Genomic DNA, 115,343 nt, shown 5'->3' with positions numbered 1-115,343 from the left:
CACTGTGACTGCCGGTGTGGTTTACCGCTTTGGTGCCAACGAAGCCGCTCCAGTTGCAGCAGCACCTGCTCCAGTAGAAGCGCCAGTAGAACCACAGCGTTTCAACCTGAAATCAGACGTGATGTTTGCCTTCAACTCAGCAGTGCTTTCTGCTGAAGGTGAAGCAGCGGTACGTGACCTCTACAACCGTCCAGAAATTCAGGCAGCTAAAGACAAATCCACTATGGTGATTGGCTTTACTGACCGTCTGGGTTCACAAGATTACAACCTGAACCTGTCTGCAAAACGTGCGCAAGCCGTTGCTAACGAACTGGTTCGTTTAGGTATGCCAGCTCAGAACGTCCAGGCCGAAGGCCGTGGTGCAAGTGAGCCAGTAACTGGAACAACCTGTGATGCAGTCACTGCGCGTCAAGAACTGATTAACTGCCTGGCACCAGATCGCCGCGTTGTTATCGAAATTGCCGGTGTAGCGCCACAGCAATAAGTCCCAACATGCAATTACAAAAATAGCAGTAACGTCCGTTTTGCCCGATGCCTTAGTGCCTATCGGGCTTTTTTTTTGGTCCGGAAACCCTGAAGAATAAAGAGGAACGCGATGAAAAATTTAAAAATGGCTTGTCTGATCGTTGCAACACTGAGCGCAGGTTCGGCAAGTGCGGTTTCATTTCATGGAGAGGCGGGTTCTAAATGGACCAACCTGGGTATGAGTTTTGGTGCCAATGAGCCTGGTTTTACCTTTAGTGGTAACTGGGCACATAACGATAATGACGGTGATGTTGCGAGCCTGGGACTGGGCTGGAATATCCCGTTGGGTTCGGTGCTGATTACCCTCGGCGGTAAAACGCTGTATCTGAACCCGGATGATAACGACGAAGGTTATGCCGTGGCAGTAGGGGGTGGTGCGCAGCTGCCACTGGGCGAAAATTTTACTCTGTTTGGCGATGCTTATTTTTCACCTGATTCGCTCTCAAGTGGCGTAGCACAGTATGGCGAAGCGAACGCAGGTCTTCGCTGGAATGTTAACTCCACGTTTTCCGTTGATGGCGGGTACCGTTATGTTGGCATGGAAGGGAAAGATGGCCGCAGCGATAATATCTTAGCCGATGGCGCTTACGCTGGGGTTAATTTTAGTTTCTGATAAGTTTATTTTTGTACGGAAATTAGTTTGCTGGCGAAATGGTCACACACTACAATTATCACGTTGATACATCAAGCCTCATTGATATCGTCAATTCGAGTGATTCGATCCTTTAATATTGTTTGTGCATCTTGCTGTGCCAATACAATATACCCGCCTGTCCGGCGGGTATTTTTTTATCTAAATATTAAAATTTATTTTTAAATAAAAAGAATTTTGAATACGTGGTGCATTAACCTTATGCTGGTTTCAGCTCATAGGGACGTGGGCTATGTAAGCAACCATCAAATAGTAAGCAGTACGAGGCCACACTATGGCAACATAGTGTGGCTTTTTGCTATGTGATTTTCTGCTAACGTGAGGAGATTAAAAAGGTTTTTGTTACAGGTGAATGACGTAAAATGAATGTTCACTTTTTTGCTTTTTCATTTGGCTAGCGCACGGTTGCTATATATATAAATAAGCGAAAAAATTAATTATCGGGAGTGGAGTTAAGAGTGGAATCCAGGTTTTGATTCCGATTCTTTTAATTATTATTCATTGTAATAAAATGAAAACATAAAGGGTGGAAAACTCCATTTCGAGCATGGTGAGCTCCAGGTTACATATCTGCACTATTGTAATTATTTTTGTTAAAATATGGTTAATTTATTTATTTAAAAATAAACGAGTAATGGTTTTCAATGTCCTTCGAGCTGCGTTAATAATAGAACTGTACTATTTGTATTAATGCTTATTGTTCTTAAGGGTATCGAATGAAGAATATGTTTAAAATTGCCATGATGGCAACCGTTCTGGCTTTTTCTGGTGTGGCTTCTGCATCCAACTCAACCGAAACACTGCCGCAGGATAACCTGGCACAGCAATTAAAGCTGACACCAGAACAAATGAAGACGGTGAAGGCACTGCGCGAAGATGCACAAAAAGAGATCAGTAAGATTAATACTGATGCTTTAACTCAGGATGCGATTGTTGATATGTTCCATACCGGCGTGTGGGATGACACTGCGGCGAAGAAACAGCTGACCGCGATTGGCGATATTCAAGGCCAGGTACGTTACCAGCGTGCGAAGTATCTGTTTAATGTTAGCCGCGTGCTGACCACTGAACAAAAGCAGCAGTTGCAGCAGATGCTGATTGAGAAACAACTCTACTGATTGACGTTGAATATGTCGGATGACGCTAGCGCTTATCCGACCTACACCAGACTTGGATTTTGTAGGGTGGATAAGCGTAAGCGTCATCCACCAATTAACGCAGAAATGTCAGATTGGGATTTTGTAGGGTGGATAAGCGTAAGCGTTATCCACCATTAATGCAGAAATGCCAGATTGGGATTTTGTAGGGTGGATAAGCGTAAGCGTCATCCACCATTAACGCAGAAATGCCAGATTGGGATTTTGTAGGGTGGATAAGCGTAAGCGTCATCCACCAATTAACGCAGAAATGCCAGACTGGGATTTTGTAGGGTGGATAAGCGTAAGCGTCATCCACCATAATGCAGAAATGCCAGACTTGGATTTTGTAGGGTGGATAAGCGTAAGCGTCATCCACCATAATGCAGAACTGCCGGATTAGGATTTTGTAGGGTGGATAAGCGTAAGCGTCATCCACCAATTAACGCAGAAATGTCAGACTTGGATTTTGTAGGGTGGATAAGCGTAAGCGTCATCCACCATTAATGCAGAAATGTCAGACTGGGATTTTGTAGGGTGGATAAGCGTAAGCGTCATCCACCATAATGCAGAAATGCCAGACTTGGATTTTGTAGGGTGGATAAGCGTAAGCGTCATCCACCATAATGCAGAAATGCCAGACTTGGATTTTGTAGGGTGGATAAGCGTAAGCGTCATCCACCATAATGCAGAACTGCCGGATTAGGATTTTGTAGGGTGGATAAGCGTAAGCGTCATCCACCATTAATGACAGAAATGTCAGACCAGGTATGTTCTCAGGAGTCTTTCTCGGTAAGCGGTTTTAATACCTTACCAATTTGTACTAAGCCATTCTTATTATTATCTTTCAGATAGATATTGTTCAGCTCACCAAACTCCTCGAGCCGTGTCAGCGCCTGAAACACGTTATCAATGCCATCCCGATTATCAAATACATCACCACTTTTCAGCTCATCCACTCGTGCCGATTTAATTTCAGCCGTCAGGCTAGCGATAGCTTGCTGATTGGTTTTGTGCAGGCTTTCTAATTCCGCAGGGTTACTATTCGCCGGGGCGGAAGGTGACGGGGTGGCGTGGAAGTCGAGAGTATTTAACGCTTCAACCTTATCATCGCCTGGTTGAGCACAACCGGCTAAAACGAAAGCGAATAAAAACAGGGATTTCTTGAACACGATATTTCCTTGCAGGTTGCTTACTATTTAACTCAGACGGCAACTTACCTGCACGGTTATCCGGAAACTATATTAAGTTTGTTTAAATTTGAACGATAAAAAAGGCAGGCCACCGTTGCAACCTGCCATCTGGATGTTATTTAACCAGTTTGTCTTCAGTACGCAAATCAAAGTCAGAGGCGTCGTGGCGTTCATGCAGCTGCTGCGACGGCTCTCCGAACGTGCGGTTCACAATACGCCCACGTTTCACTGCCGGGCGATTCGCCACTTCATCGGCCCAACGGACAAAGTTTTTGTATGAGCTGATGTCGAGGAATTCAGCAGACTCATATAACCCACCTTTTGCCAGGCTACCGTACCACGGCCATATCGCAATATCCGCAATCGTATACTCATCGCCCGCAATGAAACGATGTGTCGCCAACTGGCGGTCCAACACATCTAACTGGCGCTTGGTTTCCATGGCAAAGCGGTTGATGGCGTACTCAATTTTCACTGGCGCGTAATGATAGAAGTGGCCGAATCCACCGCCAAGATACGGAGCGGAACCTTGCAGCCAGAACAGCCAGTTCAGGGTTTCGGTGCGTGCCGCCAGCTCTTTTGGCAGGAAAAGACCGAACTTCTCCGCCAGATACAGCAAGATTGAGCCGGACTCAAACACGCGAATCGGCGGGGTGACCGAATGGTCCATTAGCGCCGGGATTTTCGAGTTCGGGTTCACATCCACAAAGCCGCTGGAGAACTGATCCCCTTCACCGATGCGAATCAAATGTGCGTCGTATTCGGCCGCGCTGACACCTGCCGCCAGCAGTTCTTCCAGCAGAATAGTGATCTTCTGCCCGTTCGGTGTGCCAAGAGAATAGAGCTGCAATGGATGCTTGCCGATGGGCAGAGTGCGTTCGTGTGTTGGGCCGGCAATCGGGCGATTGATGTTTGCAAAGGTGCCGCTGTCGCTTTTATTCCACGTCCATACTTTCGGTGGCTGATATTGATTATCTGACATGTTGTGTCTGCCTTTGGGTTGCCAGGGAGTGACTGAAAAGTGTAACTCCACTTTGTTTTGTTCGGTAATCGCCCGCTATTTTTTTTTACTTCCGTAGGTGTGATCTGGGGTAACAATAAATTAACTATAAATTTGCAATATGAACCAAATGATACAACATTAGCCCAATTACCCCGAGCGACCAGGAGCCATCATGCAGCGTTCAATTGCAACCGTATCTATCTCTGGCACGTTGCCTGAAAAACTGGCCGCAATATCGGCTGCTGGTTTTGACGGCGTCGAAATCTTTGAAAATGACCTGCTTTACTACCCCGGTTCACCTGCGGATGTGCGCAAAATGGCCGCAGATCTGGGGCTGACTATCACGCTGTTTCAGCCGTTCCGCGATTTTGAAGGAGCCTCTCGCCCACAGTTTGCCAGCAACCTGGAACGTGCGCGGCGTAAATTTGCTCTGATGCACGAGCTGGGCTGCAACACCATGTTGCTGTGCAGCAATGTGGCTCCAGATTGCTCGCCGAGCCTTGATTTACAAGTCAGCGATTTAGCGCATCTTGCTGAACTTGCACAACAAAATGAAATTATCGTCGGCTACGAAGCATTGGCGTGGGGCACCCATGTAAACCGTTACCGTCAGGCGTGGGAGCGGGTAAAACAGGTTAACAGCCCAGCGTTGGGGCTGGTTCTGGACAGTTTCCATGTGCTGTCGCTCGGCGACCAGTTGATTAATCTCGACGATATTCCGCTTGATAAAATCACCTTCCTGCAACTGGCCGACGCCCCGCTGATGAAAATGGATGTGCTGGAGTGGAGCCGTCATTTCCGCTGCTTCCCAGGGCAAGGTGAATTGCCGGTGGTGGAATTTACCCGTTTGCTGACCGAAAAAGGCTACCGCGGCCCGTGGTCGCTGGAGATTTTCAATGACAACTTCCGCGCCACGCCGAACGCGCCAACGGCGAAGGATGGCTATCGTTCGCTGCTATGGCTGGAAGAACAAACCTGGAACGGCAACCCGCAAAGTGATGCGCCACTGTTCCATAGCGCGCCGCAAGCCAGCTACCAGGGGATTGAATTTTTAGAGTTCGCCACCGACGCGCAAGATGCCACAGCACTTGGCGAAGCTCTGCAACCGCTAGGTTTCGCGCAGACCGGGACCCATCGTTCAAAAGATGTTTCGCTGTGGCGCAACGGTGGGGTGAACGTGATTATCAACCATCAGGCGCACAGTTGGGCGGACGAGTTTCATCGTCGCCACGGCGTGTCGTTGTGTGCCATGGCGTGGCGGGTGAAAGGGGCGGCGAATGTGCTGCAACGCGCACAAGATTATGGTTACCCGATCTGGCACGAAGAACACGGCCCGGACGAGCGTGCACTGGCAGCGATTTGCGCGCCAGACGGTAGCCTGATTTATTTAATAGAAGCGCCAGAGCAGGGCGAAAGCGATATTTATCAGACCGATTTCACGCTGTCTGATTCAGTGAATACTGGCGTATTGCGCGGCATTGATCATCTGGCATTAGGCCTGGTGGAAGGTAGCCGCGATAACTGGATTATGTTCTTCCGTGCGGTATTTGGTTTCGAGCTGGATAACGAGCTTAGCGTACCGGACCCGTATGGCCTGGTCAGAAGCCAGGTGATGCACAGCCCGTGTCATTCGATTCGCCTGCCGCTGAATATGTCGCACAGCCTCGATACGCAAATCGCCCGTTCAGTGGCGAGTTATCAGGGAACCGGCCTGCAACATGCGGCATTTTCCTGCGATGATTTACCGGCGACAGTGGAAAGCCTGCAATCGCAAGGGCTGAAATTGCTGACGATCCCGGCCAACTATTATGACGATTTACTGGCGCGTTACGGCGAAAACAACGCGTTATTACAAGGACTTGAGCGCCTCGATATTCTTTACGAGCGTGATACACGCCAGCAGGAATTTTTGCACGCCTATACGCCACCGTTCCGCCCGGATCGTTTCTTCTTTGAATTGGTTGAGCGGCGCGGGGATTATCAACAATATGGTGCCACTAACGCGGCTGTTCGCCTGGCGGCAATGCAGATGCAGTCATTCGATTGATAACAATAAATGAACCTTAAGGTTCAATAAAACACCTGTAACCTATAAAATAATAGAGGAAGCAACCATGGCGAGTTATGGCCAGGGCGACATCGCCGCCCAGAAAACTGGTGTTGTAAAACGAACCCGTACCCGAATGGTGATTCTGACCCTTTTGGCTATCGGGACCATGATTAACTACCTGGACCGCACCGTTCTGGGTATTGCGGCACCGCAACTGAGTGCCGATCTCGGCATCGGTGCGGCCACCATGGGGATTGTCTTCTCGGCGTTTGCCTGGACTTATGCGGCCATGCAGATCCCCGGCGGCATCTTCCTTGATCGCTTCGGCAACAAAGTCACTTACGCGCTGGCACTGTTCTTCTGGTCGGCATTTACTTTATTCCACGGTTTGACGGTCGGGCTGAAAACGCTGTTGCTCTGCCGCTTAGGCCTTGGGATCAGTGAAGCGCCGTGTTTCCCTGTCAACAGCCGGGTGGTCGGCAAATGGTTCCCGCAGCATGAACGCGCCCGCGCTACGGCGGTGTATACCGTTGGTGAATATATCGGTCTGGCCGCGTTTGCTCCGCTGTTGTTCTTTATTATGGAAACCTTCGGCTGGCGTGCGCTGTTTATTACGGTGGGCGTGGTCGGCATTTTGTTTGTGCTGGTGTGGTGGCGTTTTTATCACGAGCCGCATGAGTCAAAAACCGCTAACTCGCTTGAACTGGAATACATCGGCCATGATGACAAAGAGGCTGAACCTGAGCCGAAGATGAATTTTAGCTGGGCGAACGTCGCAAGGCTGGTGAAATGCCGCCAGATCCTTGGCGCGGGGATTGGCCAGTTTGCCGGGAATACCACCTTAGTGTTTTTCCTGACCTGGTTCCCGACTTATCTTGCTACCGAGCGCCATATGCCGTGGCTGAAAGTGGGCTTCTTCGCGATTATGCCGTTCCTCGCTGCGGCAGTAGGCGTGATGTTTGGTGGCTGGGTTTCTGACCAAATTCTGAAACGCACCGGTTCGGTGAACATTGCCCGCAAACTGCCGATTATTGCTGGCCTGCTGATGGCGAGCCTGATTATTTCGGCGAACTGGATGCCGACTGACGCGCTGGTGATTACGGTGATGTCGGTGGCGTTCTTCGGGCAAGGCATGGTGGGACTTGGCTGGACGCTGATTTCTGATATGGCACCGAAGAACCTTGCGGGGCTGACGGGTGGCTTATTTAACTTTTGCTCAAACCTTGCGTCGATTATCACGCCGTTAATCGTTGGTTTTATCGTTGCAGCTACCGGTAACTTCTTCTACGCGTTGGTGTATATCGGCGGAGCGGCACTGCTGGGCGTGTTTGCCTATGTCTTTATTCTTGGCGATATCAAACGTATTGAGCTGGCGGATTAATCATGGAAATTAGTGGCAACACCCGTTTAATCGCCCATTTGGGCTACCCAACTACCACCTTCAAAGCGCCGATGATTTACAACCCGTGGTTTGAAGAACAAGGCATTGATATCAAAGTGGTGCCGATGGGGGTAAAGCCTGGTGATTATGCGCAACTGATTCCTTCTTTATTCAGCCTGACCAATATTGTTGGGGCGCTGGTGACGATGCCGCACAAAGTCTCGACCTGCGAGTTAGTCCACAGCCTGAGTCCGACGGCACAAATCGCCGGAGCCTGTAATGCTATTCGTCGCGAACCAGATGGCAGCCTGCGCGGCGATATGTTTGATGGCGACGGTTTTGTGCGCGGTGTGTTGCGCAAAGGGATTCAGGTTAAAGGCGCCAGCGCGTTGGTGGTGGGCAGTGGTGGCGTCGGTTCGGCTATCGCGGCGTCGCTGGCGGCGGCGGGCGTTGATAAGCTGGCGTTGTTTGATACCCGCCAGGCAAGCAGTGAAGAACTGGCGTCTCGTCTGCGTCGGCATTATCCGGCGCTCACGGTACTAACGGGGTTGCGCAACCCGCAGGCGTTTTCCATCGTCGTCAACGCAACACCGCTGGGCATGAATCCAGGTGATGAATTGCCCATCGACGTGGATGCGATAACACCGGGGAGTTTTGTTGGCGAAGTGGTGATGAAAAGTGAAATCACCCCATTTTTGAGTGCCGCAATGCAAAGAGACTGCCAGATTCAACCTGGTACCGATATGTTGTTTGAGATGATTCCGGCTTATATGGAATTTTTTGGCCTGCCAGAAGTCACGCCTCAAGCGCTGCGCAGAGTGGCGAAAATAGATTATTAACAATGGATTAGCTTCACATTGTGCCCCTGTTAAGCGAAGCGCTAAAACAGGGGTGTTTTAGCTCCAGAGCTGTGGACGGCTAAAATAATCCTTGTCATTCATCGCCTAAGCATGAGTTAATACGCCCCATCGGTTTGACGTACAGACCTTTAAAGCAACTTAGTAAAGCAGTCCTTCAAGAGTCATCCCTGGATACCCTTTGTCGTGTGCTCTTCTACCGCTTCATAAAATCTGTAAAGCATACCAAATCGCCGTAAGGCACACTTAATCCAAAAGGTAATACACATGTCTAACAAAATGACTGGTCTGGTAAAATGGTTCAACGCTGATAAAGGTTTCGGCTTCATCACTCCAGACGACGGTTCTAAAGACCTGTTCGTTCACTTCTCTGCAATCCAGAACGAAGGTTACAAATCTCTTGATGAAGGCCAGAAAGTTTCCTTCACCATCGAGAACGGCGCTAAAGGCCCAGCAGCTGGTAACGTAACTAGCCTGTAAGGTTAGCGTTAACTAAGCTCTAAAGAATTTAAAAACCCGCTTCGGCGGGTTTTTTCGTTTCTGGCGTTTTATTCGTTAACTCATTTCTCGTAACAGACACGATTCCTGCCGTTTTTCTTCGCCTTGTAAAGCTGCTGGTCGGCTTGTTCAACTAACATTTCCAGTGCCATTCCTTCGCGCCATTGCGCAATTCCCTGGCTGACAGTCAGTACCGCCGAAACCCCAGAACCTTTATGCAGTATATGGGCATGGGCAATATTCTGCTGGATTCGCTGGCTGATGTTTTTCGCCTGGGAAATATCGTTGCAGACAGTTAACACCACAAACTCCTCGCCGCCAAAACGAAAGGCGCTGTCGGTCTCTTTGCGCAGGGATTGTTCGATGCAGCGTGACACATTGATCAGGCATTTATCGCCAGCCACATGCCCATATATATCGTTGTATTGTTTAAAGAAATCAATATCCAGCACTATCATAAACAGCTTTTTCTTGCTCTGCGCGAGCGTGCTGACGTGCTCTTCAAAGTAACGCGCCAGGCTCAGACGGTTATACAAACCGGTTAAGGCATCGTAGTGCGCTTGCTGAACCAGTTTTTTGATCAGGATATTTTTTTCATATTCGCTGCGCTGCACGCGCTGATACCACTCCAGCAAAATGTAGCGTGCAGAATAGATAACTAGCAGCATGATCAACGCACCGACGAATTGTGCGATGCTGAATTTACGCTGAAAGAAGAATTCGACATACAGCAAACACAAAACTAACGGGGCGGAGAACAGTAACAATAAGCGGCCAGAAATAAAGAAGGTGATGGTTGCGGGTAATAACAATGATACGGTCATCATCAGTGTGACAAGCGGGTTTTGGTAAAACTGGGTGAAGTTATACAACAAAACGGACCACAACAAACCAAAGGTCAGCACCACAAAGGGCAGGGCGTAGTGGTAAAAACCGTCGTTAATATTCTTCTTTATTTTCAGCGTAATCATCAGGTTTATTGCGGCTAACGCGATGATACAACCGCAAAGTATTTGCAACGGAAGCGGCAGGGTATCGAGATCGCTGCGATGAATACCGCGCAACAGCAACCAGGCGCAGAAGATAATATTCAGTGATAAAAACCACATGTAGCCTTTGGTGCTGGTGATGACACTTTCGCCCGTGCTGTGGTTAATATCCATTGATAAGCCTTATTTCATAAGTTTAATAAATGATACCGTGCTCTCCAGTGCGGTGCCACCCTTGAAATCCGCGGCTTCCAGGCCCTTAACTTCGCACCACTTATCTTGAATATGCTTGATGCTGGTCTATGCTCAAATCAGTTATTAGGCGAGAGTGCGGTTTCTCGTGTAATTGAAAAATAAAACAAATTTCTCTCTTTACCAGGTGATGGTTATGACCAGGGCGCTGCTGTTTCTTCTGGCATGGACAACGTTGTATACCTCCTGCTTGCGGCACCCGCCGTGCAGCCGGATAAACTGCTATGAATAAATCCACGTATTCGCTGGCGGCGGTGCTCTCGCTCGGGTTGTGGCAGCCCACGGACGCCCACGCCGCAGGGTTAATTGACCCAACCGACGGTATGCTCGATATGAGCGAGTACTTGCGTGATAACCGCTACGGGTTTCTGCCGATTCCGGTGGTGATCACCGAACCGGCAGTCGGTTATGGCGGTGGGTTATTTGGCCTTTTCCTGCACGACTCTGCTGACGGTCAGCCTGGGCATACCCGTCCGGACGGGCGATCCATCCCGCCAGCGATGTCAGCATTCGGTGGTGGAGCGACACAAAACGGCACCTGGTTTGTCGGCGGTGGGCATCGCCACACCTGGAACAATGACGGCATTCGCTATCTGGTTGCCCTCGGCTATGCCAATGTAAATATTGACATTTATTCAGGCGATATCGCAGGTTTTGACAACGGAAAAGGCATTAGTACCCAAACAAGAGGGTACGGAGGTATGCAAAAATTACTGTTCCGCGTTGCAGATACTCCGTTTTTCGTTGGTGGTTCGCAATTCTATGCAAATATGGAAATATCGGCCGATAACAAGCTTATTGACCGTACCTTTCAACGTGTTCTTGGTGAGCAAAGCACCACTTCCGGTGTTGGCTTGCTGATGGAATATGACACGACGGATAACTTCTTTTATCCACGCAATGGCTTGTCGGTTACCGGCGAATACCAGTTTTACTCCAGCTTTCTCGGTGGCGATTACCGATACGACATGCTGACGCTTGATGGCAAATATTTCCAACCGCTAAGCCGTGATTTTACCCTCGCGCTGGCGGGTAATTATCAATCGCTTTCGAACCATGACAGCCATTTGCCACCTATGGCGCGGCCATACATCAAATTGCGAGGCATCTCGCAATATCGCTATCAAGGGGATTATGTCGGGACCGTGCAAACGCAACTCGAATGGCAGATGACGCCGCGCTGGGTATTGCAGGGTTTTGTCGGGGCCGGCAGTGCCAGCAACGATGCTGACGATCTTTTCCATACCGCGGAAGTGGCCTGGGGCGGTGGGTTCCGTTATCTCATCGCCCGCGAATTTGGTCTGCATACTGGGATTGATGTGGCGTTTAGCGACAACGAACAAGCGGTCTATTTCAATGTGGGGGCGGGGCTGTAGAAGGATTTTGCCGCCTGACTGACCAAGTAAAATTTAAAGAGAACGCAATGAAAACAAAATTAAAAGGTATACAGCAGTGCCGGGTATTTGCGCTTCCGCTGCTGTTTTTATCAGGTGCAGCCTTTGGCGCATCCACGGACACCACGACCAGTGATAGCAGCACATTTCCTATCTGGGGAGATGAAGCCCGAGCGCGCGGATATTCCATCCCGCTGCCGTTTGGCGTGAATCTCAGTTATATGAACATCCGCCAGAATGTGGATGTAGACAGCATTACTTTCTCCGGCCTTAAACTGGGCCAGCATGCTATTCCCAGCGACATGTTTAATATCGATGTCGGCCACACGCGCGAGCGCAGTAACAGTGAAAACCTGCGCATGGATATGTGGGTATTCCCGTTTCTGAATATTTACGGGCTGGTGGGGTACACCAAAGGTTCATCGGTTTCCAACGTTTCGGTTGATGCGGATCCGTCGCTGTATACCGGGATTGATCGCCTTATTGCTGCTTCGGTTCATCGCCTGAATCAAAGCGGTGACTTGCAGAATATTGATTTCACGCTCGATTTCGAAGGCATGACCTACGGAACGGGTTTTACGCTGGCGGGTGGTTATAAAAACTGGTTTACGCTGGTGGACACCAACTACACGCGTACCGATTTCGATATTCTGGATGGTAAAATTTCGGCGCTGACGGTTTCACCACGCGTCGGTTATCGCTTTGATATGCCACAGATTTCCGGGCCGTCGCACTTGAGCATCTGGGTTGGGGCGATGTACCAGGACGTGCAGCAGGAGTTTAAGGGGAATCTCTCTGACCTGCATATGCCAGCTTCGCTTCAGCCGCTGATAAGCGCGGTGAACCAGGATAACCAGGGGCGTTTCGATGTTAAGCAGCATCTCACCTCGCCGTGGAACACGCTGATCGGTGCGCAATATGAAATCACGCAAAACTTTAATGTGCTGACAGAAATTGGTTTTAATGAGCGTAATAGCTTCTTCCTGGCAGGTGAATACCGATTCTGATGAACACAAGCAGCGCGCTATTTTTGGGGTTGTTAAGCCTGATGTTGATACCGACCGCCACTGAAGCCATGACGCGCGAAGAGATTGACGGTTTTCTGGGTAAGTTGGGGGCGGATAATCAATACGACCCAAGCAAGGGCATTAACTGGAGCGTGCTGCCAGGGCCGTTTTATACCCCGGAGTTGAAGCTTGGCCTCGGGACGGCGGTGGCGGGTGTTTACCGCGTTGATCCTCATGACCGTGTGACGCAAAACTCGTCGCTATCGTTAACCGGGTTTGTCAGCACCAGCGGGGCGCTGGGGCTGGGCATGAAAAACTACACGTTTTTCACCGGTGACGAGTGGCGGTTGTTTATCGACGGATCGCTGGCAAAAATTCCCACTGGATTTTGGGGGATTGGCTACGATGCGGCGCAAGGTAACGAGCAGAAATACACCCAGCAGTCGTTCAGCCTCCATCCCCAGATCATGCGTCAGGTGGTGGATAACTTGTATGCCGGCGTGGGTTGGGATTTTTCGAACTACAAAGCCGACAACATTGATGATCCGCATCCAGGTGATAACTTTTCGAGTTACAACGCGGGTGGCAGCACGCTGAGTTCCGGCGTGACGGCGACCATTAATTACGATTCGCGCGATGTGATCACTCGTCCACAACACGGTCAGTTTTTCAGTGCCGAATACAGCGTTTTTGATCCAGCATTCGGCTCGGACACGCACTTCACCGCTCTGCAACTGCAATACAATTATTATCTTCCGCTTAGCGATCAGGATGTTCTGGCGTTCGATCTTTGGGGGCGCTTCACCCGTGGTGATGTGCCGTGGGATCGTTTATCTCAGGCGGGGGACGACAACCGGATGCGCGGTTACTATCAGGGGCGTTATCGCGATAAAGACGTGGTCAGCACACAAGTGGAATACCGCAAAAAACTCAACTGGCGACACGGCTATGTTTTATGGGTCGGTGCAGGGGCGTTGGGCGATAGCCCGCATAATTTGTCAGATAACCCGCTGTTGCCCACTATTGGCGCGGGTTATCGTTTTGAAGTTAAGCCAGACATGAATATCCGTCTCGATCTGGGATTTGGCAAAGAAAGTACCGGTTTTTATTTTCAAGTTGCGGAGGCATTTTAATGCGCGCCTGGATTTTTACTCTGTTGCTCGGTGCCGCCTGCGTGAGCGCAGGTGCTGCCGCAGCATCAACGGATTTTCTACCCATCGAACAGGCGCGGCGCGTGTGGCCTGTTGCTCAGGAGCTTACCGCCCCTGAATCTTTGCGGCCTTGCTGTGCGTTTGGTTATGACCTGCAAGTGCGCGCCGTGGGTGTGCCAATTCCGGTCTACCAGATTGGTAATATTCTGACGCTCTCGACGCTTGGCAATCATCGTTATAACGACAGTGCACTAGGGGCAGTCAAAAATATCGTCGGTCTGAGCGAGGAGAAAAGCGGCCTGATTTATACCCGTCACGGCGGTTTTATCGATATCGCCCACGTCCGTGATACCGCCGATAACACCTTCTATCTTTTCACGCAGATTTATTCGCGTCTCGGCCAGGACTGGCGGCTGTTCTACAGTGAAGAGTTGGGGGTCAGGCGCATTCAACTGCATGCGTTTACTCCACCGGCCTCGATGTCGGAACGCTACACGATTGCTGCGTGGCTTGCGGGGCATCTCGCATTTCAGCTCGCGCAATGGCATGAGATTGCCCAGTGGTACGGCTTCGAGTCTGTGCCGGGGTTTCCTGAGGAGATATCTGCGTTCTCACCCGAAGATCTCTACTCCAATCTATTGGGGGCAAGGCTTGCGATTAATGTGATTCTGCATGGCCAGGCGGGGTCGATTGACTCCTACGACTCCGCAATAGACAAAGCGTTGCACAAGGCGCTGGTGCAGTTGGGAGCCGTCTCCAAAGCAGAGACAGAAAGAGAGTTTCGTGAAGTGGACGGCAGTTGGTGGAACAGCAAACGCCGGGTGCCGGATAAGTTTTTGGTGCTTAACCGTAATTACGATTTGAGTGAGAACCGCTATCCAACTCCAGTCCCGTTTGAAAGGGCGGAACCTTATCGCCTGGTGATGCCTGTCACCGTCGCGGGCGCTACGCTGAGCGAGCTTGGGGAACTGCAAATTCATACCGGGAGCGATATGCGTGGCCTGAAAGCGCCGGAAACCTTTTATGTCCCCTCGCAATTCCCGGAGCTGGCTGAACAGGCTAAATTCGCTGACCAGATACAGCTCCAGCAGATGAAGAAATGAGGTCATAAGTAATCGTTATTGGACGAACGTCAGCGAGTCCGCTTTGATGTTGCAAATATGTTAGTAACATTTTGAAGGTTAAACATGTTCACCATTAAAATCGACGATTTGTCCCATCACGCGGTACAGACATTAGTGGCTTACCATATTTCCGGCATGCTGGAACAATCGCCACCGGAAAGCAGCCATGCGCTGGATGTGCAAAAACTCCGTGACCCCGCCGTGACATTCTGGTCGGCGTGGGAAGGGGAGCAACTAGCCGGCATTGGCGCGTTGAAAATGCTCGATGGCAGCCACGGTGAGCTGAAATCAATGCGCACTGCGACTGAGTTTTTGCGGCGTGGCGTGGCGAATCAGTTTTTAGTACATATTTTGCAAGTCGCGCGCGAAAGGGGCTTGCAACGTATCAGCTTAGAAACGGGAACCCAGCCAGGATTTGCCGCCTGCTACCAACTCTATCTCAAGCATGGCTTTGTCGATTGCCAACCCTTTGCCGATTACCAACTCGACCCGAATAGCCGCTTTATGACATTGGTGTTGTGAGTGGATGCACCCTGAGCCTGCCGGTGATGAAAAGACTGGCAGGATAATTCCGCACAGAATTTACCCTCAGTTATTTACTCCCTATAAAATAATTCATCTGTTAATCAATTCCTCTTTTATATCCACCGTACATATTACGTATTGGCGCCTGATTAGCGGGGGTGTGGCATCGCTATTCTTTAAATAGGCAAATAATCATGAAACTTCCTAATCTTCACTGGCTATGACGGAGATCCCATAATCATTAAACGATAATGATGTATCAATCTTGTGAGTGATGAATCATGATAAAGTTATCCATGCAAACTATATGTGTTTATAGAAATTTGGTTGTTTTTATTATTTTTACTCATGACTATCAGTGACATACTCAAAAGGAAATAAAGATGAAAAGAATCATTTTAGGCATGGTTGCTTGTACATTCACGTTCAGTTCATTTGCTGCAGAAATGATGTCGCAAAAAGATTTTGAGAAGGTGAAAGATCAGTATGTCGAAGTTGGAAATATCTCTACTTCGGGTGAAACCAGTACTGCTGATGCGAAAGCTGAGTTGTCAAAAAAGGCTGATGAGAAAGGCGGTGATATTTATGTGCTGACATCAGGGAATACCAATAATAAAATACATGGAAACGCAGTGGTCTATAAGAAGAAATAACGTTTCAGCACAGCATCAGCCGTTTATGGTTGATGCTGTTTTTTTTGTAGTGTCATGGGATCGGATAAAAACGTTGGCAAGGTTTTTGAACAGCGCTTGCAGTGGTTAATCCCCAGAAAGCAAAAAACCCGCCATAGGCGGGTTCTTCTGAATAGTGGTGCCCGGACTCGGAATCGAACCAAGGACACGGGGATTTTCAATCCCCTGCTCTACCGACTGAGCTATCCGGGCAACGGGGCGCATTAAACCGTAATCTGCATACCCCGTCAACCAAATTTCACATTTTACCGTTCGGTTGCTTAACTTTGCGGCAAACTCTGCTTTTTGGGCATTTTTTTGCTTAAAATCACAGCACGCCGTTGTCGCCTGCTCGTGCCTTCCAGCCGCTTTTCACTGAAGTGACATGGCGTAAACCTGAAATATAATATCCGTTAACGCTCTCTTCACCTTCTCTTGGGGAACTGATCGCGATCTCAGCACCGACGCCTTTATTGTAGCTACCGTGATGGCTGGCTACGGTGCCGATATAGCATTTTTCATTCAGCCAGACTGGGATGTAGGCGACGCTCTCAAAAGCGTAGTGCAGGGGGACACCCCGGTGGTAACTTTCCGCTTCTTTCGCTGATGTGCCGGGTGGAATAGGGCAAATTGGCGGGACTTTCTGGTCAGCAGCCATATCCTTCAGAAGATGGTCCTGCATGGTATCAAGCGACTTTAATAATCTGGCCTTGTCTTTGTCACTTAGCGCAGGTGTCTTCGGTTGATTTTCTTCGGATGAGCTGATGGTATCCAGTGTGTAGCGATAGCGGATGGTGATAGCAGGGGTTTTGTCATCAACGCTAAACGGGCGCAACAAGTAAAGATTGTCTTCACCAAACTGCCCGTTGAACCAGAGAGCGTAAACCTGGCCGTTGATGCGCACCCATTCGCTCCACTGGTTCGCTCCGCGCCCGTTTTCTGAGAAAAAGGGTCCAAAACCGTCGTGACTTGAACGGTCAGCTCGAGGGTTGTAGAACGAATTCTCACCGCGCTTTAAAACTCCGGTGTAACTATATAATCCCGTACCGCCCACGTAGCTGTTGATAATGAGATCTCGTTTGCCATCGCCATCCATATCAAGCAGCGTGAAGCTAATACTGCCATCTTCCGACTCCACCATGACGGGGCTGCGTAAAAATGCCTGCCATTCGTCGTCACTTATCTCTGCTGAGGGTTTGGTTTTTGACGGTGTAGCATCTTCAACAGTGGAAAGTTCAAATTTGGTGACTTCGCCGGTTAATGTGAATTGATTGGCAAGTTTAGTGAGGGTTAATTCAGGATCGGTTTTTTTCAGGTCGGTCACCGCCTGGTAAAGCTTCTGTAACGCGGCGTTGTCGGTATCTACGTCGTGTTGGGTACGTACTCTGCTGACGAACGTAGGTAGAGTCCAGGCGCCGTTGTGGCCACTGCTACGGTATTGATCCCGCAGAAGAAACTGCTTACCGTTCCAGACCCATATTTGTATTGGACCACTGAGCCGGGCTATTTCGCCATTTTCATATTTACTGGCATCGTGGGTGATCAATTCTGGGCGAGCGGTAAGGGTATTGTCGGTCAGCCACAAGGCAAAGCGGGAACTATCAAAGCATTCGGTTTTAATCAGTGCATGATTCTTATCGACAGGAATGCGGTAATACGTTCGCGTTTGTTCATCCGCAATTTCACGGCATTGCATCTCAGGGGTGAGTTTTAGCTGAGGCGCTATTTTTTGTAATTGCGTGGTAGTCAAAGGTACTGCGTCTGGAGCCGGGATAACGGGTTGGCTGATGATAAGCGGGGCAGGTTTAGCCAGTAATACATTGTCGGTATTTTCATTGCCGGGATGAAGCATGGCATTGGAAGTATTGGTGGTTTTTTGGAATTCATCCATTTTCAACAACACGGCATTGGAACCTGCTGATGAGAGCGGGATGCGCTTTCCGCCAGATTCGAATTCTATGGTGTTGTCCTGGCTCAACGCGGTCAAAAATGCGTCCCGGGCGGTAAATTGGATGGAAAAACTTCCGTCTGAAAGAGGGGTTAACTCGCCTTTCTGTTCACCATCTATAAAAAGCGTGGCGGATGATGCCGTGGGTTGTGCGAAGGTGACTTCAACTTTTGCGCTGGTTTCGCGACCGGCAACCCGCGTTAATAAGACGCTTACCAAATCGCGGCTGTATCCTGCCGCCCGACAGGTGCCGGTATTGTCGCAGGAAACTTGCCAGTCTTTATGTTCGAAAGATAATCCGGTTAACGGTGCGGCAAAAAGCTGAGTTGAAAACAGGCCAGCGCAGGCCAGCCAGATCAGATGACGCATATAATTCCCTTTAACATGTGAATGTTGCCGAAATTATATGCGTTTAGTGGACGATTAGGATATCTAAATCAGGTCAACGCTCCACCTTGTCGGCATTGCGCAAAGCGCAGAATATCTTCAGCAAGACGGCGAGCGGTTTCGATGTCTGTCTGGCTGCGTTTCACCAGTAAACGGCTCAGGCAACCTTCCAGCACCAGCTCCATTTGATGAGCTACCATCGTTGGGTCATCCACTTCCAGCTGCGTAAGCAGTTGATGGCTGAATTCCCAGGCCGCTTTTTTCTGCTGATCCGCTAACTGGTGAATCGGGTGTGAGGCGTCTGGATAGAAGGTGCAGGCCGCGATAAACAGGCAGCCTGGATAGCGCTGTTTGTTGACACATTCAGTCAACGCTTCGTAGCGCTTCAACAACTTTTGTTCAAGCGACAGCTCATCGTTAAGCGTGAGCTGGCGTCGCCAGACGTCAACTTGCTGGCTCAAATAACGCAGCGCGTCATAGAGCAACGCTTCACTGTCAGGCCAGAATTTACTGATTTCTTTTATCGGATAGTCTGCTTCATTGGCGACCATCTCAAGTGTGGTGCTGGCAATCCCCTCACGTTCAAGAACGCCCAGGGCATGCTCTAATACTGTTTCGCGTTGCACGGTATTTTCCTCCCCTCCGTCGTTCATTCAACGGTTTGTCCCATAAGTAGTGTTATTTACGGCGCCAGATTCTGCAAATGCGTACTAAAGGTGTCTGCATCCATAAAACCGGTAACGCGTGCGCCAGTCTGCTCATGGCCTTGTCCATCAAAGAACAAAATCGTTGGCAGTCCTAAAACCTGTAAATGCTTTAACAGGGCGACATCTTGCGCGTTATTGGCAGTGACATCAGCCTGCAATAAAACAGTATTTGCCAGGTGTTTTTGCACTTTCGGATCGCTAAAAGTGTATTTCTCAAATTCTTTGCAGGCCACACACCAGTCGGCGTACAAATCGAGCATCACCGGTTGGCCTTTGGCATTGGCGAGTGCTGCGTCGAGCTGTTCAACGTTGGTAATCTTTGTGAAATTGATATGTGCCTGGTTTGCTGCGACGGAGGTGCCAAATGCCCAGTCTTGCAGCGGGCGAGCACAGACTAGCGCCGCGCCGAGCAGGATTATCTGCACGATACGCATCCAGGATTTGGTCGCCTGCAGGCTGGTGATAAACGCCCAGCTAAAGAACGCTACGCCGAGTAATCCCCACAAACGAATCCCCCATGTCTCTCCCAGTATGCGTTCCAGCAGGAATACTGGTAGTGCGAGGATCACAAAACCAAAAGCCGTTTTGACTGTTTCCATCCACGGGCCGCTTTTTGGCAGCAGGCGGTTGCCAAAAACAGTGATCAGCATCAGCGGCAGGCCCATGCCCAGCGCATAGAGATACAGCGTGCCGCCACCCAGCCACAGGTTCCCGCTTTGGGCGATGTACAGCAGAATGGCGCTCAGCGGCGCGGTGGTGCAGGGAGAGCAAATTAATCCGGCTAATGCGCCCATCGCAAATACGCCACCTGCGGAACCCCCTTGTTGGCGATTACTCATTAGCGTCAGGCGGGTTTGCAGCGAGGACGGCAGTTGCAGGGTGAATAACCCGAACATCGACGCGGCGAGCAACACAAACAGTGCAGACAGGCCGATCAGCACATAAGGATGTTGAAGTGCGGCCTGGAATTGCAGCCCGGCGGCGGCAACCACCAGACCCAATGCGGTGTAGGTCAGCGCCATACCTTGTACGTAGACAAAGGTTAGCAGCAGCGCGCGGGTGGTGGATAAACGCTGTTTACCGCCGAGCACGATGCCGGAAATCAGCGGGTACATCGGCAGCACGCAAGGCGTGAAGGCGATGCCGATACCGATTAAGAATGCCCACAGTGCGGAGAAGGGCAGTTGGGTTGGGGCGGTGTTGTCTGTACCCCTCACCCCGGCCCTCTCCCCAGGGGAGAGGGAGGAAGGCGGTTCCGCGGTAGGCGCAGGGGAGAGGGAGGAAGACGGTTGTGAGTCGGCACTGGTTTGTCCCCTCTCCTGGGGGAGAGGGTTAGGGTGAGGGCGTCCCTCAGCCGATACAACCACTTCACTCAGCGGCACCACACGTGTCTCCGGCGGGTAACAAAAGCCCGCTTCGGCACAGCCCTGATAAGTCACGCTGATAGTCGCGCCTTTGGCCGCAGATTGAACGATGACGGGCAGATTGAGCTGTTGAGTGTAAATCTCGGTCTTACCGTAGAACTCGTCCTCATGCCAGCTGCCTTTTGGTAATTCCAGCGGGGTGAGTTCGGCCTGAGTCGGGTTGAGTTTGATTTGCTGGCGATAAAGGTAGTAGCCCGGTTTTATCTGCCAGTTGAGGTTAAGCTGGTTTCCAGACTGCTGAAAATCGAACGCAAAAGCCTGATCGACAGGAACAAATTGGGATTTGCTCTGGTTATCGAACAGACCTGCAAAAGCGTGAGTGCTGAATAGCGCAAAGATTAGCGCAAAGATGCGTAGAGCCATGAGAGGTAATCACTATCTCCGTGGGTAACTGGCAGAACCAGTAATTCAGGGGTTTGGTATGGGTGATGCGATTTGAGAGACGCGAGTAAGGCGTCTTGATGTTCGATATCGCTTTTAAGCAACATCTGCACCTCATACTCCTGTTCCATTTTTCCCTCCCAGTAATACAACGAAGTGGCACCGGGCAATATTGTGACGCAGGCCGCTAGTTTTTCAGCCAGCATTAGGGCTGCGAGTTCCTGAGCGGTGGCTTCGTCTGGGGCAGTACAAAGGATGACAACAGCCTGAGTGTTCGGCATAGCTAACCTCGTATCCGGGGGAAACAGCGGTTGACTATAGCACGGTGAAGCGGGGGGAGGTGTTAAACGGGCCGCTGTACGACCCGTGTTTTGAAAGATTTACAGAACCAAACCACCGACGATAAAGCCGAGGATGACGCACAACGTAATGGCGATAACGCCAGGAACCAGGAACGCGTGGTTAAACACGTACTTACCAATTCGTGTTGAGCCGGTGTCGTCCATTTCCACCGCCGCCAACAAGGTTGGGTAGGTCGGCAAGACGAACAACGCAGATACCGCAGCGAACGAAGCGATAGCGGTCAGTGGGCTCACGCCGAGCATCAGCGCCGCTGGCATCAATGCTTTGGTGGTCGCCGCCTGGGAGTAGAGCAATGTGGCGGCGAAGAACAGCACTACCGCTAACAACCACGGATAGCTTTGTAGTAAGTCGCCTGCAACGGCCTGAATATCCTGAATATGGTTTTTGACGAAGGTATCACCCAGCCATGCCACACCCAGCACACAGATACAGGCACTCATACCCGATTTGAAGGTGCTGGCATTAAGGATTTCGCCAGTATCAATTTTACAGGTGACGCAGATAAGCGTGGCGATGGTCAGCATGAACACCACAATCGCTTCGTTACGCGGCAGGATTGGGTTTTGAATCAGGCCAACGGTATCGCTGATGGCAGTGGCGTAGAACATCACGGCGACAATGCCGATCAGGAACAGCAGCACAGAGCGTTTAGCGTGTGGCTTCAGCACAAACACGCTGCTGCCACGCAGTTTCACTTCACCTTTGGCGAGGCGTTCCTGGTAAACCGGATCGTCTTTCAGTTCGCAACCGAGGAAGTTACAAACAATCGCTGTCAGCATGACGGCAACCAGCGTCACAGGAATACAGATGCCGAGCAATGTCAGATAGCTGATGCCCATTGGCTCAAGGATGCCAGAGAAGAACACCACCGCTGCAGAAATCGGCGAGGCGGTAATGGCAATTTGCGAAGCGACAACCGCGATAGACAGTGGACGCGATGGGCGAATCCCTTGCTCTTTCGCGACTTCAGTAATCACCGGCAGCGTGGAGAACGCGGTGTGGCCTGTTCCCGCAAGAATGGTCATAAACCAGGTGACCAACGGGGCGAGGAAGGTGATGTATTTAGGATGGCGACGCAGTAGTTTTTCTGCAAGGCTGACCAGATAGTCCATTCCCCCGGCCACCTGCATGGCGGCAATTGCGGCAATAACTGCCATGATAATTTCGATAACATCGAACGGAATCGCACCAGGTTTAACTTGAAAAACAAGAGTTAAAATCAGTACGCCAAAACCGCCAGCAAAGCCAATGCCTATGCCGCCGAGTCTGGCTCCGAGATATATCGCTAACAGCACGATAACGAGTTCTGCTCCAAACATAACTGCCTTCCTTGTGTTTGATTATTTGATAATTATATGTTGTGTTTTTGTTGAACGTACAAATGAAAAAGGCACGTCCAATGGACGTGCCTTTTATTAACACCTGTTAAGACTACTGTTCATTTTCATCGGTATAACGTTTCGCTTTATAAACTGGGTGCATCAGGTTGTTAATAGAGAAAATATCATCCAGCTCGGCTTCGGTGAGTAACCCGCGCTCCAGCACGACTTCACGCACGCTCTTGCCAGTTTCAGCACAAATCTTCCCTACGATATCGCCATTATGGTGGCCAATGAACGGGTTCAGATAAGTCACGATACCAATCGAGTTGTAGACGTAGCTTTCGCAGACTTCTTTGTTCGCGGTAATGCCGTTGATGCATTTTTCCAGCAGATTGTAGCAAGCGTTAGTCAGAATGTGGATAGATTCGAACATTGCCTGGCCAATCACTGGCTCCATCACGTTCAACTGCAACTGACCTGCTTCGGAAGCCATGGTGACGGTGATGTCGTTGCCAATGACTTTGAAGCAAACCTGGTTAACCACTTCTGGAATTACCGGGTTTACTTTCGCAGGCATAATAGAAGAGCCGGCTTGCAGTTCTGGCAGGTTGATTTCGTTCAGACCAGAGCGCGGGCCGGAAGATAGCAGGCGAAGGTCATTACAGATCTTCGACAATTTCACTGCCAGGCGTTTCAGCGAGCTGTGAACCATCACGTATGCGCCACAGTCAGACGTCGCTTCAATCAAGTCTTCAGCCGGAACACAGGCCAGGTTGCTGACTTCAGCCAGTTTCTGCACAGCCAGTTGCTGGTAACCTTCTGGGGTGTTCAGACGAGTCCCGATGGCGGTCGCACCAAGGTTAACTTCCAGCAGTAATTCTGCAGTACGCAGCAGATTGCGGGTTTCTTCAGTCAACAGGACGTTGAACGCATGGAATTCCTGGCCCAGCGTCATCGGCACGGCATCCTGCAACTGGGTACGACCCATTTTCAGGACGTTTTCGAACTCAACCGCTTTGTTCTGGAAGCCGTCGCCTAATTGATTGATTGCATCAATCAGTTTCACAATAGAGGCGTACACCGCGATGCGGAAACCGGTTGGGTAAGCATCGTTGGTGGACTGGCATTTGTTGACATGGTCGTTCGGGTTCAGGTACTGGTACTCACCTTTCTGGTGGCCCATCAGCTCAAGCCCAATGTTGGCGAGCACTTCGTTGGTATTCATGTTAACGGAAGTACCGGCACCGCCCTGGTAAACGTCCACCGGGAATTGGTCCATACATTTGCCGTTATTCAGAACTTCATCGCAAGCCTGGATAATGGTGTTCGCGATGCTTTTCGGAATGGTTTGCAACTCCTTGTTCGCCATTGCCGCTGCTTTCTTAACCATTACCATACCACGTACAAATTCAGGTATGTCACTGATTTTGCTGTTGCTTATGTAGAAGTTTTCAATCGCTCTCAGAGTATGAACACCATAATAGGCATCCGCTGGCACTTCCCTGGTACCCAACAAATCTTCTTCGATACGAATGTTATTTAACATGTGAACCTTCTTAATTAAAGCTGCCATTGATTGATCATTGCACGAACAGGATCTTTGGTCGTGCGATGAATAGACCGACGATTATGTCCATATTCGGTCACCACGCAGTGATGATATGCTGATGATAGAGAAATGCAGTAATCTGGATCACTTAATAAACACCAGCTCACATAACAATTATTAATATGTGATGCCGATCAATTGTTGAAAATTTCCAGAAAAATAATACGGCAGATAGATTGATTTTTGACTAAGACGCCGCCATCTCTTTTATCTGGCTAAATAGCCAACTAATTTCCCGCAAGTGCTTGATGGCGCTTGCTACAGACTTTCCCAATGACAGGAGTGCACGGTGCGCTGGATACCGTTAATTGCCGTTTTCCTCTATGTTTACATAGAGATCTCGTTGTTTATTCAAGTCGCCCATGTGATGGGAGTTTTCCTGACGCTGGTGCTGGTGATATTCACCTCAGTTATAGGTATGTCACTGGTTCGCAACCAGGGCTTTAAGAATTTCATGCTGATGCAGCAGAAAATGGCGGTGGGTGAAAGCCCGGCGGCAGAGATGATTAAAAGTGTTTCGTTGATCATCGCCGGTTTGCTGTTACTGTTGCCTGGCTTCTTTACGGACTTCCTCGGTTTATTGCTGTTACTGCCACCAGTACAGAAACACCTCACGCTGAAGCTGATGCCTCATTTGCGTTTCTCACGCACTCCAGGTGGTGGTTTTAGTGCGGGCGCTGGTGGTGGTTCAACGTTCGATGGTGAGTATCAACGTAAAGATGATGCACCAAAACAGCTCGACGATCATGACAACGACGATCGTCACAATCGTTAAAAATCGAAAATTTTTTTGTTTTCCCCCCTTGAAGGGGGGAAGGCGCATCCCCATCTCTCAGGTCACCAGCCGATAACCCATTTTGGGCCGGCGTTACCCAAACACTGATACAGACTTTCTCAAAGGAGAGCTATCACATGAGTATTCGTCCATTACATGACCGTGTCATCGTCAAGCGTAAAGAAGTTGAATCTAAATCTGCAGGCGGCATCGTTCTGACTGGCAGTGCAGCTGGTAAATCAACTCGTGGCGAAATCATCGCTGTCGGTAAAGGCCGCATTCTGGAAAACGGTAACGTGCAACCGCTGGACGTAAAAGTCGGCGACATCGTGATTTTCAACGATGGCTACGGTGTTAAGTCTGAGAAGATCGACAATGAAGAAGTGTTGATCATGGCAGAAAGCGACATCCTGGCAATTGTTGAAGCGTAATCCGCGCAAAAACTGAACGAACATAAACGAATTTAAGGAAAGTTAAGAATGGCAGCTAAAGACGTAAAATTCGGTAATGACGCTCGTGTGAAAATGCTGCGTGGCGTTAACGTACTGGCAGATGCAGTGAAAGTTACCCTCGGTCCTAAAGGCCGTAACGTGGTTCTGGATAAATCTTTCGGTGCACCGACTATCACTAAAGATGGTGTTTCTGTAGCGCGTGAAATCGAACTGGAAGACAAGTTCGAGAACATGGGTGCACAGATGGTTAAAGAAGTTGCCTCTAAAGCGAACGACGCGGCAGGCGACGGTACTACCACTGCAACCGTGCTGGCTCAGTCCATCATCACTGAAGGCCTGAAAGCTGTTGCTGCAGGCATGAACCCAATGGACCTGAAGCGCGGTATCGATAAAGCTGTTATCGCTGCTGTTGAAGAGCTGAAAGCTCTGTCTGTTCCTTGCTCTGACTCTAAAGCAATCGCTCAGGTTGGTACTATCTCTGCTAACTCCGACGAAACCGTGGGTCAACTTATCGCTGAAGCGATGGAGAAAGTAGGCAAAGAAGGCGTTATCACCGTTGAAGAAGGCACCGGCCTGCAAGACGAGCTGGACGTTGTAGAAGGTATGCAGTTCGACCGTGGCTACCTGTCTCCGTACTTCATCAACAAGCCAGAAACCGGTTCTATCGAACTGGAAAGCCCGTTCATTCTGCTGGCTGACAAAAAAATCTCCAACATCCGTGAAATGCTGCCAGTTCTGGAAGCCGTTGCGAAAGCTGGCAAACCACTGCTGATCATCGCTGAAGATGTTGAAGGCGAAGCGCTGGCGACTCTGGTGGTTAACACCATGCGTGGCATCGTGAAAGTTGCTGCGGTTAAAGCACCTGGTTTCGGCGACCGTCGTAAAGCCATGCTGCAAGATATCGCTACTCTGACTGGCGGTACCGTCATCTCTGAAGAGATCGGTATGGAGCTGGAAAAAGCGACCCTGGAAGATCTGGGTACTGCTAAGCGTATCGTTATCAACAAAGACACCACGACCATCATCGATGGTAATGGCGAAGAAGCTGCAATCCAGGGCCGTGTGTCTCAGATTCGTCAGCAGATCGAAGAAGCAACTTCTGATTACGACCGTGAAAAACTGCAAGAGCGCGTAGCTAAACTGGCTGGCGGCGTTGCAGTCATCAAAGTCGGTGCTGCTACCGAAGTTGAAATGAAAGAGAAGAAAGCACGCGTTGAAGATGCCCTGCACGCGACCCGTGCTGCGGTTGAAGAAGGCGTGGTTGCCGGTGGTGGTGTTGCGCTGATTCGCGTAGCGTCTAAACTGTCTGAACTGCGTGGCCAGAACGAAGACCAGAACGTGGGTATCAAAGTTGCGCTGCGCGCAATGGAATCCCCACTGCGTCAAATCGTTCTGAACTGCGGCGAAGAGCCATCTGTTGTTGCTAACAACGTGAAAGCGGGTGACGGTAACTACGGTTACAACGCAGCAACTGAAGAATACGGCAACATGATCGACATGGGTATTCTGGATCCAACTAAAGTGACTCGTTCTGCTCTGCAGTACGCAGCCTCTGTAGCTGGCCTGATGATTACCACTGAGTGCATGATTACCGATATGCCAAAATCTGACGGCCCTGATTTAGGTGGCGCAGGTATGGGCGGTATGGGTGGCATGGGCGGCATGATGTAATTGCCCAAACACTGATGTGTTTGTAACACCGTGTTAAGAAAACCCTCAGTCAGAAATGTCTGAGGGTTTTTTCTTTTTGGTCACAGTCTGGTATAAGATCTCACCGGGCGATGGTGGCCCGCTACTTTTCAAGACAGCATTGATAACGGGGAACAACATGCGCATTAAAGTTTCAGCAGGAATGGCTGTAGCAGCGCTGCTGCTGGCAGGCTGTAGCACTAGCAACGATCTTTCTGCTGGTGGGCAAGGCGTCCGTTTTGTTGAGGATAAGCCAGGCACCGAATGCCAGTTATTAGGAAACGCAACCGGTGAGCAAAGTAACTGGTTTTCCGGGCAGCATGGCGGTGAAGGCGGTTCTATGCGTGGCGCAGCAAATGCTCTGCGTAATAACGCAGCGGCGATGGGCGGTAACGTGCTGTATGGCGTGAGCAGCCCGACTCAAAACTTGCTGTCGAGCTTTGCTCCGACTGCCAGCACCATGACTGGCCAGGTTTATAAGTGCCCGAACTGATTTTTGGGTGAAACCACCCTCACTCCGACCCTCTCCCTAAAAGGGCGAGGGAGAAATCGTACATTTCCCTCTCCTCGGGGAGAGGGTTAGGGTGAGGGCGAAATTCTCGAAAACGATCAGCTCTGGCGCAACTGCAAATCTATCGGTGTTTTGCTCGGCTCACCGCCAATCTCACGTGCCAGTTTCGGCACCATATAGCCTGAAATCAACGTCAGCAGTTCACGCATAATCAATCTTGCCTGGTCGTCACTGACCATAAAATGTGCCGCACCCTGTACTTTATCCAATACGTGCAGGTAATAAGGCATCACTCCGGAATCGAACAACGCATTACTCAAATCTGCGAGTGTCTGCGCATTGTCGTTCACATCGCGCAACAGCACGCTTTGGTTAAGCAGTGTTACGCCCGCCTGGCGCAGGTGCTTCATGGATGCGGTAAATTCATCCCCAATCTCATTGGCATGATTGATATGGTTAACCAAAATAACCTGCAACCGGGAACCAGCGATGCGTTCGACCAGCGTGTCAGTGATGCGCGCCGGGATAACAATCGGCAAGCGGCTGTGGATGCGTAAGCGCTTAATATGCGGGATTGCTTCCAGTTCACTGAATAACCAATCCAGCTCGTGATCTTTTGCCATCAACGGGTCGCCGCCGGAGAAAATAATCTCGTCCAGTTCCGGATGCTCGCTGATATAAGCGATAGCCGCCTGCCAGTTGCGTTTGTTTCCCTGGTTATCGGAATAGGGGAAATGGCGACGGAAGCAATAACGGCAATTGACCGCACAACCGCCTTTTACCAGCAACAACGCACGGTTGCGGTATTTGTGCAGCAGGCCCGGTACTACGCTGTGTTGTTCCTCCAGCGGATCGGTGCTAAAGCCCGGAGCGGCAATAAACTCCTCTTTGGCGGTTAACACCTGGCGTAAGAGTGGGTCGTTCGGGTTGCCTTTTCCCATGCGAGCGACAAATGCCCGTGGGACACGCAAGGCAAAAAGTCGACGTGCATCACGTCCCGCCAGCAACTCTTTGTCGGCGTCTAGCTCTAAAATATGCAGCAGTTCGTCAGGATCGGTTATAACATCGGCAAGTTGCGTTAACCAATCTTCTCTGCGGGGGGGATTTAGGGTTACAATGTGTGCCATTTTTTGGCTAAGCTACCAATTAACAATTTCAGAGGGCCTTATGGCGACTTATTCTAGCAACGATTTTCGTGCCGGTCTTAAAATCATGTTCGAAGGCGAACCTTACGCAGTCGAATCCAGTGAATTCGTGAAACCAGGTAAAGGCCAGGCCTTTGCTCGCGTTAAAATGCGCCGCCTGCTGACAGGCACCCGCGTTGAGAAAACCTTCAAATCTACCGACTCCGCTGAAGGCGCAGACGTTGTAGATATGAACCTGACTTACCTGTACAACGACGGTGAGTTCTACCACTTCATGAACAACGAAACCTTTGAGCAGCTGGCTGCAGATGAGAAGGCTATCGGTGATAACGCTAAATGGATGCTTGACCAGGCCGAGTGTATCGTGACCCTGTGGAACGGCCGTCCTATCGCTGTTCAGCCACCAAACTTCGTAGAGCTGGAAATCGTTGAAACTGATCCAGGTCTGAAAGGTGATACTGCTGGTACCGGCGGTAAACCTGCAACACTGTCTACTGGTGCTGTCGTTAAAGTACCTTTGTTCGTTCAGATTGGCGAAGTCATCAAAGTTGACACTCGCTCTGGCGAATATGTTTCTCGCGTTAAGTAATACGTGAAGGTTGGCGGTGAGGCATTGCATGCTTCACCGCTGCTTGCAAAAGGCAGGGAAGATGAACCGTTTGATTAAACATTTACTTTTCATCACGTTGTTAGCCTCATTTCTCGCCGGTTGTAACACCACTCGCGGCTTTGGTGAAGATCTTAAGCACCTTGGCGGCTCAATTGAACGTGCAGCAAACAAGTAATTTCCAACACTCCTAAAAACCTGCTTTTTCCCTCAGACTGCCATTTTTTGACTATGCTTTAACTGCTATACACAAACAATATCGTCAAAAAAGGATACGGTTATGATTAAGAAAACTATTGCAGCGTTTTTTTCTCTCATAGTGCTTTCATCGTTACTGACTGCGTGTAATACGACTAAAGGTATGGGTGAAGATATTCAGGATGGTGGTCAGGCGATTTCTGGTGCAGCAACAAAAGCACAAAATTAATATATTAGCTGGCGGTACGGTATCAAGCCCGTACCGCTGTTAATTTTTATTATTGGTGTTGTTCTATAAACAATGAAAAGCGATTATTAATACCAAGTTTCATGCGGATATTTCGCTTGTAGGTATAAACTGTCTTGGTACTTATCCCCATCATTCTGGCAATAAAATCATTATTGGCTTCATCGGTCCACAGTTTTAATATCCTCTCCTCACGTAGTGTCAGCAAGGGCGAAGTGTACTGCTGCCCAGTGTGAAACGGTGGCCGGGTACTGAGTTGCGTTTGAATGGCCGCATAAAGCTCAGGTAATGGTGTAGATTTGCTATATATCGAATGTGAGCCTTGCGACAGGCAATATTCTTCAATCTTCACGTGACGCATACTATTCAGCAACATTAAACGTATTGACTTGCCGCAAGCTGAATAAATAGAGGAGAGTTGCTGGACATTATGTAATGAGCTGGCAAAACTGGTGAAGTCAGCAATAACAAGGTTTGGTCGCCACTGTATTATTTTTTCACGAGCTAAAAGTAAATTGTCCGTTTCAGCAATGGAAAAGGCCATATTGTGACTCTGCCAGCTTTTAAAACCTTGTCGACTATAATGACAACGGTCCACTAACAATATCTTATTCATACTTACCGTTCGCGTGACTCACTATTACAGCCTTTTCTGAATGTGCGAGAAAACATTATAATATGAAGAAAACATCGGAAATGAATTGCGGATTTGCGGGTTAATTAGCAGTCAATTCTCGGCTTAGCGTCAAGCACTCACTCAGCATGGCAACTAAACGTTACTGGTTTTGTGATAACAAAGTGTTTTTTTGGCTGTTCTAAGCTCGCTGGGTTGTTAAAATAACGCCCTCACCAGCCTTATGGGACGACCCATAAGCGCTTCTTGATTCCGGGGACGGCCCCATTGCTGGAGCTGTTTATGGCCTGGTTGATTCTTGTTATTGCTGGTTTATTAGAAGTTGTCTGGGCTGTCGGCCTCAAATATACCCACGGGTTCACTCGCTTATGGCCTAGCGTTATCACAGTGGTGGCAATGGTTGTAAGTGTCGCGTTGCTGTCATGGTCAATGAAAACGCTGCCGACCGGTACGGCTTACGCGGTCTGGACGGGAATTGGTGCCGTGGGTGCAGCCACTACAGGTATTTTACTGTTAGGCGAATCAGCAAGCCTGGCCCGCATCGCGAGCCTGGCGTTGATTGTTCTCGGGATTATTGGCCTGAAACTCAGCACCCATTAACTACTGGGTTGTTTAATCCACAGTAATTTTTCAACCTGGAAGCCCTGTTGTGCGGCGATTTTCAGCATTTGCTGTTTCACTTCAGGGCTGATGGTTGGCGTGCGTGACAATATCCACAGATAGTCTTTATCCGGCCCACATACCAGTGCGTGTCGGTAATCTTTATCTATCGCAATCACGTTATAGCCACCGTAAAACGGCCCAAAGAACGAGACTTTCAGTGCCGCGCGGCTCGGGTCACCCGTAAAATACGCTTTGCCAACACTTTGCTGCCACATTTGCCTGTCTGGGTTAAAACCTCTGTTTATCACCCGAATACCGCCGTCATCCATGGTGCTGTAAGTGGCGGTCACTTGATTCAATCCACTTTCAAACTTATGGTCGAAGCGGGCAATTTCATACCACTTACCGAGATACCGTTTAGCGTCAAAGTTATTAACTACCGTGGTGCCTGGTGGTGGAGTAGGGGAACTACAGGAGACAACAAGAAACGCAACTGCAAGGGTGGTGATAATCGGCCAGATGCGCATAGCAAAATCCTTGTTTGTTTTTTGCTAAGTGTAGATTGCGGCGGGAAAAATTGCGGCGTGTGGACGGAAATAAATCGGCCTGCGGTGCAGGCCTGAATATATTACTGCAATGCTTCGAGGATGGTGTACCCAGCTTTTACGCGCTCGGGGTTGGGATAACTTTTATTTGCCAGCATCACAATGCCTAGCTGTTGCTCAGGGATAAATGCCACATAAGTACCAAATCCCCCGGTTGAGCCAGTTTTGTGGACCCAGGATGCCTTAACAACAGGTGCTGGCGGGTCGATGGCTACGGCTTTTTGTGGGGCGAGCGCCACTTTGTTATCGCTGCCATCAATGATGGTTTTAGCCTCAACCGGCCAGTTGAGCATTTCCCAACCTAAGCCCTGATACATGTTGCCCACTCGCCAGTAGCGCGATTGCGCGAGTTCAATTCCCTGGCGCAGTGTTTTATCACCGACCTGGTCAGGCTGCATATTGGCCTGCATCCAGCTCGCCATGTCTGTAATCGTCGATTTCACACCATAGGCTTCAGAATCCAGCATGCCTGGTGAAACGTGCACAGCCTTACCGTCACGGTAACCCCAGGCGTAATTTCTTTCTTCAGAGGCGGGCACTTTTATCCAGGTATGTGACAGGTTCAACGGCTGGAAAACACGTTCGGTCATCGCCTCTTCAAAGCTCAATCCTGACGGTTTCACTGCCAGCGCACCGAAAAGGCCGATGCTGGAATTGGCATACAGACGAGTCGTCCCCGGTGCCCATTGCGGCTGCCAGGTCTGGTAAAAGTGGAGCAGGGAAGCCGGGCTGGTGACGTCATCAGGCACCTGCAACGGCAAGCCTCCTGCGGTATAGGTGGCAAGATGCAGCAGGTTTATATCTTTCCATTGTTTACCGGTTAATTCAGGCCAGTACTTGATTGCCGGATCGCTTAGTTTAATTTCACCGCGCGCGACGATATCGCCGCCCAGCACGCCAGTAAAGGTCTTACTGACTGATCCGAGCTCAAATAATGTCTCTTTCGTCACCGGTAAATTTTGGCTGATATCAGCTTTGCCATAAGTGAAGTAATACGGTTTTCCTTGATAAATCACGGCGACCGCCATGCCTGGAATACTCTGCTGTTTGAGTAGCGGTGCGATGACACGGTCGACTGTCTGGGCAATCTGTTTTTCAGTCAGCGTATTCGGGGCGGCAAACGTCGAGCAAGAGGCCGTGAGTAGCAGCGCACAGCTGAGAGTTTTGTTCATCATTGGTATTCCTCCATAAAACGACACTTTAGTTCTGGCCGGTACAAATAAAAAGGCCTGCGCAATGGCAGGCCTTGTTGACAATCAATGTGATTAGAGAGTGATCACACCGATAAAGGTCACGACGGTCAGAATGGCAGCAAGACCGTAGAACACCCACTTGCCAGACGGCACGTGAATTTTCAGGTCGTGCATCGCGTGGTGGATACGGTGAAGCCCACACCATAACGGCAGCACAATCATCAGGAAGATGAACAGGCGGCCAATCAGGCTTTGCGAAAATGCCAGCACACGCTCATAGCCCAAAGCATCGCCCGGGAACAGACCCAGCGGCAGCATAATGCCAACCAGCAACACGATTACCGGAGCGATGATCGCGCCCCACATGCCGCCTGCGCCAAACAGACCCCAGAATACCGGCTCGTCGGAGCGTTTTGGATTTGGATTAATCATGACGTCCCCTTACCAGAACAGTGCAACAAACAGAATGACGACAGTGGCGACAATGGTCACCGCCCACAATCCTTTAATCACCGGCTCTGGCCCCATTTTCTCATCTTTAATGATGATATTGGCGGCCTTCGGTGCCAGTTCAAACCAGGTTTTGGTATGCAGTAAAGCCGCCGCTAAGGTGATCAGATTGAGGATAACCACAATCGGGTTTTGCAGAAAACTGACAAATCCCGCCCAACTTTCCGGGCCGCTTTTCAGCGAAAACAGACCGCAGATCAGCAGAATACTGAACCACACGGTTGGCACCGATGTTCCTTCGCGAATCATATAGAAACGGTAGAAGCCCAGTTTTTGCCACCAGGTCGGAGTCATCGTCCGTACATATGGCTTACGTTTCGTAGTCATTTTGCACTCCTTAGCGTGGTTTCAGGGTGGCAATCAAAAAGTCTTTCGAGCTTTCGACTTTACCCTGCTGGATGGCAGCTGCCGGATCGACGTGTTTCGGGCACACCTCGGAGCAGTAGCCCACGAAAGTGCAACTCCAGACGCCGTTCTGGCCGTTGAGCTGCGCCATACGCTCTTTCTTGCCATGGTCGCGGTTATCCAGGTTGTAACGATGAGCAAGCGTAATGGCCGCCGGGCCAATGAACTCAGGATTCAAACCAAACTGTGGGCAAGCTGCATAGCACAGGCCACAGTTGATGCAGCCGGAGAACTGATGGTATTTCGCCATCTGTGCCGGGGTTTGGGTGTTTGGCCCCTGATCTGGCGTACGCGTGTTGCCGATGATGTAAGGCTTAATCGCTTCCAGGCTTTCGATAAAGTGAGTCATGTCGACGACTAAATCGCGCTCGATAGGGAAGTTCCCCAGCGCTTCAACCTTCATACCTTGCGTGTATTCACGCAGGAAGGTTTTACAAGCCAGTTTCGGTACACGGTTAACCATCATGCCGCAAGAGCCGCAGATAGCCATACGGCACGACCAGCGGTAGGTCAGGTCTGGTGCCAAATTGTCTTTGATGTAACCCAGCGCATCAAGCAGCGAGGTTTGTTCATCATAAGGCACTTCGTAGATAGCACTGTGTGGCTCGCTGTCCGTTTCCGGGTTGTAGCGCATCACTTCAATCTTCAGAGTCTTCATCACATCAGCCATTCGACGTCTCCTTCTTCTTGTCGGCTGCTTCGGATTCCGCACCGTAGACGCGTTTAGCCGGTGGCAAAGTGGTGATTTTCACATCACTGTATTCCAGACGTGTCGTTCCATCTGCGTCACGGAAAGCGAGAGTGTGCTTCAGGAAGTTAACGTCATCACGCTCGGTACAACCTTCGTCTAAACGCTGGTGTGCGCCGCGAGACTCTTTACGCGCCATTGCCGAGTGCGCCATACATTCCGCAACGTTCAGGCCGTGGCCCAGCTCGATGGTGTAGAGCAAATCGGTATTAAACACGCTGGAGGTATCGGTGATGCGTACGCGTTTGAAGCGTTCTTGCAGCTCAGACAGTTTATCGATGGTTTTCTGCATCAGCTCTGGGGTGCGATAAATACCGCAGCCTTCTTCCATCGACAGGCCCATTTCATCGCGGATTTTCGACCAGTTTTCATTGCCTTCCTGATTAACCAGTTTCTTCAGACGCGTTTCGACATCAGCGGCTTGCGCATTCAGCGCGGCATCATTCGCAGGCTGCGCTTCGTTCGCGCGCTTCATGGCACTTTCGCCCGCCATACGGCCAAACACCACCAGCTCAGCAAGAGAGTTAGAACCCAGACGGTTTGCACCATGTAGACCAACGGAAGAACATTCGCCGACGGCAAACAGCCCTTTGATACGGCTTTCGCATTGGCTATCCGTTTCGATACCGCCCATGGTGTAGTGCGCGGTAGGGCGAACTGGAATCGGCTCTTTAACCGGATCGACGCCAACATACGCTTTGGACAATTCGCAGATAAACGGCAGGCGTTCGAGGAGTTTTTTCTCGCCCAGATGACGCAGGTCGAGATAGACCACATCGCCACGTGGCGTCGGAACGGTGCGGCCTGCGCGCCATTCGTGCCAGAAGGCTTGAGAAACTTTGTCGCGTGGGCCAAGTTCCATGTACTTGTTACGTGGCTCGCCAAGCGGAGTTTCTGGCCCCATGCCGTAATCTTGCAGATAGCGATAGCCATCTTTGTTGACCAGAATACCGCCTTCACCACGGCAGCCTTCTGTCATCAGAATGCCGGAGCCTGGCAGGCCAGTTGGGTGATATTGCACGAATTCCATATCGCGTAGCGGTACGCCGTGGCTTAACGCCATGCCCATACCATCACCGGTCACGATGCCGCCGTTGGTGTTGTAGCGGTAAACACGACCTGCACCGCCGGTTGCCATTACCACGGCATTCGCGCGGATTTGCACCAGCGTGCCTTCCATCATATTCATGGCTACCAGGCCACGTGCTGCGCCGTCGTCCACCAGAATATCGAGCACGAAATGCTCGTCAAAACGCTGGATCTGCGGGAACTGTAATGAGGTCTGGAACAGGGTGTGGAGCATATGGAAGCCGGTTTTATCCGCGGCAAACCAGGTACGCTCAATCTTCATGCCACCGAAGCGACGCACGTTTACGGAACCGTCCGGACGGCGGCTCCATGGGCAACCCCATTGCTCCAGCTGTGTCATTTCGGTTGGGCATTGATGGACGAAGTAGTCGACCACATCTTGCTCGCACAACCAATCACCACCGGCTACGGTGTCATTAAAATGGTATTCGAAACTGTCGTGATCCTGCGCAACGGCGGCAGAACCCCCTTCAGCGGCCACGGTGTGGCTACGCATTGGGTAGACTTTGGAGATCAGAGCGATTTTGGCTTGTGGATTGGCTTGTGCTGCCGCAATGGCTGCTCGTAAGCCCGCTCCGCCAGCGCCTATTATGGCGAGATCGGCTTGAAAGGTTTGCACGACATTCCTCCAGATTTTAGTGATTTCGTATAGCTAATGTAACCAAAGGTAGTTCACCAATACGGCGCTAGCTACGCGAAAGGGTTATCCCTGCTCCTTTGTAGGTAGCGGATTATAGCCGTAGGCATATTAAGGAAATTTGACGTGTTCGATTTTTTTGCTGTTCAGATCGGTAATTAATTAATTTTGATGATGAGTCAGGTCACGAAATTCAAATTTTTACTGCCAAATCGGTTCGTAGGCTGATGAAAATTTACCAGGCAAAATTTGTCTCCCTGGAGTGTTGCGAGTAGACTTCTCCGCCTTGTTTGTATACGGAGATTCCACCATGAGCGAAACGGCCACTTGGCAGCCGAGCGCATCCATCCCCAACCTGTTGAAACGCGCCGCGATCATGGCGGTTATTCGGCGTTTTTTTGCCGATCGCGGTGTACTGGAGGTGGAAACACCCTGCATGAGCCAGGCAACGGTTACAGATATTAACCTGTTCCCGTTTGAAACCCGTTTTGTTGGCCCAGGCCACGCTCAGGGCGTCAATTTGTACCTGATGACCAGCCCGGAATATCACATGAAACGCCTGCTGGCGGCGGGCATTGGCCCGGTATTCCAGTTGTGCCGCAGTTTCCGTAACGAAGAAATGGGTCGCCACCATAATCCAGAATTCACCATGCTGGAGTGGTACCGCCCTTGCTACGATATGTATCGTCTGATGAATGAAGTGGATGATTTACTGCAACAGGTTCTGGAAACTGATGCGGCAGAAACGCTCTCTTATCAGCAGGCTTTCCAACGCCACCTGGAAATTGACCCGCTTTCTGCGGACAAAACCCAGCTGCGCGAAGTGGCGAGAAAACTCGATTTAAGCAACATTGCCGATCAGGAAGAAGACCGTGACACCTTGCTGCAACTGCTTTTCAGCATGGGTGTCGAGCCGCATATTGGTAAAGATAAACCGACGTTTGTGTACCACTTCCCGGCAAGCCAGGCCGCTCTTGCACAGATCAGCACCGAAGACCATCGTGTAGCTGAGCGCTTTGAGGTTTACTTCCGAGGTATTGAGCTGGCGAATGGTTTCCACGAATTAACCGATGCGCGTGAGCAGCAGCAGCGTTTCGAGCAGGATAACCGTAAACGTGCCGCTCGCGGCTTGCCGCAGCAACCAATTGATGTGAATTTGTTGGAAGCGTTGAAGGCAGGTTTGCCAGATTGCTCAGGCGTGGCGTTAGGTGTGGATCGTTTGATTATGTTGGCTCTGAAGGCTGAAAGCCTGGCCGATGTGCTGGCGTTTCCGGTAGATCGCGCTTAAACCACCCTCACCCTGGCCCTCTCCCTGAGGGAGAGGGGATAGTCTGGTGTTCTCACCCTGAGGGATGCACCGGTTTTCTCCTTCTCCTGGGGGAGAAGGCTGGGATGAGGGCGACCTTGCTTACAAACTCCCCGGCGTCCTGCCTGCTTTCCCCGAAGATGTCAGCGTTTTACTGCTACGTTGCCCGCCTAAAGTATCCAGACGCATCTGGAATGGTGGGAACGGTAGCTCGATTCCGTGTTCGCGGAACCCTTGCAGAATCAACTGATGAATCTCGTGACGTAGTGGCATACGGTGGTTCATCTCAGCGGCATAAATACGCAGCTCAAAAATCTGAATACCCGCCTGTAAATCCACCAGGAATGCTTCTGGCGCTGGGTTATCAATCACCAGTGAACAACGCTCAGCTGCCTGTAACAGCACCCTCGTCACTTCTTCGCTGTTCGCATCCGACGGGGCTGGAACGGTTAACACCACACGCGTTACCGAATCCGACAGCGACCAGTTGATGAACTGCTCGGTGATAAACGCCTTGTTCGGTACGATGATCTCTTTACGATCCCAGTCGCTGATCGTCGTGGCACGGGTATTGATCTTGGTGACGCTACCGGTGAGATCGCGGATCGTCACGGTATCGCCAATACGAATCGGCTTTTCGAACAAGATAATCAGGCCAGAGATAAAGTTGGCAAAAATTTCCTGTAAACCAAAACCTAAACCCACACCGAGGGCGGCGACCAGCCACTGCAATTTCGACCATTCGATACCAATCATCGAGAAACCGACCAACGTCCCCACCAGTAACAGCAGATATTTGGTGACGGTAGTAATCGCATAACCAGTACCAGGGGCTAAATCCAGATGCTGTAGCAGCGCGAGTTCAAGCAGTGCGGGAAAATTACGCACCAACTGCATGGTGATAATCAGCACCAGAATCGCAATCAACACCGCACCAAGCGTAATCGGCTCAAGGCTTTCCACGCCTTGTACGGTTGAGGTCACATCCCACAAGGTGATGTTCTCAAGGAAGCCAAAGGCGGAATGGATTTCTGACCACAATACAATGACCGACAACAGTGCAATCAGCATCAGAATCGACCGCACCAGGCGCAGTGACTGCACACTGATGGTATCCAGATCGATTTCCTGTTCTTCGATGGTTTCAGCAGAACTTTCTGCGCTGAGGCTATGAGTGGTTTCTTCTTCGCCACGCGCACGCTGGGCGAGGATTTCAGCACGGCGATGTTTTGCACGATCAAACGCCAGGCGGCGACGCTGAATCAGCATCCAGCGGCGGATGATATGGTAGACCACCAGCAGCAGGAACCAGATAGCGACTGAGGTTTCCAGCCTGGCAAGCAAGGCCTGTGCGGTCGCGAGGTAACCGACCACGGCCGCCAGAATTGCCACTAATGGAGCGGCAAGCAGCAGGTTCCACAGCACGGTGTTCGCGATGTTTTCGCTATTGCCTTGTTTATCCAGATACAGCGGTATACCCGCACGTTTCAGGCTTAAGGTCACCAGCGCTAACGCACCACAAATCAAAATAAAGCACAGCCGCCCAAGTGAGCCTGAGAATTCACGATCGCTAAGATTATCAAACATAATCAATGCCATAATCAGTGGCACGATCAGGCCGATACTCATCAGGTAGTAACGCATCGCGCGGGCCACACGTTGTTGCGGCCAGCCAAAATGCACGATGAACAAACCGTTAGGGCGCGCAAACGTGGCACAAATCATCACGGCCCACAGCAAGGGAACGGTGGCGGTTACACCATCACCAATTGCCACCGCGAGGGGATACGGCCACGCAGCCTGAAGCCCGAAACCGAGCGTTGCCCATAGCACCGGCAGCGGGAGCGCCACCAGAATCGACCAGAACACGGTGCGCAAGGTTAAGCTGAAATGATCCTGCGTCACTTTACCGACTTTGGCGCTTGAGCGGTCCAGGAAAGCGGTGAAATGGCGGCGCGAACTAATACTGAAACCGACGAGGATCAAGGCACCAAACAGCGGCAACAGTGTTTCCTTGCTGGTCAGCATCATCATGGTAGCGCTGCCGAGTTGGCTGAAGGTATCCATTGAAACCAGACGGCGTAAATCCTGCACTAACTCAACCGGCCAGGCGAATCCTATTGGACTAACGTCTGAGGTCCAGAACAGGTAACGGTGTGTGGCTACGTTGACCTCTTTGAGTGCATCTTCCAGTTGGCTGTTCGCCACTTTCAGCTTGGTCAGTTCAAGGATGAGGTTATCGCCACCTTGCAGCAAAGAATTGAGCAGTTCGCGCTGGGTACGTAGTTGCGCTTCCAGAATACGATTTTGCTCGCTGGTGAGCGGCTGACCATTGGTTTGGCGAGTTTGCATAAGCTGTTGTTGTTTACTCAGCAGGTCTTCGTAATGCAAACGCTGGACACGCAACTGGCCGAGTTCGGTATCCACTTGCTGAGGTTTTGGCATTTCAGGCAAACGGGCTACTTGAGCACGCAGCGCTTCGCCGAGGACGTTTGAAACGCCCAGCCATTGTGATTGCTCGCGCAGCGTATTAAGTGCCTGGCGCACTTGCACCGTCTGGCTGGAGGCCTGGCGTTGCTGCGAGGCCACTAAATCCATACGCTGAGCTTGTTGATTCAATGCCTGAGATAGTTGGCGGTTATTATTAAACTGGGCAACGATCTCTGGCGGCAGGTTGGCGCTGCTTTCGGCCAACAGTTCGGTGCTTTCCAGCGCTTGTTCTGCTTCACGCTGGCGCTGGTTATTCAGTTGGTTACGCAATGCCTGAAGATAAGCATCCAGCTGTGCGCTCTGTTTTTGGGCCAGCTCGGCCCGCAGGCGAGCGAGTTCCTGGCGATTACTGGCTGACAATTGTGCCAGTTCCAGTTCATCGACTAACGCTTTCAGGCGTGAAGCTTCAGCCTGCAAAGCGATGTTCTGCGCCTGAGTTAATGGTGTGCTGGTGGCTGGCAAGGTTCCCATCCGACGCTCAACGTCGTTTAACTGGCGGCGAGCATCAGTTTGCTGCTGCGGGAGCTGGCTGAGTGAGTCGGTGATTTCTCGGGTGCGTTCCTGCTCTTGCTGCGCAAGACGGCTTTTATCCAGCAACTGACTACTGACTTGCAGGATTTCCTGATTTAACGCATCGGTCGACAGGCCATCAGGCACTTTTTGTGGTTCATCGTGCTGATTATTGATTTGTCGACGCAAGGTGTCTGAAAGCTTGGGGAAGTTATCTATAACTTGTTGATATTGTGTGGCTCGTTCCAGGGAGACTTTGCGTTCATCAAGCGCATTAAGGGCCGCCTGTAGAGCTTCCACAGTTTCAGCACTGCCTGGTTTATCCTTCGCAGATTTGGCTTGTTCCAGTTCCTGGGTGATTTGTTTGGCGTCGGGGGCCGTTGCGGCGTAGGCACCGAGGCTGAGGCAGCAACCGATCAGTAATGTGATTATCAGGCGCACGTCAGTCCCTTATTTATGAACCAGCCCTCATGGTGAGGGCTGGAGATAATAGCGTTATTAGATGTCTGGTTTGTTCTCTGGTGTGTCCGCTTCAGCTGCCACTTCTGGTTCGGGAATTTCGCTTACCGGAATTTCTGGTTCACTCATCGGTTCAGTCGAGATTGCCAGCGGCTCACCAATTTTGGTCGCAGACAGGCTTTGCAGCTGTTCAACCAGGTTCACTTTACCCGGTGCGAACAAGTTAATAACCGTTGAACCTAGTTTAAAGCGACCCATTTCCTGGCCTTTTAACAGCGCCACAGAACCTTCGCTTTCGCCCGCAGGCCATGTCCAGCGTTTGATAACGCCTTCACGCGGTGGTGTGATGGTGCCAGCCCAGACTGTTTCGATGCTGCCAACAATGGTGGCACCCACCAGAATTTGGGCCATCGGGCCAAATTCGGTATCAAACAGGCAGATAACGCGTTCGTTACGGGCAAACAGATTCGGCACGTTTTGCGCGGTTAAATGGTTCACAGAGAACAAGTCGCCCGGCACGTAAATCATCTCACGCAAAATACCGTTACAAGGCATGTGAACGCGGTGGTAGTCACGTGGTGACAGATAAGTCGTAACGAAGCTACCGTTACGGAACAAATCTGCCATTAAGTAGTTACCGGCGAGCAGGGCTTCGAGGCTGTAATTATGGCCTTTTGCCTGCAAGATTTTGTCTTCTTCAATTGGGCCTAACTGGCTGACTACGCCATCTGCTGGCATCACCAGCACATTAGGGTCGGTGTTCACTGGGCGAACATCGTCACGCAGTGGGCGAACGAAGAATTCGTTGAAGGTGCGGTAGCTGGCGGTGTCTGGCTTCTGTGCTTCCTTCATGTCGACTTTGTAGTATTTGACGAACAGATCGATAACCAGTTTGGTTAACCAGCCTGCTCGTTTGCTTGCACCCCAGCCTGCCAGGCGTGTCAGCCAAAGTTTAGGCAGGATGTACTGGAGTGAAAGTTTAAAATTGTCTAACAAGATAGCCTCCTGGCTAAGTACACATGTAAGCGGGCATACACAAAAAGGAGCGCGATTTTAGCGATGCCCAGCTTAATTGTCAGCGGTCAGTATCGGAAAAGGTTTTACGCGATTTTACCTCGGACATACTTTCCAGTATGCGGTGGTAGTTATCGAAACGCGTTTCTGCGATTTCCCCACGTTCAACAGCTTCGCGCAGTGCGCAGCCTGGATCGTTGGTGTGGCTGCAGTCACGGTATTTGCAACGACCTAAATAGTCGTGGAATTCAGTAAACCCATGAGTGACCTGATCCGGCTCTAAGTGCCACAAACCAAACTCACGCACGCCTGGGGAGTCGATAACATCACCGCCGCCCGGGAAGTGATACAGACGTGAAGCGGTGGTGGTGTGTTGACCTAAACCGGAGTTGTCCGAAACGTCATTAACCAAAATCTGGACTTCTTTAAAGCCGAGAAGGTTGTTGAGCAGGCTGGATTTGCCCACACCTGATTGCCCGGCAAAAATACTGACGCGGCCAATCAACGCTTCTTCAAGCTCTTTCAGACCTTCAACTTTGTGGCTGGAAACGAACAGAACGCGATAACCAATCTTGCGGTAGATATCCATTTGTTCATTGACGAACTTCAGGCCTGCTTCGTCCAGCAGGTCGGTTTTGTTCAGTACCAGCAATGGTTCGACATCGAGCGTTTCGCACGCCACCAGATAACGGTCAATAATATTCAGTGACAGCTCCGGCAAGATCGCGGAAACCACGATGATTTGGTCGATATTAGCGGCAATAGGTTTTACGCCGTCGTAGAAATCAGGGCGCGTCAGGACGGTAGTGCGCTCATGTACTGCATCTACAATGCCTTTAATCGTGACACCGGCAGCCGCTTCTTTAGCTGGGCGCCAGACCACGTTGTCGCCAGTCACCAGCGAACGGATGGTGCGACGAATATTGCAGCGGTGAATTTCACCACCGAGAGATTCAACATCGGCATGTTGGCCGAAACGGCTTATCACGCGGCCATCGCGCGGTTCACCAAACTGAGAGTCGTCGGGATCGGCTTTCTCCACAGTCTGTTTAAGCCGACGCTGGTGGTTTGCTGAAACCCGGCGCTGCTGTCCTTTGGAGAGTTTATTTTTGCTCAATCTTACTGGCTCCTGGTCGCCCGTAGTGGGCAAAACCTCTATGATACACACTATTTTATACGAGTTAACCCATCGACAAGGGTGGGCTACGCACAAGAAGGGTGGAAAATAGCATGAGTGGAAATGAAAACAATCTCATTTGGATTGATTTAGAAATGACCGGCCTGGACCCCGAGCGGGATCGCATAATTGAAATCGCCACTCTGGTTACTGATGCCAATTTGAATATCCTCGCTGAAGGACCAACCATTGCTGTTCATCAGTCTGATGAGCAACTGGCGCTGATGGATGACTGGAATGTGCGTACTCATACTGGAAGTGGCCTGGTTGAGCGTGTCAAAGCGAGTACCCAGGATGACCGCGCAGCTGAACTGGCAACACTTGAGTTCCTAAAGCTTTGGGTGCCAGCGAATAGCTCGCCAATCTGTGGTAACAGTATCGGCCAGGATCGTCGTTTCCTGTTTAAGTATATGCCTGAGCTGGAAGCTTACTTCCACTACCGTTATCTGGATGTCAGTACGCTCAAAGAGCTGGCGCGCCGTTGGAAACCTGAGATTCTGGCTGATTTCAAAAAGCAGGGCACTCATCAGGCAATGGACGATATTCGTGAGTCAGTGGCTGAGTTAGCATTCTATCGCGAGAATTTTATTAAGCTTTGACAGGCGTGTGGGAGGAGCTAAACTCCTCCATCGCTGAGATATTAATCATTTTGGCGTTTAAATCGCCATTCAAACTAATTTTGTGAAAAAAACCTTTTGAGGGGCTTGCGACTAAAACGATTTCTCGTATAATGCGCCTCCCGTACCGATGCAGAATTTGCAGCGTTACACAGAGCGGGAATAGCTCAGTTGGTAGAGCACGACCTTGCCAAGGTCGGGGTCGCGAGTTCGAGTCTCGTTTCCCGCTCCAAATTTGATTAGGCTTTTTACAGCCAGCACCACCCAAGCGGGAATAGCTCAGTTGGTAGAGCACGACCTTGCCAAGGTCGGGGTCGCGAGTTCGAGTCTCGTTTCCCGCTCCAAAATTTGATTTGGCTTTTACAGCCAGCACCACCCAAGCGGGAATAGCTCAGTTGGTAGAGCACGACCTTGCCAAGGTCGGGGTCGCGAGTTCGAGTCTCGTTTCCCGCTCCAAATTCTAATATCCAGTACAAATTATCCACAACGCTAAGTCGCGTCGGTGGTGGTTTTTACGTTCCTCAAAAACTATTGTGAACAGACTTATCCACAGCTTAGTTTTATTCCCTTCGATCGCTAATTATTTATTAACTTTTACATCTTTAGTTTAACTAATTGATTTAATTCATTTTTATAATGTTTAAAAATGTTAACTCGATCGCTTGCAGATTTTACATCGCTTGTGGGGCAAGGCTTTCAAATTTTTATTCACATCCTGTGGACATTTCACGCATCACGTTTTAACCCCTTTTCAATGACTCGAACCAGACGCTGTTTTTGCGGTAACTGGACTTCCGTTGCATTCGCGCTTCGTCTGGTTAATTGTTGCGCAATCGCCCAGTCGATGTGTTCGTCAAGAAGTGGGTGCTCACCTTTTCGTTGTTGTAGTGCTTCCAGAATGGCTTCATCCCATGGCGCATTACCCATCGCTACCGCAATATTTCGCAGCCAGCGCAAATGTCCAATGCGCCGAATTGCCGAACCTTCGGTTACCCGCAGGAAATACTCTTCACTCCAGGCGAATAACTCAACCAGCGGTGGTGCATGTAACGCACGGCGCGGGCTAAAGTCGTCTTCTGTGGTGAGTTGCGAAAAACGATTCCACGGGCAAATCAGTTGGCAGTCGTCACATCCATAGATGCGGTTACCGATTAATGGTCTGAACTCTTCGGGAATGGCGCCTTCAAGCTCAATGGTGAGGTAGGAGATGCAGCGCCTGGCATCCACGGTGTATGGCTCCACAATCGCGCCGGTTGGACAAATAGTCATGCAAGCCACACAGCGCCCACACTGTTCCTCGATAGCTTTATCAACAGGAAGAGGGATATCGACCAACAGCTCGCCGAGGAAAAAGAATGAACCGGCTTCCTGATTAAGGATAAGTGAGTGCTTACCTGTCCAACCCAGACCGGCTTTTTCTGCCAACGGGCGTTCAAGAATCGGCGCAGAATCCACAAAAGGTCTAAAATTCAGCGTGGAACAGTGGGACTGGATCATTTCACCCAGTTTTTTGAGCCGATTACGCAGCAGTTTGTGGTAGTCACGTCCAAGCGCGTAGCGGCTGATATAACCAATTTTGGGGTTTTTGAGCGTTGAAGCGAAGGCTGCGTTTGCCGGAAGATAGTTCATGCGCACGCTAATCACACGCAAAGTGCCGGGGAGCAGTTCGTGAGGCCGGGCACGCATCATGCCGTGACGAGCCATCCAGTCCATCTCACCGTGGTATTGTTTATCCAGCCACATCTGGAGCGCAGGCTCGCTGGAGGTGAGATCGGTATCGGAAATTCCAACTTGCTGGAAGCCGAGTTCGATCCCCCACTGTTTAATATTTTGCGCTAATTGATTGAGATCGAGGGGCTGTGACATGACGGACCTGAGCCTAAAAATAACCGCTAAAAGTATACCACATTCAGTCTGGTCAGCAGACTGGCTGCGCACCGCTGAAAAGCAGGCGGCGGATGGCTTAGGGTTAACGCTGTATGAATTGATGCAACGAGCGGGAGCGGCGGCGTTTAATTTAGCCCGTGAACTGTACCCGCAAACTCACCACTGGTTGATTGCATGCGGGCATGGCAATAACGGCGGCGATGGTTACGTGGTGGCTCGGCTTGCTCAGGCTGCTGGCATCCGCGTGACATTGCTGGCATTAGAAAGCGATAAAGCCTTACCGGAAGAAGCTGCTACAGCGCGCGATGCCTGGCTAAATGCCGCGGGTGTGATTCACGCAGCGGATACTGTCTGGCCCGATGATATCGACCTTGTGATTGATGGTGTGTTGGGAACCGGTCTGAATAGCGTGCCGCGTGAGGCTGCAGTACAGCTTATCGAACAATGTAATCAGTATTCGGCACCGGTCATTGCGCTGGATATTCCTTCAGGCCTGCTCGCAGAAACTGGGGCGACACCAGGTGCAGTGATACATGCCTCCCATACCCTGACGTTTATTGCTCTCAAACCTGGCTTACTAACGGGAAAGGCTCGGGATGTGGTCGGTAAACTGCATTTTCATGCGCTTGGTCTTGAAGAGTGGTTGCAAGGCCAGACAGCGCCAATTTCTCGCGTGGATAGCGCACAATTATCCGGCTGGCTACCGCCACGGAAACGTACTTCGCACAAAGGCACTAACGGGCGGCTGGTGGTTATTGGTGGTGATTACGGTACTGCCGGAGCGATTAGAATGGCGGGTGAAGCCGCATTACGGGCGGGGGCGGGTTTAGTCAGAGTGCTGACACGTATCGAGAACGTTGTACCATTGCTCACTGCTCGTCCGGAATTAATGGTTCAGGAACTGACTGCACAAACGCTTGATGAATCTCTTGAGTGGGCTGATGTGGTGGTCATTGGCCCAGGTTTAGGGCAGCAGGAGTGGGGCAAAAGCGCCTTACAAAAAGCAGAGAACAGTCAGAAACCGATGTTGTGGGATGCCGATGCGCTTAACCTTCTGGCAATCAATCCCGATAAACGTCAGAATCGCGTGATTACGCCACATCCTGGAGAGGCCGCCAGGTTATTAAATTGTACCGTATCTCAAATTGAGAGTGACCGCTTACTTTCCGCGGACCGCCTGGTAAAACGTTATGGTGGAATTGTGGTCTTAAAAGGTGCCGGTACGATTGTGGCCAGCCAAAGTGGTGAGTGCGCAATGATTGATGTGGGTAATGCTGGCATGGGCAGTGGTGGAATGGGGGATGTGCTGTCCGGAATTATCGGAGCGTTGCTGGCACAGAAGTTAACCCCGTATGATGCTGCTTGCGCTGGTTGTGTTGCTCATGGTGCTGCTGCTGACATGTTAGCCCATCGCTACGGCACGCGTGGCATGTTAGCGAGCGACTTATTAACGACGTTGTACCCTTTTGTTAACCCGGATTTGAATAGCAAAGAAAATGATTAATCGAGTTATCGCATTACCTGATGAAGCTGCGACATTAGAGTTGGGTGCCCGTCTGGCTAAAGCCTGCGAAGGTGCCACCGTTATTCATCTGTATGGTGACCTGGGCGCGGGGAAAACGACATTTAGCCGTGGTTTTATACAGGCGCTAGGCCATAAAGGGAACGTTAAAAGCCCAACCTATACGTTGGTGGAGCCGTACACCCTCGGCGATTTGATGGTGTATCACTTCGATCTTTACCGTCTTGCCGATCCAGAAGAACTCGAGTTTATGGGAATCCGTGACTATTTCACCAATGATGCAATCAGTCTGGTGGAGTGGCCGCAACAAGGTCAGGGTGTGCTTCCAGAACCGGATGTCGAAATCCACCTAAGTTACCAGGCTTGCGGGCGCGAAGCGTGTCTGAAAGCAGTTTCCTCATCTGGTGAGTCGTTACTGGCGCGGTTGGCCAAATAACAAGGATGACGGGATGATCTCTCGCGTAAAAAGTTGGTTGATGGCGGTGTGTTTACTGGTACTGACTGTACAGGTCAACGCCGCAAATTTAGCAGATATTCAGGTATCAAATGGTGATTCGCAGGCGCGGATCACCTTTAGTTTTATTGGTGACCCTGAATATGCTTTTTCTCAGGATGATAAAAAAAGCGTTGCTCTGGATATCAAGCAAACCGGTGTTATTAGAGGTTTGCCGCTGCTATTCAGTGGCAATAATCTGGTGAAAAGCATTCGATCCGGGCAACCTAAAGATAGCGGTTCTTTACGTCTGGTGGTGGACCTCACCCAGCCAGGTAAAACACGAGCGGTGAAACAGCAGCACGGCGCTAATTATACGGTGGTATTTACCATTAATGCCGATGCACCGCCGCCGCCGCCACCTCCACCAGTAGTGGCGAAACGTGTTGAAGTGTTGCCAGTAACACGTCCCGCTGAACCGGCAAAAAATCCTTTTAGTTCTCAAACCGTAACCGGTGCCATGAGTTCGAATACCGTCACGCATCCGGCACGAGCGAAACGCACCACCACTCAATCCGATACTATCGTCGTCGCCATTGATGCCGGTCACGGTGGGCAAGATCCTGGCGCGATTGGCCCCGGTGGTACCAAAGAGAAAAACGTCACTATTTCTATCGCCCGTAAACTTCGTGAGTTGCTTAATGACGACTCCATGTTTAAAGGTGTGCTCACTCGCGATGGCGACTATTTTATTTCAGTGATGGGGCGTTCAGATGTCGCCCGTAAGCAGAACGCCAATATTCTGGTGTCGATTCATGCTGATGCCGCACCAAATCGCGATGCAACAGGGGCTTCTGTCTGGGTGTTGTCAAATCGCCGGGCAAATAGCGAAATGGCAGGCTGGCTTGAGCAACACGAAAAACAATCCGAGTTACTTGGCGGCGCGGGCGATGTGCTGGCCAACAGCCAGGCGGATCCTTATCTCAGCCAGGCGGTGCTGGATTTGCAATTCGGCCATTCTCAGCGCGTCGGGTATGATGTGGCAACCAAAGTTCTGGCGCAGATGCAGCGGGTAGGCGCGTTACATAAACGCCGTCCGGAGCATGCGAGCCTTGGGGTGTTACGTTCCCCAGATATTCCTTCTGTGTTGGTGGAAACCGGGTTTATCAGTAACCATTCGGAAGAGCGTCTGCTGGATAGCGATGATTATCAGCAAAAAATTGCCCAAGCTATTTATCAAGGGTTAAAGGATTATTTCCTGACGCATCCGCTACAATCAGCACCTGACTCTTCTCAGACCGCACGCTCAGGCTCAGGTGTCGATCAGGTCGCGATTACTCAATAAGGATATTTCATGCCGATTCAGGTTTTGCCGCCGCAACTTGCCAACCAGATTGCGGCTGGCGAAGTGGTAGAGCGCCCCGCGTCGGTGGTGAAAGAACTGGTTGAGAACAGCCTTGATGCGGGTGCTACGCGGATTGATATTGATATCGAACGTGGTGGTGCCAAGCTCATTCGCATTCGCGACAATGGCTGCGGGATTAAAAAAGATGAGCTGGCGCTGGCGCTGGCTCGTCATGCCACCAGTAAAATCGCTACACTTGATGACCTTGAAGCCATTATTAGCCTTGGTTTTCGTGGTGAAGCGCTGGCGAGTATTAGTTCAGTTGCGCGGCTGACGTTAACGTCGCGTACTGCTGAACAAAGCGAGGCGTGGCAGGCTTATGCCGAAGGACGCGAACAAGATGTGACGGTTAAACCTGCCGCACATCCTGTTGGAACCACGCTCGAGGTGTTGGATCTGTTCTACAACACGCCTGCCCGGCGCAAATTTATGCGCACCGAAAAAACCGAATTTAATCACATTGATGAAATCGTCAGACGTATTGCGCTGGCGCGCTTCGATGTGTCAATTAATCTCACCCATAACGGTAAAGTGATACGTCAGTACCGTGCTGTAGCGGAAGGCGCACCACGTGAACGCCGCCTTGGGGCAATCTGCGGTACTGCATTCCTCGAACAAGCGTTGGCCATCGAATGGCAACATGGTGATTTGGCGTTGCGTGGCTGGGTGGCTGAACCGTCTGCCACCACGTCTGCGCTTGCTGAGATTCAATACTGTTATGTGAATGGACGCATGATGCGCGATCGCCTGATCAACCATGCGATCCGCCAGGCCTGTGAAGATAAGCTTGGGGCCGAGCAACAACCCGCATTTGTGCTATATCTTGAAATTGACCCGCATCAGGTGGATGTGAATGTGCATCCCGCTAAGCATGAAGTCCGTTTTCATCAGTCGCGCCTGGTACATGATTTTATCTACCAGGGCGTGTTAAGCGTTTTGCAACAGCAGAGCGAAAATCGTCTACCGTTGGAAGAGACTGCGGAAGATCCACAACCTCGCTGGCAGCCTGAAAACCGCGTTGCATCGGGGCGGAATCAGTTTGCGACCCCTGCTCCGGCAACGACACATCGCGAAGCGGCATATCGTGACGTTGCACCACGTAGTTCTGGGGAAAATATCCCTGGGCATAGCGGTGGGGGCGTGAATAAAGTCGCACCATTGTGGCCCCATGCTGCACCCGGTTTTCAGAAGAAAGAAGGTGCGTTGTACCGCGAGTTACTGAATACACCTGCATCTGCGGTGGAGAGTCGTGTTGCTGAGCCTGAAGTTTTCGAGGCGTTAGATGCACATGCGCAAAGTTTTGGCCGCGTACTGACGGTTCTTCCTCCGGACCTGGCGTTGCTGGAACGCGAAGGCAAATTGATGCTGCTTTCACTAAGCGTAGCTGAGCGCTGGTTGAGAATGGCGCAGCTCGTGCCGGGTAGTGAAGGCGCTCGAGCCCAACCGTTGTTGATACCCGTTCGGTTGAAGGTGACCAAAGAAGAACAGGATGTTTTGCTGAAAAATCAATCACTGTTACTGGAAATGGGCATCGAATTTGTTGCGGAGTCGCGTCAGATAACAATTCGCACGGTACCTTTACCTTTGCGTAAACAAAATTTACAAATCTTGATTCACGAACTGCCAGGATACCTGGCGCAACAGACAGAGGTTAGCGCAACACAGATTGCTCAATGGTTTGCTCGTCAAATGGACGGCTTTCATGAACAATGGAACCAGTCACAGGCAATTGCCCTGCTGGCTGACGTAGAGCGTCTTTGTCCGCAACTGGTGAAATCACCACCTGGCGGTTTGTTACAACCTGTTGATTTACAATTGGCGATGAACGCCCTGAAACATGACTGAAGTTAAGCAAAACCTGCCACAGGCAATTTTTTTGATGGGGCCGACGGCCTCAGGTAAGACAGCGTTAGCCATTAATTTGCGTAAAACGTTGCCGGTAGAGTTGATAAGCGTCGATTCGGCCCTTATCTATCAAGGGATGGACATCGGTACCGCGAAGCCAACGGCAGAAGAACTCGCCCAGGCTCCGCATCGGTTACTTGATATTCTCGACCCGGCACAGGCTTATTCCGCCGCAGATTTCCGGCGTGATGCACTGGCTGAAATGGCGGAAATTACCGCTGCAGGACGTATCCCCTTATTAGTAGGGGGAACGATGCTCTACTTCAAGGCATTGTTAGAAGGTTTATCGCCGTTGCCATCCGCCTCTCCTGAAGTTCGGGAACGGATAGAAAAACAGGCAGCAGAGCAAGGATGGGATGCGTTGCACCGTGAATTAGCACTGGTTGATCCGGTTGCTGCTGCTCGTATTCATCCAAATGATCCACAAAGGCTTTCCCGGGCACTGGAAGTTTTTTTCATTTCGGGTAAAACTTTAACGGAACTGACACAAACGTCAGGAGAAGCTCTGCCTTACCAGGTGCATCAGTTCGCCATCGCCCCGGCGAGCCGTGAACTGCTCCATCAAAGAATTGAGCAGCGTTTTCATCAGATGTTAGCTTCGGGATTTGAAGCTGAAGTACGGGCTCTTTTTGCCCGTGGTGATTTGCATACGGACATGCCTTCCATTCGTTGTGTGGGTTACCGGCAGATGTGGTCTTATCTGGCGGGTGAAATTCCTCATGATGAAATGGTTTATCGTGGTATTTGCGCGACGAGACAATTGGCTAAGCGTCAAATGACCTGGTTGAGAGGTTGGGAAGGTGTTCACTGGTTAGACAGTGATAATCCGTCCCAGTCTTACAACGATGTAGTACAGGTAGTTAGTGCGAAGCATCAATGAATGTGTACAATTGAATCGTTATGGTGCGCAGTATCTTACGCAGTTTTTCAGAGCCTCAGGGCTCTTGAGTTACAAACAACAAGCATATAAGGAAAAGATAGAATGGCTAAGGGGCAATCATTACAAGATCCGTTCTTGAACGCACTGCGTCGCGAACGTGTTCCAGTTTCTATTTATTTGGTGAATGGTATTAAGCTGCAAGGTCAGATTGAGTCTTTTGATCAGTTTGTGATCCTGTTGAAAAACACGGTTAGCCAGATGGTCTATAAGCACGCGATTTCAACTGTTGTTCCGTCTCGTCCGGTATCTCATCACAGCAATAACACCGGTACTAGCGGTTCTGGCAGCTACCACCATGGTGGAAGTGCGCAAGGTTCTGCGCCACAACAAGACAACGAAGACGCTGAATAAGGCATAACGTTGTTTTTCCAAGCCGGGGAACCAGGGATGCTGGGTTCCCCGCTGGTCTTTTTGAGAGGTTATACGCTTGTTTGACCGTTATGATGCCGGTGAGCAGGCGGTGCTGGTACACATCTATTTTACGCAAGACAAAAACAAAGAAGATCTGGATGAGTTTGAATCTCTGGTCTCTTCAGCTGGTGTCGAAGCGTTACAGGTGGTTACTGGTAGCCGCAAAGCTCCTCACCCGAAGTATTTTGTTGGTGAAGGTAAGGCAATTGAAATTGCCGATGCAGTGAAAGCCACTGGGGCATCGGTCATTTTATTTGATCATGCGTTGTCTCCTGCTCAGGAGCGTAACCTCGAAGCGCTGTGTGAATGTCGTGTCGTCGACAGAACCGGCCTGATTTTAGATATTTTTGCTCAACGTGCGCGTACCCATGAAGGTAAATTGCAGGTTGAGCTGGCTCAGTTACGTCACATGGCAACTCGCCTTGTGCGCGGCTGGACCCACCTTGAGCGTCAGGGAGGGGGGATAGGTTCACGAGGCCCTGGGGAAACTCAGCTCGAAACCGACCGCCGTTTACTGCGCAATCGGATTATGCAGATCCTTGGTCGCTTAGAACGAGTCGAAAAACAGCGTGAGCAAGGGCGAAGATCGCGTGCCAAGGCTGATGTCCCAACCGTTTCTCTGGTGGGCTACACCAACGCCGGCAAATCCACCCTGTTTAACCAAATAACAGCGGCAGATGTTTATGCCGCAGATCAGTTGTTTGCTACGCTGGATCCAACATTGCGTCGTATTAACGTCGCCGATGTGGGTGAAACGATCCTGGCGGATACAGTAGGATTTATTCGTCACCTGCCACATGACTTAGTGGCAGCATTTAAAGCAACCCTGCAGGAAACTCGTCAGGCGACATTGTTATTACATGTGATTGACGCAAGTGATCTCAGGATCGAGGAAAACATTGCCGCGGTTGATACCGTTCTCGAAGAGATTGAGGCTAATGAAATTCCTGCGCTAATGGTGATGAATAAGATAGATATGTTGGACGACTTTGTTCCTCGTATCGACAGAGATGATGAAAATATGCCGATACGGGTCTGGCTTTCTGCCCAGACCGGTGATGGCGTTCCACTGCTTTTCCAGGCTTTGACTGAGCGTTTATCTGGTGAAATTGCACAGCATACGTTGTGCTTGCCCCCCCAGGCTGGGCGACTGCGAAGCCGTTTTTATCAGCTTCAGGCAATCGAAAAAGAGTGGATGGAGGAGGACGGCAGTGTTGGCTTACAAATTCGTATGCCTATTGTTGACTGGCGTCGCCTCTGTAAACAAGAACCGGCACTCGTTGACTACATCGTTTAGCAAGTCAAGGGACTGTCCTGAAGACTTTTTCCCCTTAGGGGGATATCACCGCACAACAAATATGGAGCATAAACATGGCGTGGAATCAGCCCGGTAATAACGGACAGGACCGCGACCCGTGGGGAAGCAGCAAACCAGGCGGCGACTCTGGGGGTAATAAAGGAGGGCGGGATCAGGGGCCTCCTGATCTTGATGATATCTTCCGGAAATTAAGCAAAAAACTCGGCGGCCTTGGTGGCGGTAAAAGCGGTGGTGGTGGCGGTACCGGCGGCGGTTCTTCACAGCTTCCGCGTCCACACATCGGTGGTCGTATGGTCGGCATTGTTGCTGCCGTAGCCGTGGTTATTTGGGCTGCTACTGGGTTCTATACCATCAAAGAAGCTGAACGTGGTGTGGTGACTCGTTTTGGTCAATTCAGCCATTTGGTTGAGCCAGGTCTGAACTGGAAACCAACATTTATTGATAAAGTCACTGCGGTAAACGTTGAAGCAGTTCGCGAATTGGCGGCTTCTGGTGTGATGCTGACCTCTGACGAGAACGTGGTTCGCGTCGAAATGAACGTCCAGTATCGCGTGACCGATCCGCGTCGCTATCTGTATAGCGTAACCAGTGCAGACGACAGCTTGCGTCAGGCAACCGACAGCGCACTGCGTGGTGTTATTGGTAAATACACCATGGATAAGATCCTCACCGAGGGTCGTACCATTATTCGTAATGATACTCAGCGTGAACTGGAAGAAACCATTCGTCCGTACAACATGGGTATCACCTTACTGGACGTTAACTTCCAGACAGCTCGTCCACCGGAAGAAGTAAAAGCTGCGTTTGATGACGCGATTTCTGCGCGTGAAAACGAACAGCAATACATCCGTGAAGCTGAAGCTTATACCAACGAAGTTCAGCCGCGTGCTAACGGCCAGGCGCAGCGTATTCTCGAAGAAGCTCGCGCTTATAAAACACAGACAGTGTTAGAAGCGCAGGGTGAAGTTGCACGCTTTGCGAAGCTGTTGCCAGAGTACAAAGCCGCACCGGAAATCACCCGTGAGCGTCTGTATATCGAAACCATGGAAAAAGTGCTTAGCCATACTCGTAAAGTTCTGGTTAACGACAAAGGCGGCAACTTGATGGTTCTGCCTCTGGATCAGATGCTGAAAGGTGGCTCTCAGCCTGCAGCAAAGAGTGACAGCAGTGGCGCGAATAATCTGTTGCGTTTGCCACCTGCATCCGGCTCTAGCAGCGGTAGCGCCAGCACACCGTCCTCAACTAGTCAGGGCGATATCATGGATCAGCGCCGCGTGAACGCGCAGCGCACTGATAACCAGCGCGTAGGGAGTGAATAACGATGCGTAAGTCAGTCATTGCTTTAATTATCATCGTGCTGGTGGTGCTGTTTACCTCGGTCTTCGTGGTACAAGAAGGTGAGCGCGGGATTACGTTACGCTTTGGTAAGGTGTTGCGTGATGATGAAAATAAGCCGGTGGTCTACGAGCCAGGTCTGCATTTCAAAGTACCGTTTATCGAGTCAGTTAAAACTCTTGATGCGCGTATTCAGACCATGGATAACCAGGCCGACCGCTTTGTAACCAAAGAGAAGAAAGACCTGATCGTTGATTCTTATATCAAATGGCGTATCAGTGATTTCAGTCGCTACTATCTGGCAACCGGTGGTGGTGATGTTTCTCAAGCTGAAGTGCTGTTAAAACGTAAATTCAGTGACCGTCTGCGTTCTGAAATTGGTCGTCTTGATGTGAAAGACATCGTGACCGATTCCCGTGGTCGCCTGACTCTGGATGTTCGTGATGCGTTGAACTCAGGTTCTGCGGGGGCTGACGATGAAGTGTCAACGCCTGCTGCGGATGATGCGATTGCATCGGCGGCTGCGCGTGTGACTCAAGAAACCAATGGCAAAGTGCCTGTGGTTAACACGAACAGTATGGCGGCTCTGGGTATCGAAGTGGTCGATGTGCGTATCAAGCAGATCAACCTGCCAGCAGAGGTTTCTGAAGCAATCTACAACCGTATGCGTGCAGAGCGTGAAGCCGTTGCTCGTCGTCACCGTTCACAAGGCCAGGAAGAAGCTGAGAAGCTGCGTGCTACCGCCGACTACGAAGTCACTCGTACTCTGGCAGAAGCTGAGCGTCAGGGGCGTATTAGCCGTGGTGAAGGTGATGCTGAAGCTGCCAAACTGTTTGCAGACGCATTTAGCCAGGATCCAGACTTCTATGCCTTTATTCGTAGCCTGCGTGCTTACGAGGCCAGCTTCAATTCTGGTCAGGACGTGATGGTGCTAAGTCCGGAGAATGATTTCTTCCGCTACATGAAAACGCCAGCGAACAGTTCACGTTAATTTTCGCGAGTTATACAAGAGCCGGTCTGACCGGCTCTTTTTTTATTGGTGTTTGAGGGAAATATGAATTCGACTATCTGGATGGCATTAGCGTTAGTTTTAGTGCTCGAAGGACTCGGGCCAATGCTTTACCCGCGTATGTGGCGCCGAATGATTGCCGCTTTAACTCAGCTTCCCGACAATACGCTGCGCCGTTTTGGTGGTGGTCTAGTGGTTGCAGGTATTGTTATCTACTACATGTTGAGTCGAAGCGGTGGTTGAGTCACATTGAGGGCGATGATTACCATTTTGCATACTAAAAGGGCTGATCATCGAAGAAACCGATGGTAGAATCCTTTTTTAAGCAAACGGTGATTTTGAAAAATGGGTAACAACGTCGTCGTACTGGGCACCCAATGGGGTGACGAAGGTAAAGGAAAGATCGTAGATCTTCTGACTGAACGGGCTAAATATGTTGTGCGCTACCAGGGCGGTCACAACGCAGGCCATACTCTCGTAATCAACGGTGAAAAAACCGTTCTTCATCTTATTCCATCAGGTATTCTGCGTGATAACGTTACCAGCATCATCGGTAATGGCGTTGTGCTGTCTCCTGCTGCACTGATGAAAGAGATGAAAGAGCTGGAAGACCGTGGGATTCCGGTACGTGAGCGCCTGCTGTTATCTGAAGCATGTCCACTGATCCTTGATTATCACGTTGCGCTGGATGTGGCTCGTGAGAAAGCTCGTGGTGCGAAAGCTATCGGTACTACCGGTCGTGGTATCGGTCCTGCATATGAAGACAAAGTGGCCCGTCGTGGCCTGCGCGTTGGCGACTTGTTCGACAAAGCCACCTTTGCAGACAAACTGAAAGAAGTTCTGGAATACCATAACTTCCAGCTGGTTAACTTCTATAAAGTTGAAGCGGTTGATTACCAGAAAGTTCTGGACGATGTCATGGCAGTTGCTGACATTCTGACCAGCATGGTAGTTGACGTGTCCGACCTGCTGGACGGCGCACGTAAACGCGGCGACTTCATCATGTTCGAAGGTGCTCAAGGCACACTGCTGGACATCGACCACGGTACCTATCCGTACGTGACCTCTTCCAACACCACCGCGGGTGGCGTGGCAACAGGTTCCGGCATTGGTCCACGTTATGTTGATTACGTTCTGGGTATTATCAAAGCGTACTCTACTCGCGTTGGCGCAGGTCCGTTCCCAACAGAACTGTTTGATGATATCGGCGAGTTCCTGTGCAAACAAGGTAACGAGTATGGTGCTACCACTGGCCGTCGTCGTCGTACCGGTTGGCTGGACATCGTTGCTGTGCGTCGCGCAGTGCAGATTAACTCCCTGTCAGGTTTCTGCCTGACCAAGCTCGACGTACTGGACGGCTTGAAAGAAGTTAAACTGTGCGTAGGCTACCGTATGCCAGATGGCCGTGAAGTGACTACCACTCCAATGGCTGCTGACGACTGGGAAGGTATCGAGCCAATCTACGAAACCATGCCAGGCTGGTCAGAAACCACCTTTGGCGTGAAAGAGCGTAGCGGTTTGCCTCAGGCAGCACTGAACTACATCAAACGCATTGAAGAGCTGACCGAAGTACCAGTAGATATTATTTCTACCGGTCCGGACCGTTCTGAAACCATGATTCTGCGCGATCCGTTCGACGCATAATGATGTGATGGGGTGTGCGCATAGCACGCCCCAACTGCTTTATCCTGCCGTTTTATCTACCTTCCCCGTTAAATAAATTAGCTGGCAACCATATGGCTGGTTTATCATCAATATATCGCCCTGATGGCGAAAAGCGTTTCCCCTCCCACCCTAGAGGTTGATGTGCAGTTAACGAGTTTTACTGATTACGGTTTACGTGCTTTGATTTACATGGCGTCTTTGCCTGAAGGCAAGATGACGAGCATTTCTGAAGTCACAGAAGTGTATGGTGTATCACGTAATCATATGGTGAAAATCATCAATCAACTCAGTCGCGCAGGCTATGTGACGGCAGTGCGCGGCAAAAACGGTGGCATTCGCCTCGGCAAGCCGGCGGTATCTATCCGTGTCGGTGATGTGGTGCGCGAGCTGGAACCGCTTTCTTTGGTGAACTGTAGCAGTGAGTTTTGTCATATTACCCCCGCATGTCGCCTGAAACAGGCACTGGCCCAGGCGGTGCAAAGCTTTCTTACAGAGCTGGATAAGCACACCCTGGCCGATTTGGTGGACCAAAACCAACCGCTCTACAAATTATTGCTGGTGGAATAAATCACGATTTCCTCAGCAAATGACAACGGAGGAACCGCAATGTCAAAAGATCCTTTTCAGGAACGAGAAGCCGAAAAATACGAAAACCCGATCCCAAGCCGGGAGTTTATTCTCGCTCATCTCTCCAAACGTGAAAAACCAGCCAATCGTGACGAACTGGCTGAAGAACTGAATATTACCGGTGAAGAACAACTTGAAGCGCTGCGTCGCCGTTTGCGAGCCATGGAACGCGATGGACAGTTGGTCTTTACCCGCCGCCAGTGTTACGCCCTGCCAGAACGTCTCGATTTGCTAAAAGGCAAAGTCATTGGCCATCGCGATGGTTTTGGTTTCCTGCGCGTAGAAGGTCGTAAAGACGATCTCTACCTTTCATCTGAGCAGATGAAAATGTGCATGCATGGCGACATCGTGCTGGCGCAGCCGCTGGGTGCCGACCGTAAAGGCCGTCGCGAAGCGCGTATTGTGCGCGTACTTGAGCCAAGAACCGGGCAAATCGTTGGCCGCTACTTTACCGATGCCGGTATTAGTTTTGTGGTGCCAGACGACAGCCGCCTGAGCTTCGATATCCTTATCCCACCAGAAGGGGTAATGGGCGCACGCATGGGCTTTGTGGTAGTAGTTGAACTGACTCAGCGTCCAACTCGCCGCACCAAAGCTGTAGGTAAAATTGTTGAGATTCTTGGCGACAACATGGGCACCGGCATGGCTGTCGATATGGCGCTGCGCACCCATGAAATCCCATACGTCTGGCCGCCAGAAGTCGAAGCACAAGTCGCTTCACTTAAAGAACAGGTGCCGGAAGAAGCCAAAATTGGCCGCGTGGATTTGCGTGACCTGCCGCTTGTCACCATCGATGGTGAAGATGCGCGTGACTTCGATGATGCCGTGTTCTGTGAGAAGAAACGTGGCGGCGGCTGGCGTTTATATGTCGCTATTGCCGACGTAAGCTATTACGTTCGCCCGCCAACCGCGCTGGATAAAGAAGCTCGTAACCGTGGCACGTCAGTTTACTTCCCATCGCAGGTTATCCCGATGCTGCCGGAAGTGCTGTCCAACGGCTTGTGCTCGCTCAATCCACAGGTTGACCGTCTGTGTATGGTCTGTGAAATGACCATCTCTTCGACGGGCCGTCTGACCGGTTCGAAATTCTACGAAGCGGTAATGAGCTCCCATGCGCGTCTGACCTACACCAAAGTGTGGCACATGTTGCAGGGCGACCAGGAACTGCGCGAGCAATATGCGCCGCTGGTTAAGCACATTGAAGAGCTGCATAACCTGTATAAAGTGCTGGATGTTTCCCGTGCGCAGCGTGGCGGCATCTCGTTTGAAAGCGAAGAAGCGAAGTTTATCTTCAACGCCGAGCGCCGTATTGAACGCGTTGAGCAAACCGTTCGTAACGACGCGCATAAACTTATCGAAGAGTGCATGATCCTCGCGAATATCGCGGCGGCACGCTTTGTCGAGAAAAACAACGAACCGTCACTGTTCCGTGACCACGATCGTCCAACTAACGAGGCGATCACGTCATTCCGTTCGGTGCTGGCTGAACTAGGTCTGGAACTGCCTGGCGGGCAGAAACCAGAACCGCGTGATTATGCTGAATTGCTGAACTCGATTGCCGATCGCCCGGATCATGAAATGCTGCAAACCATGCTGCTGCGTTCCATGAAACAGGCCGTTTACGATCCAGAAAACCGTGGTCACTTCGGCCTGGCGCTGCAATCTTACGCGCACTTTACTTCACCGATTCGTCGTTACCCGGATCTGTTGCTGCACCGTGCGATTAAGTATCTGCTGGCAAAAGAGCAGGGTCATAAAGGCAACAGCACCGAGTCTGGTGGCTGGCACTATGAGATGGACGAAATGCTGCAGCTTGGCCAGCATTGTTCCATGGCAGAACGCCGCGCCGATGAAGCGACGCGCGATGTTGCCGACTGGCTGAAATGCGACTTTATGCAGGATCAGGTCGGTAATACCTTTACTGGCATCATCGCCAGCGTTACCGGCTTCGGCTTCTTTGTACGCCTGACGGATCTGTTTATCGATGGCCTGGTACACGTTTCCACTCTCGATAACGACTACTACCGTTTCGACCAAATCGGGCAGCGCCTGATTGGTGAATCCGGTGGTCAGACTTATCGCCTGGGTGACCGTGTCGAAGTGCGCGTTGAAGCCGTCCACATGGACGAGCGTAAAATTGATTTTGCTCTGATTTCCAGCACTCGTGTTCCTCGTGGCGCGGGTAAAACTGAGAAAGACCGAGCGAAAAAAGGCGCAAACGGCAACGGGCCAAAACGTCGTCAGGGCGGTAAACGCACGAACTTCGAGCCAGACAGCACTTTCCGTAAAGAGAAAGGGCCAGCCAAGCCGAAGAAAGCGAAAGCCGAGAAAAGCGCCGACACAAAAGCCGAGCCGAAAGCGAAGAAACCAAAAACGCAGTCGGACAAAACTCGTAAAATAGCCGCCGCTACTAAAGCCAAGCGCGCTGCGAAGAAGCAGCCGAGCTAACGAATAATACCTCTCACCCTAACCCGATCGGTTTTCTCCCTCTCCCTGGGGAGAGGGCCGGGGTGAGGGTGACCATATCAGCATTAACAACGGTGCATCAGCACCTGAAATGAGTAACAGTAATGAGTGAAATGATTTACGGCATTCACGCCGTCCAGGCACTGCTTGATAACGCTCCTCAGCGTTTTCGGGAAGTCTTTATTCTTAAAGGCCGTGAAGACAAACGTCTGATGCCTTTAATTCATGCGCTGGAAGCTCAGGGTGTGCCGGTTCAAATGGCAAACCGCCAATGGCTGGATGAAAAATCTGAAGGCGCGGTGCACCAGGGCATTATTGCTCGCGTGAAACCGGGTCGTCAGTATCAGGAAAATGATATTCCAGACCTGCTTGCCAGTATCGATACCCCGTTCCTGCTCATTCTGGATGGCGTTACCGATCCCCACAACCTCGGTGCCTGCCTGCGTAGTGCAGATGCCGCTGGCGTGCACGCGGTTATCGTTCCGAAAGACAGATCTGCCCAGCTGAACGCGACTGCCAAGAAAGTGGCCTGCGGTGCCGCAGAGCACGTTCCGCTTATTAGTGTGACCAACCTGGCTCGCACTATGCGCTTATTACAGGAATCGAACGTCTGGATCGTCGGTACAGCGGGCGAAGCTGACCATACTTTATTCCAGAGCAAAATGACCGGCCCAATGGCGCTGGTGATGGGCGCTGAAGGTGAAGGTATGCGTCGCCTGACGCGTGAACATTGCGATGAGCTGATTAGCATCCCAATGGCCGGAACGGTTTCTTCATTGAACGTTTCCGTTGCGACCGGTATTTGCCTGTTCGAAGCTGTGCGTCAACGCAGTTAATCTCTTGTGGGGTGCGCTCGCACCCCGCTTTGTGATCCTCCTCCATGCATAAGCGCTGTCACCGTCCATACTAATGGCTATGCCATTAATGGGAGGGAACACGATGCGCTGGCAAACTCATACCGTTTTTAACCAACCAATACCCCTCAACAACAGTAACCTTTTTCTTTCTGATATTTCGTTAACCGAAGCTGTTTTACGTGAAGGTGCTGGCTGGGATGCTGAACTTCTGGCGAGTATTGGCCAACAACTCGGCTCGGCTGAATCGCTGGAACTCGGGCGGCTGGCAAACGCGAATCCCCCTGAATTACTTCGTTATGACTCTAGCGGCGAACGGCTTGATGATGTGCGGTTTTATCCCGCCTGGCATTTGTTGATGCAGGGATTGTGTGCCAATCGGGTTCATAATTTGCCGTGGCAGGAAGATGCCAGGCAGGGCTCGTTTGTTGCCCGTGCAGCGCGTTTTGTTCAGCACGCACAAGTGGAAGCAGGCACGTTATGTCCGATAACCATGACATTTGGTGCGATCCCTCTCTTGCTTAAGCATCTACCCAAAGAGTTTCAACCGTGGCTGAAGCCGATGCTCAGCGATCGTTACGATGCCCATCTTGCACCCGGTGCGCAAAAACGTGGCCTGTTGATTGGCATGGGGATGACCGAAAAGCAAGGTGGCTCGGATGTACTCAGCAACACCACTCGCGCTGAAGCCATCGACAAACGCGGCCCTGGCGAAATGTATCGCATAGTCGGCCATAAGTGGTTTTTCTCCGTTCCACAAAGTGATGCTCATTTAGTTCTGGCACAGGCGAAAGGTGGGTTGTCCTGCTTCTTCCTGCCGCGCTTTTTACCGGATGGGCAGCGCAATCAGGTTCGCTTTGAGCGGTTGAAAGATAAGCTTGGTAATCGTTCAAACGCCAGCAGTGAAGCCGAGTTTCTCGATGCAACAGCATGGCTTATTGGCGAGGAAGGCGAAGGGATTCGTTCGATTCTGAAAATGGGTGGCTACACCCGTTTTGATTGTGCATTGGGTAGCCATGGCCTGATGCGCCGTGCGCTCTCGGTTGCGTTGTATCACGCACATCAACGGCAAGCATTCGGCAAGACGCTGATCGACCATCCTATTATGCGCCAGGTGCTTGGACGAATGGCATTGCAACTTGAAGGGCAAACGGCGTTTCTGTTCCGTCTGGCTCGCGCCTGGGAATCACCTGCTAACCCACATGAATTGGCCTATAGCCGCCTCTTTACCCCAGCTGCCAAGTTTAGCGTCTGTAAATCAGGTATCCCGTTTGTCGCAGAAGCGATGGAAGTACTCGGGGGAATCGGCTATTGCGAAGACAGCGAATTACCTCGTATTTATCGTGAAATGCCGGTGAACAGTATTTGGGAAGGCTCCGGCAATATCATGAGCCTTGATGTGCTGCGTGTTTTGACTAAACAGCCGGGTGCTATGGAAATGCTGCATGCAGAATTTGATGAGGTAAAGGGGCAAAACCGGCATTTCGATCGTAGCTGGCGGCAGTTGCAACAGCGGCTGCACAAACCACAAGAAGAGTGGGGCAGGGAACTGACACGGCTGCTGGCGCTACTGGCAACCGGCACACAAGTTTTACAACATCTCTCTCCACCATTGGGCGAGGCCTGGTGTCGTATGATGCTGGATTCGCGTGGGGAAAGTGTATTACCGAATCAAGTATTGATTGATGTGCTGCTGCGAGCGACGGGGCGTACTGGATAGAAACATAAAAGCCAGCGCTATAGCGTTGAGCTAAATGGCTGCTGGCTTATTTACGCATAAATAATGGCTTGTACACGCCAGCCTTCAGCAAGCTGGTTTTCCTGCATTTTGACGATACGATAGTAAGACGCACCGTGCTCATCGGCCTTTAAGGCAATGACTTTTTCCACATCTTGCACGGTACCGGCGATACCGTTTACTGAAATCATGCCGATTTCATTCAAACCCGTCACACAATCTGCGGCAACATCTTCTGCCGATTGCGCCGATGTTGTAATTAGCCCCACGGACAGCAGTAATGAGGTTAAGGCAAGCGATCGTTTCATAGTTAGCTCCTTTAATACTTACCCTAAATCAGCAGGGCATTCCTTCGCGTTAGTTGAACTCCAGACCTGTCCGTTGGCTGAAGTTCATTGTGCATAACAAACGATCAGTTGACGCAAAGCTGTGTAAATCTTAATAAAGGTAAACACCGCACTGCATTACTTGCGATACAAAATTGCCTGGGCATACCACTGTCCCGGAACCACCGTCTCATCGTTTAACAAGATTTGGTAGTAATCCGCTTTCGCAGCAATTGCTTTCTCTTTTATCGCTCGCTCAGAGTCCATTGGTGAGCCGCGTTCGAGTGCTGTCACTGTCCCTATTTTGGTTAATCCTTGCGTTTGCGAACGCTGAATTTCCTGAGGACTTTCGGTTACCGGCGGTGCGGGTTGCGGTGTACCCTGTAACACGCTACAGGCACTGAGTGCTGTCACAAGTAGCAAAGCTGATAGCAGTCGCATGATCGTTTCTCGTCTCTTAATAGCCATAGTGTAGCCCCGGTTTTTTTCTGGGAAGAGGGAATGTTCCCATTCTGTTAGCTTCCCCGCGCTTTTTAATCACTTTCGAATGAAAATCGCTAAGCAGATCTCATAGTGAATAAGAATCTATGTAAGCACATGGCTTGCCATCTAGTGAATGCTGGCTTACAAAAGAAGACGCACAATGATCCGGAGCGATTCCAATGATAGAAATGTACACCGAGCAGTTAGGCGGTATCGAAGTTCTGCATGCTGTACCTGCCGGGAAAAAAGAAAGCAAACTGCCGGTAGTTTTTTTCTATCACGGTTTTACGTCATCCAAACTGGTGTACAGCTACTTTGCTGTCGCACTCGCTCAGGCCGGAATGCGCGTGATTATGCCTGATGCCGAGCAGCATGGTTCCCGTTTCAATGGAGACGATGCGGCGCGGCTGTATCAATTCTGGTCGATTCTCAAACAAAATATTGATGAGTTTTCTCAGCTTCACAAGGCACTGTGCGAACGTTATCCCATAGATGAACATCGTGTTGCAGTAGGTGGTGCGTCGATGGGAGGAATGACCGCTCTTGGAATTATGGCGCGTTACCCGCAAGTGAGTTGTGTGGCATGCCTGATGGGGTCGGGATATTTCATATCGCTTGGTAAAAGTTTGTTCCCACCGCAGGTGTTAGATCTGGAATCACTTAACAAACTTGCAGACTACGACATCAGCCATCAACTGGAAAAGGCCGGGAACCGGCCACTAATGCTGTGGCACGGCGAAGAAGATGACGTAGTTCCGGCGGCAGAAACCTGGCGTTTACAACAGGCACTGATTGAGAAGGGGCTGGACAAACAGCTTCTTTGCTTGCGTGAACCGGGAGTGAAGCATCGTATTACCCCTTCAGCGCTTGAGGCGACCAGCCGCTTTTTTAGCGAATATCTTTGATTACACAAGAATGACCTGCACACCCTGATCTTCAAGCTTTTTGACCACTTCAGGGTTTGCTTGTTTACCGGTGATGACTAAATCAATTTGCTCAGCCCGGCTAAAAAGCATACCTGCACGTTGGCCCACCTTCGAGCTATCAACCAGTACTGCCAGTTTACCCACCACACCTAGCATCTTCTGCTCAGCCATTGCCGTCAGCATGTCAGTTTTATAAAGCCCTTCCGCAGTCAAACCCTTACCGCTGGTAAACATCCAGTGTCCGGCGTACAGCGAAGTATCGTTATCTTGAGGCCCAAGGGTGATGGAATGGCTTTTATTGTACTGACCGCCCATGATCACCACACTTTCATGTTCTTGATCGATAAGATAATTAGCAAGCGGCAGATAGTTAGTAATGATCTGCACGGGTTTTCCGCAGATCTGCTGGCCGAGTAAAAAAGCGGTCGACCCACAGTTAATCACCACACTTTCTCCCTGTTTTACGAGGGCAGAAGCGGCGCTGGCAATACGGCTTTTCTCATCATGATTTTGCGCCAGATGTATATTCATTGGCGTCCAACGTAAGCGCTGCTGGCTAATGGCTTCGGCACCATTGCGGACTTTTTTTAACCTGCCGCTTTCATCCAGTTTGTTGATATCACGACGTGCTGTAGCGGGAGAGATTGCCAGGCGTTCCATAACTTGTTCGACAGTAACAAACCCAGTCTGCTGGAGCAGATCAAGCAAGATTTGGTGGCGTTGTGCTTCGGTCATGCTTATTCCCGAGGAAAGATGATTTTTAAAGATGATATTTGAAAAATAATGAAACACCTAAAGTTATGCTGAAGATGCCGGGCGTAAACCCGGCTTTATGTTATTACAGGAAGGATTTGAACGGTAAGTCTGGTTCGAGGGTAAAGCAGTCATCAAAACCGCGAGGATAGTGATATTCGAATAAATCTTTATCCAACGGCCAGGTAAACTTGCCGCCAACTTGCCAGATAAACGGCTTAAAGCCGTATTTCAGGCGATCTTTCTTCATGTTCCATAAGACGCGGATCTCTTGTGGATCGGCCTGGAAATTCGACCAGATATCATGATGGAACGGGATGACAACTTTAGTATTCAGTGACTCCGCCATACGTAAAATATCAGCACTGGTCATTTTATCGGTGATCCCGCGTGGGTTCTCGCCATAAGAACCGAGTGCCACATCAATCTGGTGGTCATTGCCATGTTTGGCGTAGTAGTTGGAATAGTGGGAGTCGCCACTGTGATACAGATTGCCGCCTGGTGTTTTGAACAGATAATTTACCGCCCGCTTGTCCATGCCATCCGGCAGTACGCCCAGTGCTTTTTCATCCGCAGGTAGTGTAATAAGTGCAGTGCGATCAAAGGCATCCAGCGCATGAATTTCAATATCTTTCACTTTCACAATATCGCCAGGCTTCACCACAATGCAGCGTTCGCGTGGAACTCCCCAGCCAATCCATAAATCAACGCAGGTTTGTGGCCCGATAAACGGCACATCATCAGCGCAATTTTGCATTACGGCAGCAGCCACGTTGACGTCGATATGATCGTTGTGATCATGCGTCGACAGCACTGCATCAATATGACAAATGGCGAAAGGATCGAGCACGAATGGCGTGGTACGCAAGTTTGGTTGTAGCTTCTCGACGCCAGCCATGCGCTGCATTTGATGGCCTTTTTTCATTAGCGGGTTACCGTGGCTTTGTTTGCCGGTTCCGCACCAAAAATCTACACAGATATTCGCACCACCCTGAGATTTCAACCAGATACCCGTGCAGCCCAGCCACCACATGGCAAAAGTGCCAGGAGCGACAACTTCCTGCTCAATTTCTTCATTCAGCCAACTTCCCCACTCCGGGAAGGTGTTCAATATCCAGGATTCGCGGGTAATCGTCTTAACCTTGCTCATCATTTCTCTCCTTTCCATTCAGAATTTAAAATCAACAGTGGTCATTAAATGATTTAATTTGATTGATATTGACATCAAAAAATTAACTTGAGAAGTGTTTTTTAGTTTTCTTGTTTGCTGTTTGATTCCATAAAAAACTCACTTAATGACATCGCTGCAGTGCTTTACTCTCACTATTCACATGATATTTAGTGATTATTTGTCTGAATTTATTATGAAGCATTAACCATTGTGAAACTGTGGAAAATAAATTGCGTGGCATCTCACAATTAATCATTTTCAATCTTGTTGTGATTACTTTTGACAAATAAAGTGAGGGCGAACATTACTTCAGCCTGTTTTCTCATCAAAACAGGGAGCGACTACCCTACGGAGAGCTTTATGGAGATCCTCTACAACGTCTTTACCATCTTTTTTAACCAGCTAATGACCAACGCCCCGCTGTTGTTGGGGATTGTCACTTGTCTTGGCTACTTGCTGCTGCGAAAAAGCGCCAGTGTGATTATCAAAGGCACCATCAAAACCATTATTGGTTTCATGCTGTTACAAGCAGGCTCTGGCATTTTGACCGGCACGTTTAAACCGGTAGTGGCAAAAATGTCTGAGGTTTATGGAATTAATGGCGCGATCTCAGATACCTATGCCTCAATGATGGCCACTATCGAAAGGATGGGGGACGCTTACAGTTGGGTGGGGTACGCGGTGTTGCTGGCGCTGGCTCTCAACATAACTTATGTGCTGTTACGGCGCGTGACGGGGATTCGCACCATCATGCTGACTGGGCACATCATGTTCCAGCAAGCCGGTTTAATAGCGGTGTTCTTCTTTATTCTCGGGTATCCGATGTGGACGACCATCATCTGCACCGCTGTTCTGGTTTCCCTCTATTGGGGCATCACCTCAAACATGATGTACAAACCTACGCAAGCTGTGACGGAAAATAGCGGTTTTTCCATTGGCCACCAACAGCAATTCGCCTCGTGGATCGCCTATAAAATTGCGCCGTATTTGGGCAAAAAAGAGGAGAGCGTTGAAGACCTCAAACTGCCCGGTTGGCTCAACATCTTCCATGACAATATCGTTTCAACTGCCATTGTAATGACGCTGTTTTTCGGTGTGATTCTTTGCTCATTCGGCATTGATGTCATGCAGGCTATGGCGGGTAAAACACACTGGACTATCTACATATTGCAAACCGGCTTCCAGTTCGCCGTGGCGATTTTCATTATCGTGCAGGGCGTCAGGATGTTTGTTGCTGAACTCTCCGAAGCGTTTAACGGTATTTCGCAGCGCTTGATTCCCGGTGCGGTGCTTGCCATTGACTGTGCGGCTATCTATAGCTTTGCGCCTAACGCCGTGGTGTGGGGCTTTATCTGGGGAACCATCGGCCAGCTTATCGCTGTCGGTATTCTTATCGCCGCTGGCTCCTCCATCATGATTATTCCTGGTTTCATCCCGATGTTCTTCTCGAACGCCACCATTGGCGTGTTTGCCAACCACTTTGGCGGCTGGCGTGCTGCACTAAAAATCTGCCTGGTGATGGGCATGATTGAAATCTTCGGTTGCGTTTGGGCGGTAAAACTTACCGGACTCAGTGCCTGGATGGGCATGGCCGACTGGTCGATTCTGGCACCTCCGCTAATGGAAGGATTAACACTGGGCCTGTGGTTTATGGGGGTCGTGATAGTCATTGCACTGGTTTACATGTTCTTCGCCGGGCGCACCTTGCGCCAGGAAGAAGATGCTGAAAAACAACTGACGGAATCCTCCGCCAATTAAGGAATTGAGATTATGACCGTACGAATTCTGGCTGTATGTGGTAACGGGCAAGGCAGTTCCATGATCATGAAAATGAAAGTGGATCAGTTTTTGACGCAGCAAGGTGTTGATCATTCCGTAAACAGTTGTGCCGTGGGGGAATACAAAAGTGAACTGAGCGGTGCCGATGTGATTATCGCTTCGACGCACATCGCAGGTGAAATCACCGTGACCGGCAACAAACATGTGGTGGGGGTTCGCAATATGCTTTCTGCGGCGGATTTCGGACCAAAGTTGATGGAAGTGATCACCGCGCATTTTCCTCAGGATCTGAAGTAAGGAACGCCAATGAAATTACGTGATTCTCTGGCACAAAATCATTCCGTACGTTTACAGGCTGAAGCCAAAACCTGGCAGGACGCGGTAAAAATCGGCGTCGATTTGCTGGTGGAGGCAGACATCGTCGAACCGCGATATTACCAGGCGATTCTCGATGGTGTGGCGCAATTTGGCCCTTACTTCGTTATCGCTCCGGGCCTTGCTATGCCGCATGGTCGCCCAGAGGAAGGAGTGAAAAGCACCGGTTTTTCACTGGTGACGCTGAAAACACCATTGGTGTTCAACCATGAAGATAACGACCCAGTGGACATCCTCATCACTATGGCGGCCGTTGATGCCACCACCCATCAGGAAATCGGCATCATGCAGATTGTGAATCTGTTTGAAGATGAAGCCAATTTTGACCGTTTACGCGCCTGCCGTTCCGAACAGGAAGTGCTGGATTTAATTGACCGCGCTACGGCGCTGGCAACTGCTTAAGGAGCTTTTCATGTCTCATTCATTACCGATGCTGCAAGTTGCGCTGGATAACCAAACCATGTCAGACGCATACAAAACTACGCGCCTGATAGCTGAAGAAGTCGACATTATTGAAGTGGGGACCATTCTTTGTGTCGGGGAGGGCGTGCGAGCTGTGCGCGATCTCAAGGCGCTCTACCCACATAAAATTGTACTGGCAGATGCCAAAATCGCCGATGCCGGGAAAATACTTTCGCGGATGTGTTTTGAAGCCAATGCCGATTGGGTGACCGTCATTTGCTGTGCCGATATCAACACCACCAAAGGTGCACTGGAAGTGGCCCGTGAATTTAACGGAGATGTGCAAATCGAATTGACCGGTTTCTGGACGTGGGAACAGGCACAGGAATGGCGCACCGCAGGAATCGAACAGGTGGTTTATCACCGAAGTCGTGATGCGCAAGCCGCTGGGGTGGCATGGAGTGAAGCAGATATCAGTGCCATCAAACGCCTTTCCGATATGGGCTTTAAAGTGACGGTGACCGGCGGCCTGGCTCTGGAGGATTTACCACTATTTAAAGGTATTCCAATCCATGTGTTTATCGCCGGGCGAAGTATTCGTGATGCGCAATCTCCGGTAGAAGCAGCACGCCAGTTTAAGCGCACTATCGCCCAGCTCTGGGGTTAAGGACGGCTCATGTTACATAAGCAAGTTCCGCTAGGTATCTACGAAAAAGCGCTCCCTGCAGGGGAGTGCTGGCTCGAAAGATTGCAGCTTGCCGCCAGCCTGGCGTTCGATTTTGTCGAAATGTCAGTTGATGAAACCGATGAGCGCCTGGCGCGTCTGGACTGGAGCCGCGAGCAGAGAATAGCGCTGGTTCAGGCTGTAGCACAAACCGGCGTTCGCGTGCCTTCGATGTGCTTGAGTGCGCATCGCCGTTACCCGCTAGGAAACGAAGACGACGCGGTGCGTAATCAGGGGCTGGAGATAATGCGCAAAGCCATTAAGTTTGCGCAGGATGTGGGTATCCGCGTCATCCAACTGGCTGGGTACGATGTTTATTACCAGCAAGCTAACGATGAAACTCGCCGTCGCTTTCGTGAAGGTTTGACTCTGGCAGTCGAAATGGCGAGCCGTGCGCAAGTCACGTTGGCGATGGAAATCATGGACTACCCGCTGATGAATTCCATCAGCAAAGCGATGGGGTATGCACATTACCTGAATAACCCGTGGTTCCAGCTTTACCCGGACATCGGGAATTTATCCGCCTGGGATAACGACGTTCAGATGGAACTCGAAGCAGGGCGCGGACATATCGTGGCAGTACATGTAAAAGACACGCGTCCCGGGGTATTCAAAAATGTTCCCTTCGGCAGTGGGGTAGTGGAGTTTGAGCGCTGTTTTGAAACATTAAAACGCAGTGGCTACCGTGGCCCATATTTAATTGAAATGTGGAGTGAGACTGCGGCGGATCCGATTGCCGAAGTCATTGCCGCTCGCGATTGGGTATTGGCGCGAATGGCGGCGGCTGGGTTGCAGGAGGCCGGTGATGCAGCAGCTTAAACAACAGGTATTTGAAGCAAACATGGCATTACCGCGCCATGGTCTGGTGACGTTTACCTGGGGAAACGTCAGCGGGATAGACCGTGAACGGCAATACATTGCCATCAAGCCTAGTGGTGTAGCGTATGAACAAATGTCTGCGGACGATATGGTCATCGTGGATTTGAACGGTACGGTCATTGAAGGGAAGTATCGACCATCTTCGGACACTGCTACCCATCTGGCGCTTTATAAAAAGTACGCCGAACTCGGCGGCGTAGTGCATACCCATTCCACTCACGCAACCGCATGGGCGCAGGCTGGGCTCAGTATTCCGGCTCTCGGCACCACACACGCTGATTACTTTTTGGGTGATATCCCCTGCTCTCGTCCGTTGACCTGCGATGAAGTGCAAAGTGAATACGAGCTAAACACCGGCAATGTCATCATTGAAACGCTGGGCAGCGGTAATCCTTTGCACACGCCTGGTGTCGTGGTCTATCAGCATGGCCCCTTTGCGTGGGGAAAAAACGTTGAGGATGCCGTTCATAATGCAGTGGTTATGGAAGAAGTCGCGCGAATGGCGTGGATTGCACAGGGTATAAACCCGCAGTTAAAACCAATCGACAGCTATTTGATGGACAAGCATTTTCAGCGCAAACACGGCGCAAATGCTTATTACGGACAGCGTTAGTTGAGCATTATTAGGTATTACGCGAGCTCATTCGAAATACAGCTAGGTGGCAAGAGAGCGAATCCCCGGGAGCTTACTAAAGTAAGTGACCGGGGTGAGTGAACGCAGCCAACACCCCTGTATTTTGAATGAGAAAGCGTAATAAAAAGGCCCCCGCAAGCGGGGGCAAGTCAAACGTTGGCTTTCTATGTCGTTGTGGTATTCCTGGTGTTAACGCGTTACTTCATTACCTCATTGCATTCTATTACCGATAGATATCAGCGCTGATACGCATATTGCCGTTGCTATCTGGCTCTCTCATCAATATCGGGTGAAAGTACTTTGCTCCGTGCTGATCCGTGTCGCCATTAATCGCGACTTCGGCCTCTTGTTCGGTAGCAAAATTATGATTGATGTAAATCACCCCTAAGCTCATCACATCATCCATATTTTTTGCCTGATGGTTGTCTATTTTGATAGCGGCTGTCGCATTCACGCAAAGCAAAAGTGCAGCGACAAAGGCTAATGCGATAGTTTTCATATTCCGCTCCACTATACCCATAGCCCAGCGTTCTGAAGCAGTCAGGGTATACAACTTAGTGTGTTAGATGCGGTCGTCGCTCCTGTTAATAAATAGTGGCGGCCTATGACAGTAAGTGTAACTCCATCATGTTGAATAAAAAGCGACCATTTCTGATGGTGTTGGTCAAAAATTTAAAGTGATCTACGTCAAAGTTATAGATTTCACTGAGTTAGTACGCAGTTTAAATTTTAGCCTTCATGCAAAAGAATTAATTTCTGTATTGCCTTGAGTTTAGCGGGCTGCACTTGTATGATTACGCGTCAATTTTTTCAGCCGCCTTTATAAACACGTTCCTTGCTTCCATGGGCCGCGGCTGACCCTGACAGGAGGCTGAATAATCCGTAAGGAGCAATTCGATGCGTCATTACGAAATCGTTTTTATGGTCCATCCTGACCAGAGCGAACAGGTTCCGGGTATGATCGAACGTTACACTGGTGCAATCACTGCAGCAGAAGGTACGATCCACCGTCTGGAAGACTGGGGCCGCCGTCAACTGGCTTACCCGATCAACAAACTGCACAAAGCACACTACGTTCTGCTGAACGTTGAAGCTCCGCAGGAAGTGATCGATGAGCTGGAAACTAACTTCCGCTTCAACGACGCCGTTATCCGTAGCATGGTTATGCGTACTAAGCACGCTGTAACCGAAGCTTCACCAATGGTTAAAGCTAAAGACGAACGTCGTGATCGTCGCGATGACTTCGCTAGCGAAACTGCTGATGATGCAGATGCTGGGGATTCTGAAGAGTAATTTCCAATGACGGCCAACCGCCTGGTATTGTCTGGCACAGTGTGCAAGACGCCCCTTCGCAAGGTTAGCCCGTCAGGAATTCCTCATTGCCAGTTCGTGCTTGAGCACCGTTCTGTGCAAAAGGAAGCCGGTTTAGATCGGCAGGCGTGGTGCCGTATGCCAGTTATTATTAGCGGGCACGCACACTCAGCCATTACTCAAAGTATAACGGTCGGCACGGTACTCACAGTTCATGGTTTCATTAGTTGCCATCAGGCAAAAAATGGGCTGAACAAAGTGGTATTGCATGCCGAGCAGATTGAATTGATAGATTCTGGAGACTAGCCTAATGGCACGTTATTTCCGTCGTCGCAAGTTCTGCCGTTTCACCGCGGAAGGCGTTGTAGAGATTGATTATAAAGATATCGCTACACTGAAAAACTACATCACTGAAAGTGGTAAAATTGTCCCGAGCCGTATTACCGGTACTCGTGCAAAATACCAGCGTCAGTTGGCTCGCTGCATCAAGCGCGCTCGTTACCTTTCTTTGTTGCCATATACTGATCGTCATCAGTAATCGGCCACTGTCCATTAATGACTTTGAGAGGATAAGGTAATGCAAGTTATTCTGCTTGATAAAGTAGCAAACCTGGGTAGCCTGGGTGATCAGGTTAACGTTAAAGCGGGTTATGCTCGTAACTTCCTGGTACCACAGGGCAAAGCTGTTCCTGCTACCAAGAAAAACGTTGAATTCTTCGAAGCACGCCGTGCAGAACTGGAAGCTAAATTAGCTGACGTTCTGGCTGCTGCTGAAGCTCGCGCTGCGAAGATCAACGCACTCGAAACTGTTACTATCGCGTCTAAAGCTGGCGACGAAGGTAAACTGTTCGGTTCCATCGGTACCCGTGACATCGCTGACGCTGTAACTGCAGCTGGCGTTGAAGTGGCTAAGAGCGAAGTTCGTTTACCGAACGGCGTTCTGCGTACCGCTGGTGAGCATGAAGTGGACTTCCAGGTTCACAGCGAAGTATTCGCTAAACTGATCGTAAACGTTGTTGCTGAAGCGTAATTTTCGCTGATTCACACGTAAAGACGCCGGCCTTGTGCCGGCGTTTTGCATTTCTGTATCCGCTAAATCAAATCAGCTGTTAACGAGCACGCTCAAAGCTGCCATCCGGCTGGCGTGTAAACAGCACTTGCTGATCGTTACCAATATCAATTGTCAGCCCTGTCACCACGCCACTGGCATTCTGGCGAATCTGCACCATCTGCCCGGTTTGCAAAGTACTCAGCGGTTTATTGTTGCCCTCTACCTGCGCCATTGAATAAACATCAGCGGGCGGTAAATTATGATCGCGGAACAGCTGCGCCATGGTTTGCCCGGACTCTACACGGTATGAACGCCATTGCTGCTCTATATCATTATTGGCTTGTGGGGTTGGCGCTTGTGGCTGTTCCTCAACGCGAGAAGGTTCGACAGGCGTCGCTGGTTCAGTATTGGCTGGTGGGTTGACTAAGTGGGCACGAATTGGGGATTGTGATTCAATGGAGAGCTGCGCATCGCGGGTGACCGGACGGACTGTCTCATCAGGCATTGGCCACAGAAATCCTGTCACGACGACCAGTGTCGCAATAATAATGCCGCGGCGATGCAAGGCCGGCAGTGGGTCCATCAGCCGGATGTTATCGGGTGCGTGCCAAATCCGCGCAAGCCAGGGTTTAATAGCGAATCGCATCAGCAACACTCCTCATATACACAATGTGCTCTGTCATTATCCCTTCCATTATAGAACGCTAACTATTTGATGCATTGCACAATCCAGGTTTATGTGACGTTCTACTCGTCATCTAACTCGCTATTGCCACTGATATTTAGCATTCATTCAAACCATTGTTCCTGTTTCGTCTGCATTTGTCACCTTTGCCGCTTTTGCATTTTACCCAATAGATTGACGCTGCTATGCTGCTGGCCTGCTTTTAAATACATTAAAGGAAAACCCATGACGACCCCTTCTTTTGACAGCGTCGAAGCGCAAGCAAGTTACGGTATTGGTTTACAGGTAGGTCAACAACTCAGTGAATCTGGTCTGCAAGGCCTGCTGCCAGAAGCGCTGGTAGCGGGTTTGCGTGATGCTCTGGAAGGGAATGCTCCGGCAGTTCCAGTTGACGTGGTTCATCGTGCACTGCGTGAAGTCCACGAGCGTGCTGATGCTGTTCGCCAGGAACGCCAGAAAGAAATGGCTGTTGAAGGTCAGAAATACCTGGAAGAAAACATCTCCAAAGAAGGCGTGAGCAGCACTGAATCTGGCCTGCAATTCCGCGTTCTGACTCAAGGCACTGGTCCAATCCCAGCGCGTAAAGATCACGTTCGTGTGCATTATACCGGCAAACTGGTTGATGGCACCGTGTTTGACAGCTCCGTACAACGTGGTGAGCCTGCTGAGTTCCCGGTAAGCGGCGTTATCGCAGGCTGGATTGAAGCGCTGACTCTGATGCCTGTTGGCTCAAAGTGGGAACTGACTATTCCTCATAACCTGGCTTATGGTGAGCGTGGCGCTGGCGCGTCCATTCCTCCGTACAGCACCCTGGTTTTTGAAGTTGAACTGCTGGAAATTCTGTAAGCGTTCAAATAACCCTGCTTCGGCGGGGTTTTCACTTGCCTGAATATTAGTTCGCATTATTTTATTCTGGTTTTACTTCTGCATAAGGTGCTTTTGTGATGCAATTCTCGCTATTAGGGTGATTATGTACACAAAAACAACATAAAATTAACAATATTGTTTTTTTCAGATATTCACCCCATCAATTCTTCCCTATTATTGTCGCTGCCTTGCAGTGCAACATTTCGGCAACATCACATTTCAAAGGCCAGTAGAGCCTGAACACCACAGACAGACAGGAACATACAACATGGTAGATCAGATTAAAGTAGCTGACGTAGCTGAAGCTCCGTCCGAACAGTCGCTACGGCGCAACTTAACTAACCGTCACATCCAACTTATCGCCATCGGCGGTGCCATCGGCACAGGTTTATTCATGGGCTCGGGTAAAACCATCAGCCTTGCTGGCCCATCGATAATTTTTGTTTATATGATCATCGGATTTATGGTGTTCTTCGTCATGCGCGCCATGGGCGAATTGCTGCTATCAAATCTTGAATACAAGTCGTTTAGTGATTTCGCCGCAGACTTGTTAGGCCCATGGGCAGGCTACTTCACCGGCTGGACATACTGGTTTTGTTGGGTAGTCACCGGTATGGCTGACGTCGTGGCCATTACGTCCTATGCGCAATTCTGGTTCCCTGGATTATCGGATTGGGTTGCGTCAGTGGCAGTCATCCTGATACTGCTGAGCCTGAACCTCGCCACCGTTAAAATGTTCGGTGAAATGGAGTTCTGGTTTGCGATGATCAAAATTGTCGCTATCGTTGGGCTGATTGTCCTTGGCGGGGTGATGATTTTAACCAATTTCCACTCTCCGTCTGGCGTTGAAGCATCCCTCAATAACCTGTGGAATGACGGTGGCTGGTTCCCTAAAGGGCTGAGCGGCTTCTTTGCCGGATTCCAGATTGCGGTGTTCGCGTTTGTAGGCGTTGAACTGGTAGGGACAACCGCTGCTGAAACCAAAGACCCAGAGAAATCACTGCCGCGTGCGATTAACTCGATTCCGGTGCGTATTATCGTGTTTTACGTCCTGGCGCTGATCGTGATTATGTCCGTGACACCATGGCGTTCTGTGGTCGCAGATAAAAGTCCGTTTGTTGAATTGTTTGTTCTGGTCGGCTTGCCAGCTGCGGCGAGCATCATCAACTTCGTGGTGCTGACTTCAGCAGCTTCTTCTGCCAACAGCGGCGTGTTCTCCACCAGCCGTATGTTATACGGCCTGGCACAAGATGGTGCAGCGCCGAAGGCTTTTGCGAAACTGTCTAAGCGCGCGGTTCCGGCGAAAGGTTTAACCTTCTCCTGCATCTGCTTGTTGGGTGGCGTGGTGATGCTTTATGTGAATCCGAACGTCATTACCGCTTTTACGATGATCACTACCGTTTCGGCGATTCTGTTCATGTTCGTCTGGACGATTATTCTGTGCTCGTACCTCGTGTATCGTAAACAGCGTCCGCATCTGCATGAGAAATCTATCTACAAAATGCCGCTCGGTAAGCTGATGTGCTGGGTATGTATGGCGTTCTTCGCGTTTGTGATTGTGCTGCTGACGCTGGAAACGGATACCCGCCAGGCCCTGATGGTGACGCCATTGTGGTTTGCGGTGTTAGGTGTGTGCTGGATGTTTATCGGCAAGAAGCGCATTGCGGCAATGCGTAAGTAATTTTTTAGCCCTCACCCTAACGGTATGGTTTTCCCCCTCTCCCTGAGGGAGAGGGCCGGGGTGAGGGTTATCTTACTGATTTATTCCCCAGCTAACGCCCGTGGGAACAGCACATTATTCTCAAGACTAATGTGGTTCATTAAGTCATCAATCAATTCGTTAATCCCGTTATACATGGCTTTCCACGTGGTGCAGGCTTCTGGCGGTGGTGTCACATTATTGGTGGTATGTTTGATGACCTCCAGCAATTCACCCGCTTCATCATGCTCGCTTTCCATCACGCTAATTGGGCCGTTCGCCTGTGAACCCATACCTTGTTTGATCATCGGGAACAGGATCTGTTCTTCTTTCATCATATGGCTGCTCAGTTCCTGATGCAGCATGGTGAGATATTTCGCCAGGCCTTTTGGTACATTCGGTTTATCTGCATGTACGCGCTCAACTTTTGTTGCCTGAAGAATCAGCTCTGGTAGTTGTTCGCGGTGACGGTCGTGGTAACGCACCAGAATATGGTCGATGATTTCGGCCAGCGGTGCCGCACGCCACTCTTTCTCAACTGGTTGTTCAGCAAGCGTTGCTAGTTCTGCTTCAATCGCATCAAGATCCAACTCTTTACGTGTCGCTGCACGTTCAAGTGTCTGCTTTCCGCCGCAGCAGAAATCGAGATCCAATTTACGGAACAGCGCGGAAGCGCGTGGAATGGTTAAAGCCAGTTCACCTAAAGCCTGGTCGCGGAAAGCCATGAGCAAATACCTCGTTGTCGATAATATAAGATGTATTTTAAATGCATCTTTATGTCGGCGCTATGACTATTTCGAGGTAAGACGCTATTTATCCGTCGTCATAACCACTTCAGCGATTGTACTTTTCTGCGGTTTCGTCAACACGGCCAGCACCACGCCCGCAACCAAACAGACGATGCCCAGTAATGTCATCAACGGCGGCCAGCTGTGGCGCAGCATAAATGTGTAAGCCAGTCCCGCCAGGGTTTCAAAGACGATTAACGGGCCGACGATTACCGTCGGTAAGCGCTGGCTGGCAATGTTCCAGCACAGCGCGCCCAGCCACGAACAAAATAGTGCAATGGCTAACATCAACGTTAAAAAGACTTCCGGACGTGGACCAAAGGGCAGGGCAAAGTCGCTGTCGGTGCGAGACATCCACAAGCAAACCGCGATGTATCCGATAAATGAAAACGGCAATATAGAAAGCCCTTGCGCAGTCGCCCACATCAGCGGGTTTTTATCCGGATTCTCACGCAGCCAACGGGCATTTCGCAGCGCATACCACGCCCAGCAGGCGACAGAAATAAACGCCAGCCCTATGCCGCTGATATATCGCCACCAACTGAAATCGAGCTCGCCGGTGCGTAATTCGGCGGTATTCACCATTACCAGGCCCAGCGCGATAATCACCAGCGCAGGTGCCAGCCGGTGCCACGGGAGCTTGCCATCACGCTTGCTATAAAGCAGGTTGGCAAATACCGGAATAACGACCGGCAGCGTGCCGATAATCATGGTGGAAATGGGCGCCCCGGTGCGCTGAATCGCGCTGGCCAGGCAGACGTAATAAATCAGATTGCCGATGGTCGAAAGCTTGAGCGCGGTGAACCAGTCAGTGCGGGTCAACTGGCGCAGACGCTGGCGTCCAAACCAGGCCAACGGGAGCGCAATCAGCCCCAGCGCCAGATAGCGTCCGGTTGACTGCATTGCAGCAGGGTAATCAGGAACAATCAGTGGCCCCACGAAAATCAGCCCCCACATCAACCCAGCCAGCAGGGCGTACAACACACCAGTTAACATTTTCTTCATCCACTTAAATGCTTTGCATAGAGTGTAGGTGTGGACTGGAGGAAAATATTGTACCAGCTTGCGGTATTGCTAACGGGCGACCTGCTTTTGATAACGCACCGGCGTGATGCCATAACGCTGGGAAAAGGCGCGAGTCAGATGGGCCTGATCGGTGAGTCCGCTAGCAGCGGCAACTTGAGCGGCGGGCATCCCATTCGTCAGGAGTCGCTTGGCGTGCCACAGGCGAATCGCCATCAGCATCTGATGCGGCGTGGCGTGGAAATGGGCTTTAAACATGCGTTGAAAGTGATAAGGACTCAGAGAAACCACGGCGGCAAGCTCATCAAGCGTTACTGGGTGCATATAATTATCGTGCAGATAGTCCCGAATTTGCTCAAAACGATGCGCCGACTCTTGCCGCGTCATGGGTAAATGGTGAGCATAAGGCTTAAACGTATCGATAAGATTCAGCAACAATCCTTGCTGAGCCAGCGGATCGTTTTCGTTCCATAACCCGTTAATCAAGCGTGATACGTGGCTCGCCCGTAGCGGATCGCAAGTGACCACTTCATTAAATGACCAGTTACGCGAACCCGTCACCGCTTCGAGAATGTCCGGTTCGAGATAAATCATGCGGTACTGCCAGCCATCTTCGGTAGCCGCTTCACCAGTATGCAGTTCATCAGGGTTCATCAACACTAACGAATCCGTGGCGGCGACATGCTGCACACCGCGATAACGAAAACGCTCGGCCCCCATAGTCACAGTGCCAACACCAAAGGCTTCATGAGTGTGCGGTTCAAAGGCGTAACGAGAAATATGCGCGTGATAAAGCTCAACGCCGGGCAGCTGTGGCAGATGCCGGAATTGAGCGTGGTCTTTTTCATCACTGAACTGTTCAGGAACGCCTTGCACATTAATCTCCGTCAGGACACCCCGTAAGTATAGGGATGTCCTGGTTTAACGGAAAGTTAACAATTACAGCGCAGAACGCACGCTTTCGGCAAGTGAGGTGGTTGGGCGGCCAATCAACTGACTCAACTGGCGGCTATCCTCGAACAGGCCACCTTTCGATGCGCCAGCATCGGAGTTTGCCAGCATTGCGGCTAACCCTTCTGGCAGGCCAGCACCGAGCAAAGCCGCTTTAAAATCAGCTTCTGGCAGGTTTTGATACACCACGGTTGTGCCGCTTTGTTTCGTCAATTCTGCCGTCAGCTCAGATAGCGTCCAGCCGTGGTCGCCAGCCAGTTCGTAAACTTTGCCCGCCTGGTTGTCGAGGGTCATCACTTTTGCGGCAGCAGCCGCATAATCTGCACGCGTGGCCGAGGCGATTTTGCCTTCTCCGGCGCTGCCAATAAATGCACCATGTTGCAGTGCTGGCGGCACGCTGGCGAGGTAGTTTTCGGTGTACCAACCGTTGCGCAGCAGCACAAATGGAATGCCTGATTGTTTAAGCATTTCTTCGGTTGTGATGTGTTCATCTGCCAGACCGAGCGGTGAAGAATCGGCATGCAGCAGGCTGGTATAAGCAATCAGTTTCACGCCCGCTTCTTTGGCGGCTTCAATCACGTTGTGGTGCTGAACCGCACGTTGACCGACTTCGCTTGAAGAGATCAGCAGCAGTTTTTCAACGCCACGCAGCGCTTGCACCAGCGCGGTTTTATCTTCATAACTGGCCGCACGAACCTGAACGCCACGCTCAGAAAATGCCTTAATTTTTGCTGGGTTACGCACAATAGCAACCAGTTGGTCAGCAGCAACAGTTTTCAGTAATTCCTCAACAACGAGTTGGCCCAGTTGGCCGGAAGCTCCGGTAATCGCGATCATGATAAATCTCCTGTGGGGGTTCTGCTTAAGTTGTGCCACACTATCACCAGCACTAACTTTTAGTAAGTACGCACAAAAAGGTAAGTATGAAATGAGTGAGATTGAGAACCGCCCGTTGTCGTTAACCGAGCAAATGCGTGATGGCAATTTGTTCGCCGAACAATGCCCGTCGCGAGATGTGTTAAAGCACGTCACCAGCCGTTGGGGCGTGCTGATTCTGGTGGCCTTGCAGGGTGGTACACATCGCTTTAGCGACCTGCGCCGTAAAATGGGCGGGGTGAGTGAAAAAATGCTCGCGCAAACGCTGCAATGGCTGGAGGCCGACGGTTTCGTGAATCGCAAATCCTACCCGGTGGTACCGCCGCATGTGGAATACAGTTTGACGCCGTTGGGCTGTGAAGTGGCTGAGAAAGTGGCTGAACTGGCTGATTGGATCGAAGGGAATTTGCCAAGGGTAATGGCGTCCCACAGTGAGCGGGACGCGTGAGTGATTACTTACTCAAATCCAACTGATAAATCGCAAAGCCGATTTCGTCGTTACCAACGTTTTTCATCGGATACTGGCCTTTATCTTTGATAAAGGTGGTGGCTTTCTCCGTCGGTGAAGTTTCAAAGCGAATATCTAATTTCTGATTACTGTGGATTGGCGCAAGGCGCCAGTTGTTATCGGCAGCCGGGTGAATCTCTTTGCTCGCGGTAATCCAGTTCGCCAGCACCGAGCGGTTCTCATCCGGCGAGGCGAAAGCGATATGGTTATCACCGGTACCTGCAAACTTGCCGCCGTAAGCGCGATAGTTATTGGTTGCCACCAGGAAAGTCGCGTTCGGGTCGATTGGCTTGCCTTTGAACGTCAGCCCTTTAATACGCTCGGCCTTCGGGTTCACCATCTGGCATTCGCCGTCGTAACGCGCCGGTTGCGACACATCAATCTGGTAATCGACGCCGTCGATAACATCAAAGTTATAGGTGCGGAAACCGTCCCAGTTGATCAGCGACTGTGGTTTGCTGCTGTTCACATCAATCTGATTAAACTGCCCAGCGGAACACTCCAGCCATTCCTTCACCTCTTTGCCCGTGGCTTTTACTACCACCAGCGTGTTCGGGTAAAGATACAAATCGGCGGCATTACGGAAGGTGAGCTGGCCTTTTTCCACTTCAACAAAACTGGCTGGGTCATTCTTACGCCCGCCGACTTTGAACGGTGCCGCAGCAGACAGCACCGGCAAATTCGCCAGATCCGGGTCGCCCTGAATGTATTTTTCAACGTAGGCGAGCTGCGCGTTATTGACCACTTGCACCGTAGGGTCATCCTGAACCAATGCCAGATAGCTGTACATATTGTCGGAGGATTTGCCGATTGGCTTGCTGACAAACTCGCGCGTGGCGTTGTGATCGTGCTTCATCACTTCCACCAGTTTGGCGTCTTCTGGCACCAGCGCTTTCTTCGCTACGCTGTCGTAGATTGGGCGTGCTTCTGCCTTGCTGCTGGTGACCTTCCACGAGCCGCTATCGTTGTTCAGCACCAAATCAACCACGCCAAGATGGTCGCCCCACATTCCCGGCATCACCGCCGGAATACCGTTCAGCGTGCCTTTATCAAGATCAACACCTTTGATATTGGCAAAATCTTTGCCAGGGAAAACAGCATGAGCGTGGCCAAACAGAATGGTATCTACACCCGGAACTTCGCTGAGGTAATAGACGGAATTTTCAGCCATCACATGATATGGGTCGCTGGACAAGCCGGAGTGGGCGATAACCACCACTAAATCCGCCCCATTTTTACGCATCTCAGGCACATACTGGCGGGCGGTTTCGGTAATATCTTTAACCGTCACTTTGCCTTCCAGATTGGTTTTATCCCACGTCATAATTTGTGGCGGCACAAAACCGATATAGCCAATGCGCAGCGTTTGCTCTTTGCCGTCTTTATCTTTCACTACCGTTTCTTTGATGACGTAAGGCGTGAACAGCGGTTTATTGGTTTTGGCATCAATGATGTTGGCATTCACATAGGGGAATTTCGCCCCGGATAACGCCATATGCAGGTAATCCAGCCCATAGTTAAATTCGTGGTTGCCGAGGTTGCCGACGGCGTAATCCAGCGTATTCAGCGCTTTATAAACCGGATGAATATCGCCTTTTTTCAGACCTTTGGCCGCCATGTAATCACCAAGCGGGCTACCCTGAATCAGATCTCCGTTATCCACCAGTACGCTGTTTAGCGTCTCACTACGGGCGGCATTGATTAAGCTTGCTGTCCGCACCAGCCCGAATTTCTCTGTCGGGGTGTCTTTGTAGTAATCGAAATCCATCATATTGCTATGCAGGTCGGAGGTTTCCAGGATTCGCAGGTCAACGGTTGCGGCGTTAACGCTGGTGGCAATCAGCATGGCAAGGATCGTTGCGCTAAACTTAATCATGTTAAAGGTCCTTTTTTAAAGCTAGTTCACAGAAGGCTATGTATATAAACGTTGTTGCTTACAATTTTGTGAAGTGTGCCAGAAATCAGAATCGTTAAACCGGAATCGCTTCACAGATGGCGCAACCCGACGCGATGAGATATATACCCGACATACTTCAAATTGCCTCATTGTTGGCTGCGTGAACGCGCCCGAATCACTTACTGATGTAAGCTCATCGGCACTTGTTCTCTTGCCGCCTCGATGCAATTTGAATTATTTAGGGTATAAGTAAAACAACAGGTTATTTGTGTGACACAACATGAGGTGGAGAATGTTAGATAAAATTTGCCAACTGGCTCGGGAGGCTGGAGTTGCCATCATGCAGGTTTATGAGGGGCAAAAGCCGCTGGAGGCGACCCATAAATCCGATGACTCACCCGTGACGGCAGCTGACATTGCGGCTCACACCATTATCCTGAAGGGGCTGCAAGCGCTTACGCCAGAGATTCCGGTACTTTCTGAAGAAGATCCGCAGACCTGGGAAACGCGCCAGCACTGGCAGCGTTATTGGCTGGTGGACCCGCTGGACGGCACCAAAGAGTTCCTGAAACGTAACGGCGAATTCACCGTCAATATCGCGCTTATCGAAAACGGCAAAGCCGTGTTGGGCGTGGTGTTTGCGCCAGTTCTGAACGTGATGTATAGCGCGGCAGAAGGCAAAGCCTGGAAGGAAGAAAATGGCGCGCGTAACCAAATCCATGTGCGCGATGCCCGCCCGCCGCTGGTGGTGATCAGCCGTTCACATGGCGACGACGAACTGAAAGAATATCTTCATCAGTTGGGTGAACACCAGACGACATCCATTGGTTCATCACTGAAGTTTTGCCTGGTGGCGGAAGGACAGGCGCAGCTTTATCCACGTTTTGGGCCAACCAACATCTGGGATACTGCAGCAGGCCACGCGGTTGCGGCAGCGGCTGGTGCACACGTTCATGACTGGCAGGGTAAGTCGCTCGACTACACCCCGCGCGAGTCATTCTTAAACCCTGGTTTCCGGGTCTCGATTTACTAAGCAGCTATTTACTCAACAGTTCTCGCAGCAGGCTTATCACCTGCTGCACTTCTTCCTGAGTCAGTGCGCCATCTTTGGCAAACTGAACACGGCCCTGTTTATCCAGCACCACAATCGCTGAACTGCCGGTTTCGAGCTGCCATGATTTTTGCGCTACGCCGTTGCTGTCGACGATAAATTGCGACCACGGATACTGAGTCTTGTTGCTCTCCAGGCTGCTGCGCACAAACATCCCGGTGCCAATAATCGCGTCATCGGTGTTCACAATCGTGGTGGTTTGATAGCGGTCATGGGGGAATTTAGCCGCTTTAATTGCTTCAACGACACCGGCATTTTTCTCTTTCGCACTGGTGCGCCCGGCAATAAGTTGCAGCGTTCGCACTTTCCCCACCAGCTGCGCGCTATTCCAGCTTTTGTAGCTAAACTTATCATTATCGAGCATCAACTCACCTTTATCCGTAATGCCAATCGGTGAGACACGCTGATTTTTCTCGAAATTATGTGCCGATGCTGCAAGAGGTAACAGCAACAGGGCAAGCGCAAGGGTTGTGCGTAGGGACATGATGACTCCTTATCTTATTATTGGCGAAAGATTGCAGGTGATCCGACCACTCGTCGTGACGTTTTAAGCATATGTGCTGAATAGCTTTCTGTCCCGCAACAACAATGCCAGTTTGCGGGGTGCCGCACATATCCCTGTAATTCGAAGGCTTAAGCTTAGATTTGTTTACATTTGCAAAGATTATTCTGAGAAATTGTAATCATACGGTAAATAAGATTGTGCAAACTAGGTGTCGGTTTGTATATGGACTATAGTTTCCAGGCACCAAATTTTCCGCCTCGTTTTGTCGGGCCAAATGTGGAACCGCAGGGGCGTTAACACTGCAGGAGAGAAGAAGAATGAAAATTTTCCAACGGTACAACCCGCTTCAGGTGGCGAAGTACGTGAAAATCCTGTTTCGTGGACGGTTGTACATCAAGGACGTTGGCGCTTTTGAATTTGATAAGGGCAAGATTCTTATCCCAAAAGTGAAAGATAAGCAGCATCTATCTGTTATGTCAGAGGTAAACCGCCAGGTTTTGCGTATGCAGGCGGAGATGGCTTGAAGCCATAAGTAGTACCAAAAACGGCACCCGAGGGTGCCGTTAGTGTTTCTGGATTTTGAGAATTAAGCTGCGTTCTGTTCTTCACCATCCGCCGGTTTTGGCGTCAACGGCGTTGGTTTATTATCGATACGTGTCACCAGCAACTGGTCGATGCGGTAGTTATCAATATCCACCACCTCGAATTTGTAGCCAGAAAACTTCACTGAATCAGTACGCTTCGGGATTTTACGCAGCATAAACATCATGAAGCCGCCAATGGTTTCATAGTTGCCAGACTGCGGGAACTCATCGATATCCAACACGCGCATCACGTCATCAATCGGTGTGCCGCCTTCAACCAGCCAGGAGTTTTCATCACGAGCAACAATTTGCTCCTCCATGCCCTGGCCGACCAGGTCGCCCATCAGTGTGGTCATCACGTCGTTCAGCGTAATGATACCCACCACCAGCGCGTACTCGTTCATGATAACTGCAAAGTCTTCACCCGCAGCTTTGAAGCTTTCCAACGCTTCGGACAGCGTCAATGTATCGGGAACAATCAGCGTATTACGCAGATGCACGCCACTGTTGAGCGCAAGGCTTTGGTTGCCCAATACGCGGTTCAGCAACTCTTTTGAATCAACATAGCCGACGATATGGTCGATATCGCCATTACACACCAGGAACTTGGAGTGAGGATGCTCGGCGATTTTATTCTTCAGACTCTGCTCGTCGGTATGCAAATCAAACCAGATGATATTTTCGCGCGACGTCATGGATGACGGCACGGTACGCGATTCCAGCTCGAACACGTTCTCAATCAACTCATGCTCTTGCTTACGCAACACTCCCGCCAATGCACCCGCTTCAAAAACGGCATACACATCATCGGAGGTGATGTCGTCATTGCGCACCATCGGCAGTTTGAAAATGCGGAAAATGACGTTGGCCAGGCCGTTGAAGAACCACACCAGCGGACGGAAGATAAACAGACAGAAGCGCATCGGGTTGATGATTCGCAAAGCAACAGATTCAGGCGAAATCATACCGATGCGTTTCGGAGTGAGGTCTGCAAACAAAATGAACAGGCTGGTGACCAGCGTGAAGGAAAGAATAAAGCTCAATTGGTCAGCCATTTCTGGGGAGAAAAAACGCTCCAGAAGGACTTTAAAAGCCGGGGAAAACGCTGCGTCACCGACGATACCGCCGAGAATGGCTACCGCGTTCAGGCCAATCTGCACCACGGTAAAGAACATGCCAGGGCTTTCCTGCATTTTCAGTACGCGTTGTGCGTTCAAGTTGCCCTCATCAGCCAGCAGCTTGAGTTTGATTTTGCGGGATGCAGCCAGTGAGATTTCCGAAATAGAGAAGAACGCACTGACGGAGATAAGAAGAAGTATTAATAAAATACTGTTTAACATAGTTTATCCGGCTTTAGAGCCAGAGCCTCGGAAGGAAAGTTGAAAATCTAAGGGTTAGTACATTTTGACTGCCAGTCCGTGGAGGTTGGGCCAGCAATTTCAACGGGTAGTATAGCGTAAGGGTGTGTGAGGCTGCCAGAGGACAAAAACCGCTTTCGTAGGGCGGGTAAGCGCAGCGCCCCCGCCGGAACCGGCGCAAATGGTGGATGACGATCTTCGCTTATCTTTCTATAACTGGAACTGGAATTAATCATCCTTTGATTTCACTTTTTCTCCTGTCACCTAATTCTCGGTGATCTCCTCAAAGAGCGCTCCTCTATCCATAATGAGAATGCGATCTGCTGAAGCCAGGGTTTCTGGGCGGTGAGCAATGAGCAGTACCGGAATACCGGATTGGCGCAACGTCTGACTAATAATAATTTCGCTTTCTACATCCAGATGGCTGGTGGCTTCATCCAGTAATAAAAAGCCAGGTTTCTTGTACAATGCCCTCGCCAGTAGAATACGTTGCTTCTGCCCGCCGGAAAGCCCTCCACCGGTTTCGCCAATTAATGTCTGGTATCCCATCGGCATTGCCATAATATCGCTGTCAATCAGTGCCAACCTTGCGCACAGCATCATGCGTTCTGAGTTGCGCTCTTCACTAAAGAAAATGATGTTATCGGCGATAGACCCGCGGAATAGATGGTCTTCCTGCAATACGGTTCCTATGCGCTGTCGAACCTGAAAATAATCTGGATGAGTATGGGGGATGCCGAAAGTCCGGATAACGCCTTCATCTGGGGTATGAATCCCCAGGATAAGTTTTACCAGAGTCGATTTCCCACAGCCGGATTTCCCCGTGATGGCCACGACCTCACCTGGGTTTAGAGTCAGCGATATATCATTGATAACCTGAGTATTGCTACCTCTATGGCTGAAGGTAATGTGCTCCAGTGATAACGGGGAAGATGTTTCACTTGAGACTATCCCCTGAACCATTGGGGTAATGTCCTGCATGCTGTTATCCGGCGGTACACCCTGTTGCTGCCCTTCAGCAGGGCTCATCACAATATCGGCCAGCCGTTCGTTATAAATATCCAACATGCGCCACGAAAAAAACTTGTCTGTCAGGCTGCTGATACTGGAAGAAAAGCGCCCCTGATAGGATAGATAAGCAACGAGCATACCGACAGTAAAGGTTCCGTTCAGGACTTCACCCGCCCCTTTCCACAGAATAATGGCTGATACCAGACTGCCTGTCAGTGTGTGCGCAATGTCATAGCACATGGTCAGTCGACTCTGGCGTAACTGTGTGTTTCTGCGGGTCACATTGAGGTTAAGCCAGGCTGCTTCACGTTGAGCAATAACACCATTGATCCGCAAGCTTAGGATGCCATTCAGAGTTTCAATAAAATGGCTGGACTCCCGCGCTCCTGCATCCCAGGTATCTTCTGCGGATTGCCGCAAAGACGGATACCAAATCGCTCTCAGCAGTGCGTAGACAACCGACGCCACTATGGCTATCAGTGTCATTTCCGGGCTGTATAACAACATCATGCTCAATGACGTCACGACAAGCAGTACATCCAGAATGCCTTCCAGTATCTGTGTGGTCAGCGCCTGCTGGATAGTATCTACGGCGCCGAAGCGAGCACTAATACTCCCTTTACTTCTGGCATCAAACCAGGTCAGGGGAAGACGTGTCAGATGATGAAAAACCCGTGCGGTCCACTGCATATTAAAATTGACGGACAGGGTAATACTGGCCCACTGACGGGCCAATGACAGCAGCAACTGAGTCAAGGACAGCAGTATCAGGGCGATAATGATAGTAGTTAGCAGACTCTGGTCGGCTGCTACCAGCACTTCATCAATCACCATTTGGTTAAGCAGGGGGCTACCCAGCGTTAGGATCTCCAGCGCAAGGGCAAAAATAATGATCCGCATCATGGCCGGAATTAAACCGGGAGTTTTACCAGTGAGTTGGCGGAGGCGGAATTTTTTTCTTTCATCACGTGGTGAAAAATCGCCAGCAGGAGTCAACTCCAGAGCGATCCCGGTAAAGTGCTTACCTACCTCCTGCAGGGAAAGTGTGAGTTTTCCCCGGTCAGGATCGTGTATCACCAGCCTGTTTCCCCGAACCTTATGAAGCACAACAAAATGGTTCATGTTCCAGTGGAGAATACAGGGGAGTGCCAGCGACTTCAGATCGTCAGGTTCTAGTCTGACTGCGCGGGATGACAAACGAATACCCGACGCACATTCAATCAGCCGCTGAAGGGTTATTCCCTGCGTACTGATACTGAAGCGTTCGCGCAGCGTGGGTAAATCGGTCTGCAAACCATGCCAGCAGGCCATCATCGCCAGGCAGGCCAAACCACACTCGGCAGACTCCGTCTGACGGATCACAGGAAGATGCTTCCTTCCAGTCCATTTCAGCGCTTCCATTACAGTTTTCCTTTCAGGATCCAGAGTGGCTCGGTCAGCCATTCCCACAGGTGTCGGGTATCAAGACTGACATCCCCTTCAAGGGTCATGCCGGGGAGCAACGGTTCTTTTCGCCCGTAAGCCAGAATAAAAGTATGTTCAGGTTCCACAATCACCCGATAGTGGCCTTCATTTTCTTTCCAGGTAACAGGGGAAACGGCGAGTAAATCGGAGGAAGTCAGCGTCGTCCGGCTAATTTCGCGGATAGTGCCATATTGAACGCCGAATTTTTGATAAGGGAAAGCGGCAAACCGCAGAGCAACCCGTTGCCCTGGCTGTATAAAGCCTGCGTTCTGGCTGGTCGCGTAGAGTTCAATCTGCAGGCGGGCATTATCTGGTACCAGCGTCATGACCGGTTCTGCGGTTGTGACAGACTGTCCTTGCCTGACGAGTACTGCGGCCACGGTTCCGGATACTGGCGAGGCTAGCGTGAAATTTTCCTGTCCTGCCAGCTCAACCTGCTGCTGCCTGATGCCCTGTAGTTGCCTGTCTATCTCTGCCTGCCGGCTTTCGCCCTGCGTGATGAGATGGTTCAGATCATCTTCTGCTGCATCCAGCGTGGTATGCAGTTGCAGAAGCTGCTGACGCTGGTTCTCGACGTTTTCCTGTGCTGCGGAGACCTCGATTTGCTTCTGCTGATACTCGATATCTGAAACGTAATGGGTGGACACGAGCTTCTGGTAGCGGCTCATGACGGAGGCTGACAGTTGCGCCTGATGTTCAGCCTGACTGAGGCGTTCTTCTGCGCTTTTTATTTGCGGCTGAAGTGATGAAATCCGCTGCCGGGTGGCCTGTTGCAGCTGGCTATTATCGCGTTGTTCCAGCGTTTGCTGTGAAACCAGCATCGAATACTGAGTTTTGAGGGACAGGCTCATGGCTGCCAGCGTACCAGCTCCTTGCCCGTTATAGCGTTCACCACTGATATGGTAAAGCGGGGAACCGACAGTCACATGTTGGCCTTCTGAAACCGTTAAATTTGTGACATATCCGCTATATTGCGGCGTGATTTTTATCAGCCCAGTGGAAGGCATCACAATGCCGGATAGTGGGGCTTTACGGGTATACTGACCAAAATAGAGGAAAGTGAAAATTAAGATAATTAATCCAATCGTTGCTGTTGCACTGAACGACAGACCAAACGAGGCCGGGATAATAATTTTACCATACCCTGTATTATTTTGGTTATCGATGACTTCACTTCTGAATAAGGGCATTTTTATGAAGGTAAGGGCAAGAGCATTCATACTTGAATATAGTGCCATGGGAAGAAAAAGACCTTTAGTGATGACTCTCGTATAAGTCAGTATTAAGCCGATTACGAACATAAGACTATACTCAAATTTCTATTAAGGTTAGGTTTTCCGGACGGATAACTACAATGACGACGTGCTTATGAATGAAGATCATCCCACCTCACAACAACAAAATATGAGGGGGATCATGTTAAAGATCACCAACCAGCACAGCCCATATTATTGTTGGTGCCAATGTGCTCAGGTCCATCGGCAAAATTTCCATCATTACAGTTTCTCCCAATAATTCCACCGATCCCATTCATGATATTACTCCATCCGTCATGATAGGCATCATGGCCATTACCAGAACTACCACTATTTCCACCAGAATTATTTCCTTGTCCATTATCATGTTCGGCGCTTCCACCAGAGACTAATGACAACTGAAACTCGTCTGTGATTTCTTTAATTGCTAGTCTATGTTTTTTACTCATTTATGAATTACCTTTTTAATATCTGTGATTGCTACATCTACATTTTTTGTACTGTAATTGAAATAATCAAGGTGTATTATTTTGTTTTTTGGTATGTCTCCTCTTGCAAACATAAGTTTAAGTCCCGGGGTGACTAAAACTATGTCAGGACTTTGTTGTAGAATTTCATTGCTATCGGCGTGGGTATTATCTTTAATTATATCCCATGGTAAATGATAAGAAACAACTTTGTTCTGTAGCGCAATGATATAGTCGTCAGGATTAATAATAAATGGCGACAAAGGATTCCCTTGCATCATTAATGGGCTAAAACATCGAGAAAAACTGGGTGTACAAACAATATAAACCTTAATAATTCTATCTTCCATTTTATCTCCTCATATTCCATGCTTGGACAATAGTTTCATGTACTTATTCATTATGCTTGTTTGAAAATCATTGTTTTTCAAACTAAGAAATATTTTTCCTGCATGTTCAATATACCCATTTTCATACATGCAAATTGCAAGTAGTTGATCAATATGATATCCATCTGAATGCATGGAAAATGAATGATTGTTATTCTCATTAATGTAATCAATTGCTTGTAATAATATATTATTGATGTGTGATTTCCATTTTAATATTTCCCTCATTTTTTTATAGTAAAATGTGTTCCCATTGTTTGGGTGAATATCATCCATCGCCTCTAATATTTCGGAGTAGTTTTCATAACTAAAGTCCGCTAATTTTAAGGTGGATATAAGATCTAGAATTAAAAAACTATAGACAGACTTTTTTTTCTTACCATATCCATCTAATATAACTTTATCTATATCAATTAAATGTGACATGGTGAAATAAATTTCATTATATGAAACCATACCCATTAAATCCCTGCAATAAAAAAATATCCATCGCAAGTTATTGGGTTCTATGGAGATGTTAAGCAAGTTTAGTTTTTTATTTCTGTCTTGCTTTTTTTTACTTTCTTGGATCTCATTTTTATATCCATCGTGTTGGATTATTATACTGCTAAAGAATTTTACTATGTTGCTTACTCGAGTATTCCTTATATCTTCATGGACAAACCCGAAGTAGTAAAACCCATGCTTCAAAAAAAAACCACGAGGGATAGATTTTAGTTTATGATTATCATGGTTATTAATTATGGGGCACAACGTGATTTTATGTTTATTTTTTGATTCTAAAATGAATCTAAAATTTTTGATTATATCAATTTTACTTGATAGAAGAACTTCATCAGCATCGATAAAAAAAATTGCATCACTAGTGCAGTTGTTAATTGCAACATTTCTAAGCTTACTAAAACTATCTTCCCATTCAACATTAAATAGTTTGAATTTAAATGGTGAGGATGAAAATTTTTCATTGATAATAATGTTTGTATTATCAGATGAACCACTATCGACAAATAAGTACTCATCAAATTTATGAAGAATACTTTCTATACATCGGCTTATACACCTCTCTTCATTTTTAACTATAACGGCTGCACAAATACTAAAAGTCATAACTCAATACCCGCGTTGACATTAAATTAATAAAACATTTATTAGCCTCTAAGATGCAATTTAAGTAATACAACCGATTGGCAGTGGAGTTAAAGTGACTATTTGTAAAAAAATGTGTGCTTAACATGTGACAGGCTCTCAATATTGGATACAACACCCATTATTACTCGTGTTGAACAGTTTGTTCTTTTAATTTTCTGTTTCGCTAGATCGCTGCAAATTCAGATAATTCAGTGTGGAGGAACTCATTAATTTTTTAAATAAATTTGTTTATTGCATCGGCTTGAGAAAATAGTGGATGGTTTACTTACGGATGTGAATAAAGCCGAGAGGAGCGAACAAATTGGCAGCTGAATATAGCCTGCTAAGGCCAGTTACATAACCGCTTTCGTAGGGCGGGTAAGCGCAGCGCCCCCGCCGGAACCGGCGCAAATGGTGGATGACGCTAGTCGCTTATCCACCCTACAACTGATAGATCAGTGATCAGCTTTGATACCCTTTGACTGCAATTCTTTCCTGATGATGCGCTTAATCCAGGCTGAAACAGAAGCATCCCCATCAAGCTTCAATGCTTTTTGAATCCCTTCTTCGAGAGATGGCTCAACACGCAATGCGATCTGTTTATTTCCTTTCTTTTTAAATTCTATGATTGACATGTGTCTGACACCAATTTAAAGTGATTTTGTCATGCAAGTGTATGACATGAGTCATACAAAAACAACGAAGCCCAGCAGTGCGCTAACACTAACCGGGCCTCTAACCACAACCATTACTTAGGATAATGCTATGGCTGACGCTAATAGTAACACAGCAGCACAATCAACCGACCACACGTTTCCACACCTTGCCGATACGGATGTTCTTTATTCCGATATGGCAAACGCGATATCCGCAGTGAATCTCGATTCTTTAACCAGCGAAGAAGCTCTGGATCTTGCCAGCCAATGCGAAGAGAGCATTGCAGGGCTTTGCCACACGCTGCGCTTTATCGGTAAATCATTCGTTACCTTTGCGGATAGCAATGTGGTGGAGTTTTCACAAGAAACACTTTGCCAGGTGGGGCACGGGATTGCGGCGATTAGCTCACTGATTCCTGTGCTGCATGGCCTTGAACGCAAGGCGGATGCTTGTTGCCTGGAGTGACCCAATAAAGATTGCTGATACAGGTCACATAACCTCTTTCGTAGGGCGGGCAAGCGTAGCGCCCCCGCCAGAACCGGTGCAAATGGTGGATGACGCTAGTCGCTTATCCACCCTACAACTACGATTTATCCTCATTTGATTTCACCTTTTCTTTCATCCGTTTTAGAAAAGTATCCTGTTCCCAGATTTGTGGAGCTCCGCTGCTGATGCCTTCAGCAAGCAGGTCGCGCAACTGCTGTAATCTGGACTCCGCCTGTTTTTCCCGCAGCAGCCGCAAGGCATCCCGCAAGACTTCACTTTGCGTTCGGTAATCCCCTGAATCGACTAATGAATCAATAAAATCACGCAGTTCTTCACCGAGATCGACCGTTACTGTTCGTGCCATCAAAATCTCTCCATGTAAGACTTGTTCTTACAAATAGTATAAATTTTGCCAACGCCAATTTCCATCACCCGCTCAATTTTTCTTCAAACCTTAATATCCGCCCGGCATTGCCCAGCACCAGCAGCGTGCTCAGGTTATGCAGTATCGCGGCAATCACCGCGCCGGATGCGCCGAGCCAGCCGAAAGCGGCGGCGGCAACAATCACCACTGTCCAGCCCAGGCCAATCAGCACGTTCACTTGCAGCGTGCGGCGGCACAGGCGGCTTAAGCGCACGCAGGTTCCCAGGCGGCGTAAGTCACCGCCAATCAACACGATATCGGCGGATGCCATAGCGATATCCGAGCCGCCAGCGCCCATCGCCACGCCGACGACGCCCGCTTTGAGTGCCAGTGAATCGTTGATGCCATCACCGACCACCATGGGCCGGAAGCCGTTGTCGATTTGCGTGCTGACTTGTTGCAGTTTATCGGCGGGCAGCGCTCCGGCGATCACGTCATTGATGCCGACCTTTTTGGCGATGCGTTCTGCCACAGCCTGGCGGTCGCCGGTCAATAATAATTGCTGATTCAAACCCAGTTCACGCAGTTCTGCCATCGCGCTGGCCGCTTCGTCACGTAGGCTGTCTGCCAGTAAAATCCAGCCACGGAAGCGGCCTGCCAGCACCAGCCCGACAATCGGCCCATCGTGTGGCGGTTCTTCGGGTAAATCAGCCAGCTGCGTTTTTAAAAGCTCATGCCTGCCGAGAAACGCTTCGCCCGAACTTGTCGTCGCTGATACGCCTAATCCTTGATGTTCATAAACATTTTCAAGCTGCGGCCATGCGCTTTGCGGGGCGATATTCACCAGCGCGCGGCTGACCGGATGGTTGCTGGTTGCGCCAAGACTTGCCGCCAGGGCAGAGATAATTTCCGGTGATTCTCCTGCTTGCGGGCGTAACTCATGAAGTTGCAGTTTGCCGTGCGTCAGCGTGCCGGTTTTATCGATGATCACCGCGTTCAGTTCGGCGAGTTCTTCGAGGAAGGCCGCACCACGGATTAAAATACCGTGGCGTGCTGCGACGGTAAGCCCAGCAATGGAGGTCGCGGGCGCGGAAAGCACCAGCGCACACGGGCAAGCGGCAACTAACACCGCTAACATCGCCTGAGCGTTTTGCGTCAAAAACCAGGTGCTGGCAGCGATTAACAACACCAGCAGCAGATAACGCGCCGCGTGGCGTTCAAGCAAACGGGTAATTGGCGGGCTGGCTTGCTCGGCACTTTGCATCAGGGCAATCACGCGCCCAAGCGTTGAGGTTTCTCCGGTGCGCGTGACTTCGATACGCAACCGCCCGTCGAGATTTATCGCGCCGCCATATACCTCCATGCCAGGTGTCACTTCCTGCGGTACCGATTCACCGGTAATCGGCGCGGTATCGAGGCTCGCCTGGCCTTCCAGCACGCGTCCGTCGGCAGGCAAGCGGTCGCCCGCGCGCACTTCTACAATATCGCCCGCCATCAGTTGATGGTTATCGACGTCATGCAAATGCCCCTCGGCATCAAAACGTCGCGCCCGGCTGCGCGTCAGTTTACTCAGTGATTCAATCGCTTCCTGCGAGCCAATTACGCTGCGCTCCTCAAGAATATGGCCGACGATCATAATCAGCGGTAACAGTGCGGCGGTGAGTAAATCTCCGGTCGCCCACGAACCGATCAGCGCGAGTGCTACCAGCTGATCGGTGATGCCGTGCAAGCTCGGGTAACGCAGGCTGTAAAAGGCGTGGCGCAAGACGGGGATGGCGACCATTAACGAGGCGCAGCCTAATAAAATGTCGGCTACGGCGATTTGCTCCGGTGCCATCCAGCGCCACAGCAAACCCAAAATGAGCGTGCCGCTGGCGACCAGCGCGAGGATTAACTGGCGAGTGATTTGTCGTTGTTCTTGATGCGACAGCGCGCTGCCGGGGTTCACTGAATGAGTTATCATGGTTTAGACGGTTCCTTTTTCCCGGCCGCTTGCAGGATCAAATTGGCATCATCCTGGGGGGATACGGTGACCACCGATTCGGCCTGCGCCAGAATCGCCGCAATGCGTTCGCGGTACACTCGCGCTAACAAATCCGGATCGTTATGGCTACCGGCCAGGCGGTTCACCATCGCGGTGTCAGACTGCGCTTTCGCCACTTTTTCTTGTGCCTGTGCTTGTGCGGTTTGGCGTAGCTGGTCGGCAAGCTGTGTCGATTTCTGGCGTATTAACGAAGCGTCGGTATTTGCGGTGGCAATCGCTTGTGACGCTTGCTGGCTGGCGGTTAATACCGCGTTGAAGGCGGTGACGGTGGTTTCCGGCAAAGTTGATTGCACGGTTACGCGCTCAAGCGTAATACCAAGTGGGCTGCCCGCCAGCGCCAGGCGTTGCAGATTCTGTTCGATATTGTGCTGCACATCGGCACGCAGGCGTTCGCGCTGTTGGGCGACATTTGAATCGCCGCTGACCATTTCTGGCCGCGCCACCAGAATTGTATCCAAATCCCGCGAGGCACAAACGGCAATGGCTGCGCGCTGTACCAGGCGGTCGAGTGCTGGCATCACATGCTCGCCCTGCAAGACATAAGCCATTGGTGTGACCACACGATAAAACACGCTGATATCCAGTTGCACCACGCCCGCATCGCCGGTTAACAAGTAACCGGAACCCGCCAGCGCATCGCTGCTGTCATCGCCGCGCTGCGCATCGGCTGAGCGTAACAGTGCGGTCACGTGATGTTCGATAACGCGGTCGGGCGCGGGAACCATCACCACATCGTCAATCGGCTTCGGCCAGGTTAACAACAAACCCGCTTCAGCCACGCGCTGTTGTGCGCCAAAGTGCAGCACCACCGCGCGGCTGTCGGCGGGGATTTGGCGAATGTTCGAGAACAACCACGACGCCGCAGCCAGCAACGTCAGCGCATACAGCGCATAAAAGGCAAGGCGTATGGATTGCGTCCACGGGCCAGCGGGTTTATTAACCTGATGCTCACTCATGGGTTTTATCCAGTTTCGGCCCTTCAACTAACAGGTGGAACGGCGCGGCATCGGTGCGTAACACCAGGCGAGTGCTGGAATTCACCACGCCACTGAGCGCATCAAGCTGGCGCAACAGGCTGTAAAGCTGAGGCGAGCTGGCATACGCCTTGCCATAAATTTCAGCGGCTTGCACCTGAGACTGCGCTTCAATATCTGCCGCCTGAACCTGCGCCTGAGCTTCAACAATGCGAGCATCCCGTTCTGCTGCCGAGCGGATTTCTGCGGCAGCGCGTTTGCCTTCGGCGGTGCGCTCGGTGGCAATGGTTTCGCGTTCGGCACGCATCCGGTCGACCGTGGCGTTCAGCGTGACCGCCGGTAATGTCAGGCGTTCAGTGCCAACTTGCACTAAACGGATGCCGTAACTTTCGAGCAGCGGCTGGCTGATTTGCGCCTGCAAATGGCTTTCAAACTGGTTCAGTTGCACTTGCTGGCTATCGGTATTGACCAGTTGCGCGAGGCTAAAACCGCTGGCGGTGGTTTCCAGCGCTGACCCTAAATAAGCGCGGATTTGCCGTGCCGCTTCATCGGGCTGGTTTTGCACCGCGCGCATAAAGCGCTGCACATGTTGCGGCGTGTTATCAACCTGCCAGACCGCATAAGACTGCACGATGATCCGCAGTCCGTCACGCGTACCAACATCCTGTAACCCGCTCGATGTGGTACGCAGCCGTAAATCCACAGCGGTCGCCATCTCAAACGGTGCGGGTAAGCGCCACGCCAGCCCAGGGTTGAGCAGCACGCGCACCGGGTTACCGAAGCGAGTAATGATCAGCGATTCGCCAGAGCGCACCTGCACCAGGCTTGCCGCCGCGACCAGCAAAGCAACCAGCAATCCCGCACCCGCAATACGCTTCCAGGCTTTGGTTTTGGGTGCATCGGAGTGATGGCTGTGATGGCAACCGCAACCATGATGATGTGAATGGCTCAACGGGAAGACTCCTGTGTCGGTTTGGATGGCGCGTCGCGCCGTGCTGCATCGTTCAATGAAGGAAACTCGCGCAGGTCGATAGTCGGTGGCGAGCCCGCGCCAATACGCTGGTCGATAATTAACAGCGGGCTGTGGCCGAGCGTCTGGTGCAGCTGGCTGTACCATAATTCATCAATAAACACCTGACCCGACTGCGCCACCGCCTGTTTTTGGGCGGCGAAACGCACCGCTGTGGCTTGTGCTTTGCTGGTCACATCGCTGGCATTCATCTGTGCCTGATTTTGGCGGGTGGTCGCGGTGGTTTGTGCGCTGGCCGCCAGTTCCGCCGCGTGCCCGCGTTCACGGGAAATCAGCGCCTGGGCAGAAATTTGTGCCGCCTGTACGCCATGAAAAGCATCCGCTGCACCAGCGGGTGGATGGATGGCTTCGACCACGGTCGATAACAGTTCGACGCCGGACTGCAGGCTATCGAGTTTTTGCTGCACCGCGCGGTTAATCTGGCTGGCTAAGGCGATGCGTTGCTCAGCCAATAACTGCTCAAGCGTCTGAGAGGAAAACTGATGCACCAGCACCTGGTTGGCAGCGCTGCGAATCAGTTCTGGCAGATTGGCACTGTTGTAAGTGGCTGCCAGCGCCGCGTTGTCGGTCAGGCCGATGCGCCACATAAAACGCACATCGCTATTAATGATTTGCAGGCTCTGCTGGCTACCACTTTGGCTGGCAATAATCTGTGCTTTATCAAAACTATGCACCGCGTCCCACAGGCGATCGGCACTTTGCGGTGCTTCACCTTCGGCGCTGGTCAATGGTTCCGCGGTGGTGCCGGGTTCTTCACCTGTGGCTAACTCGTGCACCTGGCCATTTTCCGTCAGCACCACTTGCCCGAATGGCCACGGCAGCCCGTAATGCAGGCCGGATGACAACACTTTTACCGGCTTACCAAAGCGTTCGTAAATTCCACGCTGCGTGGCAGAAATTTGCTGCAAGCCGGTCAGCAACCAGCCGCAAATCAGCATCACCGTCAGCACCGGTAAAAAAGCCCGCCGCAACACGGTAAACGCCCACAGCTGGCGCAAATCTATCCCAAAGTGTTGATGCAGCTCGCGCTGTAAAAAAAGCAGCGGGCGAGGCGGCCAAACGAGCTGCGCGGCCAGTTGGCTTTTGGCGAGGAAATCCGGTTCGCTATCTGCTTCTTTTGGCGGAGTAAACAGGGAAAACAGGCCGCGCAGCAGGAACTCAAGCGCGACCAGAATCACCAGCATGGCAGGGAGATCGACCAGTAACGGGAGGTTAGCCGCCGGGAAAATTAGCGCGATCAGGGTGAGACATTGCACCGCCAGAGCCAGGCGTAATAGCGGCGCAATAAATTTTGCTTCCGGCCAGGCTTCATCGACGGTGGCCGCCAGATGGCGTTCAGCCACCAGCGTGGTAAACATCGCCGTGGTAATTATCCCAACCGCCACCCAGCGCAAGTTGCCTTCATCCAGCGCCAGGTATTGCGTGGCAAAACCCACTTGCGCGACAAACAACACAAACAGCGCCATCGAAGCGAGCCAAATGCCATCACTCTTAAGCAACGCATTGATACGGCTGAAATTGACAGGAATCAGCGCCCCAAGCCGCTGGTAAATGGTCGGCGGGGGAGCGGGTTCGGTTTGTGCTTCAGGTTCTGGCACGGGGGCGAACTTCCCGGCGCGCCACTGGCAAATCCGCTGCGCATTAAATAAAGAGATCGCCAGCAAAATCAGGGCTGCGGCATTGCTGCTTAATAGCACCGGCCAGCGGGAAGATGACTCGAACATACTGACAACCAGCGCCACTAAAATCATCAGGAAGATCGCGGCGCTTAATCCGCCGACCAATCTGCCGGTCAGCCTGGCTTGCGCGGGGGCGAGAGAGTCACGCGCCTGGGAGCTAAACGGCGAGCGTTTGGTGGGTTCAGTCATTTGGGAGGGCTGTGTCATTGAGGTTTATTGTTACCATATAACATATCACGGCCAGCAATTATTCGTAAACGGAACGCGGGTAACGGTTTGTACAGTCTGATGTGAAGGGGGAATGAGCGGGCAACCAGAACGGATACCCGCGTTTGGTGACTGTGTTACCAGGTACCGCTGGCGTCGAGGGTTTTGCTTTCGGTCTGTTTTTCAACAGACTGCGTAATCCGCTCGTCAAGCAGTGTCTTGTACAGCTCTTCGTCGAGTGGCAATGTTACCCAACCGTCGGTCCAGCTTGAAAGGTGCATGGCGTTGGAAATCGTCAGCCCGCGAATCCCTTCTTCACCCGGTGCGATGAGCGGCTCGCCACGCAGCACGGCGGCGCAGAAGTTGCGGGTAATCACATGATGTTCACTGCATTCAGACGCGGTAGAGATCAGCACTTCCCAGCACTCCGGTTCGCCAAATCCGCCGGTCCAGCGGGCGTTGAACTCGGTTTCGGATTCCCGCAAACGCCAGTAGCGAAGCTTGCCTTCCTCAACCACCACTTTGCCTTTATCGCCGATAATCTCCAGGCGGTTGGTGCCGGGGGTTTCTGCCACGGTGGTAATAAACACGCCGGTCGCGCCGTTGGCGTATTCCGCGTAAGCGGTCACTTCATCTTCCACTTCAATCTTGCGATGTTTACCAAACTGGCAAAAAGCGCGCAGGCGAACCGGCATCCCCACCAGCCACTGCCACAAATCCAGTTGATGCGGGTCCTGGTTTAGCAGCACACCGCCGCCTTCGCCTTTCCAGGTGGCGCGCCAGCTTCCGGAATCGTAATAGCTTTGCGAGCGATACCAGTTAGTAATGATCCAGTTTGAGCGGCGGATTTCACCCAGCTCGCCGCTGTCGATAAGGTCTTTTACTTTCTGGTACAGCGGGTTAGGGCGCTGGTTGTACATCAGGCCGAAAAGTACATCGCACTGCTGCGCGCATTCATTCATTTCACGCACTTGCGCGGTGTAGACGCCTGCGGGCTTTTCGCACAAAGTATGAATGCCGTTGCGCATCGCCAACATGGCCAGCGCCGGGTGGTCGTAGTGGGGCGTGACGATTAATACCGCGTCGATAAGCCCACTTTGCAGCATTTCTTCTGCGTCACTAAACAGCGGGATATTTTCCCCAACCACCTGACGAATCGCCTCATGCTTTTGCGGATTGTTATCGCAAACGGCGCTAAGAACCGCTTCTTTCACCGTACCTGCCAGCAAATAACGGGCGTGAACGGTGCCCATATTGCCAACTCCAATAATGCCAAAGCGTACTTTTTCCATGTTACAGGCCTCGCTCATTAATGACGCTATTCAGGGCGTTCACCGCGCAGGTAAATGCGGCTTCACCATGGTCCATTTTGTCACTGGTTATCGCGCTATTTTCTAATGCTTTGAAACCGCTGAAATCGGCCAGATGGGGCTCAAGGGACAAGAATCCCTGGTAACCGCAGGCTGCCAGTTCTGCCAGCATATCGCCGATGCGCCCGTCACCCAGGTCCGCAGGCATGACATCGCCCGTGGCGAAAAGAGCGTCTTTAATATGGATATAGACGACGTGTTTGCGCAGCAGCGTAAACGCATCCGGGAATGGAGTGACGCCGCACTGCACAAAGTTTGCCGGGTCGAAAACCGCTTTGACTTTCGGCGTATTCAGCGCTTCCAGCAGTTGCAGGCAACGTTCGGCGGTATCACCGAAAATGTCTTTTTCGTTTTCGTGCAGTAGCGTGACGTCATAGCCTTCGGCGGCGACAACCAGTTGCTGCCAGCGGTGCAACACTTCCGGCCAGTATTGCTGCGGATCTTCATCTTTCGGCATCCAGAAGCTGAACATGCGGATGTATGGCGCTTCAAGAATTTGGGCGATTTTTAAGGTGTGACGAAACAGGTCAAGATGCGCGTCAAAATCTTCATCGAGGCCAATTTTGCCAATGGGCGAACCGACAGAGGAAATAGCAAAGCCGCGCTCATCCAGGCGTTGTTTAATTAATTTCACTTCATCTAAGGTGTGTTCTACCAGCGGGCGGTCATTCACGCCGCGCATCTCGATATGGCGGATATTGAATTTATCCAGCACATCCATTTGTGTTTCCAGCCACGGCGAAATCTCATCTGCAAAGGCAGATAAAGTAAATTGGTGCATCAGATAAACCTCTTAGCTCATGCCAAATAAATGGGGAAGGAATAATGAAATTTCAGGAATATAAGTCACCACCAGCAATAAAATAAATTCGATGGCGAAGATCGGTAATAACGGTTTAATGACTTTTTCCATCGGCACATTGGCGATGCTGCAACCCACAAATAAGGCGCTGCCCACCGGCGGTGTGATATTGCCGATACACAAGTTAAAGACCAGCATCACGCCGAAGTGAATCGGGTCCATGCCGATGCTTTGTGTAATCGGGAAAAAGATCGGTGTGAAAATCAGTAATGCCGGGCTGATATCCATAAAGGTGCCGACAATCACCAATAGTAAGTTCATGATCAGCAAGATAATAATCGGGTTTTCCGAAACAGACAGCAGCAGTTCGCTGACGGTATCCGGAATAGACAGCCAGGTCATCGCCCACGACATAAACGACGAAGCGGCAATCAGGAATAAAATCATGCCGGAAATAATCGCCGACTCGATCATAATTGCCGGTAAATCTTTCGGCTTAATGGTGCCATAACACAGCGAAAGAATAAGCCCGTAGAAAACCGAGATGACGCCGCCTTCGGTCGCGGTGAATATGCCAACAATAATTCCGCCAATCACCACCACAATCATTAACAGGCTAGGAATGGCATCAAAAACAATACGCAGCGCCTGTTTTAACGGCACTTTATCCTCTACCGGATAGTTATGTTTTTTGGCATAGATCCACGCATAAAACATCACACCGAGGCCCATTAAAATCCCCGGCACATAACCGGCAACAAACAACGTTGCTACCGAAGTTCCGGTCATTAATGAGAAGACAATAAACAAACCAGTTGGGGGAATAAGCAAACCGGTAGGTGCTGAAGCAATGTTAACGGCGGCGGAGAAGTACGGATCGTAGTTTTTCTCTTTTTGCAGCGGCCCCATAAAACCACCGACCGCAGAAGCGGCGGCAACGGAGGAACCGCACACACTTCCAAACAGCATATTACTGATAACGTTGGCATGCGCCAGCGAGCCAGGAATGCGCCCGCCAAGCAGCATCGCTAAGTTAACCAGCCGTCGGGCTATCCCGCCTTTATTCATTAAGTTACCGGAAAGAATAAAGAACGGTGCCGCTAACAGGCCAAAGTTGTTGATGCCGGTAAACATTTTCTGGCTGCCGGAATAGAGAATATCCCCCACCGACATGCTGAAAATCAGCGTGAAAATCGACGACACCATAATGGCAATCGCCACCGGTAATCCGAGCACTAAAAAGAAAATAAAGCTGCCCAGCAGCATGCTGCAAGCGATGAGAATTTCGGAATCAATCATGGGCATTCTTTCCCTGGCAATTGCTGATGATATTGATGATTTCCAGCAAAATAATAAGCACGCCGCTCAAAGGAATAATGGCGTGGATCCAACCCATTGGAATGCCCAGCGTACTGGAGCGTTGACCCATGCCTTCGAGCATAAATTGCCAGCCGCCGAGGATCATGACGAAGAAAATGGAAACCATAATAATCACGTGATGCAGAGTATTTAGCTTTACACGCAGGCGGATATTGAGTTTCGATTCCAGCAGCGTCAGAGCTAAATGGCGCTGGGAAGAGAAGCAGCAAACTGCCCCTAAAAAACCCATCCAAATCATAATGTAACGCAGTAATTCTTCGGTGTAAGTGCTGGGGTCGTTAAGGATATAGCGGGTAAAAACCTGCCACATCGCAATCAGGCACAAGGCGGTGAGCAGGCACGCCACCAGCAGCCCGATACCTTTATCAAGGTATGACTTAAAGGTTTGAAGGTTCATGAAGTACTCCGGAAAAGCTCGCCCTGTAAAGCCAGCCGTCTGGCTTTACAGGCTAATTGCTTTTATTGCATTGAATTACGGATTTCGGTTACTTGCTGCATTTTGTCGGCGGGAAGCTCGGCGTACATCGGTTCCACTAAATCCTGGAAGGCTTTTTTCTCTGGGTAGTAGAATTTCACGCCCATCGCTTCGGCATCTTTCTTCGCTTTCGCCTGTACTTTTGCCTGCTCTTCGGTCTGCATTACGGCGGAGTTCAGTGCGGCTTGTTTCAGTTTTACCTGTTGATCTGGCGTCAGTTTTGCCCACGTTTTGCTGCTGATAACCACAATGTCAGGCACCAGCGTATGTTCATCAAAAGAGTAGGCTTTCATCATTTCGCCATGGCGGGCATCCGTTAGCGTCGAAACGGCATTTTCTGCGCCATCGACCACACCCTGCTGCATGGCACCGAAGACTTCGCTGTACGGCAGCGGTGTGGCGGTTGCTCCCAGGCGTTTCATCATATTCAGTACGGTTGGGTCGGCCATGACGCGAATTTTGACGCCTTTTAAATCTGCGGGTTTTTCGATGCCTTTATCGCGGGTATAGAACGAACGGAACGAGCTGGTATAGAACGTCAGCCCTTTAATACCGCTGGATTCTGGGTATGCGTAGAAAGTATCAGCCAACGGACTGAGACTGAACTTCAGATAAGCTTCGTTGCTGGGGAACAGATACGGCATGGAAAGAATCGAAAACTTGTCATTGAACGATTGCAGGTTAGAAACAGAAACACGCGCCATATCGACGGTCCCTTTCTGCACATCCTGTAAAACCTGAGTTTCATCGCCCAGCGCACCGTTGGCAAAAATACGTAATTTCACTTCGCCATTAGTGGTTTTTTTTAATTCGTCGTTCATAGATTTGAGCGCTAAAACGGTCGAATCGATAGCGAGATGGTTATCTGCGACTTTTAACGTAATAGCGTGTGCAGAATAACTCGTCAAAAGAGCGAGGGCACAGCTAATAACGGAACCTTTAAAGAGAGTCTTTTTCATTGTGCATTTCTCACCTGGATGTTAATTGGCGCTACAGTAAGAAACTGCCCGAATCTCAGCAAACGGATTTTGTGATAATATTCGCAGCTTAAGTAATTATCTGTCTTGTTTTTAATATTTATCTTTTAAAAACAAAGGAATATCCGTGATAATATTTGCATGGATGCATTGTGTCAGGGATCACAAAATGGCAGGTAAATTAAAGATGCAACAAATAGCCGTAATGACAGGATATTCTGTCAGTACGGTTTCAAGAGTTTTAGCCGGGAAATCGAACACCAGCCCACAGGCGCGTAGCGCTATACTGCGTAGTGCTCAGGAGTTTGGTGTATTAGATGAACTTATCAGTGGGCGTTTATTAATTAACGGTGTGATTATATTTGCCCCGGACCGTGCTTTTAATAGCCGTGATGACACATTTTATAATGAAGTCATCAAAGGCATCGTCGAAGCTATTGCTCCGCATGATATTTATATCCGTTATTGTGGGCTGGAAGAGCAGCAGGCAGATTTGAAGTTGTTTCTTAAAAAAGCCAGCGACAGCAATATTAACGCGATGATCATTATTGGCGTGGACGACCCAACCATTCATAAACTCGCCGCCACACTAAACAAACCCTGCATTCTTATTAATACCACCGACCGGGAAATGCTTCTGGATAACGTCTCGCCAGACCATCGGGCCATCGGTTTTAGTGCCGCTCGTCATCTTTATCAACAGGGGCATCGGCGCCTGCTGTGTCTGACCAGCCTGCGGCGCGACACTATGGTGAGCCGCCTGGAGGGGGTCAAAGAAGCGGCGCGTTACTTCCATGCTCCATTCGATGAAGCTCTCAATTTGGTGGTGACGGAAGGATTTGGCGCGGTGGAATCAGAAGCGGCGCTGGAACGCTGGTTTTCACAACATTCCCAGGAACAATGGCCGACGGCCATTCTTTGCGCTGGGGTATTTATGGCAAAAGGGGCGCAACAAGTCTTGCAGCGCCGTAACCTTACTGTCGCGCAGGAAGTTTCGCTGATGGTCACCGACTTTAGCTGGACACTCTCCGAGCCCTTTAGCCCCGCATTAACGGCAATTCAGGTGCCTTGTCGTGAATTGGGCATTGAAGCGGTGCATTTATTACAAAACCGTATTACTCGCCCCCACACCCCGGTATTCAACCTGATGCTGCAGGGGCGTTTGCTGGTGCGTGATTCGGTGATCCGCACTACCCGCTCAATCCCGCGGGAGCACGCTTAAGCTTGCGGCGGTAAACAGACACCAATGCCACCAATGCCGCAATAGCCATACGGGTTTTTATGCAGATATTGCTGGTGGTCGTCCTCGGCATAGTAGAACGGACCGGCGTTGGCAATTTCAGTTGTGACGCGGCGCTCATCACCAGCCAATGCCATAGCGTCCTGGAAACGCTCAAAACTGGCGCGGGCGGCAGCATCTTGCTCAGGTGTGAGGGGGTAAATCGCCGAGCGATATTGGGTGCCGACATCACCGCCCTGGCGCATGCCCTGAGCCGGATCGTGATTTTCCCAGAACAGTTGCAGCAATTGCTCATAGCTGATGACTTGTGGGTCGTACACCACGCGCACCGCTTCGGTGTGGCCCGTCATCCCGCTACATACTTCACGGTAAGTTGGATTGGGCGTAAAGCCGCCAGCGTAACCTGCGGCGGTGCTATAAACCCCCGGCAGTTGCCAGAACAAACGTTCAACGCCCCAGAAACAACCCATCGCAAAATAAGCGATTTCCATCCCATCTGGTACATTTGTCATGGAATGCTCGTTAACTGCATGTAAAGCGGCGATCGGCATCGGGGTGTTGCGGCCTGGCAACGCTTCAGACTGGGTCACGGGATGGTTTTTCTCAAATAATTTCATCAGTCATGCTCTCCCGATATCGGTAAAATTTAGTAACAACCGTCAAGCGGTTGTAACGCGGCGAGTTATTTCAGACAATAACCCAGCATTATGAGACTACAGTACATATAAGAATTATTTGGGTTATTGTGCAGTTTTCAACCCTAATTGTTGTAATTTTGTTAAGCCTAAGGCGGCGATAACGTTTCCTTCCAGGGGTGGGAACAAGGATATTCAGGAGAAAACGTGCCACAAATCCGTATATTTTGCTCGGCCTGTTTGTGCCTGGTAAGCACGTGGGCGGGAGCTGCCAACGTACGTTTACAGGTTGATGGGTTAAGCGGCGAGCTACAAAAAAACGTTCGTGCGCAACTTTCTACCATCCAAAGTGATGAAGTGACGCCGGACCGGCGTTTTCGCGCGCGTGTGGATGACGCCATCCGTAATGGTTTGAAAGCGCTCGGATATTACGAACCAACCATTGAATTTGACCTGCGGCCACCACCGGCCAAAGGGCGACAGGTATTGATTGCCAAAGTCGATCCCGGCCCGCCAGTGTTGATTGGCGGCACTGACGTGATTCTGCGCGGCGGTGCGCGTACCGATAAAGATTACATTGCATTATTGGCCGACCGCCCGAAAATTGGCACCGTTCTCAATCACCACGATTACGACAGCTTCAAAAAAGATCTTTCCAATATTGCGGTACGGAAAGGCTACTTCGACAGTGAATTCCTCAAAAGCCAACTCGGGGTTTCCCTTGAGCGCCGCCGGGCGTACTGGGACATCGATTACAACAGCGGTGAGCGCTACCGTTTTGGTGACGTGACTTTCCAGGGCTCACAAATTCGCGAAGATTACCTGCAAAATCTGGTGCCTTTTAAAGAGGGCGATTACTACACCTCAAGTGATTTGGCAGAGTTAAACCGCCGCTTATCGGCGACAGGCTGGTTTAATTCGGTGGTGGTGGCGCCGGAATTCGACAAAGCTCGCAAAACCAAAGTATTGCCATTGCAGGGCGTCGTTTCCCCAAGAACTGAAAACACCATTGAAACCGGTGTGGGTTATTCCACCGACGTTGGGCCGCGCGTCAAAGCGTCGTGGAAAAAACCGTGGATGAACTCTTACGGCCACAGCCTGACCAGCAGCATCAGCCTTTCTGCGCCTGAGCAAATCATTGATTTCAGCTACAAAATGCCATTGCTCAAAAACCCGCTGGAACAATATTATCTGGTGCAGGGGGGCTTTAAAGCGACGGATTTAAACGATACCAAGTCCGATTCCAGCACCCTTGCGGTTTCACGATTCTGGGATTTATCCAGCGGGTGGCAGCACGCCATCAACCTGCGCTGGAGCCTCGACCACTTTACTCAGGCAGACGTGACCAACACCACGATGCTGCTTTATCCGGGTTTAAGCCTCAGCCGTACTCGCTCGCGTGGTGGCCTGATGCCCACCTGGGGTGATTCACAGCGTTATTCGCTAGACGTTTCCGACACCATGTGGGGTTCTGATGTCGACTTCGCGGTGATTCAGGCACAACAAGTCTGGATTCGAACCTTGCAGGAAAAACACCGCTTTGTGGTGCGTGGCAACGTCGGTTGGATTGAAACCAATGACTTCGACAAAGTCCCACCTGACTTGCGCTTCTTTGCCGGTGGTGACCGCAGTATTCGCGGTTATTCCTACAAATCCATCTCCCCTGAGAACGACAAAGGTGAACTGACGGGTGCCTCAAAATTAGTCACCGGTTCACTGGAATATCAATACAACGTGACCGGGAAATGGTGGGGTGCGGTGTTTGTCGACTCCGGCGAAGCGGTCGATGACATTAAAAAGAGCAACTTTAAAACTGGCGCAGGGTTCGGTGTGCGCTGGCAGTCACCGGTTGGGCCAATCAAGCTCGATTTAGCCGTTCCGGTGGGCGATAAAGATGAACACGGTTTACAGTTTTACATCGGTTTGGGGCCTGAACTATGAGTCGTTGGAAGAAGATAAGCCTCGCGGTGTTATTTTTTGTGGTGCTGCTGATTGGTGCGGTGGGCTTCCTGGTGGGCACTACCACTGGGCTACACGTCTTATTTAACGCCGCCAACCGTTGGGTACCTGGGCTGGATATTGCCAGCGTCACAGGCGGCTGGCGCAATCTGACTATCAAAGGCCTGCGCTACCAACAGCCGGGCGTCAACGTCACGGCGGGTGAAATTAACCTGGCGGTTAAACTTGGCTGCCTGCGCGACAGCAGTTTGTGCGTGAATAATCTCTCACTCAAAGATATCGACGTGGTGGTCGATAGCAAAAAAATGCCGCCGTCAGCACCTGTTCAGGAAGAGGACACTGGCCCACTCAATCTCACCACGCCGTATCCCATCACCCTGAGTCGTTTTGCGCTTAATAACGTCAATCTCAAAATTGATAACACCACCGTTTCGGTGATGGAGTTTACCTCCGGCCTGAACTGGCAGGAACGTAATGTCACGCTGACGCCGACCAACCTTGAAGGCTTGCTGATTGCGCTGCCGAAAGTCGCCAAAGTGGCGCAAGAAGAGGTAGTTGAGCCGAAGATCCAGAACCCGCAGCCGGAAGAATTACCGCTGGGTGAAACGCTCAGGCAGCTGTTTGAAAAGCCTGTTTTACCTGAAATGACCGATGTGCATTTGCCGCTGAATCTGAATATTCAGGAGTTTCGTGGCTCGCAGCTGCGCCTGACTGGCGACACCGATTTGTTGGTCAGCAGCCTGTTGTTAAAAGTCAGCAGTATCGACGGTTCTTTGAAGCTCGATGCGCTGGATGTCGACTCTTCGCAAGGCCAGGTCAACGCCACCGGTAGCGCGGAATTGCGCGATAAATGGCCGGTAGATTTAACCCTGAACACCACGCTGAACATCGATCCGATAAAAGGCGAAAAGGTGAAAATGAAGATCGGCGGCGAGCTGCGGGATGTGCTGAAAGTTGGCGTCAATCTTTCAGGCCCGGTCGATATGGAACTTACCGCGCATACCCAGCTTGCCGAGGCCGGTTTGCCACTCAATCTGGAAGTGGTCAGCAAGCAGCTTTACTGGCCGTTTACCGGTAAAAAAGAGTACCAGGCAGACAATCTCAAACTGAAATTCAGCGGCAAAATGACCGATTACGCGCTGTCATTCCGTAGCGATGTGAAAGGCGAACAAATCCCGCCCGCCACTATCACGCTCGACAGCAAAGGCAACGAACAACAGCTTAAGCTCGACAAATTGCGCATTGCGGCGCTGCAAGGCAATACCGACCTGAAAGCGGTGCTTGACTGGAGCAAAGCGATTAGCTGGCGCGGTGAGCTAAAACTCGATGGTATCAATACCGCGAAGCAATTCCCTGACTGGCCTGCAAAGCTTGACGGCCTGGTGAAAACCAGCGGCAGTTTGTATGGCGGCAGCTGGCAGGTGGATGTGTCAGAACTGAAGCTCGCCGGTAACGTCAAAAATAACAAAGTGAATGTGGCCGGGAAGCTTAAAGGCAACAGCTACATGCAGTGGAAAATCCCTGGCTTGCATGTTGAGCTTGGGCGAAACAGTGCTGATGTTAAAGGGGAATTAGGGCCGAAAGAGCTGGCGCTGGATGCCAATATTGATGCGCCGAATCTCGACAATGCTTTGCCAGGCCTGGGCGGCACCGCGAAAGGGACGATTAAAGTCCGTGGTGATGTCAAAGCCCCGCAATTGCTGGCGGATGTAACGGCGAATAATCTGCGCTGGCAGGAGCTGTCCATTGCGCGGGTTCTATTGAAAGGTGACGTCAAATCCACCGATCAAATCGCCGGTAACCTGGATCTGCGTGTCGAGCGTGTTTCCCAGCCAGGCGTCGACATCAACCTCGCCACGCTGGTAGCAAAAGGTTCTGAAAAACAGCATCAGTTGCAATTGCGGATTCAGGGCGAGCCGGTTTCCGGACAACTCGACTTAAGCGGCAGTTTCTCTCGTGCAGAAGAACGCTGGCGCGGCAACCTGACCAACACGCGCTTTGAAACGCCGGTTGGCCCGTGGTCGCTCAACCGCGCTCTGGCACTCGATTACCGCAATAAAGAACAGAAGATCAATATTGGTGCGCATTGCTGGACTAACCCGAATGCCGAGCTTTGCGTGCCGCAACCGATTGATGCGGGCGCGAAAGGGCGAGCTGTCGTCAACCTGAATCGCTTTGATCTGGCGATGCTCAAACCGTTTATGCCGGAAGATACCCAGGCCGTGGGCACCTTTAGTGGCCGCGCGGATGTGAGCTGGGACAGTGAATCTAAGGGGTTGCCGCAAGGCAACGTCACGCTGCAAGGCAACGGCGTGAAAGTCACACAAGTGGTCAACGACAGCCCACTGCTGGTGGCGTTTGATACGCTGAATCTGAATGCGGAACTGAAAAATAACCAGGCGCAGCTTGGCTGGATGATCCGCGTCGCGCAAAACGGCCAGTTTGATGGCCAGGTGCAAATTACCGATCCACAAGGCCGCCGTAATCTGGGCGGTAACGTGAATATGCGTAACTTTGATTTGGCGATCGCCAACTCGATTTTCTCACGTGGGGAAAAAGCTGCCGGGAAGCTGAATGCGAATTTACGCCTGGCGGGTAACGCCGAGCGTCCGCAACTGTTCGGGCAATTGCAGCTGAACGGCATCGATGTCGACGGTAACTTTATGCCGTTTGATATGCAGCCAAGCCAGGTGGCGATGAACTTTAACGGCACCAATTCCACGCTGGTGGGGACGGTGCGCACCAAAAAGGGTGATATCGCGCTTAATGGTGACGCGGACTGGACGCAAATCGACAACTGGCGGGCGCGTGTGGCGGCGAAAGGCAATAAGGTGCGCATTACGGTGCCACCGATGGTGCGCCTCGATGTCTCGCCTGATGTTGAGTTTGTGGCGACGCCAAGCCTGTTCACACTCGATGGTCGCGTCGATATTCCCTGGGCGCGTATCGTGGTGCATGACGTGCCTGAAAGCTCGGTCGGCGTTTCCAGTGACGAGGTGATGCTGGATCAAAACCTCAAGCCAATTAAACCGCAAACCGCGGGTATTCCGATCAACAGTAATCTGGTTATCCACGTTGGTGATAACGTGCGCCTGGATGCGTTTGGTTTGAAAGCGCGTTTGAACGGCGATTTGAAAATGGTTCAGGATAAGCAAGGGCTCGGTCTTAACGGGCAGATCAATATTCCCGAAGGGCGCTTCCACGCTTACGGACAGGATCTGATCGTGCGCAAAGGCATCCTGCTGTTCTCGGGGCCACCGGATCAACCATTGCTGAATATCGAGGCGATTCGTAACCCTGAATCTACCGAAAACGACGTTATTGCCGGTGTTCGTGTCACAGGAACGGCTGATGAACCGAAAGCTGAAATATTTTCGGACCCAGCCATGTCACAGCAAGAAGCCTTGTCCTACCTGCTTCGCGGCCAGGGTTTAGACAATTCTGGTGACGATGGCAACGCCATGACATCCATGCTTGTCGGTTTGGGGGTTGCACAAAGTGGTCAGGTTGTGGGTAAAATCGGCGAGACGTTTGGCGTAAGCAATCTGGCGCTGGACACCGCAGGGGTGGGGGATTCCTCACAAGTGGTGGTCAGTGGCTACGTACTGCCAGGTCTCCAGGTAAAATATGGCGTGGGTATTTTTGACTCGTTGGCGACACTAACACTGCGCTATCGCCTGATGCCTAAGTTGTATCTGGAAGCTGTGTCTGGTATCGATCAGGCACTTGATCTGCTTTATCAGTTTGAGTTTTAGCAATGCGAATATTTGTTTACGGCAGTTTACGACGCAAGCAAGGTAACAGCCACTGGATGACCAACGCCCAGTGGCTTGGGGATCATCATGTCGAAAATTACGCCTTATACAATCTTGGCCATTATCCGGGAGTTGTGCCGGGTGAAGGTTCAGTTGTGGGCGAAGTGTATCGCATAGATGCTTCAACACTTTCCGAGCTCGATGCCTTGCGCACCAAGGGTGGTGAGTATAAACGTCAGCTAATTCAGACACCTTACGGGAGTGCATGGATGTATGTTTACCAACGGCAGGTGGATGGATTAACCCGCATTGAAAGCGGAGACTGGGTAGACCGGTAACCGTCCTGCGATCGCTCTCACCCTCTGTCAGCGGGCATGATTTCTGCTGACAAGAGGGTGAACTTTCACCTTAGCGCATGATGCGTTTTAATATTCTGTTCACCTGCTGTTCAAATTCCGTCGCGGCTTGATCGACGGTTTTCTTACCGTAATCAATCGCTTCTCTGGCGTTGTCGAACAGGGTGACAAACTGCCCATCTTCCAGTTGTGGCAATGTAGCCGAAGCATTAGGGAGTTTTGCCGATTGTGCGAGCCCCTGAATAACAGGATCGTTATCCTGCCAGATCCCGGCGTCACGCAGTGCTTTTTCCCCGGTTTGACTCAATGGTGCCCCACGTTCAAGGCCAACAGGCACCACGCCTTCCTTTTCATTGAGCAGGAAATTGAGCAGCAACGCGGCTTCTTTTGGATGCTTTGTGTGACGACTTATCGAATACATCAGCGCGGTTTTACGAAACTGTCCGGCATCTTTCGCGCCAGGGAGCATCGGGTAGGGGCCCATGACCAATTTGTCAGGAAGAATCAGGTTCCCGGCTTCAGCGGTATACAACGCATTCCAGTTATAAACACCACCCCATTCGCCATTGATCCAGGGCTTCATTTCATAGTTGATACCTTTGCCGAAAGAAGCTATTTGCTTCATGTTCGGGGCGACATGCGCGTCCATCAGGCTTTTATAAAAGGTTAACCCTTCAACCAGCTCCTCATGACTCCAGGCAAATGTTTTACTCTCAACGTCTATCATCTCTTTCTGGTACTTCTGGTACATGTAAGAACGCACCAGCATCAGCGCATCTTGTTCTGATAAGACGAGGGGGAAATAGTTATCGCCGAGTTTCTCTTTAAACTGTTGACCCGCAGCACGTAATTCATCCCAGGTAGTAGGGAATGGAACGCCTGCTTTTTCCCAGGTATGTGCGTTGTAATAGAACAACATGACATTGCTGGAAATGGGCATCGCATTCACTTTGCCGTTAACCGTGGTGGTGGCGAGTGACTCAGGGGAATAGTGCTCTAGCCCGATCTCTTTACTGACTTTGTTGAGATCGTAGAAACCATCTCCGGTGCGGGAAAGCAGCGTCAGCCAGTTCCAGTTAGTCTGGATAACATCTGCTTCCGTGCCGCTGTTGAGCTGCGTGGTGACACGAGAGGAATAGCCGTCCCAACCGGTATATTCTGCTTTAACTTTGATGCTGGGGTAGCGTACTTCGAATGCCTTCAGGGCTTCCAGGGTGGCGACGTTACGGGATTTTCCGCCCCACCAGGAGAAGCGCAGTTCCACTTGTTCGCTGCTGAAAGCCAGCGATGCATTGCCGAGCGTGCAACAGACCAGTAAAAAAAGAAGTGCTGTCTTCATGGTTCCATCCTCAATGTGATTAACCGCGAGCTCTCTTATGTCGGCAAGCCGTTAAGTGGCTAACCAGGCGCATTTCTTCTTCGTTCCACGGATTTCCCTGATCGTTTAGAACATCGTGAAACCATAACGATTGCGGATCGGGATGTGTTTTGTTGACGCCGGTCCAGGGGATCCAGGTTTGGGTTTTACCCTGTACCAATCCCCACTGGTAGCAACCCGCGTCATAAGCGGCGAACAACGGCAGTTGCTCGCTGAAGGTGCAGTCCATATGCCGCGCCAGCCACTCGGTACAAAGCACAGGACGATTGAGTTGTGATAGGTGGTGCAATGCCGTGAGCTGATAGTTTGCGGGAACATAGGCGTGATAGCTGATGATGTCTGAAAGCTGAAGCGCTGCGCTATCGATCGGATGCCCGAACAACGTGTTGCTTTCAATGTCGGGATGCCACGCGGCAACCGTCAGCGGTTGAGAAGGGCCGACCTCACGGGCCCAGCGAAAGGCGTTAATCATCAGTTGTAGCGCGAACTCCTCAATCCTGATGTCGGCC

At 50.6% G+C, this 115,343-nt stretch carries 112 protein-coding genes and 4 tRNA genes (2 of these 116 cut by a window edge); 62 read left to right on the top strand and 54 right to left on the bottom strand.

The genetic code is table 11. From position 1 onward, the window contains the following. From ompA to MNO13_RS22360, 3 genes are all read left to right on the top strand, one after another. A protein-coding gene (ompA, locus tag MNO13_RS22370; RefSeq protein WP_064540958.1) for a porin OmpA crosses the window boundary here: on the top strand, window positions 1–484 show its final stretch. It extends 572 nt beyond the left edge of the window; the window shows 484 of its 1,056 coding nt (coding positions 573–1,056); the start codon falls outside the window, past its left edge; its stop codon occupies window positions 482–484. 111 nt (window positions 485–595) lie between these two features. Next, window positions 596–1,138, top strand: coding sequence for a YfaZ family outer membrane protein (locus MNO13_RS22365; RefSeq protein ID WP_064540956.1), 543 nt, complete (start codon window positions 596–598; stop codon window positions 1,136–1,138). Window positions 1,139–1,893: 755 nt separating this feature from the next. Beyond that, window positions 1,894–2,295 (top strand): Spy/CpxP family protein refolding chaperone, encoded by a 402-nt coding sequence (locus MNO13_RS22360; RefSeq protein WP_064540951.1) that lies wholly within the window; start codon window positions 1,894–1,896, stop codon window positions 2,293–2,295. A 794-nt stretch (window positions 2,296–3,089) separates the two neighbouring features. Here MNO13_RS22360 and MNO13_RS22355 read toward each other — a convergent pair. Further along, window positions 3,090–3,485: a hypothetical protein gene (locus MNO13_RS22355; RefSeq protein ID WP_064540944.1), complete on the bottom strand. Its 396-nt coding sequence runs from the start codon at window positions 3,483–3,485 to the stop codon at window positions 3,090–3,092. Between the two features lie 136 nt (window positions 3,486–3,621). Next, window positions 3,622–4,488, bottom strand: a complete 867-nt coding sequence (gene yghU / locus MNO13_RS22350) for a glutathione-dependent disulfide-bond oxidoreductase (RefSeq protein WP_064540941.1) — start codon at window positions 4,486–4,488, stop codon at window positions 3,622–3,624. 193 nt (window positions 4,489–4,681) lie between these two features. On the opposite strand from yghU, the gene MNO13_RS22345 reads away from it, so the two are divergent. The 4 genes from MNO13_RS22345 to cspE all read left to right on the top strand — a co-directional run bounded on the left by MNO13_RS22345 (window position 4,682) and on the right by cspE (window position 9,277). Continuing rightward, window positions 4,682–6,556 carry a bifunctional sugar phosphate isomerase/epimerase/4-hydroxyphenylpyruvate dioxygenase family protein gene (locus tag MNO13_RS22345; RefSeq protein WP_241939327.1) on the top strand — a complete coding sequence of 625 codons (1,875 nt, stop codon included), beginning with the start codon at window positions 4,682–4,684 and terminating at the stop codon, window positions 6,554–6,556. Between the two features lie 67 nt (window positions 6,557–6,623). Next, window positions 6,624–7,940: an MFS transporter gene (locus MNO13_RS22340; protein ID WP_232887181.1), complete on the top strand. Its 1,317-nt coding sequence runs from the start codon at window positions 6,624–6,626 to the stop codon at window positions 7,938–7,940. 2 nt (window positions 7,941–7,942) lie between these two features. Further along, window positions 7,943–8,779, top strand: coding sequence for a shikimate dehydrogenase family protein (locus MNO13_RS22335; RefSeq protein ID WP_133522947.1), 837 nt, complete (start codon window positions 7,943–7,945; stop codon window positions 8,777–8,779). Window positions 8,780–9,064: 285 nt separating this feature from the next. Beyond that, a complete protein-coding gene (cspE, locus tag MNO13_RS22330; protein WP_064540929.1) occupies window positions 9,065–9,277 on the top strand; it encodes a transcription antiterminator/RNA stability regulator CspE in 213 nt (70 codons plus the stop codon). 80 nt (window positions 9,278–9,357) lie between these two features. On the opposite strand, the gene MNO13_RS22325 is transcribed toward cspE, so the two are convergent. Then, window positions 9,358–10,458: a GGDEF domain-containing protein gene (locus MNO13_RS22325; protein WP_121814480.1), complete on the bottom strand. Its 1,101-nt coding sequence runs from the start codon at window positions 10,456–10,458 to the stop codon at window positions 9,358–9,360. Window positions 10,459–10,760: 302 nt separating this feature from the next. Between MNO13_RS22325 and MNO13_RS22320 the strand changes: the two genes are divergently transcribed. The 6 genes from MNO13_RS22320 (at window position 10,761) to yahO (ending at window position 16,390) form a co-directional block, all read left to right on the top strand. After that, window positions 10,761–11,912, top strand: coding sequence for a BamA/TamA family outer membrane protein (locus MNO13_RS22320; protein WP_232887180.1), 1,152 nt, complete (start codon window positions 10,761–10,763; stop codon window positions 11,910–11,912). Window positions 11,913–11,959: 47 nt separating this feature from the next. Continuing rightward, window positions 11,960–12,937, top strand: coding sequence for a porin family protein (locus MNO13_RS22315; protein WP_064540919.1), 978 nt, complete (start codon window positions 11,960–11,962; stop codon window positions 12,935–12,937). Beyond that, a complete protein-coding gene (locus tag MNO13_RS22310) occupies window positions 12,937–14,070 on the top strand; it encodes a BamA/TamA family outer membrane protein (protein WP_064540916.1) in 1,134 nt (377 codons plus the stop codon). The genes MNO13_RS22315 and MNO13_RS22310 overlap by 1 nt, the downstream gene beginning before the upstream one ends. Then, entirely contained in the window at window positions 14,070–15,191 is a 1,122-nt protein-coding gene (locus tag MNO13_RS22305) for a DUF4056 domain-containing protein (RefSeq protein ID WP_083963203.1), read from the top strand. The genes MNO13_RS22310 and MNO13_RS22305 overlap by 1 nt, the downstream gene beginning before the upstream one ends. 84 nt (window positions 15,192–15,275) lie before the next feature. Continuing rightward, on the top strand, window positions 15,276–15,734 hold the full coding sequence (locus MNO13_RS22300) for a GNAT family N-acetyltransferase (protein WP_232887178.1): 459 nt from the start codon (window positions 15,276–15,278) through the stop codon (window positions 15,732–15,734). Window positions 15,735–16,120: 386 nt separating this feature from the next. Then, window positions 16,121–16,390 (top strand): DUF1471 family periplasmic protein YahO, encoded by a 270-nt coding sequence (gene yahO, locus MNO13_RS22295; RefSeq protein WP_064540898.1) that lies wholly within the window; start codon window positions 16,121–16,123, stop codon window positions 16,388–16,390. A gap of 155 nt (window positions 16,391–16,545) precedes the next feature. Here yahO and MNO13_RS22290 read toward each other — a convergent pair. The 7 genes from MNO13_RS22290 to aspA form a co-directional block, all read right to left on the bottom strand. Then, window positions 16,546–16,621 (bottom strand) — tRNA-Phe (locus MNO13_RS22290). Window positions 16,622–16,736: 115 nt separating this feature from the next. Continuing rightward, a complete protein-coding gene (locus MNO13_RS22285; RefSeq protein WP_241939326.1) occupies window positions 16,737–18,725 on the bottom strand; it encodes a DUF1176 domain-containing protein in 1,989 nt (662 codons plus the stop codon). Between the two features lie 68 nt (window positions 18,726–18,793). Continuing rightward, a complete protein-coding gene (locus tag MNO13_RS22280) occupies window positions 18,794–19,369 on the bottom strand; it encodes a transcriptional regulator (protein WP_064540841.1) in 576 nt (191 codons plus the stop codon). Between the two features lie 56 nt (window positions 19,370–19,425). Continuing rightward, entirely contained in the window at window positions 19,426–21,237 is a 1,812-nt protein-coding gene (locus MNO13_RS22275; protein WP_241939325.1) for a protein-disulfide reductase DsbD, read from the bottom strand. Further along, window positions 21,213–21,536, bottom strand: coding sequence for a divalent cation tolerance protein CutA (gene cutA, locus MNO13_RS22270; protein ID WP_064540833.1), 324 nt, complete (start codon window positions 21,534–21,536; stop codon window positions 21,213–21,215). Before cutA ends, MNO13_RS22275 begins: the two co-directional genes overlap by 25 nt. A 99-nt stretch (window positions 21,537–21,635) precedes the next feature. Further along, entirely contained in the window at window positions 21,636–22,937 is a 1,302-nt protein-coding gene (locus tag MNO13_RS22265; protein ID WP_064540830.1) for an anaerobic C4-dicarboxylate transporter, read from the bottom strand. Between the two features lie 112 nt (window positions 22,938–23,049). Further along, the gene (gene aspA / locus MNO13_RS22260) at window positions 23,050–24,486 is read right to left on the bottom strand and encodes an aspartate ammonia-lyase (RefSeq protein ID WP_064540828.1); all 1,437 of its coding nucleotides are present in this window, start codon (window positions 24,484–24,486) and stop codon (window positions 23,050–23,052) included. 352 nt (window positions 24,487–24,838) lie between these two features. Here aspA and MNO13_RS22255 point away from each other — a divergent pair, with 352 nt between their 5' ends. From MNO13_RS22255 to MNO13_RS22240, 4 genes are all read left to right on the top strand, one after another. After that, window positions 24,839–25,324, top strand: a complete 486-nt coding sequence (locus tag MNO13_RS22255; RefSeq protein ID WP_064540825.1) for an FxsA family protein — start codon at window positions 24,839–24,841, stop codon at window positions 25,322–25,324. Between the two features lie 137 nt (window positions 25,325–25,461). Continuing rightward, entirely contained in the window at window positions 25,462–25,755 is a 294-nt protein-coding gene (locus MNO13_RS22250) for a co-chaperone GroES (RefSeq protein WP_034461121.1), read from the top strand. Between the two features lie 48 nt (window positions 25,756–25,803). Next, a complete protein-coding gene (gene groL / locus MNO13_RS22245; RefSeq protein ID WP_064540821.1) occupies window positions 25,804–27,447 on the top strand; it encodes a chaperonin GroEL in 1,644 nt (547 codons plus the stop codon). Between the two features lie 139 nt (window positions 27,448–27,586). Beyond that, window positions 27,587–27,958 carry a DUF4156 domain-containing protein gene (locus tag MNO13_RS22240; RefSeq protein WP_269811616.1) on the top strand — a complete coding sequence of 124 codons (372 nt, stop codon included), beginning with the start codon at window positions 27,587–27,589 and terminating at the stop codon, window positions 27,956–27,958. Window positions 27,959–28,074: 116 nt separating this feature from the next. Here the strand turns inward: MNO13_RS22240 and epmB are convergent, their stop codons facing one another. Next, complete coding sequence (epmB, locus tag MNO13_RS22235; RefSeq protein WP_064540816.1) at window positions 28,075–29,103, bottom strand: EF-P beta-lysylation protein EpmB; 1,029 nt, start codon at window positions 29,101–29,103, stop codon at window positions 28,075–28,077. A gap of 40 nt (window positions 29,104–29,143) precedes the next feature. On the opposite strand from epmB, the gene efp reads away from it, so the two are divergent. The 3 genes from efp to ecnB all read left to right on the top strand — a co-directional run bounded on the left by efp (window position 29,144) and on the right by ecnB (window position 30,155). Next, window positions 29,144–29,710 (top strand): elongation factor P, encoded by a 567-nt coding sequence (gene efp, locus MNO13_RS22230; RefSeq protein ID WP_064540813.1) that lies wholly within the window; start codon window positions 29,144–29,146, stop codon window positions 29,708–29,710. Window positions 29,711–29,771: 61 nt separating this feature from the next. After that, window positions 29,772–29,906 (top strand): entericidin A/B family lipoprotein, encoded by a 135-nt coding sequence (locus tag MNO13_RS22225; RefSeq protein ID WP_064540811.1) that lies wholly within the window; start codon window positions 29,772–29,774, stop codon window positions 29,904–29,906. Window positions 29,907–30,008: 102 nt separating this feature from the next. Further along, window positions 30,009–30,155: a lipoprotein toxin entericidin B gene (gene ecnB, locus MNO13_RS22220; protein ID WP_034492730.1), complete on the top strand. Its 147-nt coding sequence runs from the start codon at window positions 30,009–30,011 to the stop codon at window positions 30,153–30,155. Window positions 30,156–30,204: 49 nt separating this feature from the next. On the opposite strand, the gene MNO13_RS22215 is transcribed toward ecnB, so the two are convergent. Further along, window positions 30,205–30,789 (bottom strand): response regulator transcription factor, encoded by a 585-nt coding sequence (locus MNO13_RS22215; RefSeq protein ID WP_064540808.1) that lies wholly within the window; start codon window positions 30,787–30,789, stop codon window positions 30,205–30,207. Window positions 30,790–31,089: 300 nt separating this feature from the next. Here MNO13_RS22215 and sugE point away from each other — a divergent pair, with 300 nt between their 5' ends. Next, on the top strand, window positions 31,090–31,407 hold the full coding sequence (gene sugE, locus MNO13_RS22210; RefSeq protein ID WP_064540805.1) for a quaternary ammonium compound efflux SMR transporter SugE: 318 nt from the start codon (window positions 31,090–31,092) through the stop codon (window positions 31,405–31,407). Here the strand turns inward: sugE and MNO13_RS22205 are convergent. From MNO13_RS22205 to frdA, 6 genes are all read right to left on the bottom strand, one after another. Continuing rightward, window positions 31,404–31,937 (bottom strand): lipocalin family protein, encoded by a 534-nt coding sequence (locus tag MNO13_RS22205; RefSeq protein ID WP_064540802.1) that lies wholly within the window; start codon window positions 31,935–31,937, stop codon window positions 31,404–31,406. The two genes, sugE and MNO13_RS22205, sit on opposite strands and share 4 nt — an antisense overlap. 101 nt (window positions 31,938–32,038) lie before the next feature. Then, window positions 32,039–33,190 carry a CMY2/MIR/ACT/EC family class C beta-lactamase gene (gene ampC, locus MNO13_RS22200; RefSeq protein ID WP_133522958.1) on the bottom strand — a complete coding sequence of 384 codons (1,152 nt, stop codon included), beginning with the start codon at window positions 33,188–33,190 and terminating at the stop codon, window positions 32,039–32,041. 90 nt (window positions 33,191–33,280) lie between these two features. Then, window positions 33,281–33,640: a fumarate reductase subunit FrdD gene (frdD, locus tag MNO13_RS22195; protein ID WP_064540797.1), complete on the bottom strand. Its 360-nt coding sequence runs from the start codon at window positions 33,638–33,640 to the stop codon at window positions 33,281–33,283. Between the two features lie 9 nt (window positions 33,641–33,649). Next, the gene (gene frdC, locus MNO13_RS22190) at window positions 33,650–34,045 is read right to left on the bottom strand and encodes a fumarate reductase subunit FrdC (RefSeq protein WP_064540794.1); all 396 of its coding nucleotides are present in this window, start codon (window positions 34,043–34,045) and stop codon (window positions 33,650–33,652) included. Window positions 34,046–34,055: 10 nt separating this feature from the next. After that, window positions 34,056–34,793: a succinate dehydrogenase/fumarate reductase iron-sulfur subunit gene (locus tag MNO13_RS22185; protein ID WP_064540792.1), complete on the bottom strand. Its 738-nt coding sequence runs from the start codon at window positions 34,791–34,793 to the stop codon at window positions 34,056–34,058. Then, entirely contained in the window at window positions 34,786–36,579 is a 1,794-nt protein-coding gene (gene frdA / locus MNO13_RS22180) for a fumarate reductase (quinol) flavoprotein subunit (protein ID WP_133522959.1), read from the bottom strand. The genes MNO13_RS22185 and frdA overlap by 8 nt, the downstream gene beginning before the upstream one ends. Before the next feature lie 328 nt (window positions 36,580–36,907). Here frdA and epmA point away from each other — a divergent pair, with 328 nt between their 5' ends. Next, window positions 36,908–37,885: an elongation factor P--(R)-beta-lysine ligase gene (epmA, locus tag MNO13_RS22175; protein WP_064540787.1), complete on the top strand. Its 978-nt coding sequence runs from the start codon at window positions 36,908–36,910 to the stop codon at window positions 37,883–37,885. A gap of 120 nt (window positions 37,886–38,005) precedes the next feature. Here the strand turns inward: epmA and mscM are convergent, their stop codons facing one another. The 3 genes from mscM to rsgA form a co-directional block, all read right to left on the bottom strand. Further along, window positions 38,006–41,344, bottom strand: coding sequence for a miniconductance mechanosensitive channel MscM (gene mscM / locus MNO13_RS22170; protein WP_064540784.1), 3,339 nt, complete (start codon window positions 41,342–41,344; stop codon window positions 38,006–38,008). 57 nt (window positions 41,345–41,401) lie between these two features. Then, window positions 41,402–42,358 carry an archaetidylserine decarboxylase gene (gene asd, locus MNO13_RS22165; RefSeq protein ID WP_121814471.1) on the bottom strand — a complete coding sequence of 319 codons (957 nt, stop codon included), beginning with the start codon at window positions 42,356–42,358 and terminating at the stop codon, window positions 41,402–41,404. 79 nt (window positions 42,359–42,437) lie between these two features. After that, a complete protein-coding gene (gene rsgA / locus MNO13_RS22160; RefSeq protein ID WP_064540777.1) occupies window positions 42,438–43,493 on the bottom strand; it encodes a small ribosomal subunit biogenesis GTPase RsgA in 1,056 nt (351 codons plus the stop codon). Window positions 43,494–43,606: 113 nt separating this feature from the next. Between rsgA and orn the strand changes: the two genes are divergently transcribed. From orn to MNO13_RS22140, 4 genes are all read left to right on the top strand, one after another. After that, window positions 43,607–44,152: an oligoribonuclease gene (gene orn, locus MNO13_RS22155; RefSeq protein ID WP_064540773.1), complete on the top strand. Its 546-nt coding sequence runs from the start codon at window positions 43,607–43,609 to the stop codon at window positions 44,150–44,152. A 174-nt stretch (window positions 44,153–44,326) separates the two neighbouring features. Continuing rightward, window positions 44,327–44,402 (top strand) — tRNA-Gly (locus tag MNO13_RS22150). 36 nt (window positions 44,403–44,438) lie between these two features. Further along, window positions 44,439–44,514: transfer RNA gene (locus MNO13_RS22145), tRNA-Gly, on the top strand. A 36-nt stretch (window positions 44,515–44,550) separates the two neighbouring features. Then, window positions 44,551–44,626 (top strand) — tRNA-Gly (locus tag MNO13_RS22140). A gap of 270 nt (window positions 44,627–44,896) precedes the next feature. Here MNO13_RS22140 and queG read toward each other — a convergent pair. Further along, window positions 44,897–46,036 carry a tRNA epoxyqueuosine(34) reductase QueG gene (gene queG, locus MNO13_RS22135; protein WP_241939324.1) on the bottom strand — a complete coding sequence of 380 codons (1,140 nt, stop codon included), beginning with the start codon at window positions 46,034–46,036 and terminating at the stop codon, window positions 44,897–44,899. Here queG and nnr point away from each other — a divergent pair. The 15 genes from nnr to MNO13_RS22060 all read left to right on the top strand — a co-directional run bounded on the left by nnr (window position 46,035) and on the right by MNO13_RS22060 (window position 63,667). Beyond that, window positions 46,035–47,561 carry a bifunctional ADP-dependent NAD(P)H-hydrate dehydratase/NAD(P)H-hydrate epimerase gene (gene nnr / locus MNO13_RS22130; RefSeq protein WP_241939323.1) on the top strand — a complete coding sequence of 509 codons (1,527 nt, stop codon included), beginning with the start codon at window positions 46,035–46,037 and terminating at the stop codon, window positions 47,559–47,561. The two genes, queG and nnr, sit on opposite strands and share 2 nt — an antisense overlap. Continuing rightward, entirely contained in the window at window positions 47,554–48,015 is a 462-nt protein-coding gene (gene tsaE / locus MNO13_RS22125) for a tRNA (adenosine(37)-N6)-threonylcarbamoyltransferase complex ATPase subunit type 1 TsaE (protein WP_064540762.1), read from the top strand. Before nnr ends, tsaE begins: the two co-directional genes overlap by 8 nt. A 13-nt stretch (window positions 48,016–48,028) precedes the next feature. Continuing rightward, window positions 48,029–49,357, top strand: a complete 1,329-nt coding sequence (amiB, locus tag MNO13_RS22120) for an N-acetylmuramoyl-L-alanine amidase AmiB (protein ID WP_064540759.1) — start codon at window positions 48,029–48,031, stop codon at window positions 49,355–49,357. A 9-nt stretch (window positions 49,358–49,366) separates the two neighbouring features. Then, window positions 49,367–51,262 (top strand): DNA mismatch repair endonuclease MutL, encoded by a 1,896-nt coding sequence (mutL, locus tag MNO13_RS22115; RefSeq protein ID WP_241939322.1) that lies wholly within the window; start codon window positions 49,367–49,369, stop codon window positions 51,260–51,262. Continuing rightward, window positions 51,255–52,202 (top strand): tRNA (adenosine(37)-N6)-dimethylallyltransferase MiaA, encoded by a 948-nt coding sequence (miaA, locus tag MNO13_RS22110; RefSeq protein WP_064540755.1) that lies wholly within the window; start codon window positions 51,255–51,257, stop codon window positions 52,200–52,202. Before mutL ends, miaA begins: the two co-directional genes overlap by 8 nt. A gap of 102 nt (window positions 52,203–52,304) precedes the next feature. Then, window positions 52,305–52,613 (top strand): RNA chaperone Hfq, encoded by a 309-nt coding sequence (gene hfq, locus MNO13_RS22105; protein WP_034461169.1) that lies wholly within the window; start codon window positions 52,305–52,307, stop codon window positions 52,611–52,613. Window positions 52,614–52,689: 76 nt separating this feature from the next. Beyond that, window positions 52,690–53,970: a ribosome rescue GTPase HflX gene (gene hflX, locus MNO13_RS22100; protein WP_064540752.1), complete on the top strand. Its 1,281-nt coding sequence runs from the start codon at window positions 52,690–52,692 to the stop codon at window positions 53,968–53,970. A gap of 74 nt (window positions 53,971–54,044) precedes the next feature. Next, entirely contained in the window at window positions 54,045–55,310 is a 1,266-nt protein-coding gene (hflK, locus tag MNO13_RS22095) for an FtsH protease activity modulator HflK (protein ID WP_064540749.1), read from the top strand. Window positions 55,311–55,312: 2 nt separating this feature from the next. Further along, on the top strand, window positions 55,313–56,317 hold the full coding sequence (gene hflC, locus MNO13_RS22090) for a protease modulator HflC (protein WP_064540746.1): 1,005 nt from the start codon (window positions 55,313–55,315) through the stop codon (window positions 56,315–56,317). A 63-nt stretch (window positions 56,318–56,380) separates the two neighbouring features. Then, on the top strand, window positions 56,381–56,578 hold the full coding sequence (locus tag MNO13_RS22085) for a DUF2065 domain-containing protein (RefSeq protein ID WP_064540742.1): 198 nt from the start codon (window positions 56,381–56,383) through the stop codon (window positions 56,576–56,578). Window positions 56,579–56,680: 102 nt separating this feature from the next. Further along, a complete protein-coding gene (locus tag MNO13_RS22080) occupies window positions 56,681–57,979 on the top strand; it encodes an adenylosuccinate synthase (RefSeq protein ID WP_064540740.1) in 1,299 nt (432 codons plus the stop codon). A gap of 162 nt (window positions 57,980–58,141) precedes the next feature. Further along, entirely contained in the window at window positions 58,142–58,567 is a 426-nt protein-coding gene (nsrR, locus tag MNO13_RS22075; protein WP_034492795.1) for a nitric oxide-sensing transcriptional repressor NsrR, read from the top strand. A 39-nt stretch (window positions 58,568–58,606) separates the two neighbouring features. Next, a complete protein-coding gene (rnr, locus tag MNO13_RS22070) occupies window positions 58,607–61,075 on the top strand; it encodes a ribonuclease R (RefSeq protein WP_133522963.1) in 2,469 nt (822 codons plus the stop codon). A gap of 122 nt (window positions 61,076–61,197) precedes the next feature. Continuing rightward, window positions 61,198–61,929 carry a 23S rRNA (guanosine(2251)-2'-O)-methyltransferase RlmB gene (gene rlmB, locus MNO13_RS22065; RefSeq protein ID WP_034492799.1) on the top strand — a complete coding sequence of 244 codons (732 nt, stop codon included), beginning with the start codon at window positions 61,198–61,200 and terminating at the stop codon, window positions 61,927–61,929. A 103-nt stretch (window positions 61,930–62,032) separates the two neighbouring features. Next, window positions 62,033–63,667: an isovaleryl-CoA dehydrogenase gene (locus MNO13_RS22060; RefSeq protein ID WP_241939321.1), complete on the top strand. Its 1,635-nt coding sequence runs from the start codon at window positions 62,033–62,035 to the stop codon at window positions 63,665–63,667. A gap of 50 nt (window positions 63,668–63,717) precedes the next feature. On the opposite strand, the gene MNO13_RS22055 is transcribed toward MNO13_RS22060, so the two are convergent. Both MNO13_RS22055 and bsmA read right to left on the bottom strand, forming a co-directional pair. Beyond that, a complete protein-coding gene (locus MNO13_RS22055; protein WP_064540730.1) occupies window positions 63,718–63,993 on the bottom strand; it encodes a YdgH/BhsA/McbA family protein in 276 nt (91 codons plus the stop codon). Window positions 63,994–64,149: 156 nt separating this feature from the next. Further along, a complete protein-coding gene (gene bsmA, locus MNO13_RS22050; RefSeq protein ID WP_064540727.1) occupies window positions 64,150–64,479 on the bottom strand; it encodes a biofilm peroxide resistance protein BsmA in 330 nt (109 codons plus the stop codon). 194 nt (window positions 64,480–64,673) lie between these two features. On the opposite strand from bsmA, the gene yjfP reads away from it, so the two are divergent. Then, the gene (yjfP, locus tag MNO13_RS22045) at window positions 64,674–65,399 is read left to right on the top strand and encodes an esterase (RefSeq protein WP_121814464.1); all 726 of its coding nucleotides are present in this window, start codon (window positions 64,674–64,676) and stop codon (window positions 65,397–65,399) included. Here the strand turns inward: yjfP and ulaR are convergent, their stop codons facing one another. Further along, window positions 65,400–66,155 (bottom strand): HTH-type transcriptional regulator UlaR, encoded by a 756-nt coding sequence (gene ulaR / locus MNO13_RS22040; protein WP_064540721.1) that lies wholly within the window; start codon window positions 66,153–66,155, stop codon window positions 65,400–65,402. It lies immediately after the preceding gene. A 103-nt stretch (window positions 66,156–66,258) separates the two neighbouring features. Then, window positions 66,259–67,323 carry an L-ascorbate 6-phosphate lactonase gene (ulaG, locus tag MNO13_RS22035; protein WP_241939320.1) on the bottom strand — a complete coding sequence of 355 codons (1,065 nt, stop codon included), beginning with the start codon at window positions 67,321–67,323 and terminating at the stop codon, window positions 66,259–66,261. A gap of 381 nt (window positions 67,324–67,704) precedes the next feature. Here ulaG and ulaA point away from each other — a divergent pair, with 381 nt between their 5' ends. From ulaA to MNO13_RS22005, 6 genes are read left to right on the top strand one after another with little or no spacing between them, the layout of a single operon-like run. After that, window positions 67,705–69,102, top strand: coding sequence for a PTS ascorbate transporter subunit IIC (gene ulaA / locus MNO13_RS22030; protein ID WP_241939319.1), 1,398 nt, complete (start codon window positions 67,705–67,707; stop codon window positions 69,100–69,102). A 12-nt stretch (window positions 69,103–69,114) separates the two neighbouring features. Beyond that, a complete protein-coding gene (ulaB, locus tag MNO13_RS22025) occupies window positions 69,115–69,420 on the top strand; it encodes a PTS ascorbate transporter subunit IIB (protein ID WP_064540712.1) in 306 nt (101 codons plus the stop codon). A gap of 9 nt (window positions 69,421–69,429) precedes the next feature. After that, window positions 69,430–69,900, top strand: coding sequence for a PTS ascorbate transporter subunit IIA (gene ulaC / locus MNO13_RS22020; protein WP_064540709.1), 471 nt, complete (start codon window positions 69,430–69,432; stop codon window positions 69,898–69,900). A gap of 10 nt (window positions 69,901–69,910) precedes the next feature. Next, window positions 69,911–70,567: a 3-keto-L-gulonate-6-phosphate decarboxylase UlaD gene (locus MNO13_RS22015; RefSeq protein WP_133522965.1), complete on the top strand. Its 657-nt coding sequence runs from the start codon at window positions 69,911–69,913 to the stop codon at window positions 70,565–70,567. A 9-nt stretch (window positions 70,568–70,576) separates the two neighbouring features. Next, complete coding sequence (locus tag MNO13_RS22010; RefSeq protein ID WP_241939318.1) at window positions 70,577–71,443, top strand: L-ribulose-5-phosphate 3-epimerase; 867 nt, start codon at window positions 70,577–70,579, stop codon at window positions 71,441–71,443. Beyond that, window positions 71,430–72,116 (top strand): L-ribulose-5-phosphate 4-epimerase, encoded by a 687-nt coding sequence (locus tag MNO13_RS22005; protein ID WP_064540703.1) that lies wholly within the window; start codon window positions 71,430–71,432, stop codon window positions 72,114–72,116. The genes MNO13_RS22010 and MNO13_RS22005 overlap by 14 nt, the downstream gene beginning before the upstream one ends. Window positions 72,117–72,360: 244 nt before the next feature. Here MNO13_RS22005 and yjfY read toward each other — a convergent pair whose 3' ends face one another. Continuing rightward, on the bottom strand, window positions 72,361–72,636 hold the full coding sequence (gene yjfY, locus MNO13_RS22000) for a DUF1471 family protein YjfY (RefSeq protein WP_064540699.1): 276 nt from the start codon (window positions 72,634–72,636) through the stop codon (window positions 72,361–72,363). A gap of 398 nt (window positions 72,637–73,034) precedes the next feature. On the opposite strand from yjfY, the gene rpsF reads away from it, so the two are divergent. The 4 genes from rpsF to rplI are packed head-to-tail and all read left to right on the top strand — an operon-like array spanning window position 73,035 to window position 74,478. Further along, the gene (gene rpsF, locus MNO13_RS21995; protein WP_034492828.1) at window positions 73,035–73,430 is read left to right on the top strand and encodes a 30S ribosomal protein S6; all 396 of its coding nucleotides are present in this window, start codon (window positions 73,035–73,037) and stop codon (window positions 73,428–73,430) included. Window positions 73,431–73,436: 6 nt separating this feature from the next. Then, window positions 73,437–73,754 (top strand): primosomal replication protein N, encoded by a 318-nt coding sequence (gene priB / locus MNO13_RS21990; protein WP_064540696.1) that lies wholly within the window; start codon window positions 73,437–73,439, stop codon window positions 73,752–73,754. Between the two features lie 4 nt (window positions 73,755–73,758). After that, window positions 73,759–73,986: a 30S ribosomal protein S18 gene (gene rpsR / locus MNO13_RS21985; protein WP_002210155.1), complete on the top strand. Its 228-nt coding sequence runs from the start codon at window positions 73,759–73,761 to the stop codon at window positions 73,984–73,986. Window positions 73,987–74,025: 39 nt separating this feature from the next. Further along, the gene (gene rplI / locus MNO13_RS21980; protein WP_064515713.1) at window positions 74,026–74,478 is read left to right on the top strand and encodes a 50S ribosomal protein L9; all 453 of its coding nucleotides are present in this window, start codon (window positions 74,026–74,028) and stop codon (window positions 74,476–74,478) included. Window positions 74,479–74,557: 79 nt separating this feature from the next. Here rplI and MNO13_RS21975 read toward each other — a convergent pair whose 3' ends face one another. Further along, a complete protein-coding gene (locus tag MNO13_RS21975; RefSeq protein WP_064540693.1) occupies window positions 74,558–75,145 on the bottom strand; it encodes an OapA family protein in 588 nt (195 codons plus the stop codon). 264 nt (window positions 75,146–75,409) lie between these two features. Here MNO13_RS21975 and fklB point away from each other — a divergent pair, with 264 nt between their 5' ends. Both fklB and cycA read left to right on the top strand, forming a co-directional pair. Beyond that, window positions 75,410–76,030, top strand: a complete 621-nt coding sequence (gene fklB / locus MNO13_RS21970) for a BamJ family beta-barrel-assembly machinery protein (protein ID WP_064540691.1) — start codon at window positions 75,410–75,412, stop codon at window positions 76,028–76,030. 289 nt (window positions 76,031–76,319) lie between these two features. Beyond that, the gene (gene cycA, locus MNO13_RS21965) at window positions 76,320–77,732 is read left to right on the top strand and encodes a D-serine/D-alanine/glycine transporter (RefSeq protein ID WP_064540688.1); all 1,413 of its coding nucleotides are present in this window, start codon (window positions 76,320–76,322) and stop codon (window positions 77,730–77,732) included. An 80-nt stretch (window positions 77,733–77,812) separates the two neighbouring features. On the opposite strand, the gene ytfE is transcribed toward cycA, so the two are convergent. The 4 genes from ytfE to MNO13_RS21945 form a co-directional block, all read right to left on the bottom strand. After that, on the bottom strand, window positions 77,813–78,475 hold the full coding sequence (gene ytfE / locus MNO13_RS21960; protein WP_064540685.1) for an iron-sulfur cluster repair protein YtfE: 663 nt from the start codon (window positions 78,473–78,475) through the stop codon (window positions 77,813–77,815). 84 nt (window positions 78,476–78,559) lie between these two features. Further along, a complete protein-coding gene (locus MNO13_RS21955; protein WP_064540682.1) occupies window positions 78,560–79,534 on the bottom strand; it encodes a DMT family transporter in 975 nt (324 codons plus the stop codon). A gap of 78 nt (window positions 79,535–79,612) precedes the next feature. Then, window positions 79,613–80,437 (bottom strand): AraC family transcriptional regulator, encoded by an 825-nt coding sequence (locus tag MNO13_RS21950; protein WP_064540679.1) that lies wholly within the window; start codon window positions 80,435–80,437, stop codon window positions 79,613–79,615. A gap of 63 nt (window positions 80,438–80,500) precedes the next feature. Further along, on the bottom strand, window positions 80,501–81,349 hold the full coding sequence (locus MNO13_RS21945) for an SDR family oxidoreductase (RefSeq protein WP_241939317.1): 849 nt from the start codon (window positions 81,347–81,349) through the stop codon (window positions 80,501–80,503). 91 nt (window positions 81,350–81,440) lie between these two features. On the opposite strand from MNO13_RS21945, the gene MNO13_RS21940 reads away from it, so the two are divergent. Beyond that, complete coding sequence (locus tag MNO13_RS21940; protein ID WP_241939316.1) at window positions 81,441–81,836, top strand: winged helix-turn-helix transcriptional regulator; 396 nt, start codon at window positions 81,441–81,443, stop codon at window positions 81,834–81,836. Window positions 81,837–81,840: 4 nt separating this feature from the next. Here MNO13_RS21940 and MNO13_RS21935 read toward each other — a convergent pair whose 3' ends face one another. Further along, window positions 81,841–83,772, bottom strand: a complete 1,932-nt coding sequence (locus MNO13_RS21935; RefSeq protein WP_241939315.1) for a bifunctional 2',3'-cyclic-nucleotide 2'-phosphodiesterase/3'-nucleotidase — start codon at window positions 83,770–83,772, stop codon at window positions 81,841–81,843. A gap of 313 nt (window positions 83,773–84,085) precedes the next feature. Here MNO13_RS21935 and cysQ point away from each other — a divergent pair, with 313 nt between their 5' ends. Continuing rightward, on the top strand, window positions 84,086–84,826 hold the full coding sequence (gene cysQ, locus MNO13_RS21930) for a 3'(2'),5'-bisphosphate nucleotidase CysQ (RefSeq protein WP_133522971.1): 741 nt from the start codon (window positions 84,086–84,088) through the stop codon (window positions 84,824–84,826). A 4-nt stretch (window positions 84,827–84,830) separates the two neighbouring features. On the opposite strand, the gene MNO13_RS21925 is transcribed toward cysQ, so the two are convergent. Further along, a complete protein-coding gene (locus MNO13_RS21925) occupies window positions 84,831–85,388 on the bottom strand; it encodes a YtfJ family protein (protein ID WP_064540663.1) in 558 nt (185 codons plus the stop codon). Between the two features lie 338 nt (window positions 85,389–85,726). Here MNO13_RS21925 and MNO13_RS21920 point away from each other — a divergent pair, with 338 nt between their 5' ends. Further along, on the top strand, window positions 85,727–85,933 hold the full coding sequence (locus tag MNO13_RS21920; protein WP_121266826.1) for a DUF1107 domain-containing protein: 207 nt from the start codon (window positions 85,727–85,729) through the stop codon (window positions 85,931–85,933). A gap of 62 nt (window positions 85,934–85,995) precedes the next feature. On the opposite strand, the gene paeA is transcribed toward MNO13_RS21920, so the two are convergent. From paeA to MNO13_RS21885, 7 genes are all read right to left on the bottom strand, one after another. After that, window positions 85,996–87,333, bottom strand: a complete 1,338-nt coding sequence (gene paeA, locus MNO13_RS21915; RefSeq protein ID WP_064540660.1) for a polyamine export protein PaeA — start codon at window positions 87,331–87,333, stop codon at window positions 85,996–85,998. 282 nt (window positions 87,334–87,615) lie between these two features. Beyond that, complete coding sequence (locus MNO13_RS21910; RefSeq protein ID WP_241939314.1) at window positions 87,616–89,763, bottom strand: peptidase domain-containing ABC transporter; 2,148 nt, start codon at window positions 89,761–89,763, stop codon at window positions 87,616–87,618. Continuing rightward, window positions 89,763–91,016: an HlyD family secretion protein gene (locus tag MNO13_RS21905; RefSeq protein ID WP_241940095.1), complete on the bottom strand. Its 1,254-nt coding sequence runs from the start codon at window positions 91,014–91,016 to the stop codon at window positions 89,763–89,765. Before MNO13_RS21905 ends, MNO13_RS21910 begins: the two co-directional genes overlap by 1 nt. 236 nt (window positions 91,017–91,252) lie before the next feature. Next, complete coding sequence (locus tag MNO13_RS21900; RefSeq protein WP_241939313.1) at window positions 91,253–91,531, bottom strand: hypothetical protein; 279 nt, start codon at window positions 91,529–91,531, stop codon at window positions 91,253–91,255. Next, entirely contained in the window at window positions 91,528–91,899 is a 372-nt protein-coding gene (locus tag MNO13_RS21895; protein ID WP_241939312.1) for a hypothetical protein, read from the bottom strand. The genes MNO13_RS21900 and MNO13_RS21895 overlap by 4 nt, the downstream gene beginning before the upstream one ends. Window positions 91,900–91,908: 9 nt before the next feature. Then, the gene (locus MNO13_RS21890; RefSeq protein ID WP_241939311.1) at window positions 91,909–93,045 is read right to left on the bottom strand and encodes a glycosyltransferase; all 1,137 of its coding nucleotides are present in this window, start codon (window positions 93,043–93,045) and stop codon (window positions 91,909–91,911) included. Window positions 93,046–93,521: 476 nt separating this feature from the next. Beyond that, window positions 93,522–93,701: a hypothetical protein gene (locus MNO13_RS21885; protein ID WP_121814456.1), complete on the bottom strand. Its 180-nt coding sequence runs from the start codon at window positions 93,699–93,701 to the stop codon at window positions 93,522–93,524. Window positions 93,702–93,831: 130 nt separating this feature from the next. Between MNO13_RS21885 and MNO13_RS21880 the strand changes: the two genes are divergently transcribed. After that, window positions 93,832–94,188: a hypothetical protein gene (locus MNO13_RS21880; protein WP_241939310.1), complete on the top strand. Its 357-nt coding sequence runs from the start codon at window positions 93,832–93,834 to the stop codon at window positions 94,186–94,188. A gap of 118 nt (window positions 94,189–94,306) precedes the next feature. Here the strand turns inward: MNO13_RS21880 and MNO13_RS21875 are convergent, their stop codons facing one another. The 10 genes from MNO13_RS21875 to MNO13_RS21830 all read right to left on the bottom strand — a co-directional run bounded on the left by MNO13_RS21875 (window position 94,307) and on the right by MNO13_RS21830 (window position 105,493). Continuing rightward, window positions 94,307–94,573, bottom strand: coding sequence for a type II toxin-antitoxin system ParD family antitoxin (locus tag MNO13_RS21875; RefSeq protein ID WP_121814454.1), 267 nt, complete (start codon window positions 94,571–94,573; stop codon window positions 94,307–94,309). A gap of 64 nt (window positions 94,574–94,637) precedes the next feature. Then, complete coding sequence (locus MNO13_RS21870; RefSeq protein WP_241939309.1) at window positions 94,638–96,536, bottom strand: heavy metal translocating P-type ATPase; 1,899 nt, start codon at window positions 96,534–96,536, stop codon at window positions 94,638–94,640. Continuing rightward, entirely contained in the window at window positions 96,533–97,573 is a 1,041-nt protein-coding gene (locus tag MNO13_RS21865) for an SPFH domain-containing protein (RefSeq protein WP_232887237.1), read from the bottom strand. Before MNO13_RS21865 ends, MNO13_RS21870 begins: the two co-directional genes overlap by 4 nt. Further along, the gene (hflC, locus tag MNO13_RS21860; protein WP_202914391.1) at window positions 97,566–98,543 is read right to left on the bottom strand and encodes a protease modulator HflC; all 978 of its coding nucleotides are present in this window, start codon (window positions 98,541–98,543) and stop codon (window positions 97,566–97,568) included. The genes MNO13_RS21865 and hflC (MNO13_RS21860) overlap by 8 nt, the downstream gene beginning before the upstream one ends. Next, window positions 98,540–100,507, bottom strand: coding sequence for a protease modulator HflK (gene hflK / locus MNO13_RS21855; protein ID WP_064540632.1), 1,968 nt, complete (start codon window positions 100,505–100,507; stop codon window positions 98,540–98,542). Before hflK (MNO13_RS21855) ends, hflC (MNO13_RS21860) begins: the two co-directional genes overlap by 4 nt. 137 nt (window positions 100,508–100,644) lie before the next feature. After that, window positions 100,645–101,799: a Gfo/Idh/MocA family protein gene (locus MNO13_RS21850; protein ID WP_121814450.1), complete on the bottom strand. Its 1,155-nt coding sequence runs from the start codon at window positions 101,797–101,799 to the stop codon at window positions 100,645–100,647. 1 nt (window position 101,800) lies between these two features. Continuing rightward, window positions 101,801–102,658 (bottom strand): sugar phosphate isomerase/epimerase family protein, encoded by an 858-nt coding sequence (locus MNO13_RS21845; protein WP_241939308.1) that lies wholly within the window; start codon window positions 102,656–102,658, stop codon window positions 101,801–101,803. Window positions 102,659–102,670: 12 nt separating this feature from the next. Next, on the bottom strand, window positions 102,671–103,975 hold the full coding sequence (locus MNO13_RS21840) for a TRAP transporter large permease (RefSeq protein WP_370090873.1): 1,305 nt from the start codon (window positions 103,973–103,975) through the stop codon (window positions 102,671–102,673). Further along, window positions 103,971–104,456 (bottom strand): TRAP transporter small permease, encoded by a 486-nt coding sequence (locus tag MNO13_RS21835; protein WP_064540619.1) that lies wholly within the window; start codon window positions 104,454–104,456, stop codon window positions 103,971–103,973. The genes MNO13_RS21840 and MNO13_RS21835 overlap by 5 nt, the downstream gene beginning before the upstream one ends. A 62-nt stretch (window positions 104,457–104,518) precedes the next feature. Continuing rightward, the gene (locus tag MNO13_RS21830; protein ID WP_064540616.1) at window positions 104,519–105,493 is read right to left on the bottom strand and encodes a TRAP transporter substrate-binding protein; all 975 of its coding nucleotides are present in this window, start codon (window positions 105,491–105,493) and stop codon (window positions 104,519–104,521) included. Between the two features lie 187 nt (window positions 105,494–105,680). Between MNO13_RS21830 and MNO13_RS21825 the strand changes: the two genes are divergently transcribed. Beyond that, complete coding sequence (locus tag MNO13_RS21825; RefSeq protein ID WP_121814447.1) at window positions 105,681–106,733, top strand: LacI family DNA-binding transcriptional regulator; 1,053 nt, start codon at window positions 105,681–105,683, stop codon at window positions 106,731–106,733. Here MNO13_RS21825 and msrA read toward each other — a convergent pair. Next, window positions 106,730–107,368 carry a peptide-methionine (S)-S-oxide reductase MsrA gene (gene msrA, locus MNO13_RS21820; protein WP_064540610.1) on the bottom strand — a complete coding sequence of 213 codons (639 nt, stop codon included), beginning with the start codon at window positions 107,366–107,368 and terminating at the stop codon, window positions 106,730–106,732. The two genes, MNO13_RS21825 and msrA, sit on opposite strands and share 4 nt — an antisense overlap. 225 nt (window positions 107,369–107,593) lie before the next feature. Between msrA and tamA the strand changes: the two genes are divergently transcribed. Genes tamA through MNO13_RS21805 form a run of 3 tightly spaced genes read left to right on the top strand, consistent with a single transcriptional unit; the run spans window position 107,594 to window position 113,438 of the window. Continuing rightward, the gene (tamA, locus tag MNO13_RS21815; protein WP_064540607.1) at window positions 107,594–109,327 is read left to right on the top strand and encodes an autotransporter assembly complex protein TamA; all 1,734 of its coding nucleotides are present in this window, start codon (window positions 107,594–107,596) and stop codon (window positions 109,325–109,327) included. Beyond that, window positions 109,324–113,100: an autotransporter assembly complex protein TamB gene (gene tamB, locus MNO13_RS21810; RefSeq protein WP_241939307.1), complete on the top strand. Its 3,777-nt coding sequence runs from the start codon at window positions 109,324–109,326 to the stop codon at window positions 113,098–113,100. Before tamA ends, tamB begins: the two co-directional genes overlap by 4 nt. A gap of 2 nt (window positions 113,101–113,102) precedes the next feature. Next, a complete protein-coding gene (locus MNO13_RS21805; protein ID WP_064540601.1) occupies window positions 113,103–113,438 on the top strand; it encodes a gamma-glutamylcyclotransferase family protein in 336 nt (111 codons plus the stop codon). Between the two features lie 70 nt (window positions 113,439–113,508). On the opposite strand, the gene MNO13_RS21800 is transcribed toward MNO13_RS21805, so the two are convergent. Together MNO13_RS21800 and MNO13_RS21795 are read right to left on the bottom strand one after the other, a co-directional pair. Then, on the bottom strand, window positions 113,509–114,795 hold the full coding sequence (locus MNO13_RS21800; protein WP_064540599.1) for an ABC transporter substrate-binding protein: 1,287 nt from the start codon (window positions 114,793–114,795) through the stop codon (window positions 113,509–113,511). 19 nt (window positions 114,796–114,814) lie between these two features. Then, window positions 114,815–115,343 carry the 3' end of a glycoside hydrolase 5 family protein gene (locus tag MNO13_RS21795; RefSeq protein WP_241939306.1) on the bottom strand. Its footprint extends 557 nt past the window's final position, so only the last 529 of its 1,086 coding nucleotides appear in the window; the start codon falls outside the window, past its right edge — the gene reads right to left on this strand; its stop codon occupies window positions 114,815–114,817.

This window comes from Buttiauxella ferragutiae, assembly GCF_022637515.1.
GTDB lineage: Bacteria > Pseudomonadota > Gammaproteobacteria > Enterobacterales > Enterobacteriaceae > Buttiauxella > Buttiauxella ferragutiae.
The sequence above is the reverse complement of the archived record's forward strand: the minus strand, read 5'-3'. Positions and strand labels throughout refer to the sequence as shown.

Bases quoted from the DNA above. Each gene is read 5' to 3' on its own strand.
- MNO13_RS22365 (WP_064540956.1), top strand. From the start codon at position 596: ATGAAAAATTTAAAAATGGCTTGTCTGATCGTTGCAACACTGAGCGCA.
- MNO13_RS22360 (WP_064540951.1), top strand. From the start codon at position 1,894: ATGAAGAATATGTTTAAAATTGCCATGATGGCAACCGTTCTGGCTTTT.
- yghU (WP_064540941.1), bottom strand. From the start codon at position 4,488: ATGTCAGATAATCAATATCAGCCACCGAAAGTATGGACGTGGAATAAA.
- MNO13_RS22345 (WP_241939327.1), top strand. From the start codon at position 4,682: ATGCAGCGTTCAATTGCAACCGTATCTATCTCTGGCACGTTGCCTGAA.
- MNO13_RS22340 (WP_232887181.1), top strand. From the start codon at position 6,624: ATGGCGAGTTATGGCCAGGGCGACATCGCCGCCCAGAAAACTGGTGTT.
- MNO13_RS22335 (WP_133522947.1), top strand. From the start codon at position 7,943: ATGGAAATTAGTGGCAACACCCGTTTAATCGCCCATTTGGGCTACCCA.
- cspE (WP_064540929.1), top strand. From the start codon at position 9,065: ATGTCTAACAAAATGACTGGTCTGGTAAAATGGTTCAACGCTGATAAA.
- MNO13_RS22325 (WP_121814480.1), bottom strand. From the start codon at position 10,458: ATGGATATTAACCACAGCACGGGCGAAAGTGTCATCACCAGCACCAAA.
- MNO13_RS22320 (WP_232887180.1), top strand. From the start codon at position 10,761: ATGAATAAATCCACGTATTCGCTGGCGGCGGTGCTCTCGCTCGGGTTG.
- MNO13_RS22315 (WP_064540919.1), top strand. From the start codon at position 11,960: ATGAAAACAAAATTAAAAGGTATACAGCAGTGCCGGGTATTTGCGCTT.
- MNO13_RS22310 (WP_064540916.1), top strand. From the start codon at position 12,937: ATGAACACAAGCAGCGCGCTATTTTTGGGGTTGTTAAGCCTGATGTTG.
- MNO13_RS22305 (WP_083963203.1), top strand. From the start codon at position 14,070: ATGCGCGCCTGGATTTTTACTCTGTTGCTCGGTGCCGCCTGCGTGAGC.
- MNO13_RS22300 (WP_232887178.1), top strand. From the start codon at position 15,276: ATGTTCACCATTAAAATCGACGATTTGTCCCATCACGCGGTACAGACA.
- yahO (WP_064540898.1), top strand. From the start codon at position 16,121: ATGAAAAGAATCATTTTAGGCATGGTTGCTTGTACATTCACGTTCAGT.
- MNO13_RS22285 (WP_241939326.1), bottom strand. From the start codon at position 18,725: ATGCGTCATCTGATCTGGCTGGCCTGCGCTGGCCTGTTTTCAACTCAG.
- MNO13_RS22275 (WP_241939325.1), bottom strand. From the start codon at position 21,237: ATGGCTCTACGCATCTTTGCGCTAATCTTTGCGCTATTCAGCACTCAC.
- cutA (WP_064540833.1), bottom strand. From the start codon at position 21,536: ATGCCGAACACTCAGGCTGTTGTCATCCTTTGTACTGCCCCAGACGAA.
- MNO13_RS22265 (WP_064540830.1), bottom strand. From the start codon at position 22,937: ATGTTTGGAGCAGAACTCGTTATCGTGCTGTTAGCGATATATCTCGGA.
- aspA (WP_064540828.1), bottom strand. From the start codon at position 24,486: ATGTTAAATAACATTCGTATCGAAGAAGATTTGTTGGGTACCAGGGAA.
- MNO13_RS22250 (WP_034461121.1), top strand. From the start codon at position 25,462: ATGAGTATTCGTCCATTACATGACCGTGTCATCGTCAAGCGTAAAGAA.
- groL (WP_064540821.1), top strand. From the start codon at position 25,804: ATGGCAGCTAAAGACGTAAAATTCGGTAATGACGCTCGTGTGAAAATG.
- epmB (WP_064540816.1), bottom strand. From the start codon at position 29,103: ATGGCACACATTGTAACCCTAAATCCCCCCCGCAGAGAAGATTGGTTA.
- efp (WP_064540813.1), top strand. From the start codon at position 29,144: ATGGCGACTTATTCTAGCAACGATTTTCGTGCCGGTCTTAAAATCATG.
- MNO13_RS22225 (WP_064540811.1), top strand. From the start codon at position 29,772: ATGAACCGTTTGATTAAACATTTACTTTTCATCACGTTGTTAGCCTCA.
- ecnB (WP_034492730.1), top strand. From the start codon at position 30,009: ATGATTAAGAAAACTATTGCAGCGTTTTTTTCTCTCATAGTGCTTTCA.
- MNO13_RS22215 (WP_064540808.1), bottom strand. From the start codon at position 30,789: ATGAATAAGATATTGTTAGTGGACCGTTGTCATTATAGTCGACAAGGT.
- sugE (WP_064540805.1), top strand. From the start codon at position 31,090: ATGGCCTGGTTGATTCTTGTTATTGCTGGTTTATTAGAAGTTGTCTGG.
- MNO13_RS22205 (WP_064540802.1), bottom strand. From the start codon at position 31,937: ATGCGCATCTGGCCGATTATCACCACCCTTGCAGTTGCGTTTCTTGTT.
- ampC (WP_133522958.1), bottom strand. From the start codon at position 33,190: ATGATGAACAAAACTCTCAGCTGTGCGCTGCTACTCACGGCCTCTTGC.
- frdD (WP_064540797.1), bottom strand. From the start codon at position 33,640: ATGATTAATCCAAATCCAAAACGCTCCGACGAGCCGGTATTCTGGGGT.
- frdC (WP_064540794.1), bottom strand. From the start codon at position 34,045: ATGACTACGAAACGTAAGCCATATGTACGGACGATGACTCCGACCTGG.
- MNO13_RS22185 (WP_064540792.1), bottom strand. From the start codon at position 34,793: ATGGCTGATGTGATGAAGACTCTGAAGATTGAAGTGATGCGCTACAAC.
- epmA (WP_064540787.1), top strand. From the start codon at position 36,908: ATGAGCGAAACGGCCACTTGGCAGCCGAGCGCATCCATCCCCAACCTG.
- orn (WP_064540773.1), top strand. From the start codon at position 43,607: ATGAGTGGAAATGAAAACAATCTCATTTGGATTGATTTAGAAATGACC.
- nnr (WP_241939323.1), top strand. From the start codon at position 46,035: ATGACGGACCTGAGCCTAAAAATAACCGCTAAAAGTATACCACATTCA.
- queG (WP_241939324.1), bottom strand. From the start codon at position 46,036: ATGTCACAGCCCCTCGATCTCAATCAATTAGCGCAAAATATTAAACAG.
- tsaE (WP_064540762.1), top strand. From the start codon at position 47,554: ATGATTAATCGAGTTATCGCATTACCTGATGAAGCTGCGACATTAGAG.
- amiB (WP_064540759.1), top strand. From the start codon at position 48,029: ATGATCTCTCGCGTAAAAAGTTGGTTGATGGCGGTGTGTTTACTGGTA.
- mutL (WP_241939322.1), top strand. From the start codon at position 49,367: ATGCCGATTCAGGTTTTGCCGCCGCAACTTGCCAACCAGATTGCGGCT.
- miaA (WP_064540755.1), top strand. From the start codon at position 51,255: ATGACTGAAGTTAAGCAAAACCTGCCACAGGCAATTTTTTTGATGGGG.
- hfq (WP_034461169.1), top strand. From the start codon at position 52,305: ATGGCTAAGGGGCAATCATTACAAGATCCGTTCTTGAACGCACTGCGT.
- hflK (WP_064540749.1), top strand. From the start codon at position 54,045: ATGGCGTGGAATCAGCCCGGTAATAACGGACAGGACCGCGACCCGTGG.
- hflC (WP_064540746.1), top strand. From the start codon at position 55,313: ATGCGTAAGTCAGTCATTGCTTTAATTATCATCGTGCTGGTGGTGCTG.
- MNO13_RS22085 (WP_064540742.1), top strand. From the start codon at position 56,381: ATGAATTCGACTATCTGGATGGCATTAGCGTTAGTTTTAGTGCTCGAA.
- MNO13_RS22080 (WP_064540740.1), top strand. From the start codon at position 56,681: ATGGGTAACAACGTCGTCGTACTGGGCACCCAATGGGGTGACGAAGGT.
- rnr (WP_133522963.1), top strand. From the start codon at position 58,607: ATGTCAAAAGATCCTTTTCAGGAACGAGAAGCCGAAAAATACGAAAAC.
- rlmB (WP_034492799.1), top strand. From the start codon at position 61,198: ATGAGTGAAATGATTTACGGCATTCACGCCGTCCAGGCACTGCTTGAT.
- MNO13_RS22060 (WP_241939321.1), top strand. From the start codon at position 62,033: ATGCGCTGGCAAACTCATACCGTTTTTAACCAACCAATACCCCTCAAC.
- MNO13_RS22055 (WP_064540730.1), bottom strand. From the start codon at position 63,993: ATGAAACGATCGCTTGCCTTAACCTCATTACTGCTGTCCGTGGGGCTA.
- bsmA (WP_064540727.1), bottom strand. From the start codon at position 64,479: ATGGCTATTAAGAGACGAGAAACGATCATGCGACTGCTATCAGCTTTG.
- yjfP (WP_121814464.1), top strand. From the start codon at position 64,674: ATGATAGAAATGTACACCGAGCAGTTAGGCGGTATCGAAGTTCTGCAT.
- ulaR (WP_064540721.1), bottom strand. From the start codon at position 66,155: ATGACCGAAGCACAACGCCACCAAATCTTGCTTGATCTGCTCCAGCAG.
- ulaG (WP_241939320.1), bottom strand. From the start codon at position 67,323: ATGAGCAAGGTTAAGACGATTACCCGCGAATCCTGGATATTGAACACC.
- ulaA (WP_241939319.1), top strand. From the start codon at position 67,705: ATGGAGATCCTCTACAACGTCTTTACCATCTTTTTTAACCAGCTAATG.
- ulaB (WP_064540712.1), top strand. From the start codon at position 69,115: ATGACCGTACGAATTCTGGCTGTATGTGGTAACGGGCAAGGCAGTTCC.
- ulaC (WP_064540709.1), top strand. From the start codon at position 69,430: ATGAAATTACGTGATTCTCTGGCACAAAATCATTCCGTACGTTTACAG.
- MNO13_RS22015 (WP_133522965.1), top strand. From the start codon at position 69,911: ATGTCTCATTCATTACCGATGCTGCAAGTTGCGCTGGATAACCAAACC.
- MNO13_RS22010 (WP_241939318.1), top strand. From the start codon at position 70,577: ATGTTACATAAGCAAGTTCCGCTAGGTATCTACGAAAAAGCGCTCCCT.
- MNO13_RS22005 (WP_064540703.1), top strand. From the start codon at position 71,430: ATGCAGCAGCTTAAACAACAGGTATTTGAAGCAAACATGGCATTACCG.
- yjfY (WP_064540699.1), bottom strand. From the start codon at position 72,636: ATGAAAACTATCGCATTAGCCTTTGTCGCTGCACTTTTGCTTTGCGTG.
- rpsF (WP_034492828.1), top strand. From the start codon at position 73,035: ATGCGTCATTACGAAATCGTTTTTATGGTCCATCCTGACCAGAGCGAA.
- priB (WP_064540696.1), top strand. From the start codon at position 73,437: ATGACGGCCAACCGCCTGGTATTGTCTGGCACAGTGTGCAAGACGCCC.
- rpsR (WP_002210155.1), top strand. From the start codon at position 73,759: ATGGCACGTTATTTCCGTCGTCGCAAGTTCTGCCGTTTCACCGCGGAA.
- rplI (WP_064515713.1), top strand. From the start codon at position 74,026: ATGCAAGTTATTCTGCTTGATAAAGTAGCAAACCTGGGTAGCCTGGGT.
- MNO13_RS21975 (WP_064540693.1), bottom strand. From the start codon at position 75,145: ATGCGATTCGCTATTAAACCCTGGCTTGCGCGGATTTGGCACGCACCC.
- fklB (WP_064540691.1), top strand. From the start codon at position 75,410: ATGACGACCCCTTCTTTTGACAGCGTCGAAGCGCAAGCAAGTTACGGT.
- cycA (WP_064540688.1), top strand. From the start codon at position 76,320: ATGGTAGATCAGATTAAAGTAGCTGACGTAGCTGAAGCTCCGTCCGAA.
- ytfE (WP_064540685.1), bottom strand. From the start codon at position 78,475: ATGGCTTTCCGCGACCAGGCTTTAGGTGAACTGGCTTTAACCATTCCA.
- MNO13_RS21955 (WP_064540682.1), bottom strand. From the start codon at position 79,534: ATGTTAACTGGTGTGTTGTACGCCCTGCTGGCTGGGTTGATGTGGGGG.
- MNO13_RS21945 (WP_241939317.1), bottom strand. From the start codon at position 81,349: ATGATCGCGATTACCGGAGCTTCCGGCCAACTGGGCCAACTCGTTGTT.
- MNO13_RS21940 (WP_241939316.1), top strand. From the start codon at position 81,441: ATGAGTGAGATTGAGAACCGCCCGTTGTCGTTAACCGAGCAAATGCGT.
- MNO13_RS21935 (WP_241939315.1), bottom strand. From the start codon at position 83,772: ATGATTAAGTTTAGCGCAACGATCCTTGCCATGCTGATTGCCACCAGC.
- cysQ (WP_133522971.1), top strand. From the start codon at position 84,086: ATGTTAGATAAAATTTGCCAACTGGCTCGGGAGGCTGGAGTTGCCATC.
- MNO13_RS21925 (WP_064540663.1), bottom strand. From the start codon at position 85,388: ATGTCCCTACGCACAACCCTTGCGCTTGCCCTGTTGCTGTTACCTCTT.
- MNO13_RS21920 (WP_121266826.1), top strand. From the start codon at position 85,727: ATGAAAATTTTCCAACGGTACAACCCGCTTCAGGTGGCGAAGTACGTG.
- paeA (WP_064540660.1), bottom strand. From the start codon at position 87,333: ATGTTAAACAGTATTTTATTAATACTTCTTCTTATCTCCGTCAGTGCG.
- MNO13_RS21910 (WP_241939314.1), bottom strand. From the start codon at position 89,763: ATGGAAGCGCTGAAATGGACTGGAAGGAAGCATCTTCCTGTGATCCGT.
- MNO13_RS21905 (WP_241940095.1), bottom strand. From the start codon at position 91,016: ATGCCCTTATTCAGAAGTGAAGTCATCGATAACCAAAATAATACAGGG.
- MNO13_RS21900 (WP_241939313.1), bottom strand. From the start codon at position 91,531: ATGAGTAAAAAACATAGACTAGCAATTAAAGAAATCACAGACGAGTTT.
- MNO13_RS21895 (WP_241939312.1), bottom strand. From the start codon at position 91,899: ATGGAAGATAGAATTATTAAGGTTTATATTGTTTGTACACCCAGTTTT.
- MNO13_RS21890 (WP_241939311.1), bottom strand. From the start codon at position 93,045: ATGACTTTTAGTATTTGTGCAGCCGTTATAGTTAAAAATGAAGAGAGG.
- MNO13_RS21885 (WP_121814456.1), bottom strand. From the start codon at position 93,701: ATGTCAATCATAGAATTTAAAAAGAAAGGAAATAAACAGATCGCATTG.
- MNO13_RS21880 (WP_241939310.1), top strand. From the start codon at position 93,832: ATGGCTGACGCTAATAGTAACACAGCAGCACAATCAACCGACCACACG.
- MNO13_RS21875 (WP_121814454.1), bottom strand. From the start codon at position 94,573: ATGGCACGAACAGTAACGGTCGATCTCGGTGAAGAACTGCGTGATTTT.
- MNO13_RS21870 (WP_241939309.1), bottom strand. From the start codon at position 96,536: ATGATAACTCATTCAGTGAACCCCGGCAGCGCGCTGTCGCATCAAGAA.
- MNO13_RS21865 (WP_232887237.1), bottom strand. From the start codon at position 97,573: ATGAGTGAGCATCAGGTTAATAAACCCGCTGGCCCGTGGACGCAATCC.
- hflK (WP_064540632.1), bottom strand. From the start codon at position 100,507: ATGACACAGCCCTCCCAAATGACTGAACCCACCAAACGCTCGCCGTTT.
- MNO13_RS21850 (WP_121814450.1), bottom strand. From the start codon at position 101,799: ATGGAAAAAGTACGCTTTGGCATTATTGGAGTTGGCAATATGGGCACC.
- MNO13_RS21845 (WP_241939308.1), bottom strand. From the start codon at position 102,658: ATGCACCAATTTACTTTATCTGCCTTTGCAGATGAGATTTCGCCGTGG.
- MNO13_RS21835 (WP_064540619.1), bottom strand. From the start codon at position 104,456: ATGAACCTTCAAACCTTTAAGTCATACCTTGATAAAGGTATCGGGCTG.
- MNO13_RS21830 (WP_064540616.1), bottom strand. From the start codon at position 105,493: ATGAAAAAGACTCTCTTTAAAGGTTCCGTTATTAGCTGTGCCCTCGCT.
- MNO13_RS21825 (WP_121814447.1), top strand. From the start codon at position 105,681: ATGGCAGGTAAATTAAAGATGCAACAAATAGCCGTAATGACAGGATAT.
- msrA (WP_064540610.1), bottom strand. From the start codon at position 107,368: ATGAAATTATTTGAGAAAAACCATCCCGTGACCCAGTCTGAAGCGTTG.
- tamB (WP_241939307.1), top strand. From the start codon at position 109,324: ATGAGTCGTTGGAAGAAGATAAGCCTCGCGGTGTTATTTTTTGTGGTG.
- MNO13_RS21805 (WP_064540601.1), top strand. From the start codon at position 113,103: ATGCGAATATTTGTTTACGGCAGTTTACGACGCAAGCAAGGTAACAGC.
- MNO13_RS21800 (WP_064540599.1), bottom strand. From the start codon at position 114,795: ATGAAGACAGCACTTCTTTTTTTACTGGTCTGTTGCACGCTCGGCAAT.